This is a genomic window from Spongiactinospora rosea (assembly GCF_003315795.1).
Taxonomy (GTDB): Bacteria; Actinomycetota; Actinomycetes; order Streptosporangiales; family Streptosporangiaceae; genus Spongiactinospora; species Spongiactinospora rosea.
On record NZ_QMEY01000017.1, the window covers coordinates 1 to 112,346 of the forward strand.

Here is a 112,346-nt window from a genome sequence, read left to right on the forward strand (position 1 = left end):
GGGCGGCGTCGGCGCCGTGGCGGTCGGCGTGGTCGGTGAGGTGGAGGGTGTCTTGGAGGTGGGCGGCGCCGGTGGCGGGGAGGAAGGGGACGGTGTCGTTGGTCTCTTGGGCGACGGTGGTGATGGCGGTGAGGCGTTCGTCGGTGGTCTGGGCGGAGGGTTCGCCGGTGGAGCCGCCGGTGGAGATGCCGTGGGAGCCTTGGCGGAGTTGCCAGCGGACCAGTTCGCGTAGTGAGTCGTGGTCGAGGGTGCCGTCGGTGGTGAACGGGGTGACCACCGGGGCGATGGACCCACGGATCGACGCGGGGTCGGAACGGAATCTCATGAGGCTTCTCCTCGGGTACGGGCATGCGTCATCACGACAGCCGGGGCGGACCGCCGTATGCTTGCCCGGCCACAGGTCAGCAGGGGTTCCCGGCCCCTGCTCTTCAAATCATATACGACATCCTTTAGGTTATGGCATATGCCAAAATATCGACAAACCCCTCCAGACGCCTACATGACACGCATCACGTCCAGAGCGGAGAGGAGACCCCGATGACCCAGATCTCGGACGGTCGGCACCGGCCAGGCAGGAAGGCCGTGTGATGGGAGAGATCGTCCTGGCGGCCAAGATCACTCATGTGCCGTCCATCTGGCTGTCCATCCAGCCCGGCAAGCACTTCGGCATCCGCCGTCCCGCCGAACTCGCCCTCACCGAGGTCGGCCGCCGGGCCCGCGAACGCGGCGCGGACACCTTCCTGGTGGCCGACACGCACTGGATGAACAGCATCGGCTTCCACCTGAACGGCAAGGAACGGCACCGCGCCACCTATGTCAGCCACGAGCTGCCGCACTTCATCCACGACCTGGCCTATGACTACCAGGGCGATCCCGAGCTGGCCGAGCTGATCAGGGAGGAGATCGTCGCCGGGGGCCAGAAGGCCCGCGTGCACACCTACCAAGACCTCGGCCTGGAGTACGCCACGCTGGTCCCGATGTACTTCATGAACCAGGAATCCGGCATCCGCGTGCTGCCCATCGGCTGCAACATCTACTCGACCGTGGAGGAGAACCGCCGGATCGGGGAGGCGCTGCTGCGGGCCGTACGCCGCAGCGACCGCAAGGTGGCGTTCCTGGCCAGCGGCTCCCTCTCGCACGCCTTCCCGCCCAACGAGATCGCCGAATCCCTCCTGGACGACGTCAGCAGTGAGATCAACAAGAACGTCGACCAGGCGGTCCTCGCCATGTGGAACGAGGGGCGGATCGCCGAGTTCCTGGACATGCTGCCCGACTACAACGCGCGCTGCACCGGAGAGGGCGCGATGGCCGACACCGCGATGCTGTTCGGCCTGCTCGGCTGGCGCGACTACACCGGCCGCGGCGAACAGCTCTGCCCGTACTTCGGCAGCAGTGGCACCGGCCAGGTGGTCGTGGACTTCCCGGTCCCCGCGATGCGCCCCTGAAAGGGCCCCTTCCATGGGGCCGGCGATCCCGCCCCGCCTCCGGACGGCATTTTGTCCTACACTGGTAGACGAACGTGCCGGATGGTGTGATCGCCGTGCCCCGATGGCCCGCAGGGAGGTGCCGAATGCCCAAGATCATCGACCATGACAAGCGTCGCAGCGACATCATCGACGTCACATGGGAGCTGATCGTCAAGGGCGGCATCGAGGCGGCGACCATGCGGGAGATCGCGAGCGCGGCCGGGTTCGCCAACGGCGCGCTGAAGCACTACTTCCGGAGCAAGGAAGACATCATCGAGGCGACCTACGAGCGCGCCCTGGCGATGATGAACGAATACGTCTCCATCGAGGGCCGCCGCGGCCTTTCCGCGCTGCGCGCGATGTGCGAGTCCGCCATGCCCATCGACGAGGACCGCATCCTGGCCGGCCGGATACTGCTCACCTTCTGGCACACCTCGCTGGGCAACCCCAAGCTGCACGACAAGTACCTGGAGCACCTGCGCGCCTGGCGCGGCACGCTGCACCGGCTGATCGGCGAGGGGCGGGCCGACGGCGACATCGTCACCGCGCTGCCCGACGAGCAGCTCGTGGACGAGATCGTGCTGCTCAACGCCGGGGCCAACGTGATGAGCCTGGTCGGCCCCGGCTTCTCCACCGTCGAGTTGCAGCGGCGCCACCTGGAGTCCTTCTTCGAGCGGCTGACCCGCCCCTGACGGCGGGTGTGCGCGCCGCCCACGGGGGACGGCGCGCACGCTCAGCCGAACACCGCGCGCAGGTGGCCCGCCACCTGCGCGTGCGAGCGGCCGGAGGCGGGCAGCCCGGTGTAGAGGCCGAAGAACCCGTGGATCTGCCCGTCGTACCTGGTCAGCTCGGTCGGCACGCCCGCCTCGGCGAGCCGCCGCGCGTACGCCTCGCCCTCGTCCCGCAGTACGTCGAACTCCGCCGTCATCACCAGCGCCGGGGGCAGCCCGGCCAGGTCGGCCGCGCGCAGCGGCAGCGCGTACGGCCGGTCCAGGTCGGCGGGGTCGGTCACGTACTGCTCGAAGAACCACCGCATGATCCCCGCCGTCATCCCGAACCCCTCGGCGAAGTCCGCGTAGGAGCCGAAACCGTCGTCGGGGTGGCCGAAGACCGGGCAGATCAGCACCTGCGTGGCCAGGCGGGGGCCGCCGCGGTCCCTGGACATCATCGAGACCACGGTCGACAGATTGCCGCCCGCGCTCTCGCCGCCGATCGCCAGCCGCCCGCCGTCCACGCCGATCGAGCCGCCGTGCGCGGCCAGCCACTCCACCACGGCGTAGCAGTCCTCGGGCGCGGCCGGGAAGGGGTGCTCGGGCGCGAGCCGGTACGCAACGGCCACCACCGCGACCCCGGCCCCATTGCACACCGCGCGCGAGGACACCTCGTTCTCCTCGATCGAGCCGATCGTCCAGCCGCCGCCGTGCAGCCACACGAACGCGGGCACCGGGCCATCGGCCTCGGGCAGGTACACCCGCACGCGGATGTCGCCGCCCGGCCCCGGCACCAGGTGGTCGGTGACCGAGCCGACGGGTTCCAGGTCGGTGGGGAGGGCGAGCCCGGCGGCGAAGGCCGCGCGCAGCTCCGGCGCGGACGGCGGCAGCGGCGGCGCGCCGCCGTCCCCGTCCGGGGCCATGGCCGTGAGCAGCTCGGTCACGGCCGGGTCCAGTGGCATGGCGCTACTCCTTTCCGGTCGCTTCGGCGACCAGGACGCGGGGGCTGCCGGGCAGGGCCAGCCGGTCCACGGGCCGCCAGCCGGCCTGCTCCAGCCAGCCGCGGACCTGCGCCTCCTCGTACACGACGGTCCCGTCGATCACCAGGTACTCCCCGGCGTGCAGGGCGTCGATGGGCCGCTGCCGCTCGTCGTCGTCCAGGAAGAAGTCCAGCAGCAGCAGCGTCGCGCCGGGCGCGGCGGCGGCACGGGCGTTGCGCAGGATCTGCTCGTTCTGCCCGGCGTCGAAGCGGTGGACGACGTGGTTGACCATGACGAGGTCGTAGGAGCCCTCCGGCCGCGCGGTGGCGGTGGCCTCGCCGGTCACCACCGCCCGGTCGGCGAACCCCGCCTGCTTCACCTGCTCGGCCACCGCGCCGGTGAAGGACGGGTCGTAGACGAAGGTGGCGCGCAGAGCGGGGTTGGCGCGCAGCGCCTCCAGGGCGAAGCCGCTGGAAAGACCGCCGAGGTCCAGCAGGTTCGTGTATCCGGAGAAGTCGAAGGCGGTGCCCAGCATCCTGGCGTGCAGGGCGTTGTAGGTCATCACGCCGGACATGAACGTGCCCCAGCGCTCCTCGTTCATCCCGAGGTCGCCGGGCGCGGTGGTGTCCACGGTCTGGTCGAACTGCAGCCAGTGGCCGTAGCTGATCTCGTTCAGGAAGGTGAGGAAGGGCCCGAGGTCCAGTTCGGACCCCTCGCCGGTCAGGTACGCCGCCGCCTCCGGGCCGAGCCGGTAACGGCCGTCGGCGCGGGTCAGCAGCCCGAGGGCGGACATCGCGTCGGCCAGGATGCGGGCCATGCGCGGGGTGACCCCGGTGGCCTCGGCGATCTCCGCCGCGCTGCGCTCGCCTTCGGCGAGGGCCTGGAACAGCCCGATGCGGCGGGCGGCGAAGAGCTGCTTCGCGCCCATGTAGCCGATCGCGATGTCGACGATCCGGTCCGGGGAGGGTGGTGTGGACGTGCTCACGGAGTGCTCTTTCTTTCGTGGATCGACGTGCGGGTCTTCCTTCGCGCGCCGCCCGCAGCTAATCTCTACGCGCGTAGACGTTAACCATAGGGATGATCGCTCCCCCGCGAAAGCCTCCGTCTACGAACGTGGAATAACCGTTGACAGTGGGGATGCGGTCTGTCAACCTTTGTAGAACTATCTGGCCGGACAAGGATTTCGGCAGCTCAATGCGGGTGCGGACAACCCTGCGGAGCCTTCCATTGACCGGTGCCAGGAAGGGAACTCTCGCGCATGTCGCTGCTCAATCTGACGGATGTGACGATCGGCGTCACCCAGGACACCGCAGGACACGAAGAACGGCTCGACCTCGTTCATGGGCTCACCCTCGACGTCGCCGCAGGGCAGACGCTCTGCGTCGTCGGCGAGTCCGGCAGTGGCAAGACCGTGACCGCCCTGTCGGTCGTCCGCCTGCTGGAGTTCGTCGCCCCCGTCTACACCGAGGGCGAGATCGCGGTGGGCGGCGTCGATGTCACCCGGCTGGGCGCCGAGCAGATGCGCGCGTACCGGGGCGCCAGAATCGGAATGATCTTCCAGGAGGCGCTCGACTCGCTCAACCCGGCCCAGCGCGTCGGCGCCCAGCTCCTGGAGGCGTACCGCCCCGGGGGCGGCCCGGCGCGCGGCGGAAGTAAGGCACGCAAGGCGGCCGAGGCCAAGGCCAGGACACTGCTGACCGAGGTCGGGCTGACCGACACCGCGAGGATCATGGCGCTCTACCCGCACCAGATGTCCGGCGGCATGCAGCAGCGGGTCATGATCGCGATGGCGTTGATGTCCGACCCCGACATCCTCATCGCCGACGAGCCGACCACCGCGCTCGACGTGACCACCCAGGCCGAGATCCTCTCGCTGTTCCAGCGGGTGCAGCGCGAGCACCAGACCGCCTGCGTGTTCATCACCCACGACATGGGCGTGGCCGCCGAGATCGCCGACCGGATCGCGGTGATGTACCGCGGCAGGCTGGTGGAGATCGGCGACAAGCTCGACATCCTGACCGCCCCGCGGCACCCCTACACCCGGGCGCTGCTGGAGTGCGTGCCGCGGCTCGGCGTGAGCCGCCGCGAGGGCTTTCCGACGATCTCGGAGGCCAGGCTCAGGGCGGTCACCGAGGGCAGGGCCGGCCGGGACGAGCCGGTCACCGAGACCCTGCGCCTGCCCGATGCCCCAACCCCCGCCGGGGACACCCCGCCGCTGGTCATCGACCGGGTCACCAAGGTCTACGGCCGGAGGTCGCGCTTCGCCCGCCGGCCGCCGGTGCGCGCGGTCAGCGAGGTGTCGCTGGAGATCGCGCCCGGTGAGTTCTTCGGGCTGGTGGGGGAGTCCGGTTCGGGCAAGACGACCCTCGGCCGGATGGTCGCCGCGCTGGAGACGCCCACCTCGGGCGGGATCGCCTTCGGCGAGCACACGATCACCTCGGCCGGGCTGAGCGGGGACGAGCGGGCCTTCCGCCGCCAGGCGCAACTCGTCTTCCAGGACCCGCAGAGCTCACTGGACCCACGGCACACCGTGGCGAGGATCATCGCCGAGCCGCTGCGCGAACTCACCCCGTTGCGCGGCGGCGAACTGGACCGCCGGGTGGCCGAACTGATCGACGAGGTCGGCCTGCCCGCCGGCTGCGCCGGCCGGCTCCCCGCCCAGCTGTCCGGCGGCCAGCGGCAGCGCGTCTCCATCGCGCGCGCCGTGGCCGCCCGGCCGCGGCTCATCGTGGCCGACGAGCCCACCTCCGCCCTGGACGTCTCGGTACAGGGGCAGGTCATGAACCTGCTGCTGCAACTACGGCGCTCCTACGGCATCAGTTTCCTGTTCATCACCCACAACCTCAGCCTGGTGCTGTCCGTCGCCGACCGGGTCGGTGTGATGTACGGCGGCGAGCTGATCGAGACCGGTACCCCCCACGAGATCGCCACATCCTCCACCCACGACTACACCCGCCGTCTGCTGGCGGCGAACCCGGACCTGTCGGCGTACGTCGGCAGGCACAGCGGCTCCAGCAGGTGACCCCCCTCGAACCAATAGCGAGAACCGAATGAACGTGCTCAACAGCCGACCGCGCCACCTGCGGGCCGGTCTGGCCGCCGCCGCCACGGCGGGCGTCCTGCTCCTGGCCGGATGCGGAGGCGGCGCCAGGCCGTCCGCCGACACCGCCGCCGCCGCCGGACCGCCGGTGCGCGGCGGGAACCTGACCGTCGCCGTCCCCACCGATCCGCAGTCCCTCGACATGGTCGCCAACCCCGGGCAGGTGACCGCGCACATCGGCAACCTGCTGTACGAGAAGCTGTTCGAGGTCGACAAGGAGTTCGCGGCCAGGCCCATGCTGGTCGAGACCTACGAGACCAGTTCCGACCGGCTCACCTACACCTTCAAGCTGCGCAAGGATGTCACGTTCCACGACGGCAGCCCGCTCACCGCGGCGGACGTCGTGGCCAGCCTGCAGCGCTGGCTGAAGAGCCACGTCACCGGCCAGCAGGTCGCCCCCGACGTGGTGGCCCTCAAGGCTGACGGCGACGACACGGTCAAGCTGAGGCTGAAGGAGCCCCGCTACCCGCTGATCGACGAGCTGGCCAGCCCCGGCACGGAGATCTACGCGGCCAAGAACCTCAAGGGAGTGCCGGCCACCGGCTTCACCGACAAGGGCGCGATCGGCACCGGGCCGTACAAGCTGGCCTCCTGGGACATCGGCCGCCAGGTCGTGCTGGAGCGCTACGGCGACTACAGGTCGCGCGCCGACGAGGACTGGGGCGGCCAGGCCGGGGCCAAGCACGCCTACCTCGACACGATCACCTACAAGGTCGTCGCCGACCAGGACGCCGTGATCAACGGCCTGCAGACCGGCCAGTGGCAGCACGCCATGCCGGGCGACGACCAGTACACCGCGCTGAAGGAGAACGCCTCCGTCGTCGTGGGCAACGTGGCCGGGGCCAACCAGAACGTGATCATCCCCAACCACGACAAGGGCTCCAAGTTCGCCGACGTGCGCGCCCGCCAGGCGCTCAACCTGCTCATGGACAAGCCCGCCATGAACGCGGCCACCGGCGGCGGCCCCGACCTCACCGCCGCGGTCGGCGCGATGGTCTCCGAGGACAACGCCGCCCTGTACTCCACCGTCGGCGACGAGGTCTACAAGCAGCACGACCCGGCCAAGGCCAAGGAGCTGTTCGCGCAGGCCGGGGTCAACGCCGGTGACACGGTGCGGATCGTGACCTCCAACAGCTACCCGCAGTTCGCCCAGTGGGCGGTGCTGCTGCAGGACCAGCTCGCCAAGATCGACATCAAGACGAAGATCGACACCTACGACTTCCCGACGATGCTGGGCACGATCAACAAGGACCCCGGCGGCTGGGACCTCACCACGCTGTTCTTCAACGCCGCGCTGACCTCCCCGTCGCAGATGCCCGCGGTCACGCTCGGCGCGTTCAACGGCTCGGCCTCGCCGCAGATCGCCGGGCTGGTCCGCGAGTACAACGCGGTCACCTCGCCCGTGCAGGCCAAGGAGGTGATGGACAAGCTCCAGAAGCTGGTCTGGGAGCAACTGCCCGTCATCACCCTGAGCCAGTCCAAGCTGTACGCGGCCTGGTCGCCCGAGCTGAAGGGCTACGACGGGTTCTACCGCGTCTTCTGGAACTCCTGGCTGAAAAAGTGAGAGGGGGCGGACATGGCGGCGCTTCTGCTGCGGCGGCTGCGTGACCTCGTTCTCATCCTGCTGATCGTCGGCACGATGATGTTCTTCGTCGTGCGCCTGATGCCCGGCGATCCCGCCATGGCCATCCTCGGCCCGATGGCGAGGCCGCAGGACGTCGAGGCGCTGCGGCAGAGCATGGGCCTGACCGGCTCGCTGTGGAGCCAGTACCTGAGCTGGATCGGCAACGTCGTGCAGGGCGACTTCGGCACCTCGATCACCTACCACGCGTCGGTGATCCCCGTGGTGGCCGAGCACTTCCTGCCGACGCTGACGCTGGCCCTGATCAGCACCGCCGTCAGCTTCGCGGTGGCGGTGGTGATCACGTTCTGGAACGCGGTCGCGCCGCGCAACCCGGTGGCCTCCCTGCTGACCAGGATGTCCGGGCTGGGCATGGCGATCCCGGACTTCTGGATCGCGCTGATCCTGGTGCTGGTGTTCGCGGTGACGCTGCGCTGGTTCCCCTCCAGCGGGTACGTCGGCCTCCTCAGCGACCCGGCCGCCGCCGCGGGGACGCTCGTGCTGCCGGTGATCTGCCTGGTCATCGGGCAGTCGGCGCTGTTCATCCTGACGCTGCGGGAGAGCGTGCTCGGGGAGCTGCCGCAGACCTACCTGCGCACCGCGCGGGTCAAGGGGCTGTCGGAGCGGCAGGTGATGCTCGGCCATGTGCTGCCGAACGCGCTCATGCCGCTGGTCACGCAGCTCGGCAGCAACTTCGCGATGATGATGGGCGGCATCGTGATCATCGAGTCCATCTTCGTGATCCCCGGCCTCGGTTCGCTGCTCCTCGGCGCGGTGTTCACCCGCGACTTCCCGCTGGTGCAGGGAGTGACGTTGTTCGTGGCGCTGATGTTCGTACTGGTCAACCTGCTGGTCGACCTGTCGTACGCGCTGCTCGACCCGAAGGTGCGTGTCTCGTGACCCCCACCGCCCACATGGCGGCCCCGGCGTCCGGGCGGGCGGCCTCGCCGCTGGCCCGGGCGCTGCGGCGCAACCGCCTGCTCGGCGTCGCCACCGCGCTGCTCGTGCTGATCGTGCTCGCCGTGGTGATCCTGCCGCCGTTCCTGCCGGACGCGAACGCCACCGACCCCGTCAACCGGCTGCTGCCGCCCTCCGCCGAGCACCTGCTCGGCACCGACTCCTACGGCAGGGACGTCTTCAGCCGGCTGGTGTCCGGCGGGCGGGCCTCGCTCGGCCTGTCGGCGCTCATCACCGTGTGCGCCGCGTTCACCGGCATGGTGATCGGCCTGGTCAGCGGCTTCTACCGGGCGGTGGACGCCGTGGTCATGCGGATCATGGACGCCTGGATGTCGTTCCCCGCGGTCATCTTGGCCATGGCCCTGGCGATCGGGATGGGGGCCAGCATCTGGACCGAGCTGATCGCGCTGACCGTGCTGTTCACGCCGTTCACCGCCCGGGTGATCCGCAGCCGTGTGCTCAGCGTGGCGGCCCGGCAGTACATCGGGGCGGCCCGGGTCTCCGGGATGCGGCCCGCCAAGATCCTGGTGGTCCACGTCCTGCCCAACGTGCTTCCGCTGGCGCTGGTGCAGGTGGTGATCCTGTCGGCCTCGGCGATGCTGGTGGACGGGGCGATGAGCTTCCTCGGCATGGGCATCGCGCCGCCCACCCCGACCTGGGGGAACATGGTCGCCGAAGGGCGTTCGTACCTGGTCCAGGCGCCCTGGCTGATCGTGGTGCCGGGCATCGCGATCATGACCTGCGTGCTGCTGCTGAACCTGATCGGCTCGTCCATGCGCGACGTGGTGGACCCGCGCGCCAGGGCGCTCAGCGACCTGCAGCGGCTGCGGGCGCGCGGCGCCGCACGGTGACGCCGCACCGCATTCCCCGCAATGTTTCACTCAACCCGTAGAAGGCGACGAAGGTGACAATGCCTACCAAGACCGCCGCCGCCGTGCTCACCGGGCACGGCCGGCCGCTGGACCTTTCGGACGTGCCGCTGCCCGGCGAGGTCGAGCCGGGCGCCGCGCTGGTCCGCATCACCTGCACGACCCTCTGCGGCACCGACGTCCACCTGTGGGCCGGGCAGATGACCTTCCCCGGGATGCTGCCGATGATCCTCGGCCACGAGATGGTCGGCGAGGTCGTCACCGCGGGGGAGGGCACCACCGACGCGCTCGGCCGCCCGCTCGCCCCCGGCGACCGGATCGGCTGGTCGGAGTCCACCTGCGGGCGCTGCCACGGGTGCGCGGTGCTGCGCGAGCCGGTCGCCTGCGTCAACCGCGGATACGGCTTCATGCAGCGCTCGGACCGCCCGCCGTACGCGACCGGGGGCCTGGTCGAGTACTGCTACGTGACGCCGGGGGCGGCCAAGCTGCTGCTGCCGGACGACGTCAAGGACACCTGGGCGGCGATGTCCGGCTGCGCGGCCAAGACGGTGCTGCGCGCGGTGGACCGGGCGGGCGGCATCCGCGCGGGCTCCACCGTGGTGGTCCAGGGCGCGGGCGCGCTCGGCATCTTCGCCACCGCCGTGGCCCGCCTGTCCGGCGCCGGGACGGTCGTGACCGTTGGCGGCCCGGACGACCGGCTCGCGGCGGCCCGGCGGTTCGGCGCGGACGCCACCGTCTCGGTGGACCTCGGCAAGGACGAGCGGATCGCCCGCCTGCGCGAACTGACCGGCGAACGCGGCGCGGACTACGTCTTCGACCTCGCGGGCGCGCCGACCGTCGCGGAGGAGGCCGTCGCGGTGGCCGCCCAGCGCGGCACCATCGCCGTGGTCGGCACGACCGGGCCGGGGCTCGCCGGCGTCCCGCTCGGGACCGTGATGGGCAAGGAGCTGACCGTGGTCGGCTCGCTCAACGGCGACATCGCCGACTACCACCGGGCGGTCGGCTTCTTCCAGACGTTCGCCGACCGCATGCCCTGGGACGACCTGTTCAGCGAGCCGGTGGGGCTGTCCGGGGCGAGCGCGAGCGTCGAGTCGATGTCCCGGCTCGGCCAGATCAAGGCCGTCATCGACCCCCGCCTGCCGTGAGCGCCATGACCGCGATGAGACATGAGGAAGGGCTGAAAGTGAGCGACACCGCCATCCCGCGCCGCCGGATCGGCCGCAGCGAACTGGAGACGGGAGTGCTGGCCCTCGGGTCCTGGCACACCTACGACCGGATGGACTTCCGCGACGCCGCCACGATGATCCGCGAGGCGGTGGACGCGGGCATCGACCTGTTCGACGTGGGCGTGTACGGCTTCCCGGGGATGCCGCCGGTGTTCACCGACATCATCTTCTCCGCGCTGGTGCGCGCGGCCGGGCTGCGCCGCGAGGACTACCTGCTCTCGTCCAAGCTGTGGCTGGAGGGCTACCCCGAGCACGGTCTGCGCGCGCAGATGGAGAACGCGCTGTTCCGCGTGGGCGCCGAGCACGCCGACCTGGTGGTGCTCGGCGACGTCCGGGACGAGGGGATGAACCTGCACCGCCTCGTCCTGGACATGGCCGAGTTGTGCGCCGCCGGGCTGGTCAGGGCGTGGGGCGTGAACAACTGGTCGGCGGCCAACGTGCAGACGCTGATCAACGCGGCGGCCGGGGAGGGCGTCGCGGGACCGGCCATCGCCCAGCTCAAGTACAGCGTCTCGCGGCGCTCGATCCCGGACGGCGGGCCGTTCGCGCGGATCTTCGAGCAGGGCGTCGGCCTGCAGTCCTCCGACGTGCTCGAAGGCGGGGTGCTGCTCGGCAAGGGCGTGGCCCGCCAGGTCGGCCGCGACCCCGGCGGGATCAGGCAGAAGATCGCCGCCTCCGCGCCCGAGCTGGCCCGGGTCGCCGCCGATCTGGGGGCGACTCCCGCGCAGGTGTGCGTGGCCTTCACGCTCACTCACCCGGCCAACGTCACGACCCTGTTCGGGGCCACGAGTCTGGACCAGCTCCGCGACAACCTGGCCGCCGTGGACCTGGTGGAACGCGTCGGGGCCGCCGAACTACGGGCGCTGGTGGAGCCCCTGTGGGCGGACAGGGACGTCGTCGATCCCGAGGGTCCGTAAACCCACCTGCGGGGCCCCGCGAGGGGGCCCCGCCGTTTCACAGGTGGTAGGAGTACTCCCCGAACTCCCAGTCGGTCACGTGCCGCCGGAAGCGCGCGATCTCATCGCGCTTGTAGGCCAGGAACGACGCGGCGAACTCCTTGCCCAGCAGCTCGGTCAGCTCGGTGTCGGCGGCGAAGGCGTCCAGCGCCGCGCCGAGCGTCATGGGCAGCAGCGCCGCCTTGGACCGGTCGTATCCGTGGCCGACCACGGGCGCGGGCGGTTCCTCGGCCGCCCGCAGACCGAGCAGCGCCGCCGCCAGCGTGCCGGCGATCACCAGGTAGGGGTTGGCGCTCGCGTCGCCCAGCCGTACCTCAAGGCGCGACCCCGCCCCGCGCTCCGGCGGGATGCGGACCATGGCGCTGCGGTTGTCCAGGCCCCAGTCGATCAGCCAGGGGGCCGCGGTGTCCGGGCCGAACCGCTTGTAGGAGTTGATCGTCGGGTTGGCCAGGGCGGCCAGCGCGGGCGCGTGGGCCAGCACGCCGGCCATCGCGTGCCTGGCCCCCGCCGAGAGCCCGTACGGCGCGGCGGGGTCGTCGAAGACGTTGCGCCCGTCCTCGTCCACGCACGAGAGGTGCAGGTGGAAGCCGGACCCGCCCTGGTCGTTGAACGGCTTGGCCATGAAGGTGGCCAGCCGCCCCTCGGCGCGGGCCAGCTCCTTGATCGCCGTCTTGAACCAGAACGTGCGGTCGGCGGCGTCCAGCGCGGCCGAGTGGGTGAGATTGATCTCGAACTGGCCGCCGCTGAACTCGTGGTTGCCCGCCGACACCCCGATCCCGAGGTCGCGCAGATGGCGCAGGGTCCGGGTGAGGTGCCCGGCGGGGTCGCCGCGGCGGCCCGCGGTGTAGACGTCGCCGGTGTGGTCGGCGTAGGGCCGCCAGCCGCCGTCCACCGGGTCGCACAGGAAGTATTCGAGCTCGGGGCCGACGACGGGGCGCAGCCCGAGTTCGGCGCACCGGGCCAGGACCCGGCGCAGCACGTCGCGCGGCGACTCGGGGGCGGGCGCGCCGGTGGCGGGGTCGATGACGTCGCCGTGGCACCAGGCCACCCCCGGCTCCCACGGCAGCGGGGTCAGGGTGGACAGGTCAGGGACGACGTTGATGTCGGGCAGCCCGGCGTCGAGCCCGCCGCTGACGTCCACGGTGTCGCCGCGCGGGCTGGTGTGGTAAACCGCCCGGCAGAAGGCGAGCCCGTGCGCGCAGACGGCGGGCAGCGATTCCAGGAGTACGTCGCGGGCTCGATCGGCCCCGGTGAGGTCCGGGTAGGTCACGCGAACCACATCGACGCCGAGTTCGGCCATGCGGTTGATGTGCTCCTGGACCTGGGCGGATGCTGGACCGCTCACAGGCAGATCTCCTCGGAGGGCACGTAATCGTTTGAGGTCAAACGTAATGGTCGCGCGTCGCGGGCCGCAAGGTGTTGACCGCGCCGGTCCGCGAAACCTATTTTGTTTGGAGCCAAACGATATGCAGGAGGACCACCGTGGCGAGTGTCCGCGGCTACTTTCACCCCAAGACGGCCACGGGCCGGTCGTCGCTCATCCCCGAGCCCCCGTGGCACTACTCGGGCGACCTGCTGACCGTCGAGTACCGCACCGACCCCGCCCGGGTGCGCGAACTGCTGCCCGAGCCGCTGGGGCTCGCCCCCGAAGATCCCGGCGCGGTGGCGCTGATCTGGGCCGACTGGCAGTCCTGCGGGGCCTCGCGGGAGGAACTGCTGGACCCGGTGCGCGCCCAGTACAAGGAGGCGTTCGCCGTCGTGCGCTGCTCCTACCGGGGACGCGTCTACTCCAGGTGCGTCCACATCTGGGTGGACAAGGACTTCGCCATCGCCCGCGGCCTGCACCAGGGCTACCCCAAGAAGCTCGGGTCGATCCACCTGACCCGCTCCCACCCGTACGGGCCCGCGCCTCGGATCGAGGCCGGGGCCAGGTTCGGCGCGACCCTGGCGGCGGCCGACCGCCGCCTGGCCCAGGCCGTCGTCACGCTGCGCGAACCGTCCGAGACCGCCGGGTTCGTCAACGGCCACCCGATGGCCCACCACCGCTGGCTGCCCGCCATCGGCAAGGGCGGCGGCCTGGCCCTGGACGAGCTGGTGGAGTCGGGGGCGGCCTCCTTCGAGGGCGGACAGCCGTGGGCGGCCGACGCCGAGCTGGAACTGTTCGACTCGCCCACCGAGGAGCTGTCCCGCCTCGCCGTCCACGAGCCCATCGGGGCGTACTACCGCCAGATCGGCGTCGTGTGGGACGGCGGCACCCTCCTGGAATCCGGTACCTCGGGCGCGGAGTAGCCCGGCTTCGACTTTGGAGACACCCGACATGTCCGAACAGATCTCGGTCGGCGGCACGACCGTCGACACCCGGCACTGGATCGGCGGCCGGCGCGTCGCCTCCGCCGCCACCTTCACCGACGTCTCGCCCATCGACGGAGCCGTCCTCGGCGAGATCTCCCGGGGCGGCGCCGAGGAGGCCGGCGCCGCGGTGGCCGCCGCCGCTGCCGCCTTCCCCGCCTGGGCCGCCACCCCCCGCGAACGGCGGGCCGCGGTGCTGCGCGCCATCGCCGACGGCGTGGACAAGCGCCTGGAGGAACTGGCCATCGTCGAGACCCTCGACAACGGCGCGCTGCTGCGCTCCCACCGGCGCGGCGTGATGCCCAGGGTCGCGCACAACTTCCGCTTCTTCGCCGAACGGCTGGAAGGGCTCGGCCACGACGACTTCGACACCCGTGGCCACACCAACCACGTGAGCTGGGACCCGGCCGGGCCCTGCGCCCTGATCACCCCCTGGAACGCTCCCCTCATGCTGGCCACCTGGAAGGTCGCCCCCGCCCTCGCGGCGGGGAACACCGTGGTGCTCAAACCGGCCGAGTGGTCGCCGCTGACCGCCTCGCTGCTGGCCGGCATCGCCGCGGACGCCGGGCTGCCCCCGGGGGTGCTCAACGTCGTCCAGGGGTACGGCGCGGAGGCCGGGGCGGCGCTCGCCGGGCACCCCGGCGTACGCCGGATCAGCTTCACCGGTTCGGTGCCGACCGCCCGGCACATCGCCGCCGCGGCCGCGCCCAACCTCACCCCGCTCAGCCTGGAACTCGGCGGCAAGTCGCCGCTGCTGGTCTTCGAGGACGCCGACCTCGACCTCGCCGTGGACCTGGCCGCCGAGCAGTACGACAACGCCGGGCAGGTCTGCCTGGCGGCCACCCGGCTGCTGGTCCACGCGCCGATCGCCGCGGAGTTCACCCGGCGGCTGACCGAGCGCGCCGAGGCACTGGTCCAGGGCGACCCCCGGGACGAGGCCACCGGCATCGGCCCCCAGATCCACCCCCGCCAGCTGGAGAAGATCGACGGCTTCGTGCGGCGGGCGGTCGCCGACGGCGCGCGCGTGCTGGCCGGTGGCGGCCCCAACACCGCCCTGGGCGGCCTGTACTACCGCCCGACCCTGCTCACCGACGTCCGGCAGGATTCGGAGATCGTCCAGGAGGAGGTCTTCGGGCCGGTCCTGACCCTGCAGACCTTCGACACCGAGGAGCAGGCGGTGACGCTGGCCAACGACACCCGCTTCGGCCTGGCCGCGACCGTCGCCACCGGCGACCGGGCCCGCGCCGAGCGCGTCACCGCCCGCCTGGTTGCGGGCACGGTCTGGGTGAACTGCTTCTTCGTCCGCGACCTGCGGGCCCCGTTCGGCGGGTCGCGCGAGTCCGGCGTCGGGCGCGAGGGCGGCGACTGGAGCTTCGACTTCTACTGCGACCTCAAGAACACCGTCAGCGCGCCGGGGGGATGGCGGGACCATGGGTGAGATCGTCGGCGCGGGGCTGCTCGCGCACGTCCCGACCATCGTGCTGCCCGAGGCCACCCGCCGCGAGCTGAACGACGGCAAGGAGATCAGCCTGGTCACCGGCCTGCGCGCGCTGCGCGAGGAGGTCTTCGACACCCTGGACTACGACACCGTGGTGGTCCTGGACTCGCACTGGGCCACGACCGTGGAGTTCGTGGTCACCGCGCACGCCCGCCGCGCCGGGCTGTTCACCTCCGAAGAGCTCCCGCGCGGAATGTGCAGGATGCCCTACGACTTCCCCGGCGATCCGGAGCTGGCGCACAGCGTGGCCTCCTTCGCGGGCGCGCGCGGCACCTGGATCACCCCCATCGACGACCCGTACCTGCCGATCTACTACGCGACCACCAACCTGTGGAAGTACCTCGGCGAGGGGCTGCCGGACAAGCGGTGGGTCAGCATCGGGGTGTGCCAGACCGGTGACATGGAGGACCACCTGCGGCTGGGCCGGGCGCTGGCCGACGGCATCGCCGCCACCGGGCGCAAGGTCGTGCTGATCGCCTCCGGCGCGCTGTCGCACACCTTCTGGCCGCTGCGCGAACTGCGCGCGCACGAGGCCAGCGACCCCTCGCACATCTTCACCCCCGGGGCCAGGGCGGCCGACCTGGAGCGCATCGGCTGGTTCAAGGAGGGCCGGCACGACCTCGTGCTGAAGACCATGCCGGAGTTCCGCAAGTTCAAGCCCGAGGCCGGGTTCGGGCACTACCTGATGATGGCGGGGGCGCTCGGCGAGGAGCGCTGCACGGCCCCGGCGCGGCAGTACGGCGAGTACGAGAACTCCGTCGGCACCGGGCAGGCCCTGCTCTGGTTCGACCGGCCGCGCGACGGCTGGGCCGCCGCCACCGCGTCCCTGGGAGGGGAGCATGCCTGAGTACCGCCGCATCCTGCTCGACGGCGCCGCCGTGCGGGTCGTGCGCGAGGGCGACCTGCTGGTGTCGCCGGACGGCCGCAGCGTCCCCGCGGACAAGGCCGTCCACCTGCCGCCGGTGGAGCCATCGAAGATCATCGCCGTGCACCTCAACCACCGCAGCCGGGTGGCGGAGTTCCAGATCACCCTGTCCGCCACCCCGACCTACTTCCACAAGCCGACCTCGGCGCTGAACGCGCACAACGGCGCGGTCGTGCGGCCGGAGGGCTGCAGGTGGCTCAACTACGAGGGCGAGGTGGCCATCGTCATCGGCCGGACCTGCCGCAACGTCTCGCCGGAGGAGGCGGGGGAGTACATCGCCGGGTACACCGTCGCCAACGACTTCGGGCTGCACGACTTCCGTGACACCGACGCGGGTTCGATGCTGCGGGTCAAGGGCTCGGACACGCTGTGCCCGCTCGGCCCCGGCCTGGTCACCGACTGGGACTTCCGCGGCAAGTACCTGCGCACGTACGTCAACGGCACGGTCGTCCAGAACGGCTCCACCGACGAGATGACCTGGGACATGAACTACCTCGTCGCCGACATCGCCCGCACCATCACCCTGCTGCCCGGCGACGTGCTGCTGTCGGGCACCCCGGCCAACTCCCGGCCGGTCGGCCCCGGCGACGTGGTGGAGGTCGAGGTGGAGGGCCTGGGCAGGCTCACCAACCACGTCGTGACCGGCCCAGTCCCGGTACGGGCGGACGTCGGCGCGCAGCCGACCGAGTCGGAGGAGGTGCTGTCCACCGCGCTGGGCGGCGACTGGGAGTTCCGCGGGATACGGCCGCCGCGGCGCGGCTGACTATAATTCGGGGCCGAACGAGCGGCGTGAGGAAGTGACAGGGGCCAGGTGACAGGTCAGCGTTCCATCACCGAGACGGAGAAACTGGTCCAGGGCAGGCTCGGCGGGATCGCCATCCGGCACGAGCAGATGGCGGTCGTGGCCAACATCCACCGCGCCGCCGCCGCGGTCCGGCAGCACCTGGAGAATTCCGTGCTGCGCGACGTGGACCTGACCTGGACGGGCTTCGTGGTGCTCTGGGTCATCTGGATCTGGGGCGAGTCGGAGTCGCGGCAGGTGGCCGAGGAGGCGGGCATCTCCAAGGGCACGCTGACCGGCGTGTCGCGCACCCTGGTGTCGCGCGGGCTGATCGCGCGCTCCGAGCACGCCGGTGACCGGCGGCTGGTGCTGCTCGGGCTCACCCCGCGCGGGGAGGAGCTGATGCGCCGGGTGTTCCCCGACTTCAACGCCGAGGAGGCGTTCGTGGCCGAACGCCTCACCCCCGAGGAGTGCCTGACCACCGCCGACGCGCTGCGCCGCATCGTGCGCCAGGTGGAGGAGCACGGCGAGGAGCGGCGGCTGCGCCTGCTCGGCGGCGCGCGTCCCGCGCCGCGCCGCAGCGGACGCCGCCCGAAGGCGTAGCGGTCAGCCGCCCGCCGCGCGCACCAGGCCGTCGAACAGCGCCTGCTGCGCGGGGTCGCGGGCGGCGGTGTCCTCCGGGTGCCACTGGACGGCGGCGAACCACCCGGGCAGCGCCGTGCCCTCGGCGCCTTCCACCGTGCCGTCGGCGGCGTGCGCGGTGGCGGTCAGGCCCTCGCCGAGGCGGTCCACCCGCTGGTGGTGGTAGCAGGAGGCGTCCAGCTTGGGCACGCCGGTGACCCGTTCGAGCAGCGAGCCCGGCCGCAGCGCGACCGGGTGGACGACATGGCGGTGCTCCAGGCCGGGCCCGCCCATGTCCTGGTGCAGGGTGCCGCCGAGGGCCACGTTGACCACCTGCATGCCGCGGCAGACGGCCAGCACCGGCAGGCCCGCCGTGAGCGCGTATCGGGCCAGGGCCAGGTCGAAGCCGTCCTGCTCGTCGTCCACGTCGTAGACGTCCTCGTGCCGGTCGGCCGCGCCGTACCGGTGCGGGGCCACGTCGCCCCCGCCGGGCAGCAGCAGCCCGTCGAACCTGGCCATCCTTTCGGCCACCTCGCCGGGATCGGCCCGGCCGCCCGGCGCGTGCGGGTGCAGGCTCACCGGCTCGCCGCCCGCCCGCCACACCGCCTCGATCAGGGCCCTGGCGCCGACCTCCGCGGCGTACCGCAGGGCGGAGGCGGAGGCGGAGAACCGGGCCGGAACGGCGATCAGCGGTCTCACAGCTGGATCCAGGTGGTCTTCAGCTCGGTGTACTTCTCCAGCGCGTGCACGGACTTGTCCCGGCCGTTGCCGGACTGCTTCATCCCGCCGAACGGCACGGTCAGATCGCCCTCCTCGTAGCAGTTCACCCAGACCGTCCCGGCCCGCAGCGCCCGGGACACCCGGTGCGCGGTGCGCAGGTCGGCCGTCCAGAGGCCCGCGGCCAGGCCGTACTCGGTGGCGTTGGCCAGTGCCACCGCCTCCTCCACGTCGTCGAAGACGAGCACGGACAGCACCGGCCCGAAGATCTCCTCCCTGGCCAGCCGCATGCCCGGCTCCACCCGGTCGAAGACGGTCGGCCGCAGGAAGCTGCCGGTGGCGGGGATCCGCTCGCCCCCGGCCCGCAGCCGCGCCCCGGCGGCGACCCCGGCCTCGATGTGGCCGAGCACGCGTTCCAGGTGGCGTTCGCCGGCCAGCGGGCCCATCTCGGTCGCCGGGTCGAGCGGGTCGCCGACCACCAGCGCGCGGGCGCGTTCGGTCACCGCCGCGGTGACCTCCTCGGCGATCGAACGGTGGACCAGTAGCCGGGAGGGCGCGGTGCACATCTCGCCCTGGTTGAAGAAGACGCCCCAGGCGGCGGTGGCGGCGGCGGCCGCGAGGTCGGGGGCGTCCGGCAGGATGATGTTGGGGGACTTGCCGCCCAGCTCCAGCCAGACCCGCTTGAGGTTGGAGTCGGCCGAGTAGCGCAGGAACTCCCGCCCGACCGCCGCCGACCCGGTGAAGGCCAGTACGTCCACGCCGGGGTGCAGGCCGAGCGCCCGCCCGGCGGTGGGGCCGTCGCCGCAGACGACGTTCAGCACGCCGGGCGGCAGCCCGGCCTCGGTCGCCAGCCTGCCCAGCTCCAGCGCGGACAGCGGGGACAGTTCGGAGGGCTTCAGCACCACCGTGCAGCCCGCGGCCAGCGCGGGCGCGACCTTCCAGGAGGCCAGGGTGAGCGGGAAGTTCCACGGCACGACCGCGCCGACGACCCCCGCGGGCTCCCGGGTGACCAGGGCGAGGGCGTCGGGGGCGACCTGGGGGGCCTCGTCGGCCTGCTTGCCGGCCAGTTCGCCGTACCAGCGGAAGGTGCCGATCGCGGCGCGCAGCTCGATGGCGTACGCGTCGCTGATCGGCTTGCCCATCTCCAGCGAGACCAGCAGCGCCAGCCGCTCGCGGTGCCGCTCGATCAGCTCGGCCAGCCGCAGCAGGGCCCGGCCCCGCTCGGCCGGGGCCATGCGCGGCCAGGGGCCCTCGTCGAACGCGCGCCGGGCGGCGGCCACCGCGAGCCCGATCTCCGCCTCGCCGCCGTCGGCGACCTCGGCCAGCGTGCCGCCGTCGCGCGGTGAGACGACCGCGAAGCCGCCCGGCGCGCCGGGCAGGTCCTCGCCGTCGATGTGGTGGCGGGTGGCCGGGACGAGGGCCGCCGCCAGGCCCAGCCACTCGTCATGGGAGATGTCCGTGCCCGGCATGTCGGCCCCGTCCTTCCGTCTCACCGCGTCTGGTGGTGAACGAGAATGTATGGGCCCAAACGATTCTCGTCAATGCGCGGCGAGGGACGCGGCGGCTAGACGTCTTCGAGGATCTCCACGTACCCCTCGTCGCCGTTGACCCGGATGAGCTGGCCGTCCTTGATGCGCTTGGTCGCGTCCTCCACGCCCGCCACGGCGGGCAGGCCGTACTCGCGGGCGACCACCGCGCCGTGCGTCATCACGCCGCCGACCTCCATGACCAGGCCCTTGACCGACACGAACAGCGGCGACCAGCTCGGGTCGGTGAAGACCGTGACCAGGATGTCGCCCTCCTGGATGTCGGCCTCGTCCATCTTCAGGACCAGCCTGGCCCGGCCCTCGACGACGCCGGAGGAGACGGGGCTGCCGCTCAGCGCGCCCTCCGGCCTGCTGCCCGGCTCGTACTCACCGCTGATCACCTCGCCCTCCGAGGTGATCACCCGGGGCGGGGTCAGCTTCTGGAAGACCTCGTGCGCCTCGCGGCGGTTGATGATCAGCGAGTAGTCCAGCTCACCGGTGTTGACGACCTTCCTGAACTCCTCGATGGACAGGAAGTAGACGTCCTCCGGCTCCTTGATGATGCCGCGCTCCACCAGCTTGACCGCCTCGCCCATCAGCGCCTGCTTGTAGATCTCGTAGCGCAGCAGCAGCGAGTGCTTGGAGTATTCGCGGTAGCCGATGAAGTGGCGGATCAGGCTCATCTTCTTGGCGGCCTTCTTGGCCTTGCCCGAGCCGCCGGACAGCTTGCGCAGCCGGGCCAGGAGGTCGTTGATGGTCTGCTCGGCCAGCGCCCGGCCGCCCTCGGCCTTGCGGCGGGCCTCGCCCGGAGGGAAGTTCTCGATGTTGCCCAGGATCAGCGGGACGAGCAGCGTCGGGTCCTCGGTCCACCGCGTCCTGGTGATGTCGATGTCGCCGGTGCAGTGCATGCCGTACAGGCGCAGGTAGTTCTGCAGCGCGACGCGCACGGTCTCGCCGCCCTCGACTTCGACAAGGCCGCTGTAGAAGGTCTCCCTGCGGGCCGTCTTGAGGTAGCGCACCACCTCCGGGTACCGGCGCACGATGTCGGAGACCTCCAGCAGGTCCAGGCCCATCGCGGCGACGACGTTGTGGTCGGCGGACCTGCCGACCAGGTCGGCGGCGTTCTTCACCCCCAGCCAGTCGTCCATGTGCTTGTTCACCCAGTTCACCGACTGGATGCCGAGGAACGCCGCGGCCACGCTGCGCGGGTCGAAGGTGAGCTCCGACAGCACGTCGTGGTCGTCGATGATGACCTCGAACAGCTCGTCGCCGCTCTTGCCCGCGATGTTCTGGCGGAGCCGTTCGACCGTCGCCTCGGTGTGCGCGATCAGGTCGGGCACGACGCGGGGGTCGTCCTCACGGGCCAGCTTGAGGTAGTTGCGGGCGATCGGCATCAGGCCGCCCTCGCCGAAGTCCAGCATCGAGGTCTTGCCGCGCGCCAGCGAGCCGATGAAGTCCTTGTGCGTCATCACCGCGCGCAGGGCGTTGGCCATCAGCGCGTCGACCTGCTGCAGGCTCTTGATCATGGCGGGCCGCGCCCAGGGCGAGCCCAGCTCGGCGGAGACGTCCTTGTAGAAGCGGTTGCCCGCCACGATGCCGGCCGTACGGCCCAGCTTGTCGTGCAGCAGTGTGAAGAACGACAGGCCGAGCGGGGCGAACGCGTCGGTCATCATCTGCCGGTGCCCGTAGGAGACGAACACGTGGTTCTTGCCGTCGTGGGTGGGCGGCACGGGGTAGAGCGTGGTGATGGGCCTGCTCTGCAGTACGTGGAAGGTGCCCTCGAACAGGGCCCACTCGATGTCCTGCGGCACGCCGAAGTGCGCCTCGATCCGCCGTCCCAGACCCTCCAGCAGCAGGATCTGCTCGTCGCCGAGCGTCTGCGCGTTCTGCCGCGCGGGCTCGATCGGCCGCTCCTCAGTGCCGCCGTTGGGGGAGGCGTGCATCTCCATCGTCTTGGTGGCGACGCGCTTCTCGATGATCCGCCCGGCCCGCACGCGGTAGTTGTCGGCGTTGACGAGTCCGGAGACGAACGCCTCGCCCAGGCCGAATCCGGCGTCGATGGAGACGACCGTGCGGTTGGAGGAGATCGGGTCGGCGGTGAACATGATGCCGGCCGCCTCGGGGAAGACCATCCGCTGGACGACCACGGACAGCCGGACGGCGCGGTGGTCGAAGCCGTTCTGGATGCGGTAGGCCGTCGCGCGGTCGGTGAACAGCGAGGCCCAGCACCGCTGCACCGCGTCGATCACGGCCGCGGTGCCGCGCACGTTCAGGTAGGTGTCCTGCTGGCCGGCGAACGAGCTGGAGGGCAGGTCCTCGGCGGTGGCGCTGGAGCGCACCGCGAACGGCACGTCCTCCCCGCCGGCCTGGCCGAGGTGGGCGAGGATGTCGCGGCCGATGCCGGCGGGCACGTCCAGCGCCTCGATCGCGGCGCGCAGCCGCGTGCAAGCCGCGGCGATGGCCTCCCGGTCGTCGGCCCGCAGCCCCGCCAGTCCGTCGATCATCGCGCCGATGGCGGCGTCGCCCTCCACCACCTCCCGGTAGGCGTCGGTGGTGACGCAGAACCCGTACGGCACGTTGACACCATCGATCCCGGACAGCTCGCCCAGGTTGGCGCCCTTGCCGCCGACCAGCCCGATCGCGGACTTGTCGATGTCGTGGAAACCGAGCACGTAAGCGCTCATGGCTGATTCCCGTCTCTCTTCATGTGTGGCCGGCTCGCACGGAACCGGCGCCGGGGCCGCCGGGGGTGTTGACCACATCTCCGGCGTAATTACAATACAGTACAGCTCTGCATTTAAATAGCCGGGTCCACCGAACCGCCCGGCCCCCAAGCGAAGGAAGCCATCGATGGCAGCCAAGATCTGTCTCGTCACCGGAGCCTCGTCGGGCATCGGCCGCGCCACCGCCCTGGAACTGCGCAAGGCCGGTCACGTCGTGTACGGCGCGGCCCGCCGCGTACAGCGGATGGACGACCTGCGGCGGGCCGGCGGCCACCCCGTGGCGATGGACGTCACCGACGAGAACGACCTCGACCGCGTCGTCCGCACGATCCTCGACGAGCAGCGCCGGATCGACGTACTGATCAACAACGCCGGGATCGGGCTGCACGGCGCGATCGAGGACATCCCGGTCGACAAGGCCCGCGCGCTGTTCGAGGTCAACCTCTTCGGCCCGGCCCGGCTCACCCAGCTCGTCCTGCCGCACATGCGCGCGCAGCGCTCCGGGACGATCGTCAACGTCTCCTCGATCGCGGGCGAGATCTCCCTGCCGCTCGCCTCCTGGTACCACTCCTCCAAGCACGCCCTGGAGGCCTACTCCGACTCGCTGCGGCAGGAGTGCCTGCCGTTCGGGATCAAGGTGGTGGTCGTCCAGCCGGGCATCATCAAGACCGAGTTCGAGGACGAGACGCCGCGTGAGCTGCGCGAGGTCTCCGGGAGCGGGCCGTACGGGAGGCTGGCCGAGGCGATGGCGAGCCGGGCCGAGGGCACCCACAAGGCGTCCGACCCCGCCGTGGTCGCCCAGACGATCAGCAAGGTGCTCGCACTCCGCACCCCCAAGCCGCGCTACGCCGTGGGCTACATGGCCAAGACGATCCTGATGCTCAACCGGCTGCTGCCCGCCCGGAGGTTCGATGCCATGGTCACCAAGATCGGCTGACGGCGCTTCCGATGGAAAATACACTGGTGCGGCCAAGCCGGTACCGTCTCGTTCGCGCAGCAGGAGTGATGGGCCCCCCGACATGACCGAAGTCGCGCGAACCCCGCGTCTGCGCGGGCGGCCTCGCAGCCAGGAGGTCGACACGGCGGTGCTCGCCGCCGCGCTCGACCTGCTGATCGAGCGCGGCGCCAGCGAGACCAGCATCGAGCAGGTCGCCCAGCGTGCCGGGGTGACCAGGGCCACCGTCTACCGGAGGTTCACCGACAAGACGGCCCTGCTGATCCAGGCCATCGAGTCGGTGCACCAGAACCACGACCCGGACGCCCTGGAGTGGCCGGACCTCGAACACATGCTGGACAACTGGGCGACATACCTGAGCAACCCCCGTAACCGCCGGATGCTGCGCCGCCTGTACGGCGCGGTGGACGACTACCCCGAACTCCTCCAGGCATACCGCAACGCGCACGGCGGCCGCCGCGCCGAGGCCACCCGGGGCGCGCTGCGCCGCTCCTGCGACCAGGGACGGCTGCCCCGGGTGACCGACGTGGGCGTCCTGCAGGAGATGCTCAACGGCGCGGTCCTGCACCACCTCGGCGCCTACCCCGACACCCTCGGCGCCCCGGCGATAAAGGATTTCTTCGTGGCGATCCTCCAGCAGACCGGCTACATCGAGGCCGGCCGGGCATGAGGCTCACTGCGGCACCCGGCAGGGGTCCTCGTCGTACCGCCTGCCGTCCAGCGCCGCCCGCAACGCGTCCGCGAAGCGGCCGAAGTCCAGCTCCTCCGGGGCCAGCTCGTTGACGATCACCCGCCGCGTGCAGTCCCGGAACACCTCACTGAACGTCGCGTAGTGCGTGGCGGGCGGCCGCGCCACCGCCGCCTCCACCGCACTGCGGATCGCCGCGGCGAACCGGCTCAGCTGGCCCGCGGTGATGTCGGGCAGTTCGATGTCATCGCCCGCGGCGGGCGTGGGCGAGGGCTTTTCCAGCCAGGGCAGGTCCTCGCAGGTTCGGGGGGCCGTCCGGTAGACGTCATAGACGCTCTTCAGCACAGGGGCGTAGCCGCTGCACGCGAACAGCCGTTCCTGGATCTCGGCCCCGGCGAGGAACATGATGAACTCGCGCGCCTCTGCGTACTTCGCCGAGGTCGAGGAGATCGCCAGATCGGAACCTCCGAGGACGCCCGCCCCGGGCACAGGGGTCACCCTGAGCATCGGGTCACCGTCCTCGTCCAGCATGGACGGGCTGGCAGCGAGCCGGTGAAAGAAGGACGGCCAGCTCAGCATGTATCCGGCGGCTCTGTTCTCGAACGCCATGAGGCTCGCCTCCTCGTCCATGTCCTCCGCGGGCCCGGCCAGCGCGTTGTTCCGCAGCATCTGCCGCAACCGGTGCAGCGCCTCCAGGGCGAGCCTGGCGTTCCCGGGCTCGTCGAGCACGATCTCGTCCCCATCGTTGATCTTCGCCCCGTGGGCGCTCATCGCCTGCAGGATGTTCACCGTCCCGCCCTCGTAGTCGCCGAGCTGGGCGGCCAGCTTGTGGCGGCTCGCCAGGGACGTGAGCTCGGCGGGCGTGCGGGCGGGGGGCAGGTCGGACCTGCTGAACAGCAGTTGCGCGTCGGTGTAGAACGGCACGGCGTACTGCCGGCCGTCGACGAAACCCGTGCCGAGCGGCTTTCCCAGGAACAGCGCACGCTCTTCCGGCCGGAGCCTGATCTCGCGGACGTACCCATGCCGGGCGAACTCCGTCACCCAGGCCACATCGATGGCGAGGATGTCGAAGGCGCAGCTCCCGGCCTGCGCCTTGGACACCATCGCGGCGCGCACGTCATCGGTGTGCTCGGGCAGCTCCATGACCGTCACCTGCTTGCCCGGCGGGTTCCGGCCGTTCCAGATGGCGACCATGTCGCGGCGAAAGCTCCCCTTGCTCACGTCGTCGCCGGTGGCGAAGGTGAGCCCGGAGTCCTTCGGGCACTTCGGGCCGGGCGCGGCGGCACCGCGCGTGCCGACCGTGATCATCGCCGCCACCAGGCTGACGCTCATGAGCATCGCCCAGACGACACGCCTGGCCCTGCTCTGGCTCCGCCACCAGCGCGGGGCCTTCCGGCCACGGCCGCCCTTCCCGTGAACCGCGGTCATCGACCTACCACTTCCGCAGGTGTGTGATCATCGTGCGCAGTGCGTTCTCGACATCGGGGCCGGACTTCACACAGACCATCCGCCCGGCCTGCCCGGCACGGCGCTCCTGCCTGTCGGGCAGCCCGCGGGGACAGGCCCCCTCTCCGATCACCAGGATGTACAGGCCGTGTATCTTCGGGTTCTCGGCGATGGCCTCGGCGATGGCCTTCTCCGGGGTGCGGCCTTCCCGGCCCAGCGGCCCGCCGTCGGTGATGACGGCGACCGTGAACGAATCCTCGTGATCGTCCAGCAGTCCGATCATCTCGGATATGCGGCCGTCGGGCAGGCGCGGGGCGGGCGCGGCGATGCGCTGGGCCAACTGCGGCAACTGCGTCCGGGACTGATTGCCCGACGGGTTGGGGAGATCGGTGGTGTCGCCCTTCTTGTAGAACCGGCCCAGTGAGATCCGGTCGTCCTCGTTGAGGATCGGGCCGATCGCGGGGAACGCCTTACGCGTTCTGGCGAGCAGGTCGGCCGATTGCCGGGACATCGATCCGGAGACGTCGAGCACCATTTCCGTGACGATCCTGGGGACCTTGTTCTCGAAATCGGTGTACGCCGTTGTGAGCGCGTCCGCATCGGTGGCCCGGCCACCGCGCGAAGGTTCGGGGACGCTCTTGTCCGGCCGTCCGCATGTTCCCGGGGTGGCGTCGAACAGCGGATGGGCGACGAGCCAGCACTCGAACTCCCCGGCCGCCCGGCGCAGTTCCGGATTCTTCACGGTGTCGGTCCAGTTGATCGTGACGAACGGGTAATCCAGGGTCGAGAGGTCCGGGGAGGAGAGCGGGCGCAGATCGAGTTTTCCGGCGCGAGGCCGGGGGACCTTGCACCCTTCCTGGTCGAGACCCGATCGGTTGTAGTCGATGACGGCGTGCTTCGGGATCAGCAGGGCCGTCCTCCCCCACTCGTCGTCACGCGTGCGGGCGACCTCGCACATCAGGCCGATGACGCTCCCGCCGCCACGCGCCGTGTTCGCCGCGGCGTCCGCCTCCCCGGCGGCCATGAGGTCGGCGGCGGCGATGAGACCGGCCGTCGAGATCCCCGGCAGCGGGTGCAGGGGCGGGCCGAGCCTTGCGGTCACGTCCCGAAGCGCCAGACCGGAGAAGAGGCGCAGCTCGTCCGCCTCGTGGGCGCCCATCGCGACCACCAGGCGATCGGAGCCCACCGAGCGGCCCAGGACGGGCGGCAGCACCGATTCGGTCAGCTTCCCCCGCACGTACCCCACCTCGCCCGTGCTGTCCGCGATCCAGGCGTTCGGGTACAGACCCAGCGCGCTTTGGTGCGTGTCGGACACCAGTGCGCTGTCTTGGCGCCAGTCGTTGTCCAGCCCGCGGATCAACTCGGTTATCGGCGGCGTGGGACTCACCAGGATCTGGTACTTCGGGCAGCCGTCGACGGAGGCCGTCCGGGTGAACTCGGTGGCCTTCTTCCGTACCGCGGAGATGTTCTCCGGCGCGGTGATCACGGTGAGCTGCAGTGCCGCCCCGCAGGGGGGTGGCCACACCAGCCGATGCAGGGCGGCCACTCCTTGCGGGGCGTAGACGATCGCTCCGTACAGCATCACGGCCACCCAGAGGGCGGCGATCGGGAACGCGGCCTTCCGCGACATCTCGCGGACACGCCGCCCCCATGAGCCGCGCCGTTGACCGCGCCGTTGACCGCTCTGCTGACCGTGGCGCGGGACGAGGCGGCCGAGCGCCGCCCGTACTCGCGCGGGCGCCCTGGCGAGGATGGTCTCCCGCGTTCTTTTGCGCAGTACGAGACTTAGTGCCAGCCCGATAAGGGGGCAAACGGCTAAAAGTCCTAAAACGGGGGGCGAGGTTATCGGACTGATCGATGCCCAGAAACCATTGATGATCAACCCGACGACGGTGGCGACGGCGGAGTCCGCCGCCGTCTGCCCGATCGATCGGCCGTTGGGAGGTCGTGGCCCGTCATCTCGGCCGCCGGTGACGTCTTCTTCGGACGGAGGGGACGCGGTCATCGGGTGCCCGTCGACGAATGCGGTGGGTTTCCTGGGCGGCCGCGGCTCGCTTGATCTTTCGCGAAACAACGGCAACCGGCAGGAATCATAGCCGCCATGTCGTCTTATGACATTACAGTCGTTGTTCCCAATTTATAAATTACCGTCGGGGCGAATGAGAAACTTATTCGTGTTTCATCCCGCCCGGCGGGTCACGGCACGCGGCCGACGCCGCAGAGTACGCCCACGCCGCCCGGGCCGCTGAGCGACGGGTCCAGGGCGACCTCGCCGCGCCAGTCGTTCACCTGTACCAGGCCCGGCTCCAGTAGCTCCAGGCCCTCGAAGAGGGCGGCGATCTGGTCGCGTCCGCGAAGGGTGACGTTGCCGGCGGTGGTCTTGCTGTAGAGCCGGCGGCCCTCGGCCACCACCTCGCGGTCCAACTCGCCCGCCGTCACATGCGAGATCACCAGGTGGCTGCCCGAGGGCACGGAGTCGCGGACGGCGCGGACGAGGCCCTGGACCTGCTCGTCGTCGGGGATGAAGTGGAGCACCGCGACCATGAGCACCGCCAGCGGGCGCCGGAAGTCGAGATGCGCGGCGACCTCCGGGTGGCCCAGGATGGCCTTGGGCTCGCGCATGTCGCCCTTGACCACGATGGTGTCAGGGGTGTCGGCGAGCAGCGCACGGGCGTGGGTCAGCACGATGGGGTCGTTGTCCACGTAGACGACCTTGCTCGCGCCGCCGGAGCGCCGGGCCACCTGGTGGACGTTGTCCTGGGTCGGCAGGCCGGTGCCGATGTCGAGGTACTGGTCGATCCCCATCTCGGCGAGCGCCCGCACGGCCCGGCCCAGGAACGCCCGGTTGGCCCGGGCCGCGTCCTTGGCGTTGGGGGACAGCCGCACGATCTGCGCGGCGGCCTCGCGGTCGGCGGCGAAGTTGTCCTTGCCGCCGAGCAGATGGTCGTAAATCCGCGCCACACTCGGCACCGTCGGATCGACGCCCGCCGGGGCCTGCTCCCGCTCGATCATGTCCACTCCTGGAAACTCGCGCCTTTACGGATCTTAAAGGAACCTCTAAGAGACGGTGGGCGAGGGGTCCGGGTGTGTCGATCACCGGGCCCCCGATGTTCGGGTGCTCGCCATCGGCCCGTCATGCGTGGGCGGGACAGTGCTGCGGTCACCACCGCCGACCGGCGGCCGAGCAGGATGAGGACCAACACGCATGAACGGCAAGGACAACGTCGTCGAGGGCGTCGGGCGCAGGGGACTGCTACGCGCGGCGGTCACGACCCCCGTGGCCGCGGCGGGGGTCGCGTGGGCGGGCGCACCCGCCGAGGCCACCGGGGCCGACGCGGCCGGCGGGTTCGGGCGGGGGCGGTTCGACCCGCACAGTCCCCGGTTCACGATCGCCGTGCTGCCCGACACCCAGTACCTCTTCGACGAGGACAGCTCCGACCCCGAGCCGCTGCGCGAGACCTTCCGCTACCTCGCCGAGCGGCGCGAGGAGCGGAACATCGCCTTCCTGGCGCACCTCGGGGACGTCACCGAGCACGGCAGCGCGCACGAGATCGGGCTGGCCGACCGGGCGTTCCGCGCGGTGGACGGGCGCGTGCCGTACAGCGTGCTCGCGGGCAACCACGACGTGGACTCCCGGACCGATGACCAGCGCGGCGACACCCCCTACCTGCGCGCCTTCGGGCCCCGCCGGTACGCGCGGATGCCGACGTTCGGCGGCGCGTCGCCGGACGGCTACAACAGCTACCACGTCCTGACCGCCGCGAACCGCCGCTGGCTGGTGCTCGCGCTGGACTGGCGGATCTCCGACAAGGGCCTCGCCTGGGCACAGGACGTCATCGACCGGCACCCCCGGCTCCCCGCCATCCTCACCACGCACGAACTCGCCGTGGCCGACGAGCAGGGGCAGGCCCGGCTGTCCGACCACGGACGGCGGCTGTGGGAGCGGTTGATCCGGCGCAACGACCAGATCTTCCTCGCCCTGGGCGGCCACTACTGGCCGCCCGGACGTACCGTCCTGAACAACGACGCGGGCCACCCCGTCCACCTCCACCTGGCCAACTACCAGGACCGCTACTACGGCGGCGCGGCGATGATCCGCCTGTACTCCTTCGACCTCGTCCGCGACGTGATCGACGTGGAGACCGTCTCGCCCTGGCTGCTGTCCGAAAAGCCCGGCCGCCGGACCCTCCTCGCCGCCGAGAACCTGGAGCTGACCGGCCCGGTGGACCGGTTCAGCCTCGAACTCGACGCCGCCCGGCGCTTCGCGGGCTTCGCCCCGGCGCCGCAGCCCGGCCCCCGCCCGCCCCGGGCCGTACTGCCCAGGGGCACCGCGGCCTACTGGCGCTTCGACGCGGCGGGCCTGCCCGGCGCGGGCGCCGCCGGACGGCCCGTGCCGGACGGCGCCGTCGTCCGCGACCTCAGCGGCAACGGCAACGACCTCACCGTCACCCGGCTGCACGCCAGTGCCGCCGAGGTGCTGACCTGGTCCGACGAGCACCACGGCGACCAGCCGGGACACGCCAGCCTGCGCTTCGACGGCGGCAAGTCCCCCGACCGCGGCGCGGTGCTCAGGACGGCGGCGGGCGCGCCGCTGAACGCCGCGAAGTTCGAGTCCGGCTACACCATCGAGGTGTTCCTGAAACTCCCCGAGCCCTTCGAGGGCGATCACGCCTGGATGGGCATCCTGAGCTGGGAGGGACGCAGCGGGGACGCGGGCAAGTCCAGCGGCTGGTCTCCGGACGAGCCGACGTGCAGCCTCAACCTCTCACCGGAGCGGTTCCTGCAGTACGTCGTCTACCCGGTGGACCGGGACGCCGACCCGACCTCGTGGAGCCACGCGCTGCCGACCGGCCGCTGGACGCACGTGGCGGTCGTCAACGACGGCAGGCGCACGGTGGTGTACGTCGACGGGTCGAAGATCGCCCGCAACCCCGCCCAGCCCTCGAAGGGGATCTCCACCCTGGGCAAGCCGTTCGCGATCGGCGGCACGCAGTTCGCCGAGCGGTACGGGCAGGGCTACTACGGTTGGATCGGGGACGTGCGCATCGTGTCCCGCGCGCTGCGCCCCGCCGAGTTCATGACCCCCTCCACCCCGGGACCCCTCCCGGAGTCGGCTGGATAAAACCACGGTGAAATCCCACAAAGCCACCGAAAGGGAAGCCCATGCACCGGCTGCTCATCACCGTCCTGACCCTCGCGACGATCATGATGCTGGCGCCCGCCGTCACCGCCGCCCCGGCGCACGCCGCCGCCGCCAAGCCCAACCTGCGCGCCTGCTACGACGGCAAGTGCAAGTTCACCTTCACCAGGCCGGTGAGCTTCCGCGTCGCCAAGCGGTACCGCCTGGGCCGGGTGCGCGTCGCCCGGGTGTACAACGGCGCGTTCGGCGGCCACCTGGTGCAGGTCTCCGGGCCCGGCCTGGTCTCGACCCTCAGCGAGGGCGCCAGGGGCACCCTCAACGGGCTGTCCTTCCGCGTGCTGGCGATCACCTCCCGGGGCGCGACCATCCGCTTCACCGGGTGACCACAGGGTCGGACTCCAGCAGGTCGAGGTGCGGCGGGACCAGCGTGGTCGACTCCACCAGGCCCTTGAGCAGGTTGTGCAGCAGGTTGTTCTCGTAGGGGCGGCCGGAGGAGACGTCGTGCAGCAGCGGGTACGGGAAGCCACCGGCGTGCAGCCGGTGGCGCACCGCCTCGACCCGGCCCTCGATCGTGCGCACCCGCCAGTTGTCGTCCGGACGCAGGTAGGCCAGCCGGTCCGCGGCCTGCTTGTAGGTCAGCGGCCGGGGGGCCTCCTCGTACAGCAGGTAGTGCTCGCCGAGGACCACCAGCAGCAGCAGCTCGGTGTCGTTCAGCTCCCAGATCTTGGGCGGGATGGTATCGGCCTGGTGGCGGTTGACGCGGGTCTCGCCGTCCTGGCCGGTCACGTACAGCTCCACCAGATGCTGGCGGTAGCCCGAGCCGCGGATGAACAGCGGGGTGTAGCCGTCGTCCAGCGGGACGGGATCGGTGGAGTCGTGCATCATCCGGCCGCGGGGCAGGCGCATCAACTGGCGGCCCAGGTTGCGCAGCCACCAGCGGCCGGCCTGGTAGGTGAGTTCGGCGTGCCTGCGGCTGACCGACAGGTCGTCCACGCCCACGCTCAGATCGACGTCCGGGCGTTCGGCCCGGCCCAGCCGGATGGTACGGCCGGGCCGCGGCCCCACCCTGATGCCCGCCACGACCGTACGGGCGTGCAGTGTCCCCGGACGGGCCGGGTCGACGCCGTGCGCGAGGCTGTTGGGAACGCTCATCGGTACGCCTCCTTGGTGCTCGTTGAACGCGCGCACTTGCAAGGGTCTCCCAGTCCGTCCGGAGCGGTCCCGGACGGGCGCTCAACCGGCCCGCAGCCGGGCCGTCGCCGGACCGGCGAGGCCCTTGGCCATCTCGCACAGCCGGTCCATCGGCCGCGAACCGCCGACCGACAGGCGCAGCTTCTCCACCGCGATGCGGCCCCGGTCGTCGGTGTAGGAGCGGTACACCACCTGGACCAGGCACGTCTCCTCGCCGTCGCCCTCCGCCTCGACGAACAAGGAGTAGCCGTTGTAGCGCGCGGGCGTGCCGTCGTCCCCGGCGCTGGGCGGCTGGTCGCGGTCGAACCGCAGGTCCACCCAGGTGTCGCTGGTGGTGCTGCGCCAGCCGCACGTCCAGCCGCCGAACCCGACATCGGGGCTTCGCGCGTCGATGCCGGGGACGATCTCCAGGGACTCGGGGCGGAGCAGCGCGCAGGCGTCCCGGTACACCAGGGAGGTGGCGGGCAGCGGCTCGGTACGGCGGCCGATGGGGCCCTGGCCGAGCGTGTCGGCGGTGTGGGTGGCGGTGGCGTCGGCGATGGCGCACAGATCGGCCTTGCCGGGCTCGTCCCAGCTCTCCCAGTCGGCGGACAGGCGGACCAGGGTGTCGGTCACGCCGGGCATGAGGATCGTGCGCGCGCACTCGTCGTCGTCGGTGTCGACATTGATGATCGCGATGCCGCGGACGGTCCGGGACGGCGGGGCCAGGTCGGGGGAGGGGTCGTGGTCCAGCCACACCTGGACGTCGATCGCGCCTCCGGTGGGCGGGGAGAGGATGACATCGCACCGGTTGAAGTTGCCGTAGTCGGGGTCGATCTGCGCCCGGCCGTACCGGCGGAGCTGCACGGGGTCCAGCAGCTTGCAGAGGTCGGCGGTGGGGGGAGCGCCGATCCAGGCGGCCCAGCGGGCGGGCGTGATGCCGGGGGAGGACGAGGACGCGGCGACGGGCACCCCGCCGCGGCCCTCATCGCCGCCGGCCAGGCGCTCGTACACGAACCGGCCGACGAGGACCAGGCCGGCGAGCGTGGCCAGCGTGACGACCAGCAGTACGGGCCGCCGCCACCTCCTCAGCGGCGCCGGCCGCCTTGCGCCCCTACCGGCACCGGGCGCGGAGGCGCCTTTGGGCGCGGCGGCGGACCCATGCGCGATGACGATCTCAGAGGCGGCCCCCACCCCCAACGCGGCAGCCCCGGCCACCCCACCGGGCCCACCGGACGCCCCGGCGGGCCCGGTGCCGGATGCCCCGGCGTCGCCGGGGGGCGCGGGTGCGTCGGATGTCCCCGCCGGGCCGGGTGTCCCGGACATCCCGGCTTCGCCGGGCTGTCCAGGAGGGCCGGACGTCGCGGCCGTCCCGGAGGCGGCGGACTCAGGGGCCACGCCGGGTGTCCCGGGTGTCTCGGGTGTCTCGGGTGTCTCGGGTGTCTCGGAACCGCTGAGTGCGGGGGCCTCGGGGTGTGCGGGTGTGCCGGGGCTTGCCGGTGTGTCGGTGGCCGGGCCGGGGGGCTCGGGGGTTGCGGGTGTGTCGGGGGTCGTCCCCGGAGCGTCGGGGGGTGTGGGGGTTCGTGGCGTTCCGGATGCGCCGGACGTGAGGGCCCAGGTGGGGACGACGGGCTCTTCGGGGACGGACCAGCCGGCGATCTCGGCGAGGCGTCGGCGGGCCTCGCGTACGTCCGGGCGTTCGCGTGGATCGTGCCGCAGCATCTCGCCCAGTGGCTCGGTGAGCGGTCCGACGTCGGCCGTCATGATGAGGGGCGCTCGCACCGCCTCCCACGCCGTGATGTACGAGTCCGAGGAGTCATCGCCGTGGTCGTCGCCGCCCCGGAGCGGTGGTCTCCCGGCGACCAGCGCGTACACGGTGGCCCCCAGCGAGAACACGTCCGATCTCGGCTCCGGGCGGCCCATGATGACCTCGGGCGCGGCATAGCCGACCGTGTAGCTGATGGCCCCGTTGGGACTGATCGTGCTCCGGCCGCCGATGCGGTAGGCGGCACCGAAGTCGGCCAGCTTGGCGGTGCCGCCCCCGGCGTCCACGATGTTGCCCGGCTTGACGTCGAGATGCACGATGCCCTTGGCGTGCAGGGCGGCCAGTGCGTGGGCCACCTGCGCGCCCGTGAGCGCCGCCTCCCTGGGCGACATCGGCGAGCGGCCGTCGAGATTGCCGCCCGGCACGTGTTCCATCACCAGCCAGGAGAAGTCGTCGCCGGGGTCGTGCAAGGTGTCGTACAGGGTGACCACGTGCGGGTGGTTGAACGCGGCCAGCGCGCGCGCCTCCGCCTGCAGGCGGTTGAGGCCGGTGGTGTCCCCCACGATGCGTTTGAGCACGACATCGCGGTTGAGGGTGTGGTCCTTGGCCAGCCACACTTCGGTGAGGCTCCCACTGAGCAGGCACTTGACCAGCCCATAGCGCCCGCCGACCGTCGAGCCCTCGCGCACCGCCGTCTCCCCTCACCGATCGTACGGGACAGCGCACGCTCCGAATCTACTGTCCTGACGGGCGATCCGACACCGTAATCCGGAACCCTGCTGAAAGTGCGTTCCGCCAGCCGGTGTTCCTTTTGTGGGCCGGACTTGGGGCAGGCCGGTGCGGCGGGGAGGCGTCATTTCTTGGAGAATCCCGCGAGGACGTAGTTGACGCCCTGCCCCCAGGCGCCCATGTGGTCGCGGACGATCTCATTGACGGGCTCGTAGGTCTCCGTCCGCGCCCAGTCGCGCTGCAACTCGGACAGGACGCTCACGGTGCTGACCGGAACGACGCCCTTCTGGGTCATGCGCAGGATCGCGGCGTTGTGCGTCTCGGCGGTCATCCCCGCGGACGCGTCGATGACGGCGAAGACCTCGTACCCCGCCTCGACCGCGGAGATCGCGGGGAAGGTCAGGCAGACCTCGGTCCACAGACCGGCGATGATCAGGCGGCGCCGGCCGGTGGCCTCGACCGCGGCCCGGAAGGCGCCGTCCTGCCATGCGTTGATGCAGGACCGGTTGATGATCTCAAGGTCGGGGAGGACGCGCGTGATCTCCGGGATCACCGGACCGCCGAAGGTGTCGGCCGCGATGGAGCTGAGCACCGTGGGCAGACGGAACAGCCTGCCCAGTTTGGCCAGGGCGGTCACGTTGTTCACCAGGGTCTGAGGGTCGGCGCTGCCCGCCCCGAAGATCATCTGGGGCTGGTGGTCGATGAGGAGCAGAGCGGCAGCTCTACTACCCTTTTGCAAGTGACTAACAATTGGTAAGCTGCAAGTGTGTCCACATACCGACCCGACTTCTGCTCCCGCTACCACCGGGCCGTCGAGATGATCGGCCGCCGCTGGGCCGGGGTGATCTTGCGGGAACTGCTCCGGGGGGCCACGCGCTTCGGGCAGCTCAGCGACGCCATACCCGACATGAGCGACAAGCTGCTCTCCGAACGGCTCAAGCGCTTCGAGAGCGAAGGCATCGTCGAGCGCGTCGTGCTCCCGACCACCCCGGTGACCATCGAGTACCGGCTCACGGACAAGGGCCGCGCCCTTGAGGCGGCCGTCCGGGAGCTCTCCGCCTGGGCCGAGACCTGGCTGCCCGCCGACGCGGAGCAGGAGGCGTCCGGCGAGGCTCCCGGCCTCGCGCCGAGTTGAGAACGGTCAGAAGACGATCGGTTCCTCGTCCAGGGAGATCGCGTGATGTCGGGCGGGATGTCGTACCGGGGCGGACAAGCGCGCCGGCCGAGCGGGTGCGAACGCGAACCGATGGACGCGCCGGTGCTGACAACGATGCTCATCGCAGTCCCTTTTCTCGTCTCGTCACCGGTGACGCTACGGGCGGAGGGACGCCGATCGCGTGCGTCGAACGACGTAACCGCGAGCTCCCGGCCAGATGGCCTTCCGAAGATCACAGCCGGGGTCACCGGCATCCGTCACAGGCGCTGGAGCGCCCGGACCGATTGGGGAAGATGATGTCGGTGGCGAAGTCCGTTGCATTCCCCGGGGAGCCCGGGTGAGGAGGAACGCCCTGGTGGGCCGGGACGGCGAGCTGGCCGGGCTGCGTGACGCGCTCGACCGGTCACCACACCGGGGCGGCACGCTGATCCTGCGCGGCGAGGCGGGGGTGGGCAAGTCGGCGCTGCTGGCCGCCGCCCGGACCGAGGCGGCCGGGCGGCGGCTGCGGGTGCTGCGCATCGCCGCGGTCCAGGCGGAGTTCCGCCTGCCCTTCGCCGGTGTGGACACGCTGTTACGCCAGCTCGCCGGCGGCGCCGCCGTCTCCGGGCAGGACAACCCCTACCAGGTCGCCCTCACCGTCCTGACCCTGCTCACCGAGGCCGCTGAGGACCGGCCGCTGGTCCTTTCCGTGGAGGACGCGCAGTGGCTGGACCAGCCGAGCTGGGAGGCGCTGGCGTTCGTGGGCAGGCGGCTGGAGGCGGACCCGGTCCTGTTGCTGATGGCGATGCGGGACGGCGAGGAGACCGAGGCCAGGCTGGCCGGAGCGGGCCTGGCCGAACTGCGCGTCCCCCCGCTGGACCAGGCGCACGCGGCCGCGCTGCTGGACCGCCACGCTCCCGGCCTGCGCCCCGACCTGCGCTCCAGGGTCCTGACGGAGGCGGCGGGCAACCCGCTCGGCCTGATGGAACTGGCCGTCGCGGCGACCCGGTTCGGCGAGGACACCCTGCCGCCCGCCTCGCTGCCGCTCACCACCCGGCTGGAGCGGACGTTCGCCGTCGTGGTCTCCCAGCTGCCCGCCCCGACACGGTCGCTGCTGCTGGTCGCCGCCCTCAACGACGGCGACCGGCTGGACGAGATCCTCACCGCGGGATCGCTGGAGGCGGGCGAACCGGTCACGCTCGCGGCCCTCGAACCGGCCGTCTCGGCCCGCCTGCTCGACATCGACAGCACCTACCGGGTCAGCTTCCGCCATCCCCTGGTGCGCTCGTCGATACGCCAGCAGGCGGGCCCGGTGAAGCGGCGTCAGGTGCACGCCGCGCTCGCGCAGGTGCTGCGGGACGCCGACCGCCGGGTGTGGCACCGGGCGGCCGTGACGATCGGGCCCGACGAGGAGATCGCCGCCGACCTGGCCGCCATGGCCGAGCGGGCACGCGAGCGCGGAGCGCTCAGCACGGCGGTGGCGGCGCTGCAGCGGGCCGCGCAGCTGTGCACCAGGCCCGCCGAACGGTCCTGCCTGCTCGTCGACGCCGCCGAGCTGGCGTACGACGTCGGCGACTCCCAGACCTTCGAGCAGTTGCTACGCGTCATCTCCGAGCCCGATCTGCCCGCGGCCGAGCGGGCGCGCCTGCACTGGATGCGCGAGATCGCCGCCGGCGAGTGGTCGGGTGCCAGCCGCTTCGTGAGCCATGCGGCGATCGCGGAGCGGATGCTCCTGGCCGGGGACACCGACCGGGCCGTGCGGACACTGCAGATGATCAGCCTGCGGTGCTGGTGGTCCAATCCGGACCCGGCCACCCGCGAGGCCATCCTCGCCGTGGCCGACCGGCTCGACCTCGACCCGCTGGACCCCCGCCTGCTCTATGTCCTGGCGCTGGCGGGCCCGATCGAGCGGGGGGCCGACACCCTCGACCGGCTGTCCCACCTGATGTCCCAGGACGAGCCCGGCCCCGTGCATCTGCATCTGCTCGCCGTGGCCTCCGGCGCGCTCGGAGCGCCCGGGCCGTCCATCGTGTTCATGGCCGCCGCCGTCGCGGGGCTGCGCGACCAGGGGCGGCTCGGCCTGCTGGCCCAGGCCCTCGTCCACCAGGCGTTCGCGGCGGCCCAGCTGGGGGACACGGTCCTGGCCCTGACCGCGGCCACGGAGGCCGGTGGCCTCGCGGCGGAGACCGGGCAGGGGCGGTGGGTGCTGACGGCCCAGCTGACGCGCGCCCAGGCCGAGGCCCTGCGGGGCAACGGCGAGGCCGCACGCGCCCTCGCGGACCAGGCCGAACGCATGCTGCTGTCCATCGGGGCCTATCCGATGCTGGCGATGGTGCAGCAGGTCAGGGGCATCGACGCGCTGAGCGACGGCCGGTACGCGGAGGCCTACGACCACCTGCGCCGCATCGTCGAGCCCACGGACACCGCCTACCACGCCTACATGCGCTTCTCCGTGCTCGCGTACCTGGCGGAGGCGGGCACGCGCTGCGGCAGGCACGACGACGTGCGCCGCGTGGCCGCCGAACTGGAGCCGTTCGCCGCCGCCACCGGGTCTCCGGCGCTGAAGGCCGGACTGGCCTGCGCCCGCGCCCTGGCCGCGCCCGACGACGCGGCGGAGCCGCTGTTCCTGACCGGCATCGCGGACGACCTGGCGGCGTGGCCCTTCGAGCGGGCGCGGCTCCAGCTCGCCTACGGCGCGTGGCTGCGCCGCCGGCGCCGTTCGGTGGAGTCGCGCCCGCCGCTGCGCGCGGCCATCGGCGCCCTGGAGGCCCTGGGCGCCGCCCCCTGGGCGGAACGGGCCCGCCAGGAGCTGCGCGCCTCCGGCGAGACGATCCGCCGGGCCCGGGACGGACGCGACGACCTCACCCCGCAGGAGCGGCAGATCGCGCGGCTCGCCGCCGAAGGGCTGCCGAACAGGGAGATCGCCGCCCGTCTGTTCCTGTCCTCGCGGACGGTGAGCACCCACCTGTACCGCATCTATCCCAAGCTCGGCGTCAGCTCGCGCACCGAGCTGGCCCGCGTCATGTCGGCGACACCGGGCACGCGTTCATGACGTGGCCGCGCGAGAAGGTCACCCGGCGAAGTCGGCCTTGTCGTTGAACCACCCGGGCACGGCCGCCCACGCCTCCCCGGCGACGACCTGGAACGTCAGGCCGTCCCTGTTGCTGTGGAGGAACACGGTCTCGCCGGGCTTCGAGGCCCAGCTCCTGAGCGAGGAGACCTTGTACCTGACGTAGGAGGGGAGGGCGGCGTTGTAATGGCCGTTCAGCCACTCGAAGCAGTCGCCGCCGTAGGTGGTGTCGGTGTAGACCTGCGCGTAGCCCGGCGATCCGAAGTGGGTGCAGTCGCCGCCGAAGGCGTTCGGGGTGCCGGGGAACGTGAGGAGACCGGCCACGAGCGCCGCGGCGACCAGGCCCGCCCTCTTCATGGTCGACCTCATTTTCATACCCCTTCCGGGTCGGTCTTTTGTTCCTTGACGCCTCTGACAATGCGCCTAAGGTGAGGTCTGAGGCATGCGTCATCTGACTGAACCGGCGGGCCGGGACCGGTCCCCCGGGCGGGTGCATAACCTGCCTCGGCGAGTGCGCGGCGCGAGGCCGCGCGCCGCCGGGCGAAGGGGGGCGGAGTGGCGCTGCTGAGCTCGGTCAGGGCGCAGATCAGGCAGTTGCGATACCCCCGGGAGTTCCGGATCCGGGCCGAGGCGTGGCCCGGGGACGTCCTGGCGGCGTTCGAGCGGACGCTCGCGGGAGAGTCGCCGGCAGGGGCTTCGCCCGAGCCGGCGGACGCACCCGAGGACACGTTCCCCGGCCCCTCCCTGGCCGACGTCGTGACCAGCATCTGGCGGCTGGAACGGCGGCTGCGTCGTCTCCCCGGAGACACGCGCACGGTCACCCGGCACCTGGAGGCGGCCTGGGACACCCTCACCCAGGCCGGGGTCAAGATCCAGGACCATCTCGACGATCCCTTCGACCCCGGACTGTCGATCAAGGTCCTGTCCTACCAGCCCGCGCCGGACCTGGACCGCGAACGGGTGGTCGAGACGATCCGGCCCAGTGTCTATCTGAACGATCAGGTGATTCAGCGAGGAGAGGTGATCGTGGGAACCCCGGACCCCGTCGCGAAGGAGGAGGCCGCCCCGTGATCAGGACCACGATCGACTACGGCATCGATCTCGGCACCACTACCAGCGCGATCGCCGTGCTGAACGACGGCGACGTCCAGGTGATCAAGAACAACCACCAGTCGGAGACCACCGCCTCGGCGGTCTGGATCGACCAGCGGGAACGGCTGCACGTGGGGGAGATCGCCAAGCGGCGCAGCGAGTTCGATCCATGGAACACCTGCGTGGAGTTCAAGCTCAGGATGGGCCTGAGCGATCAGGCCAAGACCTTCGCCAACGGCGACCGGACGATGACGCCCGAGGAGATGTCCGCGGAGGTGTTGAAGTCGCTCAAGGGCGATGTCGCCCAGCGCGGGGGCGAGCACCTGCGGGCGGCCGTGGTCACGGTTCCCGCGGCCTTCGAGCTGAGCGCCTGCGAGGCGACCAAGCAGGCGGCCAGGCTGGCCGGGCTGGAACACGCGCCGCTGCTGCAGGAACCGACCGCCGCCGCCCTGGCCTACGCGTACCACTCGCCGGGCGACAAGGCGTTCTGGCTGGTGTACGACCTGGGCGGCGGGACCTTCGACGCGGCCGTGGTCAACATCAGGGACGGCGAGTTCACCGTGGTCAACCACCGGGGCGACAACTTCCTGGGCGGCAAGCTGATCGACTGGCGGATCGTCGAGGAACTGTTCATCCCGGCCCTGATCGGCGAGCACCGGGGGTTCGCCGGCCTGGGCCGGGGCGAGCCGCGCTGGCTGGGGGCGATCGCCAAGCTCAAGCAGGCCGCCGAGCAGGGCAAGATCCAGTTGTCCCGGGCCGACTCGGTGCCCGTCACGCTCGACCTGGAGGACGACCGCGGCGACCGCATCGACTTCCTGTACGACCTGCGGCGGGCCGACGTGGAGCGGCTGACCGAGCCGTTCATCGTGCGATCGGTCAACCTGTGCAGGAAGGCCCTGGACGAACGCGGCCTCACCCCCGCCGACATCGAGAAGGTGCTCCTGGTGGGCGGCCCCACCCTGTCCCCCTACCTGCGCGAACGGCTCGCCGACCCGCGCCAGGGCCTCGGCATCCCGCTCGACCACAGCCGCGACCCGGTCACGGCCGTGGCCATGGGCGCGGCCATCTTCGCCGGGAACCAGCGCGTGGACCTCCCGGAGTCGCTGCCGGTCCCGGCCGCCGGGGAGTACGTCGCCGAGCTGGAGTACCAGCCCATGGGGGCCGACACCGAACCGCTGGTCGGCGGCCGGATCTTCGGCGCGGGCACCACCGGATTCACCGTCGAGTTCGTCAACGCCGCCGCCGAACCGGCCTGGCGCAGCGGCAAGATCGCGCTGGCGGACGACGGGACGTTCACCGCCACCCTGTGGGCGGGCAAGGAACGCGCGAGCACGTTCACGATCGAGCTGTGCGACGCCTCCGGCACGCCGCGCCCGGTCGCCCCCGACCGGCTGACCTACACCGTGGCCGCCGTCGAGCCTCAGCCGACGCTCACCAACGCGGTCGGCGTCGGCCTGGAGAGCAACGAGGTGGTCTGGCTGCTGGAGCGGGGGACGCCGCTGCCCGCCCGGCGCAGGTACCTGCTGCGCACCACGATCGCGCTCAGCAGGAGCCAGAACCAGGGCTACATCCGCATCCCCATCCTGGAGGGCGACCACGAGCGCGCCGACCGCAACCGGCGGGTCGGCCGGTTACAGATCGACCCGGGGCAGATCACCCGCGACGTGCCCGCCGGCAGCGAGGTGGAGTTCTCCGTCACGGTCGACGAGTCCCGGCTGGTCGTCGCCCGGGCGTACATCCCGCTGCTGGACGAGGAGTTCGAGCACGCCATCGAGCTGCGCACCGAGACCACGCCCGCGCACGAGGAGCTGGCCGCGAGGTTCCGCGCCGAGCGGCACCGGCTGAACGACGTGCGCATGCAGGTCAGTGACATCGGCGACGCCCGCGCCGAGGCGATGCTCGACCGGATCGAGGCCGAGCGAACGGTCCAGGACATCGAACGGCTGCTCGACGCGGCCCGCACCGACCAGGAGGCCGCCAGGAGCTGCGGCACCCGCCTGCTCGATCTCCAGATCGCCATCGACGAGGTCGAGGCGCTGGTGCGCTGGCCCACGCTGGTCGGCCAGGCCAAGGAGGTGCTGGCCGCCGCGCGCGAGGTGGTGGAGAGCAAGGGCGACCCGAACGACCGCCGCTCCTTCGCGACGCTGGAGTCCTCGCTGCGCGAGGCGATCACCGCGCACGACGCCGAACTTCTGGAAAAGCGCATCGAGGACCTGGCGCAACTGGCCGTGTACGTGCTGGACCGCACCGACGAACTGCCCATCATGCGCTTTGAGCACCTGCGCAACCTGGAACCGGAGATGCGCGACCGGCGCGAGGCCGCGCAGCTCATCGCGACCGGCAAGAAGGCGATCGAGCGGGGCGACATCAGGACCGTGCGCTACGTCAACCGGGAGCTGGAGGGCATGTTCCCCACGCCGCCGCCGATCGACCTGACCAGCACCGTCGCGCGGGGCTCGTAGGGGAGCGGCGCGCATGTCCCTCACGATCGGCAGGGAACTGGCGCTCGCCCAGGCCCGCGCCCTGGCCCGGGCCGGCCGCCTCGACGAGGCCGCCGAACTCCTGGCGGACCCCGGCCTGGAGAGCGACGTCGCCACGCTGGACCTGCTGGCCCGCGTCCACGCCCAGCGCGGCGACCTCGACCTGGCCGACCGGTACTGGGCCGACGCCGAACGCCTCGCCCCCGGCCGGGCCGACATCGCCGCCGGGCGGCGCCGGATCGCGGCCCTGCGCCCGGCCTCCGGCCGCCGCCCGCGCCGGCTGCCGGTGCGCACGACGGGCGCGGTGCTCGCCGCCGTCGCCGTCCTCGCCCTGCTCATCGACATCAGGTCGCAGACCGCCGCCCTGCGCGCGGCCCCTCCTCCCGTCGCCACCGTCACCGTGCCCGCCGCCCCGCCCATGCCCACGCCGTCGCCGTCGCCGTCGGAGATCGACGTGCTGGACCGGATGAACCTGCGGATACCGGGCGTGCGGGTGCGGCGCTCACCACAGGAGATCTCGGTCGCCTTCCAGGAGCCCCTGTTCAGCCGGGACACCACGCTGACCCGGCGGGGGCGGGCGGCGCTCGACCGGCTCGGCGCGCGGCTGGCCGCGCACGCCGGGGGGATCGAGGTCGCCGTCATCGGTCACACCGACCGTCAGGTCATGCCGCCGGGCGGGGAGTACACCGGCAACACCGAACTCGGTCTGGCGCGGGCCCTTCAGGTCCGTGAGATCCTCCGCGCCAAGGCGCTGATCCCGACGGCCAGGTTCGCGGTGTCGTCCATGGGCGCGGCCATGCCGCCGTTCCGCGACGACGCGCGCAACCGTACCGTCACCCTGCGCATCTCCGGAGCGCGAGGATGACACTGCGACCCCTGCGACCCGACCTGTACCGCGAGAACGCCTTCCGGGTCACCGGCCTCCCGGTCCGCGCCACGCCCCGCGACCTGCGGCGGCACGTCGAAAGGCAGCGCCTGATGGGGCGGCTGGGCAGGTCCGAGGCCGGTCAGGGAGTACTGCCACCGCCGACTCCTCCCGATGAGGACGCCGCGCAGCGGGCCGTCCAGCGGCTGAAGGACCCGCTGGAGCGGCTGATGGACGAGCTGTTCTGGCTCTGGCCCGCCGAAGACGGCGACGGCGACCCGGCGATGGCCGCGCTGCGCGAGGGCAGGCCGCAGGAGGCCCTGCGGCTGTGGGAGACCGGCCCCGCCGGGCCCGTCGCGACGCACAACATCGCGGTGCTGGCGCACGTCCAGGCCCTGGAGGCGGACGACCTCGGCCCCCAGACTCTGCGGTCCTGGAAACGCGCCTACGAGCACTGGGCGAAGGTGATCGGCGACGACGCCTTCTGGGAGCTGATGACCGCGCGGGCCGCCGAACTCGACGACCCCCGGCTGACCGCCGCCACGGTACGCGACCTGCGCGCGGACCTGCCCACCGCGCTGCTGTCGATCAGCGCGCAGCTCACCGCCACGGCGGTCCGCGACGGGCGGTCGGCGGACGCGCGCGAGCACACCGGCCTGATGTACGCGTCCGGGTTCCCCGGCGGTGCCGCCGACGACGCGCTGCGGTCCGCCGTGGACCCGGAGATCTCCCGGATCGAAACGCTGTGCGCCAACGCCGGGCAGACCCTCGTGGGCGATCCCGCGCACGGCGACGAGGTGGCCGAACGGCTCCTCGACGCCGCCGAACCACTGCTCGACGTGCTCTATGGCGTACTGCCGGGCGGGCACTGGACGGCGCGCAACGCCGGGGACGACGTGGCCAAGACGGCGCTCGGCTGCGTCGTCTCCTACGCCAACCGGGAAGGCGACCACGAAAGGGCCATCGACCTGCTCCTCCGCGTCCTCGCGACGGCGGGCACCGACTCGGTGCGGGAACGCGTCGAGGAGAACCTGGAGATCATCCGTGGCAACCTCGGCCAGACCCACTGCTTCTTCTGCAGCCGGCCCGCGGACCCGGACCGCCCGCTGGAGATGAAGATGCACGGCGAGGTCAGGCAGGTGGCGCAGGGACTGCGGGTCACCTGGAAGACGGTCACGATCAGCGTTCCGCGCTGCGCCGGATGCCGGGTGCGTATCTATCGCCACGTCCTCGCGATCGTCCTGTTCATCCCCTTGCTCATCGCGACGGTGATCGCGTTCATCATGGAGGCGGCGTTCACGACCGGGTTGGCCGTGCTCACCGTTCTCATCGGCGCCTTCGGGTTGCGCAGCGGGCCGCGGCGGCCGGTCATCGAGTACGAGCCGATCGCCGACCTGAGCAAGAACGGCTGGCGCTTCGGCGACCGGCCGCGGGGGGTGTGAACCCGCCCGGCGGCCGGCCCCGTCTCGTGCGGGTCAGAACCAGGCGGTCTTGAAGGTCGTCAGGACGGCGGCGTGGTCGGAGGTCCACTCGTTGCCCCGGTGGTCCGGTACGGCCTTGGGCGTGCCCTCCACCAGCGTCTTGGACCCGGTCACGCGCAGCGGGCCCTTGTAGTACACGAAGTCGATCCGGTCCTGCGGCTCCGGCTCGCCCTTGTGCGAGTCGTGGCCGTAGCCGCCGGTGAACACCGGGTAGATCGGCGACCAGGTGATGCCCGGGTCGGCCACCGGGTCGCGGTTGGCGACCCGGTAGGAGTCGCGCAGCCCGACCTGCTCCGGCAGCACCGAGGTGGGCCACGGCACGCCCTGGTAGCCGCAGCGGCGGGTGGCCGGAGTCCAGTCCAGGTGGGAGGCGGCGTTGAAGTCGCCGGTCAGCAGTACCGGCGTGCGCCACGCCGCGGCGAGGTCCGGGCGCATCTCCTGCAGGACGGCCTGGATCTGCGGCGTGCGGCCAGAGCGCTCCTCGTTGGCCAGCAGCTCCTCCTCGGTCATCTTGCCGAAGCACGCGTCGTACGGGCCGTAGGGGGTGTAGCCGAGGTGGACGTTCCACACCACGACCTCCTGGCGGGGCTCCAGCCGCACCCGCACCCTGGTCGCCACCGACAGCGGGCCGCCGTCCGCCGGGGGCCTGCGCTCGACGATCGGATACCTGCTGATCACGCCCAGGTCGGTGCCCACCTGGTGGTGGTCCCAGCCCAGCGACTCGGCCAGTTCGCGGGTGGAGGCGGGCGAGGTCTCCTGGAGGCCCACGATGTCCACGTCGGACTTGAGCAGGAACCGGAGCTGCTTCTCCCGGCCGTTGTCCACCTGGCCGCCGCCGTGCCAGAGGTTGAGGCTCATGGTCGAAAGTTCCGGCACCAGCTTGTGCCCGGGCGGCCGTACGTCGATGCCGACCGTCGCCGTGCCGGTCTCGCCGCGCGCGTTGCGGGCCTCGACGCGCAGCGGCCGGGGCCGCAGCGCGTCGCCGAGCCGGGGGGTGCCGCTGATCCGGCCGTCGGCCGACACCTGGACCCACCGGGGGCCGTCGATCTTGCGGAAGGCGAGCCCGTCGGTGTCGCCGCGTACCAGGCCGCCCACGGTCGCCTGGTACGGCGCGAGCACGCGGGCGTTGCGCAGGTCGAAGGAATCGGTCACGAAGTGCAGCGGCGCGCTGCTCGTGATCCGCACCTTCACCGGCGGGGCGAACCACTGGTAGCCGTCCTGGGCCAGGGCGAAGACGATGTAGTTCCCCGGGTCCAGGCCGTCGGTGGGCAGGGCGGCCTTCCCGCTCGCCTCGGTCACGTAGACCCAGCGGACCGACGGGCCGACGTACTTCTGGTCCACGGGCCCGTTGCCGGGGTCGGTGTAGAGGCCGAGCCAGTTGGTCGCGTGCGGCCGGGGCGTGCCGTACGCCGCCTCGATCGCCTCGCCGCCGCGCACGACCGGCGAGGCGAGAGTGAGCGTGCCCTCCGGCTCGGCCGAGGCCGGGGTCACGGTGGTGAGCAGGACGAGTACCGCCAGTGCGAGCGGCGTGAGCCAGCGCATCCGCGCCTCCTTGATCATCACCCAGCAGGGTGACAATACCCGGTGACGGGCGTGTGTACGGGTCACTGCGAGCGCTTGGCGGCCACCGGAATCTCCGCACCGCCCGCGGCGGTCTGGAACATGCCCGGCGTGATCCCGTAGACGCGCTGGAACCACCGGGTCAGGTGGCTTTGGTCGGCGAACCCGGCCCGCGCGGCGGCCTCGGAGATCGGGGTGCCCGCGGCGATCAGCCGGCGCGCGTTCCGGAGCCGGAGCTGGCGCTGGTAGTCGCTGGGGGCCATGCCGTAGGCCGCGCGGAACGCCCGGTAGACGGCGAACCGGTCGGCCCCCGCGGCGGCGGCCAGCGCGTCGGCGCCGACGTCGCGGGCGGGGTCGTCGCGCAGCAGTTCGCGTACCCGCCGGGCCAGCGCCACGGACCTTCTGCCCGGCCCGCCCGCCAGATACGGCGGGCGGGTGGCGGCCCGTCGCACCATCGCCAGGACCACCGAGTCCAGCAGCTCGTCACGGACCAGCGCGGGGGAGGGCGCCAGCAGCGCGCCGTGCAGCCGGCGCAGCCCGGCGGCCAGCGCCGGATCGCGCACCACCGGCTCGGCGAACAGCGGCGGGCCGCCCGGCCGCCCGCCCGCCTGCGACAACGCCCCGGTCACCAGTTCCGGGCCGATGTGCACGATCCGGTAGGTGAAGCCCAGCTCGTCGGCGGCGCGGCCGTCGTGCGGATCGTCCGGGTTGAACGCCATGACCATCCCACCGGCGCTGGTGTACCCGGAGCCCCGGCAGGTGAACGCCTGCCTGCCGGCGTCGGTGACGCCGAAGGAGTAGGCGTCGTGGCTGTGCCGGTGGTAGACGTGCCGCTCGAAGTGGGCGTGCATCGCCTCCAGCGGCCGCTCCGCCGACCGCCGGTAGCGTATCCACTCGCCCCCGCCCACCTGGCCATTGTGCCGCCGCGCACCAGCGTTCAAGACCGGGCGGCCCCTGGACGGGCACGGTGGCCGCATGCGTTTCGACACCAAGATCGGCATCGTGGTCCGCGAGGACCTCGCCATGTGGCAGAAGCTGAACGTCACGGCGTTCCTCGCCGGCGGGGTGGCGGGCGGTGTGCCGGTGACCGTGGGCGAGCCGTACGCCGACGCCTCAGGCAACGCCTATCTGCCGATGTTCCGCCAGCCGGTGCTGGTCTACGCCGCCGCCGACGACGGGCTCGCCAAGGCGCACACCCGGGCCCTGGAACGCGGCCTGGACCTGGCCCTCTACACCGAGGACATGTTCAAGACCGACAACGACGTGGACAACCGGGCCGCGGTGCGCGCCGTCGAGGCAGGGGACCTGCGGCTGGTGGGCATCGCCGTACACGGTCCGCGCAACTCGGTGGACCGGGCCCTCAAGGGGCTCGCCCTGCACGGGTAGCGGATCCTCAGGGGGCGGTCTCCTCCCTCGCCAGGAAGGGGGCGTGGCCGGTGGGGGCGGAGACGGTGGAGTGGAACAGGCCGCGGGCGGCGAGCTGGGGGAGTACGCCCTCGCCGAACCAGTACAGCTCCTCCAGGTGGGGGTAGCCGGACAGGATGAACTCGTCGATGCCGGCGCTCGCGTACTCGGCGATGCGGTCGGCGACCTCGGTATGGCCGCCGACCAGGGCCGTGCCCGCGCCGCCGCGGACGAGGCCGACGCCCGCCCACAGGTTGGGGGCGACTTCCAGGGCGCGAGGGTCGCGCCAGGTGCCGTCGGCGCGGCTGCGTTCGTGCAGTTCGCGCATGCGCCGCTGGCCGGTGGAGCCGCTGCGGGCCAGCGCGGCCTGGGCGGCGGTCACGGTGTCCTCGCCGAGCGCGTTGAGCAGCCGGCGGGCCTGGTCCCAGGACTCCTCCGCGGTGTCCCTGGTGATGACGTGCAGCCGGACGCCGAAGCGGAGCTTGCGGCCCCGGGCCGCGGCCAGCCCGCGGATCCACTCGATCTTGCGGGCCACCGCCTCGACCGGTTCGCCCCAGGTCAGGTACACGTCGGCGTGCTCGGCGGCGACCGGGCCCGCCGCCGGGGAGGAGCCGCCGAAGTAGAGCGGCGGCGGCGGGTCGGGGATCGTCGGCAGCCGCGCGTCGCGGACGTCCAGGTGCTCGCCCCGGGCGGTGACCGTCTCACCGGCCCACAGTCGCCGCACGATCGCCAGGAACTCCGCGCAGCGCGCGTAACGCTCGTCCTTGGACAGATGGTCGCCGTACGCGCGCTGCTCGTGGTCCTCCCCGCCCGTGACGACGTTGAGCAGCAGCCGTCCCGGGGCGTGCGCCGCGAACGTGGCCGCCATCTGCGCGGCGAGCGTGGGGCTGATCAGGCCGGGCCGGAAGGCGACCAGGAAGGCCAGCCGTTGCGACTCGCGGGCCAGCATCGCCGTGGTGAGCCACGCGTCCTCGCACCAGGCCCCCGTGGGGGTGAGCGCGCCGGTGAAGCCCAGTTCCTCGGCCGAGCGCACGATGGAGGACAGGTAGCCGATCGACGCGGGACGGTCGCCCGCCGCCGCGCCTGCGGACCGCCCGTGGCCGCCGCCCACGATGAACCGCGAGTCGCCGTAGGTGGGCAGGAACCAGTGGAAGGTCAGGGTCATCGGTGGTCCTCTCTCACAGGAGTCCGTGACGCGGCGGAGGCGTACCGCTGAGCAGCCAGCGCCCGACGTGCTGCACCTTCCATCGGGCCGGGTCGTGCAGGGTGTGGGTGCGCGCGTCGCGCCAGTGCCGGGACAGGTTGAGCGAGGCGGCGGCCGAGCGGGTGCCGCCCAGCTCGAACAGCGCCGACGACGCCTCCAGCGCGGCGCGGTCCGCCGCCACCTTCGCCACGGCGGTGGCCACCGAGGCGCGCGCGGCGGTGTCGCCGGTCAGATCGCGTTCGGCGGCGTCGATGCCCGCCGCCGCCTCCCGCAGCAGAGCCTCCGCGCCCCGCACGGCGATCTCCAGCTCGCCCGCCCGCTGGATCAGCAGCGGGTCGTCCGCCGCGGTGTCCGCGCCGCTCTCGAACCACGGCCGGGCCCTGGCCACCACGGCGACCGCGGCCTCCAGCGCGCCCCTGGCGATGCCCGCGTCGATGGCCGCGTGCAGGATCTGGGCGCGCGCCCCGTACGTCCCCGGGCCGTCGAAGATCGCGGTGTAGGGGACGATCTGGTCGTCCTCGACGCGAACTCCGCGCAACCGGACCGTGCCGCTGGCGCTGGTGCGCTGGCCGATGCCGTCCCAGTCGTCCTCGACGGTGACGCCCGGGGCGTCGCGGGAGATGTAGGCCAGCGCCTTGCGCGGCGGGCCGCCGGGCGGGGGCGGCCCGCCGCCGAGTACGGCCCGCACCACCAGCCGGTGCGCGAACAGCGCGCCGGTGCTGTAGAACTTCTCGCCGTCGAGCAGCCACCCCCCGCCCGGGCGGGGGCGCAGCGTGGTCGCGTCGTCGGCGATCGTGCGCCCGCCCCGCTCGGACTGCGCGTTGGCGAACCGGGCGCCGCCGAGCGCCTCAGCGAAGTAGCGCGACCGCTGCTCCTCGGTGCCCTGCCTGCGCAGCGCGTCCAGGAACACGAAGTGGCTGTGCGGGATCTGTGCCAGGCTGGCGTCGGCGGTGGCCAGCGCGCGGAACACCTCGGTCAGCGTGGCCACACCGACCTCCGCCCCGCCGTACCGGGCCGGGACGGTGACGCCGAGCAGGCCGGACGCCGACAGCTCCGCGACCTCGGCGGCGGGCAGCCGCCGCTCGCCGTCGCGCGCGCCGGCCTGCGGGCCGAACGAGGCCGCGAGCTTGCGCGCGACCTCCACGGCCTCCTCCTCCGAGCGGATCACGTGCGCCTTCGCCATGATGGATCTCCAGGGTCAGCGGTACAGGGAGAACTCCGGCGCGCGGCGGTTGAGGGTCCAGTCGCCGACCTCGCGCGCCTTGTAGGCGACCGGGTCGTGCAGGGTGTGGGTGCGCAGGTTGCGCCAGTGCCGATCGAAGCCGTACGCGCTGGTGGTCGCCCGCGCGCCCTGGATCTCGAACAGCCGCGACACCGCCGCCAGGGAGATCTTCGTGGACAGGTACTTGGCCTCGTACACGGCCACGGCGGCCTCGGCGCGCTGCTCGGCGGTGATCGACGGGCCGGTGTCCAGCGCCGCCTGCAGCGCCTCCCCGGCGCGGTCGGCGATCAGCGCCGCGGCGCTGATCTCGCTGCGGACTTCGCCCACGGTCTGCAGGATGTAGGGGTCGTCGGAGGCGCGCTCCACGCCCGAGGTCTCCCAGGCCGCCGCGTGCAGCCGGGTCCAGTCCAGCGCCTCAGCGAACGCCCCCTCGGCGGTGCCGACGTAGAAGTTGACGAAGGCGAGCTGCCAGTGCGGGGTGACCAGCGTCTGGTACGGCGTGATCGTCCTGCCGGTGAGCGGGTCGGGGCCCAGGATCTCGGCGCGCTCGACCCGCACGTCACTGAACTCCACGCCGCCGGAGTCGGTGAGCCGCTGGCCGATGTTGTCCCAGTCGCCCACGGCCTTGAACCCCTCGCGCCCGCCGGGCAGCGAGACGAAGACCAGTTCGCCCTCGAAGGCGGCGGTCACGGAAAGCTGGTCGCCGAGGCTCGCGCCGGAGGCGAACGACCGGCGGCCGTTGAGCCGGAACCCGTCGCCGTCGCGGGTCAGCGTGATCGCCGAGCCGCCCCGCGGGTTCTGCACGCCGCCCCAGAAGATCTTCTGCTCGGCGTTGCGCCGGGACTGCTCGTCGGCCTGCTCGGGGGTGCCGAACAGGGTGGCGATCCGGGTCTGCGCGTAGTGGTAGCCGACCAGGTGCGCGATGGAGGTGTCGCCGCGGGCGATCCGCCGGGTGATCTGGACGGTCTGCGCGTACGACAGGCCCGCCCCTCCGTACTCGACGGGCTCCTGGACCTGCAGCAGGTCGTGGGCGCGCAGCAGTTCGACCTCCTCGCGCGGCGGCAGGTTGGCCCGGTCGCGCTCGGCCGCGGTGCCGCGCAGCTCGGCGGCGACCAGGTCGGCGCGTTCCAGGGCCGCGGCGAAGCGGGCGGCGTTGGTGGGGCGGTCGGTGTCCACGGACATTCTGTGATCTCCCTTGATCTGCGTGACCCCCGTCGTCGATCCCCGCCCCCTGGCGGGTGTTCCGCGCGCGTCAGGTCCCGGCCCGCGCGGGTTGTCCCTGTTCGGCGGCGTCGGCCTCCAGCTCGCGCACCAGCGGCAGGACCCTGCTGCCGAAGTACTCGACCTCCTCCAGGTAGTGCAGGAAGCCGAGCAGGAACAGGTCCACGCCGAGGCGCTTGTAGGCCACGATGCGCTCGGCGATCTGCTCGGGGGTGCCGATCAGGCCGGTCCGGAACCCGTCGTTGTACTGCACCAGGTCCTCGAACGTGGAGTCCTGCCACATGCCCCTGCGGTCGGCGGTGGCGGCCCCGGCCTGCCGTACGGCCGCGCCGAAGCCCTCGACCGCCGCCGGGTCGGCCTTGGCGACGATCTCGCGCAGCACCTCGCGGGCCTCGGCCTCGGTGTCGCGGGCGATCATGAAGCCGTTGAGGCCGAACCGGACCCGCCGACCGTGCCGCGCCGCCTCGGCCCGCACGTCGGCGAGCTGTTCGGTCACCCCGTCGAAGTCCTTGCCGTTGCTGAAGTACCAGTCCGACACCCGGCCCGCCATCAGCCGAGCGCTGGTGGAGTTGCCGCCCTGGAAGATCTCCGGATGCGGGCGGCCCGGCCCGGCGATCGGCTTGGGCCGCAGGTCGAAGTCGTGCAGGCGGTAGAAGTCGCCGCCGAACTCGGCGTGGTCGGAGGTCCACAGCTCGCGCAGCACCCGGATGAACTCCTCGCTGCGCCGGTACCGCTCGTCGTGCTCCAGCCAGGGCTCGCCGAGCTTGGTGAACTCGTCCTTGAACCAGCCGCTGACCACGTTCACCGCGGCCCGCCCGCCGGACAGGTGGTCGGCGGTGGCGACGAACTTGGCGAGCACGCCCGGGTGCCACAGCCCCGGGTGGATCGCGGCGATCACCTTCAGCCGCCGGGTGGCCAGCAGCAGCGCGAGGCTGAAGCCGGTGGATTCGTGCTGGTAGGCGGCACCGTAGGAGGCGATGTACCGGACCTGGGTGAGCGCGTACTCAAAGCCGTTGTCCTCGGCGAGCACGGCGAGGCGCGCGTTGTAGTCGTAGCTCCAGTCGGTGCGCTGCTCGATCGTGCTCACCACCAGCCCGCCGCTGACGTTGGGCACCCAGTAGGCGAATTTCACCGGCTCCGAATTACCGGTATTTCCTACAGACATAGTTAGAATAGTGCCGCGCCTTCAGTCCGAGGTCAATGCGGCTTTCGCGAAGGGGCGATAAGGCTTGCGGAGGTACCGGTGGATCGGATGCTCGCCGAGCCGTTCATCGCGATGCGCTCGGGCTACCTCATGCACCGCTTCATCCACCGGCTGACCAACGGCCGCCAACCGGCCTTCGCCTACTCGGTGGACGGGGCCGAGATGGGCAAGGTGATGGTCGCGGAAGGGCTCGGCGTCACGCTGCTGCCCGACTACAGCGTCATCGACGACCCGCTCGAACGCGGCGGGATCATCACCCACCGCCCCCTCGCCGCCGAGGCCGGCGACGTGCTGCTCGTCGCCCAGCACGCCCGTACCCGCCACCTGCCGCAGCCGGTCGAGCAGCTCGTGCGCATCCTGAGCGCGCACGCCGCCCGCTGGCGAGATACCACCTGAAACCAGGGTGAAAGCGGGCGAGTCCGGGTACCGCATCCAGGATCCGGTCCTTGGAGGTGGCGATGCGGCCGATCCCCCTTACGGAGATCGACTCCTCGATGATCGACCTGGTGGGCGGCAAGGCCGCCGGGCTCGGCGAGATGATCAGAGCGGGCGAGCGGGTCCCCGCGGGCTTCTGCCTGACCGCCGGGTCCGGGCCGCCGCCGGAGGAGGAACTGCTCGGCGCCTACCGGCGGCTCGGCGGCGGGCGGGTCGCGGTACGCTCCAGCGCCACCGCCGAGGACCTGCCCGAGGCCAGCTTCGCCGGGCAGCAGGACACCTACCTCGACGTGGAGGGCCCCGGCCCGCTCCTCGACGCGGTACGCCGCTGCCTGGACTCCCTGAACAACGAGCGCGCCGTCGCCTACCGCGCCAGGGCGGGCATCGCCGAGGCCGCCATGGCGGTCGTGGTCCAGCGCATGATCGACCCCGTGGCCGCCGGTGTCATGTTCACCGCCGACCCGATCACCGGCTGCCGCACCCAGATGGTCATCGACGCCGTCCCCGGCCTCGGCACCGGCGTCGTGGACGGCACCGCCGTACCCGACCACTACGTCCTCGGCCACCGGGCGCCGCCTCCGGCGGACCCCGGCGGATGCCTGTCCGGCGAACGGCTCGCGGAACTGCGCGACGCCGGGCTGCGGCTGCAACGGCACTTCGGCACGCCCCAGGACGTCGAGTGGGCCATCGACGCGGACGGCACGCTGTGGCTGCTGCAGTCCCGGCCGATCACCACCCTGTTCCCGGCCCCGCCCGACACCGGGGACACGCGGCTCTACCTGGAGGTGGGGCACCTGCAGGGGATGCTCAGGCCGATCACGCCGATGGGGCTGTCGCTGATCAAGATGGCGGCGAGGATGTGGTTCACGGCCGCTGGCGCGCGGGTCGATCCGCGCGACCCGCTGCCCCGGCTGGTGTCCATCGGCGGGCGGCTGTACTTCGACCTGACCGACTTCATGCGCAGCGCCTCCCTGCGCGGACGGTTGCGGACCTCCCTGGACGTGTACGGCCCGCGGGTGCGGGAGGCCGTCGGGCACATGCTCGGCGACCCGCGGTTCGCCCCGCGCCGCGGCCTGCCGTTCCGGCCCGGCAACGCCGTCAGGGTGGCCCTGCGGCTGGCCCCCGGCGCGGTCGCGGGCCTCACCGCGAGCCTGGCCCGGCCGGACGCCGCGCGGGCCCGGGCCCTTCGCGCGCTCACCGAGATCGAGCGCGGCGCGACGCCGCCGCCCGGACTGCTCACCTCCGCCGAACGGCTGCGCTGGGTCGTCCAGGACTCCCACCGGGCGGCCATGAGCCTGGACATGCAGGGGCTGCTCTGGCCGCTGACGGCCGGGATGCTCTTCGGCACGGCCCCGTCCGCGCTGCTCGGCGGCGTGGCCACCGACGAGGAACTGGACATCGTGCTCGGCGGGATGCCCCACAACGTGACCACTGAGATGGACCTCGCGCTGTGGCGGGTCGCCCGCGCGGCGCGCGAGCACGGCGACCTGTTCGCCACCACGCCACCGGACGAACTCGCCGCGAGGTACCGCGCCGGGGACCTGCCGGACATCGGAATGGCGGGCTTCCTCGCCCGGTACGGCATGCGCGCCGCCGCGGAGATCGACGTCGGCGTGCCCCGGTGGGAGGAGGACCCGGCCCCGCTGTTCGCCACGATCGCCAACTACCTCCGGCTGGAGGACCCCGAACTGGCCCCGGACCGGCGGTTCGAGCGGGCGGCGGCGAACGCGGAGCGGATGATCGGCACGCTGGCGCGGCGGGCGCGCCGGGCCAGGCCGGTGCGCGGGCGCGTCGCGGCGTTCTGCATGCGCCGCGCGCGCAAGCTCACCGGGCTGCGGGAGCTCGGGAAGTTCGCCTGGCTCCCGGCGCTGCGGGCGGCCCGCGGCGGGCTGCTGGCGATCGGCGCCGACCTGGCCGCCCGCGGCCTGCTGGAGCGCGGCGACGACGTCATGTTCCTCGAACTGTCCGAGGTGGCCGCCGCCGTGCATCGCGGGGCCGACCAGCGGGAACCGGCGACGGCCCGCCGGGCGGAGTACGAGCGCGAACTGCGGCGGGTCGTCGTACCGGCGGCGCTGCTGTCGGACGGCACCGACGTGGAGACGCTGGCACCGCCCGCGCCCGGCGAGGAGGGGGTGCTGCGCGGCATGGCGGGCGCGGCGGGCCGCGCCACCGGCCGCGCCCGGGTGATCCACGACCCGGCCGGCGCGCACATCGAACCCGGCGAGATCCTGGTCGCCCCGACCACCGACCCCGGCTGGACCCCGCTGTTCATGACCACGGCGGGACTGGTCACCGAGACCGGCTCCCCGGTGGCCCACGGCCCGACCGTCGCCCGCGAGTACGGCATCCCGGCCGTCATCTGCGTCCGCGACGCCACCCGCAAGATAGAGACGGGCCGGCTCATCACCATCGACGGCACCACGGGCACCGTCCACCTGACCCCCGACACCCCGCCCCTCTGACGCCCGCCGTCTTGCTCAGCCTGGTGCGGTGTCCCAGTCGTGGGCGAGGTCGGTGAGGAAGCGGCGGGCCAGGCGCATGGGGGCGGAGCTGAGGCGGAAGCGGACGCGGCGGCGTTCGCCCGGCTCGGGGCGGACGAGGCCGGTCTCGGTGAGCAGGGTGAGGTGTTTGGCGATCGCCTGCCGGGTGATCGGCAGGCGGAGGGCCAGGTCGGTGGCGGTGGCCGGGCCGCCGGTGGCGAGGGCGGCCAGGATGGCCCGGCGGCTGGGGTCGGCCAGGGCCACGAACACCTGCTCGGCGACCTGCTCGGCGTCCGGCTCGATGGCCGGCCCGGTGTAATCGGGAAGTCCCATGACGGCCTCCGGCGAGTGGCGACCACATGATCGCCAGTCTATGGCAACCATTTGGTTGCGCCAGTGACTCTATAGCTGGTAGTACTACCGCGTGTAGAGTCTAGCGGATCTCGATGCCGCCCGCCGGAGGAGTGTGGTGAACGCGGCTCAGCGGCCTTCCGTCTCGTAGCCGCCGCAGGCGAAGACCAGCGGCGGCACCCCCGTGCGTGCCGGAGTGACGCCGAGGACGTCGCCGACGAACAGCGTGTGGTCGGCGACCGGGATGCGCTGTCCGATGCGGCAGTCGATGGCGAGCAGGGCGTCCGGCAGCACCGGGTTCCCGGTGATCGGGGACGGCTGCCACGCCACCCCCTCGAACTGGCTCATGCCCATCGGCCGCTTCGCGGCGAAGCGCTCGGCCAGGTGCCGCTGGTCGCTCGCCAGGATGTTGACCGTGTAACAGTCGGCGCTGTGCAGGATCCCGTGCGTACGGCTCTGCGTGCCGAGCGACACCAGCAGGGTGGGCGGCCGGGTGGAGACCGACAGCACCGTGTTCAGGGTCATCGCGTGCGGCAGGCCGTCGTGGCAGGTGGTGAGCACCGCGACCCCGGTGGCCAGGTGCCGCATGGCCTGCCGGTGCTCGTCCGCGGTCACCGGAACCCGGGGGCGCGCTGTCACCACAGTGGAGCCTTGGGCGCGGGGCCGGTCAGGGCCGGGAAGTGCGGGAGCACCTGCTCGGCCAGCTGCGCGACGGCCTCGGCGGCGGGCCGGGCGCCGTGCTGCACGCCGAGCGCCATGTGGTTGATCCCGGCGTCCTGCCAGTTGCCCAGCGACTCGATCAGCGCCTTGGTGCCGATGCGCAGGACGAAACCACCGCGCAGCGGCTGGGGCGGGTGGTTCTCGTCCTCGACCAGCTCGATCCACTCGTTGGTGGCCACGGGCTTCCACTGCCCGCCGGGGATGAGGTCGCGCCAGGCCGCCGCGCGGCGGCCGAGCGCGGCGGCGCCCGCGGGCGAGGTGGTGTCTCCCGGGTACGTCAGCCAGCCGTCGGCGTTGCTCGCGATCCACTCCGGCTTCTGCCGCGAGGACCCGGTGACCAGCAGCGGGATGCGCCTGCTGACCGGCTTGGGCAGCAGGTCCACGTCCTGCATCCGCCCGAGGGGGGAGTTGATCGTCGGTGACTTCGACTCCAGGAGGGTGCGGAACATCTCCACGGCCTCGCGGTAGCGGTCGCCGCGGGTGTTGAAGTCCACGCCGTAAGCGGGGAACTCGACCGGCCGGTCTCCGCTCGCCGCGCCGAGGATCAGCCGCCCGCCGGACAGCTGGTCGATGGAGGCGGCCTGCTTGGCCAGGTCGATGGGGTGGCGCAGGGTGAAGATCGCGCTTCCGGCGGCCAGCGCGGCCTGCTCGGTGTGCGCGGCCAGCCAGGCGAGGTACGTCCACGGGTCGTAGACCTGGCCGACGTCACCGAAGGTCGGGTCGGCCAGCGGGACATCGCGGACCCAGATCGCCGAAAAGCCCGATCGGTCGGCCAGCTTCACCGACTCCGCCTGCCCGGCCATCGCCGCCATGTCGCCCGCGTACTGCCACAGCGGAAGGAAGAGCCCGACGGTCAGGCGCCCGGGGGCGAACATCCGGCGGTACCCGGGGTGATCGTCGAAAAGAGTGGCGTCGGACATGCCGTTCCTCCTAGTTAGAGCGTTCGTTTTAGTGACTATAACAGGACTAGAACGAGCGCTCTATCCAGAGCAAGGGTAGGATGGCCGGCATGGATGCTTCGCCGACCGCTCCCGCCCGCACCGACAGCCAGACCTCGGCCGCCGACGGGTCGGGGGAGCAGCAGCCCGGCACCCGGACGCGGATCGTGCGGGCCGCCGCCGTGCTCATGCAGCGGCAGGGCTACGAGGCGACCGGCATCAAGCGCATCGCCACCGACGCCGGCGCCACGCTGGGCTCGCTGTACCACTTCTTCCCCGGCGGCAAGCAGGAGCTGGCCGTGGAGGCGCTGCGGTTCGGGGCGCAGGAGTTCACCGACCTGCTGCGTACCGGCCTGGACAGCACCGACGACCCGGCCGAGGCGGTGGCCGAGTGCGCCCGGCTGATGGCCACGACCCTGCGCGACTCCGACTGGACCGACGGCTGCCCGGTCGCGGCGACGGCGCTTGAGTTCATCGGCCGCTCGCCCGCCATCCAGCACGCCTCAGAGGAGGCGCTCCGGCAGTGGCGCGAGCTGCTGGCGGCCAAGCTCGGCGCGGCGGGCATCGCTCCCGACGACGCCCACGACCTGGCCTGCACGGTGCTCAGCACGCTGGAAGGGGCCGAGCTGCTGTGCCGCGTCTCGGCCAGCGAGGAGCCCCTGCACATCGCCGCCCGCCACCTCGCCCGGCTGGTCAGGGCCTACTGAGCGCCCTCGCCCGTCAGGGGCGTACGGCCGGCACCCGGAAGCCGGCCGCGGGCGGCCCGGCCGGTGGCGAGACCCAGAAGCGCTCGTAGTTGCCGATGGTCGAAAGCGAGCGCGGATCGGCCCGATCGAGGTAGAGGGTGCCGTTCAGGTGGTCGGTCTCGTGCTGGGCGATGCGGGCGGGCCAGCCGGACAGCTCCGTCTCGTACGGGCGTCCGCCGCCGTCCAGGGCCGAGAGCCGGACCCGCGCGTGCCGGGGGACCAGGGCCGTCAGCCCTTCCACGCTCAGGCACCCCTCGTAGAACGCGTGGTGGCGCGACCCCAGCGGGGTGACCACGGGGTTGACGAGTTCGAGCCGCGGCTGGGGCGGGCGCTCCCGCTCGGCGGCGATCTCCGGCGGCACCTCCGCCGGGTCCTCGATGACGGCCAGCGCCAGCGGGATGCTGATCTGCGGTGCGGCGAGCCCGACGCCGACGCCCGGCAGGTGCCGGAACATCGCGTCGAGCAGGTCGCGCAGCAGCGCGTCGCCGAGCTGGCCGTCGTACGGCTCGGCCGTACGGCGCAGCACGGGATCGCCGATCTGGGTGATGGACCAGGGCCGGGGCGCCGACAGCAGGGCCTGCACCTGCTCGATCAGCTTCATGGGAGGGTCCTTCCGGTCGTCGGTCGGTTCAGCAGCCGGTGAGCAGACGGTAGAGCACGCGGGTGCCGAACCGCAGCGCCTCGACCGGAACGCGTTCGTCCACCCCGTGGAACAGGGCGGTGAAGTCCAGGTCGGGGGGCAGCTTCAAGGGCGCGAAGCCGAAGTTGCGGATGCCGAGCCGCTGGAAGGACTTGGCGTCGGTGGCGGCCGGGAGCATGTACGGCAGCACCCGCGCCCCCGGGTCCTCCGCGCCGATCGCCGCGGTCATCGCGTCCACCAGCGCGCCGTCGAAGGTGGTCGCCACCGGCGGGAGGGTGTCCCAGTCCAGCTCGACATCGGGACCGAGGACCTTGGCCAGCTCGGCCTCGAAGGCGGCGATGCGGCCGGGCAGCATCCGCCCGTCCACAGTGGCGTGGGCGGAGGAGGGCACGACGTTGGCCATCCGCCCGGCCTGGAACATGGTGACGTTGGCGGTGTCGCGCAGGGTGGCGCCGATCAGCCGTGACAGGTTGCCCAGCCGGGCGACCGCCGCCTCGGGGTCGTCCTCGTCGAACGGCACGCCGGTCAGCTCGCCCACGCCGTGCAGGAACTCGCGTACCGGGTCGGTGAGCACCAGCGGGAAGCGGTGCTCCTCCAGCCGGGCGACGGCGGTGGCGAGCTTGGCCACCGGGTTGTCGGTGTGCAGCATCGACCCGTGCCCGGCGGTGCCGGTCACCTTGAGCCGCAGCCACATGGCCCCCTTCTGGGCGGTCTCCACCAGGTAGGCCCGTACGTCGTCGCCGAACGTGACCGAGAACCCGCCGACCTCGCTGATCGCCTCGGAGGCGTCCGCGAACAGCTCGGGGCGGTGGTCGACCAGCCAGCGCGCGCCCCGGAAGCCGCCCGCCTCCTCGTCCGCGACGAACGCGAAGATCAGGTCGCGCGGCGGCACCACGCCGTCGCGCCGCAGGGCGCGCGCGACGGCGAGGGTCATCGCGACCATGTCCTTCATGTCCACCGCGCCCCGGCCCCACACGTACCCGTCTCGGACCTCGCCGGAGAACGGATGCACCGACCATTCGGCCGGGTCGGCGGGCACGACGTCGAGGTGGCCGTGCACGAGCAGGGCCCCGCGGGAGGGGTCGGCGCCGGGCAGCCGGGCGATCACGTTGCCCCGGCCGGGCGCGCCCGACTCCACGTAGGTGACCTCGTACCCGGCCTCGGTGAGCCTGCCCGCGACGTACTCGGCGGCGGGGCGCTCTGTGCCGGGGGCCGAGGCGTCGCCGGGGTTGGTGGTGTCGATGGCGATCAGTTCGCTGCACAGCGTCACGACCTCCGCGACCGCCGCCTCGACCCCGATCGGTGACTCAGCCGGTGACATCGCCGGGCACCCGCGCGGCCTGGAAGATCGTGGTGCGGCGCAGCCGGAAACCGAGTCGTTCGTAGAGGCGGATGGCGTTGGTGTTGCTCGCCGCGGCGTGCAGGAACGGTGTCTCGCCGTGGGCGCGGACACCCGCCGCGACCGCGCTCACCAGGCGTGCCGCGAGGCCCTGCCCGCGGTGGTCGGGGTGGGTGCACACGGCGCTGATCTCGGTCCAGCCCGGCGGGCGCAGGCGCCGGCCCGCCATCGCGACCAGCCGGCCGCCCCGGCGGATGCCGAGATAGCCGCCGAACTCGATGGTGCGCGGCAGGAACGGCCCCGGCTCGGTGAGCCGGACCAGGGCCAGCATCTCCGGCACGTCGGCCGCGGTGAGCCGGATCGCCTCCTCGTCGGGCAGCGCGGCCACGTCCTCACCGGTCATCTGCACGCCGGTGCCCCGCATGACCAGCTCCCACCCGGCGGGCGGCGGGACGTCCACGGCCGAGTAGGAGGCCAGGCCGCCGGGCCCGACCAGCGCCGCGATGTCGGCCCAGTCACGGGCGGCCGGAGCGTCCGGCACGCCGATGAAAGGCGACATGTCGGCGGGATAGCGCAGGATGTCGCCGCGCCGCTCGGCGAAATGCGCGTGCGGACCGGCCAGCGCTGCGCGGACCGGGTTGTCGAGCGGGTGCGGCCGGGGGTCCGCCGCCGCGTCCTCCTGGACCCCGGTCGTGGACGTGCTCATGCGTCCAGGTGCTCTCTCGCCGCGTGGTGCGCCGATGTCGCCATGGTCATCCGCCGGGCCTCTCTATGGGGTGATACGACCTTAATGCCGGGTGATTTCGGTAGCGCCGCCAGGGAATCGATCATGCGGGCGCCGGCAGTTCGAGGTGCTCGCGCAGGGTCGTCCCGGTGTACTCGGTGCGGTAGACGCCGCGCTCCTGAAGCTCGGGCACGAGCTTGTCCACGATGTCGGAGACCGACGAGGGCAGCAGGTGCGGGCTGATGTTGAAACCGTCCACCGCCCGCGTGCGCACGTAGTGCGCCCACTCGTCGGCGACCTGCGACGGCGTGCCCACGAAGGTGTGCTGGCGGGGCCCGACCTTCCGGACGAGCTGCAGGATCGACAGGTTCTCCCGCCCGGCCTGCTCCCGCCAGCGGGCGATCTGCGCGAGCTTGCCGGTGCGCAGCTCGATCGGGATCGTGCCGCGCGAGGGGTCCAGCTCGCCCTGGTCGGGTTCGATGCCGGGCAGCGGGCCGTGCGGGTCGTAGCCGGACAGGTCGGTGTTCCAGTACTGCTCCAGGTAGGCGATCGCCCGCGGCGGCGAGAACTGCTCCTCGTCCACCCACCGGGCGCGTTCCCCGGCGTCTTCGGGCGTGTCGCCGAGGATCACCGCGGCGCCGGGCAGGATGCGCACCGCGTCCGGCGGGCGGCCGTGCCGGGCCAGCCGGGCGCGCAGGTCGGCGGCGTAGGCGGCGGCCTTGCCGTACTCGGTGTTGGCCGAGAACACCGCGTCGGCGTGGCGCGCGGCCAGCTCCCGCCCGCCCTCGGAGTCGCCCGCCTGGAACAGCACCGGACGACCCTGTGGCCCCGCGGGCACGGTGGCCCGGGCGCGCAGCCGCACCAGGCCCGTGTCGCGGTCCACCTCGCGGATCGCCCCCGGCCGCGCCCAGGACTCCGCCGCGCCCGATCCGGCGATCGCGTCCGGCTCCCAGGAGGCCCACAGGTCCTTGGCGGCCTCCACGAACTGCGCGGCCCGCTCGTAGCGCCGCTCGTGCGGGAGCCAGCCGCCCTGGCGGAAGTTCGCGCCCGTCCAGGCGTTGTCGGTGGTCACGACGTTCCAGCCGGCCCGGCCGCCGGACAGCAGGTCCAGGCTGGCCAGGCGGCGGGCGAGGTCGGCGGGGAAGTTGTAGGTGGTGTTCTGGGTGGCGACCAGCCCGATCCGCTCGGTGACCGCGGCGAGCGCGGCGAGCTGGGTGATCGCGTCGGGACGCCCGGCGATGTCCAGCTCGTACACCCGGCCGCGGTTCTCCCGCACCCGCAGCCCCTCGCCCAGGAAGAAGGCGTCGAACAGGCCGCGTTCCAGCAGGCGCGCCGTATGGACGAAGGTCTCGATGGCGACGTGCGGCGCGGCGTCCGGGTCGGTCCAGACGAGCTGGGAGCCGACGCCGGGATAGAACACGCCGAGGTGCAGCCGGGCGCGCGGGTCGTAGGGCGCGCCGGTCGGTGTGGCGGAGGTCATCGCGTCCCCTCAGGCGGTCGTGCTCGCCGCGACGGCGAAGCGGCTTTCCGGACGGGGCAGGCCCAGCGTCGTGCGCAGCGTCGCGCCGGGCTCGGGGGTGGCGTGCAGGCCCTCCGCGGCGAGCGCGGGAAGCACCTCGGCGATGAGCACCGGCAGATCGGCGGTGAGCACGGCCGGGTGCAGGCGCACGCCGTCCACGGCGGGCGCGAGCGAGCGCAGCAGCGCCACCAGCCCGCCGGGCGGTCCGACGTAGCGCGGGCGGCGCGAGCCCGGCCACGCCGTGGCCGCGTCCAGGGCGGCGAGCCGGCGTTCGCCGGGATCGGCGGCGTCCAGGACCACCTCGATCTCGGCGAAGGCGAGCGGCGCGCCCGCGCCTCTCGCGCGTTCGGCCCGCCTGGCGATCGCCTCCGGGTCGAGCTCGTTCACCAGCACCACGTCGGCGAGGGCGTCGATTTCGAGGTCGGCGGGGGCGAGCACGACGACCTGTCCCTGCGGCGGCCGGGGCGTGATGAGCGGCCCGGACACGGTGAAGCTCGCGCCCGTGTAGCCGACGTGGTGGACGCGGCCGGAGTCCAGGTACCGGCCGGTGGCGACGTCCCTGATCACCGCGTCGTCCTGCCAGGAGTCCCACAGCAGGCGGGCCGCCTCGACGACGTCGGCCGCCTCCCGCCGGGCCGCCTCGGGGGCGGGCGGCTGCGCGCCGATCGTGGCGAGGTCGTCCGCCCCGCCCGCCGCGCCGACCACCCAGGCCGCCCTGCCCCGGCTCGCGTGGTCCAGGCTGGCGAGCTGGGTGGCGAGGTGGAACGGCTCGGTCGTGGTCGTGTGCAGCGTGGGCGCGAGCCCGATCCGGTCGGTCAGCGTCGCGGCGAAGGCGGCCCGGACCCCGGCCTCCAGACGTCCGGCGGCGTCGGTGGCACGGCTCGGCGGGAGCGGCCCGTCGGCGAAGGTCGCGAGCGCGAAGCCCGCCGCCTCCGCGTCCGCCACGGCACGCCGCAGCCCGGCGGCCGACAGCGCCTCCGCCGGGTGACGGCCGCTGTGCCGCCAGGCGGCCGGATGGGCGCCGTCCCCGTCCAGTTCAAGGGCGATCAACAGGTGGCGGTCGGTCGGATGATCGGTCGGGCGGTCGGTCATCGGCGGCTCTTCCCCTTCTGCTTCGTGCGGCCTCTCCTGCGGCTTCTGGGACGAGACCAAATTAGCCGCAATACAGGTAGGAATGCCATGAAATATGGATCTGTTCCCGTATCGGATGATCGATCCTGGGCGAGGCTCAGTGCGCGGCGGGCCGCCAGCCGAGTTCGGGGCCGAGCCGGGTGGCGAGGTCGGTGAGGATCTGCACGTAGTCCCGGTGGTCGAAGGTGAACGGCAGCGCGAACGCCACCTCGTCGATCTCCCGGAACGCGGCCTGCGCGTACAGCCGCTCGGCGATCTCGGCGGAGGTGCCCACGAGGTCGGGGGCGAACATCATCCGCGCGGGGCCCTGCGGCTCGGCGGTGCGGGGGGTGCGTTTGCCGGCGTACTCCTTGTACTTGGCCCGCTGCTCCGGCGTCGCGCCGTCCGTCGGGATGACCACCAGGCCCTGGGAGACCCGGGCCCGCTCGCCGTCCGGATGGTGGGCCCGGAACTCCCGCACCTGCGACACCTGGATCTCGGCGAAGTCCGTCGACTCCTCCGCCTTGACGACGTTGCTGGTCAGCAGGTTCATCGCGTTCTCCCCGGCCCAGCGGGCCGAGCGCAGGCTGCCCGCGCCGTACCACACCCGCCCGGCCAGCCCCGGCGAGTGCGGCTGCACCCGCTCGGAGTAGACCTCGATGCCCTCCGTGCCGCGAAAGCCGGAGGCCGGCTCACCGCGCAGCAGGTCCAGCAGCCGCCGCACCCGCTCGTGGCCGAAGTCCTCACGATCGGCCGTGTCGGGATAGAGCGCGTCCTTGACCTGGTCGAAGTGGGCGGGCGGGCCCACGCTGACCCCCGGGTTGAGCCGCCCGCCCGACAGGACGTCCACCGTGGCGAGGTCTTCGGCCAGCCGCAGCGGGTTCTCCCAGCCCAGCGGGATGACCGCGGTTCCCAGCGCGATCCGGGTGGTGCGCTGGGAGGCCGCGGCCAAGACCGCGACGGGGGAGGAGATGCCGTACTGCAGGTGCCGGTGCCGTACCCACGCGCTGTCGAAGCCCAGCCGCTCGCCCAGCTCGATGATCTGTAGCGTCGACTCGTGTCCCGGGCCCGGGTCGTCCCCCTCGAACAGCCCGATCGTCAGGAAACCCAGCTTGCGCAGTGGTCGTGTGGGCAGCGGCACGGTCGTTCCTTCCTTCGCGGTATTCCCTCCTTACCAACCAGGAAAGCCGGAGAATAATTGCCCGGGTTCAGCCTGCTTTGCGGAGCAGTTCGGCGATCTCGGGCAGTACGGCGTCCGCGACCGAGACCTTCCGCTCGATCAGCCCGTTGGCGTGGAACAGGTCGGCGGCGTGCTGCTGCTCGGCGACGAACTCCTCGCTGATCGGGTGCAGGCCCCAGGGGCGGGTGCGCAGGGCGTGCTCCCAGGCGTCGAGGTCGCCGTCGAACAGCGCCGCCGCCTCGCGCGGGCGCTCCTCGGTCCACTGGTCGGCCGCCTTGAGCGCGGCCACGATCCGGGCCAGCTCCTCGGGCCGCTCCCGGGCGAAGTCGCGGCGGGTGAACCAGAGCGAGCGGTGGCTGAACAGGCCGTCCGTCTCCACGAGCGTCCTGGTGCGCGACTCGACCGGCGTCAGGTACGGGTAGGAGCCGACCCAGGCGTCCACCTCGCCGTTCACCAGCAGTTCGGCGGCGTTGCCGTAGGAGTCCACCGGGGTGATGTCGGCCCAGCCCAGTCCGGACCGTTCCAGCGCCAGCAGCAACAGTGTGGTCTGCCACGAACCGTGCCCGAGCGCGACCCGCTTGCCCGCGAGGTCGGCCACCGAGCCGATCGGCGAGTCGTCGCGCACCACCAGGCGGCCGTTCTCCACACGCGGCCCCGAGATCGCCACGTACACGATGTCGTGGCCCTTGGCCTGGGCGGTGACCGGGGGAGTGGAGCCGGTGCCGATGAAGTCGTACCCGCCGTCGAACAGGTGGTCGCCGTGCGCGGAAGGGAGCGCCCTGCGCGGATCGACGGGTTCGCCGCGGCCCAGGGTGTTCAGGTCCACCCAGTCCACGCCGGGCAGCAGGTCGCGGTGGCGGGCCACCCACAGCGTGTTGTTCTGCGGGAAGTAGCCCACCTTGGTGGTGGTGGTGAAGGTGGTCATGAGGTGCGTCCTTTCAGCAGTGGCAGTACGTGGCGGCCCACCCGGCGGGCCTCTTCCAGATGGGGGATCCCGGCCAGGATGAAGGCGTCCACCCCGAGGTCGAGGAGCCGGTCAAGGCGTTCGGCCACCTGGTGGTAGTCGCCGACCAGCCCGAAGGCCGGGCCGTCGCGCAGTTCGGCGAAACCGCCCCACACGTTCGGCGCGACCTCCAGGGCGCGGTGGTCGTCCCCGGCGCCGGCCACGAAGGACCGGCTGCGCCGCACACCGACCGAATCGCCCTGGTCACCCTGGTCGCCGCCGGACGCCCCAGCCCGGCGGGCCCGCCAGCCGTGCGCGATCTCCTCCCACGCCTCCTCCTCGGTCTCCCGGGCGAGCACGTCCACACGCACCGCGAAGCGGGGCGGGGTGTCGCTCGCGGCGCGCACGGCGTCGAACTTCTCCGCCAGCGCCTCGAACGGCTCCAGCCACGACAGGTAGTAGTCGGCGTGCCGGCCGGCCGCGGCGATGGCGGCGGGGGAGGAGCCGGAGAAGAAGATCTCCGGGAAGGGCTGCCCGGCCAGCTCCTCCGGCAGCCCGGCGTCCTGCACCTGGTAGAACCGGCCGTGGTGGGTGAATCCGCCCGCCCACACGCCCTTGAGCACGTCCAGGAACTCCGAGGTGCGCGCGTAGCGGTCGTCGTGATCGACCTTGTCGCCCCACCAGAGCTGCGCGGGCCCGCCGCCGCCGGAGATGACGTTGTAGACGATCCGGCCGCCGGTCGCCCGCTGCAACGTGGCCGTCATCCTGGCCGCCTGCACCGGGTGCAGGAACCCCGGCTGGAAGGCCACCATGAAACGGTAGGAGGTGGTCTCGCGGGCCAGCGTGGCGGCCGCCGCCCACGGGTCGTCGGTGATCGGGAAGTTCGGCAGCAGCCCGCCGGTGAAGCCGGACTCCTCGGCCGCCAGCGCGACCTCGGCCATGTAGTCGGCGTGCGTGTAGCCGTCGTCGCGGCCGTCCCTGGTGCCGGGGGCGGTGCCGCCGGAGGTCAGGCCGCCGCGGCTGTGGACCCTGCGGCGCAGCGAGGACTGGTCGCCCTCCATGTGGATGCGCCAGTAGATGTCAACCGGCAAGAGCCCGCTCCTTCACGTGTTCGCCGAGGTGGTAGACGTCCTCGGTCTGGAGGAAGAACTCGGTGACGCCCCGCGCGGCGTACTCCTCGGCCTGCTCCAGGGAGGTCAGCAGGACGCCGTAGCGCAGGCCGGGCAGTTCGGGGACGATGGCGTCCAGGTCGTCGCCCTCGGCGAAGACGTGCACGTCCGCGTGCCGCCGCGACAACGCCACGGCCTCCGGCGAGGTGCCGGACAACTGCACCTCGGGGAAGGGCGGCGCGGACAGCGGCGGGCCGAAGCCGCCCGCGGCGACCTCGTAGAAGTCGCCGCGGAAGTCGAACGGGCCGCGCCAGACGCCCTTGGCCACGGTCAGGAACTCCGCGGCGCGGGCGTACCGGTCGGCGCCGGTCAGGAAGTCGCCCTGGGCGCGGGCCACGGCCGGGTCCAGGTCCACCGCCAGCCGCCAGCCCAGCCGCCCGGCGGCGAAGCGCTGCAGCGAGGCCGAGAGCTTGGCGGCGTAGACCGGGGTGGCCACGGCGGCGTGGAACTCGGCCGTCACCCGCAGGTGGCGGGTGCGGCGCAGGGCGCCGGCCGCGACGGTCAGCGACTCCTGCCCGCCGGGGTCGAAGGGCACCAGCGCGCCGCTCAGCCCGGCCAGGTCGGCGGCCACGGCGGCGCGCCCTGCCGGGTCGGTGCGGGCCGGCCGTACGTCGGTGACGAACGGCGGCAGCTCGGCCGGGGCCGGGCTCCTGGTGGGCAGGACGATGCTGAAGTGCCTTGTCTCGCGGTGCGTCACCGCGCCACCTCCTCGCGCGGCGTCCCCGCGTGGGTGTCCACTCCGAGGTCGGCGAGGAGACGCCGGCGCAGTTCGACGAATTCGGGGTCCGTGCGGTCGCGCGGACGGTCCAGGCCGACCTGCAGGTCCGTGACGAACCTGCCGTCGCGGAGCACCGCGATCCGGTCGGCGAGCAGGATGGCCTCCTCGACGTCGTGCGTCACCAGCACCACGGCGGGGCGGTGCCGGGCGCACAGCTCGGCGATGAGGTCTTGCATGTGCAGGCGGGTCAGGGCGTCCAGCGCGGCGAACGGCTCGTCCAGCAGGAGCAGTTCCGGCTCGCGGACCAGCGCCCGGGCGAGCGCGACGCGCTGGGCCTCGCCGCCGGACAGCGTCGCGGGCCAGGCGTCGGCGTGCCGGCTCAGGCCCACCTCCGCCAGGGCGGCCAGGCCCTTGGCGCGCATGGCGCGGCCCTGGCCGATGATCACGTTGGCCAGTGCCCGCTTGGAGGGGATCAGCCGCGGCTCCTGGAAGACGACCGTGCGCACCGGCGGCACCAGCACCGTTCCGGCGGTGGCCGCGTCCAGCCCGGCCAGGATGCGCAGCAGGGTCGTCTTGCCGGTGCCGCTCGCGCCGAGCAGCGCCAGGAACTCGCCGCGACGTACGTCGAGGTCCACCCCGTCGAGCACCGCGCGGTCACCGAAGACCTTGCGCAGCCCACGGGTCCGCACCGCCAGGCTCATCGGATCGTCACCGCCCTTCGCCAGGGCATCGTCAGGCGTTCGGCCAGCCGCAGCGTGAGGTCCGCGGCCAGGCCGATCACCGCGTACAGCAGCACGCACAGCGCCAGGATGTCGGTGCGCAGGTAGTCGGTGGCGCGGGCCATCAGGTACCCCAGCCCGGCCGTCACGTTGATCTCCTCGGCCGCGATCAGCGCGATCACGCTGAGCGTGGTGGACAGGCGCAGCCCGGCGAAGACCGAGGGCAGCGCGCCCGGCAGCACGACCTCGCGGGCGATGGCCACCCGGCCGAGGCCGAACGAGCGGGCCGCCTCGACGACCTTGCGGTCCACGTTGCGCACGCCGCTGGCGACGTTGATGTACATCGGGAAGGTGCAGGCCACCCCGATCAGCAGGATCTTGGACGCCTCCTCGATCCCGAACCAGACGATGAACAGCGAGGTCAGCGCCAGGAACGGGATGGCTCGCAGGGCCTGCATGGAGGAGTCCACCAGCTCCTCGCCGAGCCGGGTGAAGCCGGAGACCACGCCGAGCAGCAGGCCGGTGGAGGCCCCGAGCACCAGGCCGAGACCGGCCCGGGTGACCGACACGCGCAGCGCCTCGGGCAACTGGCCGTCCGCCCACAGCTCGCCGAAGGTCTTGATGACGTCCTGGGGACCGGCGAGCACGTCCTTGGTGAGCACGCCCGAGGCGGTGGCCGCGTACCAGGCCACCAGCAGCAGCACCGGGCCGATGGCGCGCAGCGCGAACGTCACCGCGGGGTGGCGGCCCGCCGCGCGCGGCAGGACCGGCGTGACCAGGCCCTGGGCGTCGAGCACCGCGGTGCCGCTCATCGCTCCCCGCCCCCGATGCCGGTCACGACGTGCCGGGAGACGTCCAGCGGCGCGGTGAGCACCTTCTGCTCCAGGAAGAACTTCGCCACTTCCTGATATTTCGCGATCTCGGCGGGGGTGACCGCCTGGACCGGCCTGCCCTTCTTCCGGATGCCGACCACGAGGTCCTGCTGCGCGCCCTGCACCGCCTGCGGGCCGGCCTTGGTGAACACGTTCTGGTAGGCGGCCGGGTCGGCGATCTCCTTGGCGCTGCCCGCGCGGATGAACTCGAACAGGGCCTTGACCACCTCGGGATGCTCGTCGAGCAGCTTGTTGGCGGCCACGTAGATCACGTAGTTGTCGGACTTGATCGCCGCGCCGTCCGCCAGGATCCGGGCGTTCAGGTCGGTGACGGCGGGGATCAGGAACGTGGAGAACGTCGACCACGAGTCCACCTCGCCCGACCCGAAGACCGGCGCGGTCTGCGGCGGCGGCAGGTAGACCCGCTTGACCTTCTCCACCGGCACGTCGAACGTCCGCAGCGCCTTGAGCAGCAGGTACTCGCTGGTGCCGCCGTGCCCGACGGCCACGCTGCGCCCGGCCAGGTCCGCCACCGATCTGATCGGCGAGTCCTTCTTGACCACGATCCCCTCGCCGGCGAGGTCGGGCGGCACGGTGGCGAAGATCTTGAAGCTGGGCTTGACGGCCAGCGCGGTGACGCCCGCCGTGATCGAGCCGGTGGCGATGTCGAGCGATCCGGCGTTGATGGCCTGGGCGGCCGGGGCGAAGACGGAGAAGTCGCCCGCCCACTTGACCTTGGCGTTGACCTTGGCCAGGGCGGCGTCCAGCGTGCCGTCCCGCTTGGCCACGGCCAGGAAGCCGCTGTTGCCGGGGTCGGACATCCTGATGACCACCTGCCCGGCGCCGCCCGAGGCATCGGCGCCGCCACAGGCCGCGGCCAGCAGGGCGAGGGCGGCGAGCGGCACGATGAGCGGTGGCCTACGCATGCGGGACTCCTTGCAGCGGTGTGTGATCGGCCCATGCGCCGACGTCCACGGGTGATTCGAGAAAGCCCTGGCCGCGCAGGAAGCGCTCCTGCCGGGCCAGCAGGTCCAGTCGTTCTGGCGAGAGGTCCAGGTGCAGCGAGGCGCCGGGGACGTAGGCGGCGGCCACGCCCGTCGCGCCCGCGCCCGTCTCGGCGCTCAGGATCCTGGCCACGTCCTCGGGGTGCCCGGCGGCCCAGTCGGCCGCGCGCAGCAGCACGCCGAGGAAGCGGGCGACCACCTCGGGCCGCTCGTCCAGCAGCCGCTGGTGCACGGTGATCGGCCGCGGCGTGCCGTTGTTGACCCGGGCCCGCCGGTCCGGCAGGGCGTCGAGGTCGATGCCGACCTCCGCGCCGTGCCGCGGCGCGGCCTCGGCGGCGAGCGCGCCCTTGACGTAGACCGCGTCCACCTCCCCGGCGGCCAGGGCGGCCAGCTCGGCCTCCCACTGGCCGCCGCCCGGCCGCGCCTCGACGTCCACCAGGCGGGCGTCACCGAGGTCCAGCCCGGCCTGCGCCAGCGCGCCGTGGAAGCCGGAAAGGGCCATGGCCCGCCAGAAGTCGATCGCGATGCGATGCCGGGGGACGGCCAGCCGCAGCCCCTTGAGCTGCTCGGGACGTGTGATCCCGGCGCCCGCGCGGACCAGTACGGCCTGGCGTTCCTCGATCCAGGTGAGCCCGATCAGCCGGGTGGCCTCGCCGCGCGAGCGCGCCCAGAGCGCCGGTACGTTGCCGCCCTCGCGGAACAGGCCGGTCAGGGCGTGGGTGTAGTGCGTCTCGCGGGGGACGCCGGGCTGGTCGTCCTGCAGGGACCGCACCTCGATCCCGTCGGTGGCGAACTCACCGGCCAGCCAGCCCTGGTCCGCCGCGATGCCCGTCGCGGTGGGCACCGGACAGCGGGTGAACCAGATGGTGTCGAGTGCTGTGGTCATGTAGGAGAGTTTGCTGCTAACTTGGTAGGAAATACAAAGTATTTCCCGCGATGCGGGAAGGAATCTCGGCCGGACCGGCTCCCACCTGGTCTCGGATCTCCCTACTCAGAAGCCGGAGTTTCCCGCATGGCAGCACAAGACGGTGTCAAGTCGGTGCTCAGGGTGATCGCCATCCTGGACTGCTTCGGCGGCGGGGACGCCACGCTCAGCCTGTCGGAGCTGTCGCGCAGGCTGGAGCTGCCGACCTCCACCGCCCACCGCCTGGCCAGGACGCTGAGCGGCGCGGGCTTCCTGGAGCAGGAGGCGGCGACCGGCCGCTACCGGCTCGGGCCGTCGATCACCGAGCTGGGCCAGCTCTCCTTCCACCGGCGCGGCCTGCACCGGATCGCGCCCGAGCTGGCCGAGCTGGCGCGGGTCACCTCCGCCACCGTGGACCTGGCCGTCCGCAACGGCAGGCACGCGGTCATCCTCAGCGGCGGCTCGCTCAACCCCGACAGCGGCGCGGGCCTGCGCCGCCCGCTGCACTCCACGGCGCTGGGCAAGGTGCTGCTGGCCTGGGACCCGGCGGGGCGGGCGGATCTTTCCGAACTCGGGCCGCTGCGGGCGATGACCGGCCGCACGATCGTGGACCACGGCGAGCTGCGCGCCGAGCTGGACCGGGTCCGGGAGGCGGGGCACGCGCTCAACGACGGGGAGTCGGGCGACGGCGTCCGCACGGTCGCGGTGCCGGTGCTCGACCGGCTCGACCACGTCCGGTACGCGCTGGCCGTGCGCTCCACGCCGCTGGTCATCAGCGACGCGCGGATCGGGTGGTTCATCGCGCACGCGCGGGCCTGCGCGCGGGCCCTGGAAGTGCTGCTGCTGCCCCCCACCGAACGCAGGCTGCGCGCCGCCCAGGAGTGAGTGCGGCTCACGGCGGGCCGAGCCGGGCGGCGCGGCTCAGCCGGGGCACGCTGTCGAGCAGTTTCCTGGTGTACGGGTGGGCGGGCGAGCCCAGTACGTCGGCCGTGCGGCCCTGTTCCACCACCCGCCCGCGCTCGATGACCGCGGTGTCGGCGCACAGCGCCGCGACCACCGCCAGGTCGTGCGAGACCACCACGACCGTCACCCCGTGGGTCTCGGCCAGCTCGCCGAGCAGTCCGACCACGCGGACCCGGGTGGTGACGTCCAGGGCGCTGACGGGCTCGTCGGCCAGCAGCACCCGGGGGCCGCCCACGATGGCCCTGGCGATCGCGACGCGCTGCCGCTGCCCGCCGGAGAACTCGTGCGGGTAGCGGCCGGCCGCGTCGGCGGGCAGCCCCACCGAGCGCAGCGCCTCGGCCACCCGCGCGGCGGCCTCCTCCCGCCGGGCCGCGCGGGACCCGGGGGCGAGCAGGCGAAGCGAGCGCAGCGGTTCGGAGACGATGCGGCCGACCCGGCGGCGCGGGTCGAGCGAGGAGTACGGGTCCTGGAACACCGGCTGGACCGCCCGGCGGAACGCCGGATCGCGCGGGTTCGGCTCCGCGCCGTCGAACAGCACCCGGCCCGAGGTCGGCCGGGCCAGTCCGAGCAGCAGCCGCAGCAGCGTCGTCTTGCCCGCGCCGGACTCGCCGACCAGCGCCAGGCCGCGCCCCGGCGTCACCGACAGCGAGACGTCCGAAAGCACGGGCCGCCCGCCCCGGTAGGCGTACCCGACCTCGTGCGCCGCCAGCACGGCGGCCGGGGCGGCGGTCACGGGGCCAGCCGATCGAGTTCGCCCTCCAGGGCCCACGCGCTGTCCACCAGCGAGCGCGTGTAGGCGTGCCGCGGCTCGCGCACGATGTCCCGCGTCCTTCCCGACTCCACCATCGAGCCGTCCTTGAGCACCACCACCCGGTCGGCCACCTCGGCGATGACCGCGAGATCGTGGCTGATGAACAGCAGCGCCATGCCCCGGCCCGCGACCAGGCCGTCCAGCAGGGCCAGGATCTCGGCCTGCACCGTGACGTCCAGCGCCGTGGTCGGCTCGTCGGCGATCAGCAGGTCCGGCTCGCAGGCCAGGGCCATGGCGATGGCCGCCCGCTGGCGCTGCCCGCCGGAAAGCTCGTGCGGGTAGGCCGCGGTGGCCCGTTCCGGCAGCCGTACCTCCGCCAGGGCCGAACGCACGGCGTCCCGCAGCCGCGCGCCGCGCAGCCCGTGGCGGCGGCGGATCGGTCCGGCGAGCTGCCGCCCGACGCGCATCAGCGGGTCCATCGCGGTCAGCGGCTCCTGGAAGACCGCCGCCGCGGCCCGGCCGCGCACCCGGTTCAGCCTGCGGTCCGGTGTCCCGATCACCTGGGTGCCGCCCAGCAGCACGCTGCCGCGCGCGGTCATCCCGGCGGGCAGCAGCCCCATGACGGCCAGCGCGGTGAGCGACTTGCCCGAGCCGGACTCGCCGATCAGGCCGAGCCGTTCGCCGGGGGCGAGCGTGAAGGACAGATCCCGGACCGGCTCCCGGCCGCTCGCGTGGTGGATCGAGAGGCCGGTCACGTCCAGTGCGCTCATCGGGTGCTCCTGCGGATGGGGTCGGCGAGGTCGCGCAGGCCGTCGGCGACCAGGTTCGTGCCCACGACCAGGACGACGAGCAGTACGCCCGGCGCGATGGCGCCGATCGGCGCGGTCAGCACGGTCGCCTGGGCCTCCTGCAGCAGCCGCCCCCAGGAGGCGTTCGGCGGGGGAGGGCCGAGACCGAGGTAGGACAGCGCGGCCTCCGCCAGCACCGCGAGCCCGAGCTGGAGTGCCAGGTTGACGACCAGCATCGGCCAGATGTTCGGCAGCACGTGCTCGGCCACGATCCGCGGCCAGGAGGTGCCGGAGGTCCGCGCCGCCGTGATGTAGTCCTGCGCCAGCACCCGTTTGACCAGCACCCGTGTCAGCCGGGCGACGATCGCGGACATCCCCAGCCCGACGGCCAGCACCACCGAGCCCAGCGACGCCTCCCGCGCCGCCGCGACCAGCATCGCCAGCAGCAGCGTCGGGAAGGCGATCGCGATGTCCAGCGCCGCCGACAGCGCGTCGTCCAGCCAGCGGGTCGCGAAGCCCGCGAGCAGCCCGGCCGTCACCCCGAGCAGCCCGCCGACGAGCACCGAGCCGATCCCGGCGATCAGCGCGGTCCGCGCGCCCGACATGAGCTGGGTGAGCAGGTCGCGGCCCAGCTTGTCGGTGCCGAGCAGGTGCCCGTCGCCCGGCGGCGCGAGCCGCCCGCCCGTGGTGTCGGCCGGGTCGTAGGGCAGCCACAGCAGCGACACGAGCGCCACCCCGAGCACGATGCCCACCAGCGCGCATCCCGCCGCGAACGTGAGCCGTCCCCTCATCGGCGTCCCCCGCCCACGTGCGCCCGCAGCCGCGGATCGACCAGCCGCTGCGCCAGGTCCGCGGCGAATCCGATCACCAGCACCCCGAACGTGCTGACCACCAGCACGCCCTGGATGACCGGATAGTCGTGCTCGGCGATCCCCTCGACCAGCATCGTCCCGAGCCCCGGCAGGGTGAACACGCTCTCCACCACCACCGCGCCGAGGAACGTCGTGGCCAGCTCGATGCCGAGGATCGAGATGATCGGCACGGAGGCGTTGCGCAGCCCGTGCCGCCACATGGCCCCGGCGAAGGTGGCCCCGAGCGCCCGCGCGGTGCGCAGGTAGTCCGCGCCCAGTACGTCGAGCGTGGCCGAACGGACGTACCGGATCAGGGAGGCCGACATGACCAGCGCGATCGTGACGACCGGCAGGGCCAGCGCGGTCAGCGCCCGGCCCGGCTCGGCCCAGTCATCGCGCGGGAACCCGCCCGTGGGCAGCAGCCGCAGCCGCAGCGCGAACACCGTCACCAGCAACATCCCGATCCAGAACACCGGCACCGCGATGCCGAGCTGGGAGAGCGCGTTCAGCGCCGCCCCGTACCAGCGACCTGCGCGCCACGCCGCCACGAACCCGACCGGCACCGCCACCGCCACCGCGAGCCCGAACGACAGCAGCGTCAGCGGCACGGTGACCACCAGCCGGGCCGAGATCTCCGGCCCGACCGGCAGCCTGCTGACGAACGACGTGCCGAAGTCCAGCCGGGCCAGCCCGGTCAGCCAGGTCCAGAACTGCTCGGCGAGCGGCCGGTCCGAGCCGATCTGGCGGCGGGCCGCGGCGATCTGCTCCGGCGTCGCCCCGACCGACAGCAGCGCGTTGGCCGGGTCGCCGGGCAGCATCCGCAGCAGCAGGAACAACAGGCCCGCCGCCGCCAGCAGCGAGCCCAGCAGGAAGGCGGTGCGGCGCAGCAGGTAGCGCGCCATCAGCCCTTCTTGATCCCGTACGCGTAGAACTGCGAGTTGAGCCCGTTGACCGGGTAGCCGGACAGCGCCGAGGAGGCCACCACGATCTGCGGGTAGAGGTAGAGCCAGTCGCTGGCCGCGTTCTCGGCGATCCGCCGGTTGGCCTTCTTCAGCAGCGCGGTCTGCTCCTCGGTGGTCTCGGCCCGCTCGGCCTCCGCCACCCAGGTGGTGACCTGCTCGTCGTCGTAGCCCCAGTAGAAGCCGGGGTCGCCGTACCAGACCACGTCCCGGTCGTTGACGTGCTCCTGCATGGTGGCGGCGAAGTCGCGGTTCTTGTAGACCTTGGTGTACCACTCGTCGGCGGTGATCACGTTGATGTCCACCGTGATGCCGACCTTGGCCAGCTCGCCCTTGATGAACGTCGCGGCGGTGGGGTGCGGGTCGTAGTTGGGGGTGTCCAGCGTGAAGCGGAACCCCTGGGGGTGGCCCGCCGCGGCGAGGTCTCGCTTGGCCTGCTCGACATCGTGGCGGTCGAGCGAGGTCAGGTCCTCGTACCATGGGTCGGTGGGCGGCACCATCGAGCCGATCAGGCTGCCGTGGCCCGCCCACACCGACTCCAGCAGCTTGGCGTCGTCGATGGCCGCGGCGACCGCCCGGCGCACCTGCGGCTTGTCGAACGGCGCCCTGCGGTCGTTGAAGGCGAGCAGCAGCTTGGTGGTGGAGTGGCCCTCACTGATCTTGTAATCCTGGTTCCCGGTGAACCGGCTCAGCGCGTCGGGGCTCTGCTGGCTGGTCACGATGTCCACCGCGCCGGTCAGCAGCGCGTTGTTGAGCGCGGTGGCCTCGGTGAAGTAGTGGAACACGACTCCGCCGTTGGCGGGCCGGGGGCCCCAGTAGCCGGGGAAGGGCGCAAGGCTGAGCGTGGAACCGCGCTTCCAGGCGTCCAGCTTGTACGGGCCGGTGCCGTCGGCGGCGGTGGTCAGGTCCTTGGCGGCGGTGTTGACGATCCACACGTGGCTCAGGTTGTACACCAGCGAGATGGACCGGCTGGACAGCTTGACGACGGCGGTGGCGTCGTCGGGGGCGGTCACCGACCTGATCACCTTGAGGTTGCTCCTGCGCGCCGACTGGGAGTCCTCGGCGAGCACCCGCTCGATGCTGTTCTTCACGTCGGCGGCGGTGAGCGCCTTGCCGGAGTGGAACCGCACGCCCTTGCGCAGCTTGAACGTGTAGGTGAGGCCGTCGTCGGCGACCTTGTGGCTCTCCGCCAGCAGGTTCTCGACCTTGCCCGCGTCGGTCAGCCGGAACAGGCCCTCGTAGACGTTGCCGTTGAGGGCCTCGGTCACGCCCTGCCCGCCGCCCGCGGTGTTGTCGAGGTTCTGCGGTTCGTACAGGGAGCCGATCTCGATCGTGGCGGAGCCGGGCGCCGCGGAGGACCCGCCCTGCCGCGCGTTCCCTGGGCCGGACCCGCACGCGGCGACGAGCAGGGTGAGGGCGGCCAGGACGCCGGCGAGCTTACTCGACACCGTTACTCCGTAAGAACTAGGTAGGTTTAGTGGACTATATCCGGTTTGTCATGGAAGGCCCGGTGCGGGGTCTCGTCCTCGCCGCGCAGGAGCGGCAGCAACTGCTCACCCTGCCGTTGGATCTCCGGGAGATACGGGGTGTCGGAGAGCACGAAGTGGGTGATGCCCAGGGCCTGGTACCTGCGCAGCGACCGCGCCACCTCCGCCGCCGACCCGACCAGCCAGGTCGTGCCCGCGCCGCCGCCGCCGACCCTGCCGGGCGCGGTGTAGAGGTTGTCGTCCAGGACCTCTCCCCGGGTGGTCAGGTCGAGCAGCCGCCGCTGGCCGACGGCGATGTGCCGGTTCGGGTCGCGGGCGATCCGGCCCCCGGCCATCTCGGCGACCTTGGCCTCGGCGTCGGCCCACGCCTGCTCGCCGGTGTCGCGCACCAGCGTGGTGACCCGCAGCCCGAATTCCAGCGGCGGGTGCTCGCGCCCCAGCTTCTCGGCCAGCCGCTTCAGCCGCTCGATCCGCTCGGCCACGTCGTCGAGCGGTTCCCCCCAGAAGAGCTGCACGTCGGCCTCGGTGGCGGCCACCCGCTCTGCGGCCTCGGAGGCCCCGCCGAAGTACAGCCGGGGATGCGCCCGCCCGTCCCGGACCACCGGCCGCTGCGCCAGGGTCGAGCCGGTGACGCCGAAGTGCTCGCCGAGGTAGGTGACGTTCTCCTCGGTCCACAGTTTGCGCGTGAGCTGGATGAACTCCTTGGTCCGCGCGTACCGCTGGGCCTGGTCGCCCTCGCTGTCGCCGTACGCGCTCAGGTCGTCCTTGCCCGAGACGATGTTGACCAGCACCCGCCCCCCGGTGAGCCGGTCCAGCGTCGCCGCCGCGGCGGCGAAGTTCGCCGGCCGCCAGTAGCCGGGCCGGATCGCGATCAGCGGCCGGAACGTCGTCGTCCGCGCGGCCAGCGCCGCCGCCACCGTGAACGTGTCCGGCCTTCCCCACCCGGTCCCGATCAGCGCCCCGCCCCACCCGTGCTCCTCCAGGGCCCTGGCCTGCCGGGTCAGCGTCTCCAGGCTGTTGTGGTCGGCGGCGACCTCGTCACCGCGGTGCCCGGGCTGCACCTGATTGGGGATGTACCAGAGGAATTCCAGGCTCATCAGCAGATCTCCCTGTTCTGTGCACCTTTCGCCAAATCCTACTATTCAAGTAGGCAAACCATGTTTCATGGTGGACTCGGCGGCCAGGGTGAGGGGGGCGATCAGCAGGGCGACGGCGCCGGCGAAGCCGATGGCGAAGGACAGGCCGGTGAGCTGGGCGAGGCCGCCGATCATGGGCGGGCCGATCAGGAAGCCCGAGTAGGCGATGGTCGTGACGAAACCGATCTCCCGCTCGCCGCCGGTGCCGTCGGCGCGCAGGCCGGCCGCGCCGGCGAGATCGAGCACGACCGGGAAGGCGAACGCGATGCCGCCGCCCGCGAGCACGTATCCGGCGTAGGTGAACCAGGCCACCGGCACGGTCGCGGCCGTCAGCAGGCCCGCCCCGGCCAGCAGGGAACCGGTGACCAGGATGCGGGCCGCGCCGAAGCGGCGCTGGATCCGCTCCCCGGCCAGCCGGACCAGCCCCATCGTGAGGCAGAACGCGGAGAACAGGATCGCCCCGGCGGCCTCCGGCAGGCCCCGCTCACGGACCGCGAACAGCGCCGACCAGTCGTAGCTCGAACCCTCGACGATGGCCGCGACGAACGCGATGCCGCCGAGCAGCCACAGCGCGGGGCGGCGCAGCAGGCCGCGGTCGAGCCCGGCGCGCCGGGCGGTGCCGGGGGCGGGCTCCTCGCGCGGCACGAACCGGATCACGGCGGCGGTGAGGGTCAGGGCGGCGACGGCGGCCACGCCGAAGTACGGGAGCAGCGCGACCTGCCGGCCGGCGGCGAACGCCGCGCCCAGCGAACCGGTCAGCGCGCCGAAGCTGAAACCCGCGTGGAAGACCGGCATCAGCGGCCGTCCCGTCCCGCGGATGACGCCGACGGCGGCGACGTTCATCGACACGTCGAAGGCGCCGAAGGACGCGCCGAGCAGTACCAGGACCAGGCCGAGCTGAAGCGGCGAGGTGACCAGGGCGAGGACGGGCAGCACGGCCGAGGCGGCGATGGCCGAGGCGAGCACCATGACGCGGGCGCCGAGGCGGGCGCACGCCCGGCCCGCGAACGACGCCGCGGCGATCAGGCCGACGTTCGCCCCGAGCAGCGCCAGGCCGAGCGCGCCGGGGCCCGCCTCGATCCGGTCCGCCAGCGCGGGCATGCGCGGCCCCCACGAACCGGCGATGAGGCCGTTGAGCACGAAGACGATGAACACCGAGACGATGGAGACCCGCGCCGAACGCATCTGCCCACCCCTGTCGGACGCCTGCCTGTGCGGGGGTCAGGGTTTGCGGGCGACTCCGCACACGGCGCTGACGACCGGGAAGGGCGGGTCCCAGCGGTCCGGGTCGGGGCGCCATTCGGGGGTCGGTACCACGCCCGGTTCGACCAGCTCCAGGCCGGTGAAGAACTCGGCGAGCCGCGCCGGGCTGCGCAACTGGTAGGTGTTGGCGGCGGTGCGGTTGTAGCCGCGCACGGCCTCCACCAGCGCCGGGTTGGTGTTCACGCCGTCGCTGAGCGCCAGGTAGCTGCCCGGGACCAGCGGGGCGAGCAGCGTGTCGATGATCTCCTGGGGGCCGTCCTTGTCGGTGACCTGCCCCGCGATGCTCAGCATCATCACCGCGACGGGCTCGCGGAAGTCGAGCGTCTTGGCGGCCCCGGCGAGGATCTCCTGCGGGTCGCGCACGTCGGCGTCGAGGTAGTCGGTGGCGCCGGGCGGGGTGCTGGTGAGCAGGGCGCGCGCGTGGACGAGCACGATCGGATCGTTGTCGACGTAGACCACGCGGGACTCGGGGGCCAGGCTCTGCGCGACCTCGTGGGTGTTCTCCGCCGTTGGCAGGCCGGTGCCGAGGTCCAGGAACTGCCGTACGCCCGCCTCGGTCACCAGGTACCTGACCGCCCGCCGGAGGAACTCCCGCTGTAACCGGGCGACCATCGCGAAGTCCGGGAACATCGTCAGCAGCCGCTCACCGACCTCACGGTCGGCGGCGAAGTGGTTCTTGCCGCCGAGCAGGAAGTTCCAGACCCGGGCCGAGTGGGGGACGGTGGTGTCGACGCGCTCCCAGGCCGACTCGGCGGCGTTCGCGGGGTCAGTCATGGTGGTCCTTATCAGTGGTGGGGGTTCGACCGTATAACGGATGGCCCCAGACCATGGTCAACGACTCTCCCATTTTGCGGTCCGGCCCCGCCCGGCAGTCAGGGGCGGCAGTCGCGGGGCCGCGATCCCGGGTCCGTACCGGCCGTCGCCGAACCCGGTGCGGCCCGCCCCCGGCGCCGAGTGCTGACCCGATATTTCAGCATTCATCCGGACAATACCACCAAAGGCATTGGGACAACGTAAAGGGCCCACCCAGGGAGCCCGGTAACACTTCTCAGCCCCCGGTCCAAAAGCGGACACCGGGGGCTCGATTTAATGTGAGGGTGACATAGGGGCGTCCGCCCCCCGGCCCTTTTCTGGGAAGGGCCGGAGGGCGGACGCGTACGGTATGTGACCGTCAGCTACACGGGTTCCCGTTCACCTTGCAGTTGGAGATGCCGGGGAAGTTGCCCGGAGATCCGCCCAGACCGAACGTGACCGTCTGACCCGGATTGACCGAGCCGTTGTACGGCTTGTTGGTGAAGGTGTAGCGGGTGTTGTTCTGGGTCCGGTTCGCGTCCCAGGTGCTGGTGACGCTGAAGCCCGCGGGCACGTCGAACTCGACCGTCCACGAGGTCAGCGCGGTGCTGCCCGCCTTGACGGACACGCTCGCCTCGAAGCCCGACCCCCAGTCGGCGGTCTTGGTGAAGGCCGCCGAGGCGTTGGTGCTGCTGTTCTGGCCGACCGTCCAGGACAGCGTCTGCGTCAGGTCCGGCTTATAGATCGGGTTGCGTACCATCGCGGTCTCGTCGGTGACCGTGCCCTTCAGCGCGAAGGTGGACTTGCCGGTCGAGGCGAAGTCGGCCGGGGTCAGCGTCTTCTTGCCGTTCCAGGCGGGCACCGCCACGCCGTCCACCTGCCACTTGATCGTCAGCGGCACGTCAACCGTGGTGACCGTGAGCGGCTGGGTGGCGTTGTGCGTGCCGCCCTCGGGGGAGGAGACCGAGTCCACGGGATTGATCTCGCCGTAGAAGGACTGCACCAGCTTCTCCCGGTTGACCAGGCCGAAGTCCTGGTTCAGGTTGCGCATCAGCGAGTTCTCGCTGGGCCGCCAGACGCCGAAGCGGCTGTAGTCGCCGCCCTCGAAGGCGCCGATGATGCCGCCGTCGGGGGTCGCCTCGCCCAGCCACACGCCCCACTTGGCGCCGGTGGAGTCGATGGTGACGTTCGCCGCGTAGGGCTCGCTGGTGCCGGGGTACTGCTCGGGGCCGCCGTAGTCGTACTCGTCGGCCAGGTCACCCTGCGAGTGGCCCAGCTCGTGCAGCACGACCTCCCTGGACAGCGGGTTGCGGGAGAAGGTGCCGACGTCGGAGCCGGAGTAGCCCGCGCCGCCGTACTTGGTGCTGTTGGCCTGCACCAGGACCTGGTCGGCGCCGGGCACGAGCGCCTGCGCGTACTCCCAGGCCTTGGTGGTGTCCACGCAGAGCAGGCGCTCGGTGCCGCCGCACCAGAACGCCGAGGCCAGCGGGCTGTCCACGTGCACGTCGGCGGTCGGGTCGCCGCTCACCCCCGACTGCGGCGAGTCGATCTCGATGCGCCAGACGTTGAAGAGCTTGCGGTAGGACTTGTACGGCTCTCGCTCCGTCATGGTCGCCCAGGCCGCGTCGATCTCCGTGCCGTAGGCGGTCTGCTCGGCCGCGGTATAGCCGTCACCGAGGAACACCAGGTCGATGCGGTTGTCACTCGGCCCGTTGATCTCCACCTCCTTGAGCCTGGAGGGTGCGGCGACCAGTGATTTCGGGACCTTCGGCAGGTCGGCCGGGTCCACTTCGACGTGCTTGATCGTCCCGTCGGGGGAGAAGACCTCGTGGGGGACGTCGGGCTTGGCGGGCGCGGCCACCGCCGGGGCCGCCACAAGGGCGGCGTACATCGAGGCCGCGGCTAATACCGCGGCTAACGCGCGCACGTTCAAACGATCCTCCCTGTTGAAGAACATGGAGGATGAGAAGGGGGCCCCCGGATTCCAGTCGTAATCCCGCCTGGAATATCTCCCATCCCTTATGGCGATCGTATGCGGCGGACGCGGCATTCGCGCAAGGGTTTTCCGCGGATTTCTGATGAAGCACGGATGGCCGCCGGGAAAGGCCCCGGGTGAACGGGGCCGTATTCGCTGAGTGATGGCCCGGTGCGATTTTCCGTAAGCCGATTCGGCCGCTCGCTCCGGGCTCCCGGCTCCCGGCGTCCGGCGCCCGGCACGGGGGCGGGCCTCCGTGCCGGGCGCCGTCGCTCATCTGTCCACGCGCAGTTCGACCTCGTCGAGCTGGATCCAGTCGCCGCCGGGGGTGCCCACCCCCCATAGCCCGGCGAACACCGTGGCCTGGGTGTGGTTTCGCGTCCGGAAACGCGAGGTGACCTCGGTGTAGACGCCCTTGTGCGGGCCGAAGTGGACCTCGCCCGGCGGGGGCCAGATGCCCGCGAGGCGTGCGCCGAAGAAGCCGGTGTTCACCTTGTCGGAGGTGCGAATCCACCCGGTCAGCACATAGGGGGTGTCCGGCCGCACCGGGACGGTCTGCAGGATCGCGTTCCAGTTGCGTCCGGTGGACCAGGTGAAGGCGTTGTTCCGGCCGGTGAGCATATGACCGATCCCGACGTCCACGCCCTTCCAGTCCGGGCCCTCGCCGAACCAGGGGGCGGTGATGACGGGCTGCGAACCGAACTCGAAGCCGCCGTTGAACAGGTCCTCCACCTGGACATCGAAGGTGGGCCGGTCGCCGTCGAACCGGTGCAGCGGGGCGCCCGTCCGGGTGGACTCCCGCACGCGCTGCCACTCGCCGAGGGTGAAGGAACGGACCGACGTGTTCAAGTGGTCCAGGTTCCAGTTGTCGAAGACGCCGAACGGGTCGTTGACCACCTCCAGCCGGAGGCCGCTGACCTCGGCCGCGGTGAACCCGTGCCTGTTCAGGCAGATGCGTACCGAGCTGGTCTCCCCGCCGCCCCAGTTCTTGCCCCGGTTGACGTTCTCCACCCGGAACGCCGGCCGCACCCGGGAGACCACCGTGATCGCGAGATTGGAGTCGCCCCACCAGTTGTCGCCGCGCAGATCGTCCGCGCCGGTCCGGAACTGGAGCAGGACGTCGTCCCGCGACCCGGAATCGCAGAGATGCTCCTCAAGATCCTCCGCCGCCGCGGGAGCCGCGCTGAGCAGCGCCCCCACCAGGGCCAGTGTTCCCGCCAGGGCGCCAAGTGTCCTTCCGCGCCGGCCGAGCCGTACCGGACCCGCCATGCGTCACCTCGTTTCGCTCGCTCGCAACCCGTTGTCCGTTGCCGGAAGACCATTGCGGCAGGGTCCGGGCAGGCGGCAAAGGTCTTCCTAGATGTCCGGACAAGTCCGTACAGCGAGCGGCCCGAACCCATGTCTCTTTTGGTGAATTTTCAGGTGTACACCCGGCATGCCGCAGCGTCACGGATCGCCCTGGTCCACTCGGCCAGCGCGGGATCGTGCGCGGTGGCCTCGCAGAGGTTCCGCCACAGGCCGGCCTCGGTCCAGCGGGCGAACCAGCGATGCGCCGTGGGCACGGTGACGCCGAACGCGGGCGGCAGGTTCTGCCAGGCGCACCCGCTGGTGATCACGTAAACGACCGCGGTCAGGACCGTACGCGCGTCGGCCGCGGCCCGGCCGCCCCCCTGACGCCGCGGCCGCCGCCCCGGCATGAGCGAGCCGGCCACCTCCCACATCTCGTCGGGGACCAGCCGGCGGGCGAGTGCCTCCATTCCGGCGATCCTGCTACATGCCCGCTGAACTGCCAAATGAGACGTGAGCCGATATGCGGAGGAGGGGCGCGCGGGGCTAATCTCGGCCCCCGATCGACCACCATCGACGAACGGAGGAACATCAATGACCATCCTGGTGACCGGAGCGACGGGCACGGTGGGACGCATCGTGGTGGACCGGCTGCTGCGCGCCGGGCAGCGGGTACGGGCCCTGACCAGGAACCCGGCCACCGCAGCCCTGCCCGAGGGCGTGGAACTGGCCGCGGGCGATCTCGGCGAGGCGGCCGGCGCGCTCGACGGCGTGGACCGGGTCTACTACCTGGCCGGCATGCTCGACCCCACGTCCGCGGCCGAGCAGGCCGCCGCCTTCGCCGGGCGCGCGGTCAAGGCGGGCGTCAGCCGCATCGTCACCCTCACCGGCGTGGCCGTCACGGTACGGCGGCCGGGCAGCTACGAGATGCTGCTCGACGTCGAGCAGGCGATCGAGGGCTCCGGCCTGGAGTGGACCCACGTCCGGCCGGGCGAGTTCGCCGTCAACAAGCTGGACGTGTGGGCGCATTCGATCCGCGCCGAGGGCGTGGTGCGCAGCGCCTACCCCGACGCGCTCGGCGTGCCGGTGCACGAGGCCGACATCGCGGAGGTCGCGGTGGCGGCGCTGCTGGAGGACGGGCACGCCGGGCGGGCGTACTCACTGAGCGGCCCGCAGGCGCTCAGCCACCGCGAGCAGGCCGCCGCCATCGGCGAAGGGCTCGGCAGGACCCTGCGCTTCGAGCCGCTGACGTACGGCCAGGCGCGCGCCGCCTACATCACCGCGGGGATGCCCGCGGACATCGCCGAATACGTGCTCGGCTACCAGGCCGAATACGCCGAGGAGCCGCCCGCCGTGCTCCCCGACGTCGAACAGGTCCTCGGCCGCCCGGGCCGCACCCTCGCCCAGTGGGCCGCCGACCACCGGGCCGACCTCTCCTGATGCCTCCAGCCGGCCCCCGTTCGCCAGACGGGTGACCGGACCAGGCAGGTATCACGAATCGCGGAACCATCGTCACGGCCATGGACGTGACGATCCCGAGCCCGCGATCAAGGAAAGTGCCGGCGAACTGAGGACGGCCCCCGCCGACGAGCGGGATCGCGGGCTGCCGCAGCCGGATCACACCCTCGCGAAGTACGTCCACGACACCATCACGCTCGGGATGGGACGACGATGTGCTTCTTCCGCGCGCGCACAAGGACATGGCGCGATATTCCACGCCCCCCTTCACCGGTGAGGTGAGCCGCGACGAGGGCACCAGCTCGCTGCGGGGCACGTCGGAGCACCGCAGAAGGTGACGGTCGCCGTGCACCCGCCCGGCGGCAGGTCTCGCCCGCCGCCTTTCTTCATTGTCTGGTGGAGTTTTGTCGGCGTGCCCCCTAGCATGTTCTTCATCGGGCGATGAAGAAAGGCGATGTGGCATGCGCGTGATCGTGATCGGAGCGGGGCTCGGCGGGTTGACGCTGGCGCAGGGGTTACACCGGGCGGGGATCGATGTCGTGGTGTACGAGCGGGACAGGGTGGAAGGGCGTCCGCAGGGGATCAGCCTGCACATGGACGACCGGGGAGCGGCGGCGTTGCGGGCGTGCCTGCCGCACGGTCATGCCGCGATGGCCGAGGCCACCATGGGCGGGGCGCGGCGTGAGGCGCTGGCGCTCGCCGAGACGGACGGGCGGCTCACCGTGCAGCACGCCCGGCCGCTCGACGGCGCGCCCGGGACGGCCCGGCCCGGACGCCAGGCGGATCGGCCGCTGTTGCGCGCGGTGCTGCTGACCGGTTTGGAGGACAGGGTGCGGTTCGGGGCCCGGTTCACCCGGTTCAAGCGACGGCCCGACGGCACCGTGCGGGCCTGGTTCGCCGACGGTGGCACCGACACCGCCGATGTGCTGGTCGGGGCGGACGGGATCGGTTCGGCGGTCCGCCGCCAGTACCTGCCGCACGTCCGCGTGCTCGACACCGGCAGGCACATGCTGATGGGCGCCACCCCGCTGCGCGCGGTGGCCGATGTCGGGCTGCCCGCCCTGATCGGCCACAATTCCGCCGCCATGCGGATGCACGGCAGGATGATGGCGCTGGGCGTGCTGCGGTTCTCCCAGCCGCCGGTGGCCGCCCGCGACCGATGGCTGCCCGCCCTGCGAGGCCCCGCCGTCACGGCCGCCGAGGACTATGTGATGTGGGCGCTGCCCGTCACGGGGGAGTGGCCCGACCTGGCAGGGCCGCCGGCCGAGCGGTGGCACCGGGCCCGGAAGGAGGCCGAGGCCCTGCACCCGGACCTGCGGTCGATCGTCGGCCGGGCATGGCCGGACGTCACCGTCGCGCTGCGCGGCGCGACGATCCCCGCCATGGCGGCGTGGTCCGCCGGTCCGGTGACGGTGCTCGGCGATGCGATCCACGCGGCCCCCGGTTTCGGCGGCAACCTCGCGATGCAGGACGCGCACCGCCTCCGCGACGCCCTGGTCCAGGCCGCCAGAGGGGAAGGGACGCTGCTCGCGGCGATCGGCGCGTACGAGGACGCGATGCGCCGGGACGGCTTCCCCGCCACCGATGTCCCCCGCGAGAAGGCCGGTACCGGCGTCGTCGCGGAGCGGCGCGCATGACCCCCAACCTGCTGGCCCAGAAGTCGATGTCCCTGTTCACCGCCATGGGCGGCTGGCGCACGATCGCCGAGGGCATCGCCTCCCGGGCGCTGTTCCTGATCGCCTACCTGCTGACCGAGCGGGTGGTGACCGCCGGTCTGATCGCGGTGGGAGGCGTGCTCGTGTGCGCGGTGATCCGGGTGTACGGCGACCGGAAGTACTGGCAGGCGGCCGGCCCGCTGGTCGTCGTGGGGCTGTCCGCGGCGCTGGCCGGGAGCACCGGGCAGGGGATCGACTTCTACCTGCCGTCCCTGCTGCTCGCCGTGGCCGGGGGAACGGTGTTCCTGATCTCCACGCTGGTCCGGCGGCCGGTGGTCGGCCTGATCGTGGAGGCGGCGAGCGGCGAGCGGTCCGCCTGGTGGCGGGACCGGCCGCGGCTGCGCCGCTACCAGAGGTGCATGGCGGTGTTCCTGGCGAAGTCCGGCATCACGCTGGCGGTGATGGTGCCGCTGTACCTGGCCGGGAACGTGGTCGCGCTCGGGATCGCGAGCACCTTGATGGGCGCGCCCGCGACGGGCGTCTGCGCCTACCTGAGCTGGCGAATCCTGCGCGCCGGGGAGGACTCCCCGGCCCCGGCGTAGACCCTATTCGGCAGGGCGAGGGGGCGCGGTGACCGGGGCCGCCCGCCTGATCGGCAGCAGGCGCGGCAACGCGGCGGCGAGCGCCGCGAGCACCGCCCAGCCGACCAGCCCGCTGATGCCCGCGAACACCAGGTCCGGCGGCTCCTTGGCGTCGCCGACCAGGAAGACCAGCGACACCGACCCCGCGTTGAGCACCGAGTGCGCCACCACCGACGGCCAGACGCTGCCCGAGTAGAGCCGCAGCCAGCCGATGACCACGCCGTAGATGACGGTGAAGCCCACGAAGTACAGCGCCGCCCATGGGCCGATGGTGGGGTAGTTGTAGCCGAGCAGGGTCAGCGGCGCGTGCCAGGGCCCCCAGATCATGCCGGAGATCAGCAGCCCGCGCGTCACCCCGAACCGCTCCGTCAGGTGCGGGAGCAGCCAGCCCCGCCATCCCCACTCCTCACCGAACGCGGGGATCGCGGTGATCAGCGTGCCGATGGTGAGGCCGCTGATCACCTGGACGATGAGGAAGACCTGCGGGTCGATGCCGCCGGGCAGGCCGCGCAGCATGCTGAGCCCCGCGAGGTCCACCGACAGCACGCCCGTGGCCACGCTGAGCGCGATGGCCAGCACCGCGACCAGCGGCGTGCCCAGCCAGACGGCCAGGATGAGCAGGAGCGTGCGCCGCCTGCTCGGCCCGAGGCCGAGCCCGGTGGCGGCGGCCACCTCCGCCCGCGTGGCGCCGCTGCGCCGCCAGACCGCCAGCACCCCGATCGCCGGAGTGAACATCATCACGATGCCCACCAGCGGCAGCCAGGAGGAGGAGAGCCCGTCCCCGAGCCACAGCGGCAGCGCGGCCGGCCAGGCCAGCCCGAACGCCACCAGGACGAACACCGTCAGATCGCCGCGCCGGGACCTCATGACGCGACCCGCAGGGCGTTGATCAGGGAGGCGCCGGTCTCGGCGTCGTCCACGCTGACCGCGATGGTGCCGCCCTTGGTGTCGCGGATGACCAGGCACTGCCCGCCGCGCAGCATGATGGTGGAGGAGCCCGGCATCCCGCGTACGCCCCAGCCGCCGACCTGGCTCGGGAACCGGTCCTCCGCCCACGCGCGATCGACCGACGACAGCGCGATCCGGCGCGCCGGCCAGCGCAGCCAGCCGTACCCGATCAGCACCCCGTCGTCGTTCACCTTGACCCGCACGGACGAGGTGAACAGGCCGAGCGCGAGGACCACCAGGATCGGGATCGCCGCCCAGGCGATGACCAGGGAGCCCGCCAGGCCCGCGAAGCCCAGGCAGATCGTGAGGACGACCAGCCACTGGTTGGTGGCCCTGCTCACCCAGGCGCTCTGCCCTGGCCGCAGCCGGAGCGTCGCGGGCGGGGCCGCCGGAGCGGGCGCTGGGTCGGGCTCGCCCCGCCCCAGCCAGGCGGCCGGTACGCCCGCCGCCGACGCGGCGACCATCACCAGCACCGCCCAAAGGCCCGGCGCGCCCGGGGCGCCGTCGAGGTTGGCCAGCACGGTGGTCAGCTGCATGCCGAACGAGAACACCGCGCCCCCGGACAGCAGGCCCCACCACAGCATCCGGCCCTGCCTGCGCGACAGCATCGTGCCGCGGGCGGCGACCGCCAGCAGGGCGAGCCAGGTGACGCCCCACACGGCGACCCCCAGCGAGACGGCCGGGCCGAACGGCAGTGTCCGGTCGGCCACCCCGTCGAGTGTCCAGTGCACGGCCATCGGGTCGGGCAGCCGGGAGCGGAGGGCGAGAGGGAGGGCGAGCAGTGCGGCGATGACGAGCAGGCCCCAGGGCAGGGCGACGAGCAGGGCACGACGGTGGATCACGGGATGCCTTTCCGGGCGGGGATGAGCGGGACTTTGTCGGCCGTGCCGTGCGGATCGGCGGGCAGGAACGGCTCGTGGCGGCGCGTCATGACAGCCCCTGCACCATCTCGATGAGGTCGTCGCGGCTGTAGCCGTGCCGCTCGGCGTAGTCGAGCAGGTCGCGTGCCCGTTGTACGACGAGCGCGCGGCTGCCCGCCCCGCCCACGACGCTGACCCCGCGGCCCCGCCGGAACTCCAGGACGCCCTCGTCGCGCAGGTCGCGCAGGGCGCGCAGCACGGTGTTGGCGTTGATGCCCAGCGCGTCGGCCATGTCGCGGGCGGGCGGCAGCCGGTCGCCCGGGCCATAGGAGCCTTCGCCGATGGCCCGGCGGATCGCCCCCGCGACCTGCTCGTGGAGCGGGCGGGGATCGTTGAGATCCAGCGTCAGTAGCATGATGCTAAAGACGCTAGCACCATGTTGCGCGATGGCGCTACTCCCATTAGCACCATCGCGCGATCCCCGTCAGATGAAGGCCGTGACGCCCTCGTACTCTCCCACCGGAGCGGTGCCCACGGTCTCGTACTGGAGCAGCAGCAGGCCGTTCGCCGTCGCCTTGTGCTGGACCAGCCGGAGGCCGGCGGGCGGGCTCGGGTGGGTGAGCAGCCGCCGCCCGGAGCCGATCACCGTCGGCGCGACGACCAGCCGGAGCGTGTCGACCAGGCCCGCCCCCAGCAGGGCGGCGCCGAGCCGGGCGCTGCCGTGGATCTGCAGCTCGCGTCCGGGCCGGGCCTTGAGTTCCGCCACGGTCTGCACCGGATCGCCGCGCAGCACCGTCGCCGGCTGCCAGGTCCCCTCGGTGAGCGTGCTGGTCACCACGTACTTCGGCAGCGAGTTCATCCGCCCGGCGAACGGGTCGGCCGGGTCGGTGATCCGCGGCCAGTCGCGGGCGAACGCCTCATAGGTACGCCGTCCGAGCAGCAGGCCGTCGGCGAGGTCCAGCCACTCCGAGGCCCGCCGGACGAAGAGCTCGTCCATGTAGGGCACGAGCCAGCCGCCGCGGGTGAAGCCGCCGGTGGTGTCCTCGGCGGGCGACCCGGGCCCCTGGCTGACCCCGTCGAGGGTGACGAACTCCGTCAGAGCGATCCTCATCGTCCGGCCTGGCCCTCCGCGAGCCCGGCGAGCTGCCCGGTGACCGTCCCCCAGCCCTCCGCGAACCCGAGTTCCTCGTGCCGGGCGCGGGCGGCGGGGTCGCCGTGCCGGACGATGACCCGGTAGTCGGTGCCGTCCGGGTGATCGCTCAGCGCGATCTCGGCCGTCATGGGGACCGGTGCGGGATCGGCGGGCCGCCACGCGCTGTCGATCGCGTTGGTGAACACGATCCGCTCCAGCTCCTCCACGACGAGGAAGCTCGCGTTCATGTGCGGCACGAACTCCTTTCCGTCGTCGCTCAGCCGGGTCACCAGCCCGCCGCCGGGCCGGGCGTCCAGCCGATCGACGGCGCACACGGCCGGAGCCGGTACCCACCACCTCGCGAAGTACGCCGGGTCGGTCCAGGCGCTCCACACGATGGAGCGGGGCGCGCGGATGACGCGTGCCAAGGCCAGGTCAAGGTCGGGATTCATCGTGCTTCTCTTTCAGTTCGGTGACGAGGTCTTCGAGCCGGTCGGTCCGTTCCTCCCAGATCCGCCGCTGCTCGGCGAGCCAGTCGTCGATGAGGGCGAGCCGGTCGCGGTTGAGCACGCAGGTGCGCACCCGGCCGACCTTGACCGTGCGGATCAGGCCGTTCGCCTCAAGCGTGCGCACGTGCTTCATGAAGGAGGGAAGGGTCATCGGGAACTCGCGGGCGAGGTCCCCCACGCTCGTCGGCCCGTGGCCGAGCCGCCGGATGACCCCACGCCGGGTCGGATCGGCGAGCGCGACGAACACGCCGTCGATCTCCGCCGAATACTGTGCCATGCGGCTAAGTATTTCCCGCGCCAGACACTTAGCGCAAGAGCTAAGTATTTGTGATGCCGCTCGCTGTCGGATCGGGGCGATGGCGTTCGTGGAGAGGGTGAGAGGCCGCCCACCAGGGGCGCCACAGCGAAGGAGTGATAGATCATGAAGCTGACGACCGTCACGCACGTCTCCGTCGATGGAGTGATGCAGGGGCTGGGCCGGGCGGAGGAGGACCCCAGGGGCGGATTCGAGCGCGGCGGCTGGGCCCTGCCGCTGTTCGACGAGGAGGCCGGGGCGTTCCTCGGGCAGATCTTCCAGCGCGCCGACGCGTTCCTGTTCGGCCGCCGGACCTACGACATCTTCGCCGGCTCCTGGGGAGTGATGCCGGACCCGGAGAGCAACCCCATCGGAGGTCCGCTGAACGCACGGCCCAAGTACGTGGCGTCCAAGACGCTCACCGACCCGCGCTGGGCGGGCACGACCGTCCTGTCCGGCGACCTCGCGGCGGCCGTCCGCGAGCTGAAGGCCGGACCGGCCGGTGAGCTGCAGGTGCACGGCAGCGGCGAACTGGTCCGCCGGCTGCTCGGCGACCACCTGGTGGACGAGATCACCCTGCTCACCTATCCCGTGGTCGTCGGCCAGGGCACGCGGCTGTTCCCCGCCACCGGCCCGGACATCGCGCTCGAACCGATCGACCACCGGGTCTTCCCCAACGGCGTGACGGCCCAGGTCTACCGGCCCGCCGGGCGGCCCCGGTACGCGAGCGGCGATGTCGGCCCGCAGCACGGATGAGCGAGGCGTCGCTGTCGGATCGGGGCAAAGGTGTTCGTAGCAGTGGTGAGAGGCCGCCCGCGGGGGCGCCCCGAACACAGGAGATGACCTGAGATGCAGTACCTGGTTTCCGTGATCGACGACCGGACCGGCTCGGCCACCCCGGACGAGATGGCCGCCATCGACACGTACAACGACCGGCTGGTGGCCGAGGGGCACTGGGTGTTCGCCGGTGGCCTCGCCGCGCCGGACACGGCCACCGTCATCGACAACCGGGGCGGTGAGGCGCTGTTCACCGACGGGCCCTTCCTGGAGTCCAAGGAGTACATCGCCGGATTCTGGGTGATCAGCGCCCCCGACCTCGACGTGGCCCTCAAGCTCGCCGCCGGGGGGTCGAAGGCGTGCAACCGGAAGGTCGAGGTACGGCCGTTCCTGGGGGAGTGAGCGTGACCGGCGTCCGGGAGGCGATCACGCGGGCCCATCACGCCGAGTGGGCGCGCGTGGTCGCCACCCTGACCAGGCGTTTCGGTGACCTCGACATCGCCGAGGAGGCGGCGGCCGAGGCGTTCGCCACCGCCGTCGAGCGCTGGCCCGCCGGCGGCGTGCCGCCCAGCCCCGGCGCGTGGCTGACCACCACGGCCGGCCGCAAGGCCATCGACCGGATCCGGCGCGAGAACAGGCGCGACGACAAGCAGCGGGAGGCTCAGCGGTTGTACGACGACGACCCGCACGAACCGCTCGGCGCGATCGACGACGACCGGCTCCGGCTGATCTTCACCTGCTGTCATCCGGCGCTCGCGATGGAGGCCCGCGTGGCACTGACGCTGCGCATGGTCGGCGGGCTGACCGTGCCCGAGATCGCCCGTGCCTTCCTGACGCGGGAGGCGGCCATGGGGCAGCGGATCACCCGCGCCAAGGCCAAGATCAAGGCGGCCCGGGTGCCCTACCGGGTGCCGTCCGCGGAGGACCTTCCGGCGCGCGTCTCCGGCGTGCTCGCCGTCCTGTTCCTCATCTTCAACGAGGGCTACCTGGCGACCGGCCCCGGCACCGATCCGGTACGCCCGGAACTGACCGGCGAGGCGATCCGGCTCGGCCGCCTGCTCCGCGCCCTCCTGCCCGAAGACGGCGAGGTGGCCGGGCTGCTGGCGTTGATGCTGCTCACCGAGGCCCGCCGCACCGCCCGCCTCTCGGCGAGTGGCGAACTGGTCGCCCTGGCCGACCAGGACCGCGCGGCCTGGGACGCGGCGCTGATCGCCGAGGGCCACCGGCTGGTACGCGAGCGCCTGGCCACCGGCCTGGTCCCGGGCCGCTACCAGATCCTCGCGGCGATCAACGCCGTGCACACCTCCGCCCGCGACGTACGCGACACCGACTGGTCACAGGTCGTCGCCCTCTACGATCAGCTCGCCCGCCTGGACCCCTCGCCGATCGTCGCCCTCAACCGGGCCATCGCGGTCGCCGAACTCGACGGCCCGGAGGTGGCGCTGGCGACCGTCGATCGCCTCGCGGGCGACCTGTCCGGCTATCACGCCTACCACGCGACCCGCGCCGAGCTGCTGCGCCGCCTGGGCCGCGGCCGGGAGTCGCGCGCGGCGTACGACAGGGCCATCGAACTGGCGGGCAACACCGCCGAGACCGCCTACCTGATCCGCCGCCGCGACCAGTCGGGGTAGCCGGCCGGGCTCAGGCGGGAACCCCGGGCAGAAACGGCCGCAGCGCCGACGCGGGCCGGTAGCCGCCACAGACGTCCGGCAGTTGAATCGGCTGGGCATGCCCAGCACCCTTACGTCTGGCCGGGAACTGAATTCCAGGTCGATGGATCATGATCCAAGGCGCTCGCGCCAGGGGTGTGCGGTGTGCTCCAGCTCCAGTGCCGCGCCCAGCCAGCGCCGCCGCTCCTCGCTCAGCAGCGGGAGGACCATCTCGAAATCGGTCGCGTCCTTCGGCCGCACGCCCTTGCTCTTGTAGAGCAGCTGCACCTCCGGGGCGAGCCGGTGGAAACCGTCCTCCTCGACGGTCAGCCCGGCCAGCGGGCGGCGGATCCGGGGGTCACGCCGGTAGATCCAGTCCCGTCCATCGGCCTCGTCCAGCATGAGCTGGAACCGCCAAGGCCCGTGCGGGTGCTCGCGTACCCAGATGTCGTGGGCCTGCTCGGGCAGTACCTCGTCCAGAGCCCATGGCCGCAGCGTGCCGGGCACGACCGCGGCATGGACGTCCCAGCCGCTCAGCAGCCGCCGCACCGCGCGCTGGTCGCGGCGCAGAAGCGCGATGTCCACGTCCGCGTGGTCGCGATACGCACGGCCCACGGCCAGCTCGATCGCGTACCCGCCGGCCACCCACCACGGCGCCGCCAGCCCGCGCATCAGCGCGACCACCTCGCCGAGCGGCGCGGCCTCCCAGGGCCCCCACGGCGTCTCGATCCTCATCATCCCGAAATCATGTATGGTCACCACACCCGCGGCCGGACTCTCCCACTGTGGAAGGCCTCTGCCCGGCGTACCCGAGCCGGGAGTGGTCGAGGCGGCGCGTGAGCGGGCACGCGCGCCCAGGTGGTCGCCTTCACCGAGGGCGCGCGGCCCGGGCCATCGCGGCGATGCCGTCGAGCAGGGCGCGCAGGCCGAGGTCGAACGCGTTCGCCGCCGCCTGGACCGCGCTGCGGTCGAAACCGCCGTTCTGCCAGGCCCGGTCGATCGCCGGGTATCGCGCCGGGTCGAAGATGCTCTCCCAGAACACCTGGCGGGCGGCCCACCAGTCCTCGCCGGACTGGCCGCTGACCCGCTCGGCGTGCGTGTGTTCGGCGAGGGTGGCGGCGGCGCCGTCGACGAAGGTGACGATGGAATCGCTCGCCGCGGACGTCTCGGCGGCGGGCAGCCCGGTCATGGACAGCGCGGCCAGCAGGAAGTCGTCCCTGGCGAGCAGTCCGGGGCCGAGGGGCGGTCGCACGGTCGAGACGACGCGCAGCCACGGGTGGCGTTCGTGCAGGGCCACGTTCTGTTTCGCGTAGTCCTCGATCCGGTCGCGCCACGGGCCCGATGGGGTGAGGTCGAGCTCCCGCCAGGCGGAGTCCACCATCAGGTCGACCAGTTCGGCCTTGCCGGGCACGTGGGTGTAGAGCGTCATCGTGCCGACGCCGAGGGACGCGGCGAGCCGGTCCATGGTCATCGCGGCGAGCCCGTCGCGGTCCGCCAGCGCCATGGCCGCGGCGACGATCTTCTCCAGGGAGACCTTGGGGGGCCGGCCGCGTCCCGATCGGGGCTGCGGGGGACGCCAGAGCAGGCGCAGGGTCTCCCGGGGATCTCCGCCGCCGCTGCGTTCCATCGCACCTCCCTATTTTCCGTAGATGATACGTTATTGTTTATCCGTAGGTCGTACGGGAATGGAGGGTGCACGTGCGAGTGCTGGTGACCGGGGCTACCGGGAACGTGGGGCGGCAGGTGACGGCGGGACTGGTCGGTGCCGGAGTTGCGGTACGGGCGCTGACCAGAGACCCGCGGCGGGCCGCACTGCCCGGTGCCGAAGTCGTTCAGGGGGATCTCACCAGGCCGGAGACCGTGCCGTTCGACGGCGTGGACCGGGTGTTCCTCTTTCCGGAGCCCTCGACGGCGAACGAGGTCGTCGAACGTGCCGTGCGAGCGGGCGTCCGGCGGATCGTCGTGCTGTCGTCGGGCGCGGTGACCGGAGGTTTCGACACGACGTTCCATCCGCCGGTGGAACAGGCGGTCCAGGCGTCCGGACTGGAGTGGACGCACGTCCGGCCGGGAGAGTTCGCGGCCAACAAGCTGTCGCTGTGGGGGCCGTCGATCCGGGCCGAGCGGCTGGTGCGGGACGCCGATCCGGACGCGGGCGGGTTTCCCGTCCACGAGCGGGATGTCGCCGATGTGGCACTGAAGGCGTTGCTGGAGGAGGGGCACCACGGCAAGGCGTACGACATCAACGGTCCGGAGCTGATCAGCCTGCGCGACCAGGTCAAGGCCATCGCCGACGCGCTCGGGGAGGAGGTCCGGTTCGAGCGGGTCACTCCGGCGGAGGCGCGCGAGATCTACCTGAAGATCGGGGGATTCGCCGCCGAGGCCGCGGACTTCCTGCTGGGATTCACCGACTACGACGGCAACCCGGCCGACCCGGCTGCCGTACAGGACTTCGACATGAGCGCTCTCGGCGAGCTGCCCACCGCGCAGGCCGTGACGGGCGACCCGCCCCGGACGTTCGCGCAGTGGGCACGGGATCGGGCCGAGGACTTCCGCTAACGGCGGGCATGCCGCTCTCCCGGCCTTCGGCGTCCGGTACGGGAGAGCGGCTCGGTGCCGGGCGGGTCAGGGGGCGGGGACCCAGTCGTCCACCAGGGCGCAGAGCTGGTCCAGGGCGGCCTCCACGCGCTCACGGGCACCACTGGTGAGGAAGTCGAGCTGCAGCCCGGTGTACGCCGAGTTGACCAGCGTCGAGATGCGCAGCGCGTCCGCCTGCCGGCCTGGCCGCCCGCGTGGCTGCTCGCCTTGCTGCTGACCACGTTCGCCTTCGCCACCGACGACTACGCGATCGCCGGAGTGCTGCCCGCCATCTCGGCCGGGCTCGGCGTCAGCGAGGCCGCGGGCGGGCAGCTCGTCACCGTCTTCTCCCTCGTGTTCGCGCTGGCCGCGCCCGTGGCCTCCGTGGTGACCGCCACCTGGCCCCGGCGCAGGCTGCTCACCTGGGCGCTGGCGCTGTTCGTCGCGGCGAACTGGGCCGCGGCGTTCACGACCTCGTACGCGCTGCTCATGGGCCTGCGGGTGCTGGCCGCGCTGGCGGCGGCCTCCGTCGTACCCGCCGTGTACGCCATCGCCGCCGCCCTCGCCCCCGAAGGCCGCCAGGGGCACTACCTGGCGCTGGTGATGGGCGGCCTGACCGGATCGCTCGCGCTCGGCGTACCGCTCGGCACGTGGGTGGGCGGCATGTTCGGCTGGCGGGCCACGTTCTGGCTCGGCGGCCTGCTGAGGCTGGCCGCACTGGCGGCGATCAGGGGCGTGCTGCCCGAGACGCCTCCCGCCCTCGCCATGCCCATCCGGGAGCGGCTGGCTCCGCTGGCCCGGCCCCAGGTGCTGCTCGGACTGCTGGCCATCGTGGCGACCGTGCTGGGCAGCATGATGATGATGACCTACCTCGCGCCGTTCCTGCGCGACCTCGCCGGAGCCGGTCCGGCCGAACTGGGGTGGGTCTTCCTCCTGGCGGGCCTCGCCGGATTCGCGGGCGGTCAGCTCGGCGGGCGCGCAGGCGGTCGCTGGGGACCCGATCGAGCGCTGCTCACCGGCGTCATGGGCGCGGCGGGTGGATTCTGGACCGGCGTCGCGGGTGAGGTCGGCGCGCGTCTCGGCGTCACCGTGCGGACCCACGCGATCGGCGGTGAGCTGTCCGACGCCGACGGCGAGTTCCCGGCCCGGTACGGGATCCGCGCGTCCGGCGCGACCCTGGTACGGCCGGACGGCGTGGTCGCATGGCGTACCGCCGGCGCGCCGGACGATCCGGCGAAGGCCCTCGCCGGAGCGCTCACCGCGGTGCTGGCCAGATGGCCGCCGCACTTCGTCAACGCCGTCGCGCCGCTTCCGGCGGGGCGGGCGTAGCCTGCAAGTATGTCCGTCCATCTGAACCACACCATCATGCCGGCCAGGGACAGGGACGCGACCGCCGCCTTCCTCGTCGAGATCCTCGGCCTGGAGCAGGCGCCGGAGTTCGGTCCGTTCCGCGTCGTCTCGCTCGGCAACGACGTGTCGATCGACGTCGTGCAGGCGGGCGATGACCTGCCGTCGCAGCACTACGCGTTCCTGGTCGGTGAGGAGGAGTTCGACCAGATCTGGGGCCGGATCAAGGAGCGCGGGCTGACGTACTGGGCCGATCCGTTCCACCAGCGGTCGGGGCAGATCAACACCAACGACGGCGGGCGCGGCCTCTACTGGTCCGACCCCAACGGGCACAACCTGGAGATCATCACGGTGCCGTACGGCGGCTGAGGCTCCGGGACCTCCCAGGCGTAAACCTGCAATCGACTCCAAAATTCCAGTAGACTCCACGTATGGTGGAAGGGCTGCGCGAGCGCAAGAAGCGGCAGACCCGGCAGCGCATCTCCGGGGTGGCCCTCGGCCTGTTCGTCGCGCGCGGCTTCGACAACGTCACGATCGCCGAGGTCGCCGCGGCCGCCGAAGTGTCGGTCAACACCGTCTACAACTACTTCGAGACGAAAGAAGACCTCGTCCTGCCGCCGGAGGAGGCGTCCCCGCAGCGGCTGGCCGACATCGTGCGCGGACGCCGTCCCGGCGAGTCGGCGGCCGACGCGGTCCTGGCGCGGCTGCGCCAGGAGGTACGCGGGCGTGAGCGCAGAGTCGGGCTGAGCGAGGGGTTCGGTCGCGTGCTGGTGATGATGCGGGCCGCGCCCACGCTGACCGCCCGGCTGGAACGGCTCGCCCACCAGATGATCACCGAGCTGGCCGGCCGGCTGACCGAGGAGACCGGCGCCGCGCCCGGCGACCCGGTGGCCTGGGCCGTCGCCTGGCAGCTCGGCGGCCTGCACAGCATGGTCCTTTCCGAGATCGGCAGGCGGACCACGGCCGGCGAGCGGCCGGACGCGATCGCCGCGAACGTGCTGGAGCTGATCGACGCCGCGGAGGACCTCATGGGGAAGCGCCTGCTCGGCTATGCCGTACGAGAGGAATGAGCAAGTGTTCAGAGTGACGATCAGGGGAAAGTTCGTCGGACTCGACGACGCCGGGCGGGCCGCCGTGCTGGCCGTGAGCGGCGCCGCCTACACCGAGGCCGGGACGTTCACCCACGATCCGAGCGTGACGGCCTTCACCTTCCGCTGCCAGGTGCCGGCGGGCCCGGACGACGGCGAGGACGAGGCGGCGCTCGGCGCGATGGCCGCGCTGGAGGCGCACGGGCACCCGCATGAGATCGTGAAGCTCGCGGTGACCGACATGCGCGACATCAAGGTCCGCGCCAAAGGACGCCGGACGTGACCGCGGGCGGCGCTTGAGGTCACGGCGATCCATGAGCACGACCGCCTTCTTCGGTCGCTGAGGATCATCCTTTCGGCCGATGATCACGTTCGGGCGGGCGGCGAGAATGCTGCTCCGTGACGCGATTCCCGATGATCCTCGCCGTGGCGTCCGCCTCGGTGATCGGCCTGGGCGGCGGCGCGTTCGCCGCTGCGAGCGCCCCCGCCTCCACCCCTGCTCCAGGCGGCCTGTCCTGGCACGACTGCGCTGACCGGCCGGGCGCCGAGTGCGGTGTGATCGATGTGCCGCTCGACTGGAGCGCGCCGTCCGGCACGAAGATCAAACTGACCGTCGTACGCCGGAAGGCCGCCGATCCCGCCGCCCGCGTGGGCACCCTCTTGTACAACCCGGGCGGCCCCGGGGGACCCGCCGCCCTCCTCGTACGCGACTACCCCACCGGCTCCTTCTCCGACGAACTGCGCCGCCGCTTCGACATCGTGGGCATCGACCCGCGCGGGGTCGGAGAGAGCACGCCCGCGGTGCGCTGCGGCCTGCCCGTCCACGACCCCGCGGTCAGCCAGTTCCCGAAGAACAGGGCCGGATACGATCGGCTCGTCGCGTCGAGCACGGCCGTCGGCCGCAGTTGCCTGACGGCCACGGGCCCCCTGCTGGGACGGCTCGACACGGCGAACGTCGCGCGCGACTTCGACGCGGTACGCGCCGCGCTCGGTGAGGAGAAGATCAGCTTCTTCGGCAAGTCGTACGGCAGCATGCTCGGCGCGCAGTACGCCCGCCTCTTCCCCGGCCGGCTGCGCACGATGGCGCTGGACGGCGCGGTCGACCAGGGCATCCCCACGTCCCGGCTGGTCACCGACGCGGCCCGGGCGGTGGAGGACTCCTTCGGCCGGTTCACCGCCTGGTGCGAGCGCACCACGACGTGCGCCCTGCACGGCCGCGACGTCGGCAAGGTGTGGGACGACCTGGTCGCCACGGCGGAACGCGACACGATCGGCGTGCAAGGCGGTCGGCCGATCACCGCCGAGGAACTTCGCTACTCCGCCTACGCCTACCTCACCCTCATCCCGGAACTCGCCCCGGAACTGGCGACCGCGATCACACAGGCCGAGCAGGGGGATGCCCGGCTCTTCGCGGCCATGCGGGCCCAGGCGCTGGACGACCCGGTGAGCAGGGCCGCCTACCGCTCGATCCTCTGCTCGGACGTCGATCCCCGCATCCGTGGCTACCATGACGTGCGCAACCGCCTGCGGAAGGTCCTCAAGGCGGCTCCCCACATGCGCGGTACGTCGGAGTTCTGGGACATGACCGTGGGCTGCCTGGGCTGGCCCATCGCCCCGGCACGCGCCCCGCACGCGAGTCCGATCAAGGGCGTGCCCCCCGTTCTGGTGGTCGGCAACACCCACGACCCCGCCACCCCGCTCCGCTGGGCGCGCAGCCTCTCGGCACGCATCCAGGGTTCCGGCCTCCTGACCAACGACGGCGATGGCCACACCGCCTACCGCGTGTCCGCCTGCGCGACCCGCCACATCGACACCTACCTCGTAACGGGCGATCTCCCCCCTGCCGGAACCGTGTGCCCGGCCGAGACCCCCTGACCCGGCGAGGCCGCCCACACTCGCATTCGAGCGAGACCGCTCCCGCACGGCCCCCCGAGAGGGCGGCCGTGCGGTCGGTCCCACGGGGTGCCGGCAGGATCCCTGTTGATGCCCTGCGCGTTTCGGGTGTCACACCCTCCGCGGCTCCACCGGCGACCCCTGGGGCAGCGGCTTGCCGTACCAGCACATCGGCTCGCTGTTCGGCGAGGAAGCGATCGACTGGCAGTTGATCGAGACCCACTTGAGTACTTGCTGCGCACCGCGATCACCGACCGCAACGAGAAGATCGTCAAGCTCGATGAGCCGCCGGCCGAGTGTGTGATCTACTTCACCGCCGGTGACATCACCGACGCCGCCTCACCCGTTCCCGGACGCTCGGTCAGCCGGCGGCCGCTGATGAGCAGCCAGAAGATCAGTACGACTTCGCCGACGAAGGTGAACAGCGCGATGTTGAACGAGTAGTTCCGGACCAGCAGCAGGCCGAGCCCGTCGCCGAGGTATCCAAGCCCGGCGAGCACCAGCAGGATGCCGATCACGCGCGGCATGAAACCGGACCTGTACCCCAGGTACCCGATCAGCAGCAGGTGACAGGCGAAGAAGAGGAGGCCCAGATGCCAGATGGTGGTGAACGATTCCACGGCGCGCAGGACTTGTCCGGGGTCGTCGAGCAGATCGAGCGCGATCACGAGCTGGGCGGCCGCCACCAGCAGCACGGCCGCGTAGGCGATCCTGAACCATGCGGCCAACTCTGAAAGGCGTCGATCCACGGGCTCGAACAGGGCGAGCAGCGCCCCGGCCACGATGACATCGAGCACGGCCACCAGGACGAAGGCGGCGACGCCCCAGCGGAACATCGTTTCGGAGCCGGCGATGTCTCGGGCCGTCTTGGCCGCGTCCCCCGGCGTGGTGAGACCCTCGATGGCGACGAAGTTGGCGAAGCCGGCCAGGAGGGTCATCAACAGCAGTGCGATGCCCGCGACCAGGCTGGCCCTTCCCATCGACCAGCCGGCGCGTCTCGCATTCGGCCCGGGGGTGTCATCAACGACGGTCATCACAGGTCTCTCCCTGGTCGTCAGGATTTGGAGCACAACCCCGGTCGCGATGGTCGCACGTCCCGGCGATCCGAGCCGCCGTCCCAGCGCCCGCCGGGAGCATCTTCCATGCGGCGGTTCGCAGGTCAGCGCGTGCCGGGTGCGACCGTTGCAGCGGTGAGGGGCGAGGTCTGGAAACGACACATTCGTCGGCACTGCCTCGATCATCGGCAAGCCTAGATCAACCGGTGATCAATATAAAGGGCCGCGTGTAGGACCAGGTGGTGTTCTCCACCCCCGAGGGTGTGGGGTGTTGCGCCGGTCCGGCTTCGCCCGCCGGGTCTGGCACCCGGCCGGTGCAAGTGGCACTGGTACGTCGGTTTCCGGCGTACCGGCGGAAGAGGCGGTGCCGCCGGTCGTCGCCGGCGCGGTGTTTCACGGACTGCGGCACCATCACAAGACGGTGCTGGACGAACTGGACGTCCCTGAAGTGCTGGTATGTGTGGATGGGGCACCGGATGGGCGGTGTCCAGGGCCGGTACAGCCATGTGACCGAGCAGGTGCGGCGGCGGTCGAACAGCGGGCTGCGACGCCGCTATGCCGGCCCGGCGAAGGCCATCCGGGCGGGAGGGAAACGATGAGCTGGGGGATGGTCCCGATGTTGCCGGTCGGCAGGTGAACTCCACCCGAGGCCGGGTGGTGAGGGAGCGGCGGTGACCCCTGCCCATGGGAGGGCCGAAAAATGATCTTCGGGGAGCGGTGTGCTCCCGCCCCCGTGATCGACCATCTCAGGGAATGTGATCCCCGGGCCGTGGCCAGGGGAAATGGTGGCGGGCGATACTGGCATCGAACCAGTGACCTCTACCGTGTCAAGGTGGTTCGGACTGTCCGCCGGCCTGAGACTTTTCCAGATTCGCAGGCCATCCGGCTGGGTCTACGCCGCCTTCGTCATCGACGTCTTGTCCCGCATGGTCGTCGGCCGGCAGGTCTCCACCTCCCTCTGCACCGACCTCCCCCTGGACGCCTCGGAGGTGCCATAGCCCCTCACCCTTCCAGGTATCGGAGCCTCCAACCAACCCGGGGCGATCCATACTGAGGAAACCCGGGCTGCGGTGGATGCGGTTGCATCCACACTCCTCACGCGTTTCGGCGACACGAATCTGCCGCCCCATCATGGTCCGCGATCATCGGAGCGAAGGGTGGCCGTACCCCGGCGGCACAACATGCCATCTTCGCGCCGATGTTGCCTCGCTGGTATCCGCAGGTCAGCCCCTCATCAAAGATCGCCAGTGTGGCTTTCCCCTTTACCTTGGCCACCTCCCTTGGAGGAGTGAGGCGGGGACAGGAGTGGTCCGGCGTTCAACTGCCGAGGGCGCGCTTTTGTGGGTGGATCGTCTCGCCGCGGGCGAGCATGTCAACGAACTGGGTGATACGGCGGGCTCGGGTCTCGGCGCGTTTGGCGTTCGTGATCCGATAGAGAACGGCGTAGCGGTTTTGGGAGGTGAGGATGTCGAACATCGCTTGTGCCTGGGGTTTCGCGGCCAATGCGGCGGCCAGGTCGGCGGGGACCTCGATGCCGGCTTGTCCCGCGTAGGCCGCCTCCCAGCGGCCGTCGGCCTTGGCGCGTTCGACCTCGGTCATTCCGGCCGGATGCATCCGGCCCTCGCTGATCAGACGGGTGACGATGGAGACGTTCCGTACTGACCAGGGACTGTGTCTTCCGCGAGGGGTGAAGCGCCGGCAGAAGGTGATCTCGTCCCGTCGTCGTAGCCGACCATCGATCCAGCCGTGGCACAGGGCTTCGTCGAGCGCCTGGTCATAGGTCAGGCTGGTGGGCCGGGTCGTGTTCTGCTTGGCGAGGACCAGCCACACCCCTGCCGAGCTGTCGTGATGCCCGCTGAGCCACTCCCGCCAGGCCCGGGCATCGGTAACGGTCAGTTCCAGTAGTTCGTCGCTCATCGTCATGTACCCCTAGTGATCATCAAAGTGGGCGCTCGTCGGCGGTCACCCGAAGGCGGAAGCACAGGACGGGGCCTGCCGGCGGTGGCACCGGATCGGCCGGCGGTGGAGCCGGCCGATCACGTCCTTCACCACGTCGTCACCGCGTTCCTCTGGATGGATGACGAACGCCCGCCTCCACCAGGTCTTGCCGGCCGGCTCCCGGATCGTGTGGTTGATCCGGTTGAAGAAGTTGGTGATCGCGATGTTCAGGATGATCGCGGACATTTGGTTCTCGTCGAGATGGGTGGCAGCAGCGTCCCCGATCTCGTCGGTCACGCCCGGCGCGCCGTCCTGGATCCGGGTGGCGGCCTCGGTCAGCGCGAGTGCTGCCCGCTCCTGCTCGGTGAAGAACGGGGTCTCGCGCCAGGTGACCACGTTGTGCAGCCGCTCCTCGCTCTCTCCATGCTTCTTCGCCGACTGGACGCCGGCGAACACACACGGGCTGCAGCCGTTGATCTGGCCGGCCCGCAGGTGGACCAGTTCGAGCACGAGCGGGGTCGACGCCACCGGCGTGAATCGCCTTCTGGAGATGCTGGATCGCTGTGATCACGTCGAGATTCGCCACGCTCTTCATGCGTGCTTCCATGGGGCCTGCTCCTCGTCGGTTACGTGCGCCCATCCGGGCCCGTCATCCACCGCACCTTGGCGGAGATCGTCGTCGTCGTCATGGACTTTTCGGCCGAGCAAGTCTCGGCCGTGCCGGCGACGTTACGGTATGACCCGGTCAGAAACGGTCCTGGTCATCGAGCAGACTGTCAGCCATGGTCAACACCTCGGCGCGGCTGCTGCGGCTGCTGTCTTTGCTGTCAACGCGGCAGTCCTGGACGTGCGCTGATCTGGCCGCCCAGCTGGAGATCACCGAACGGACGGTTCGCAGGGACATCGCCCGGCTACGTGAACTCGGCTACGGCATCGAATCGGAGATGGGCCCATGGGGCGGCTACCACCTCGGGCCCGGAACCAGCATCCCGCCACTGATCCTTGACGAGGAGGAGGCCCTCGCGGTCGCTGTCGGGCTGCGCACCGCCGCCTTCAGCGGAGTCTCCGGCAGCGACCAGGCAGCCCTGTCGGCGCTGCTGAAACTACGCCAGGTGCTGCCGGCCAGGATCGCCGACCGGCTCGGCGAGCTGGACGCCGCGTTCACCCACACCGCACGACCCGACGACAGCCAGACCTCCCCCGCGCTGCTGCTCGACCTGGCCACCGCGTGCCGGCGAGGCGAACGCACCCAGTTGACCTACCGCGACCGGGCCGAAACGACGTCCACCCGCCGAGTAGACCCCCACCGGCTCATCTACACCGGCCGCCGCTGGTATCTCCTCGCCTACGACCTGACGCGGCAGGACTGGCGCACCTTCCGTACCGATCGCATCATCGATGCCAAAGCCACCGGGCAGGCCACTGCTCTGCCCGACCCGCCAGATCCAGCACAGATGGTCAGCACGGGCATCGCGCTGAGGCCCTACCCGGTGCGGGTGACCATCCGCCTGGCAGTACCGGCCGATGAGGCCCGCAGGCTGGTGCCACCAACGGTCGGCGTCCACCACCCAGACGGCGATGACGCAACGATCATCGACATCGGCGGGCCAGACGCCGACGGCCTGGCCCGCTACCTGCTCAGCCTCGGCCGACCACTCCAGATACTGCACCCAGAAGAGGTCCGCCAGGCATTCCTCACCCGCACACGACAACTCCTCAACGACAACCAGTAACACAAACACCCGCCGATCGCCGACACGGCTACCTGCAGTGACAGATGTGCGCGCGCAGCTTCCAAGGCTCCTCGCCCCACGAGGGACACCGTTGGCGATGTAGATCAAAAAGCAGCGCCCCACTGATCACGGGCGCATTCCCGGGGCGATCCACCCGCCGCGGCGGCCAGGCGCGCCGATCCCGGCCCATCCCCACCGGAGAGCAGGTGCTGCAGGTGGGCGGCCGGATCCGTGATGCCGGGCCATGGGGTCAGTCCATGGCCACCTTGGTGCTCACCGCCGCCTTCACCGGGATGCGCTGGGGAGAACAGGCCGGGCTCGCCGAGGAACACTGCCACCTGGACGAGGGCTACCCGCAGGTCGACCCGGACGAAGGGGCGTTGCGTGAAGTCGGGGGACGGGTGTGGCGAGGGCCGCCGAAAAGCCCGGCTGCGGCCCGCAGGATCGACCTGCCGTCCTTCCTGGTCGATCTGCTCGCCCGCCGCTATCGATGACAACGGGAATGAGGAGCAGGTGGTGTTCTCCGCTCCGGAGGGTGGGGTGTTGCGCCGGTCCGACTTTGCCCGCCGGGTGTGGCGCCCGGTCTGTGGCGGACATCCGGGCGGTGCCACCGGCACCGGTATGCCGGTCTCCGGCGTACCGGCAGGAGAGGCGGTGCCGCCGGTCGTTGCCGGGGCGGTGTTTCACGGGCTGCGGCATCATCACAAGACGGTGCTGGACGTCCCTGAAGTGCTCGTGTGTGAGCGGATGGGGCACCGCCCGAGGCCGGGTGATGAGGGAGCGGTGACTTCTACCCACGGGAGGATCGGGCGATGATCTTCGGGGGGCGGCGTGCTCTCGTTTTGCTCCCGCTCATGATCAACGACCTTGTGCAGTAGGACCCCCGAGCCTGTGGCCAGGGGGAACGGTGGTGGGCGATACTGGGATTGAACCAGTGACCTCTACCGTGTCAAGGTAGCGCTCTCCCACTGAGCTAATCGCCCTACAGAGCGGACGACGGGATTCGAACCCGCGACCCTCACCTTGGCAAGGTGATGCTCTACCAGCTGAGCCACGTCCGCGTGATCGCCTGGGGCTGGTTTGCGCCCCGGCGTGCTCGACCACTCTAGCGGATTTCGCGGGTGGACGGTCCGGCGGTGAGAGGTGGAGACGGGATTTGAACCCGCGTGCACGGCTTTGCAGGCCGCTGCCTCGCCTCTCGGCCACTCCACCGGGAACCGCTACGACCAGGGGATTCTATCGCGGAGGGGGCGGGGGGAGGGGGTGTGACGCGCGGTCAGGAGGGAGACTCGACGTCTTTGGCCTTGACGAACATGACGCGGTGGCCGAACTGGATCTGGTGGTAGGTGAGCCGGCCGCGGATCAGCCGGTGGCGGGCGGGGTGGATGGACGAGGCGCGCAGGTAGGTGGCGGGGACGGTGAGGCCGACGGTGTAGCGCTGGCCTGCGGGGAGGCGGTACTGGAGGGGGACCAGTTTCTGCCGCTTCACGCCGCGGGGGTAGGCGGAGGCGCCGGGGTAGGCCCTGCCGTACACGGGGGCGGAGGCGCCGCGGGCGGTGATGGTGCGGGCCTTGACAGGGACGGCGGTGGGGGCGCTCTTCGGGTTGTGGAACCAGGCGCGCCGGCCGAGGTACCAGATCGCGGTCCAGTCGCCGCTTTGCCCCGCGACGGCGTAGCGCTGGCCGGTGGACACCCGGGCGGCGTGGTCGTAGACGCTGCGGGTGGAGCCGCCCGTGGGGTGTTTGCCGATGTCGGAGACGAGGGGCGCGCCGGGGCGCGGGTCGGTGTAGAGCCAGACGGAGGCCGCACCGCGCGAGGGGCACGGTACGCCGGGGCGCTTCTTGTCGCAGCCGGTGAAGTAGGGGCGGTGCCGGTCGTAGGAGGGCAGGATCATGACCGAGCCCGCGGACGCCCGCCGCTCGTCGCCGCGCAGCAGCGGATCGTCCGGGCCGTGATAGGCGTCTTCGGAAGGGCCGGGCTCGCCTTCGTCCCACTCGTCCTGCGGCGGCCACTCCGCATACCCCTCTTCGGCCGCCGCGTTGAAGCGCGGCGGGTCCCCGCCGTCGCCGTGCAGCGGCGCGCCCAGCAGCTCGAAGTAGTGGGCCCAGTCCCAGTAGGGTCCGGGGTCGTCGTGCATGCCCCTGACGTGGGCCGGGGTGATGCCCGGGACGTTGTCGTGGCCCAGAATGTGCTCCCGGTCGAGCGGGATGTCGTGCCTGGCCGCCAGGTAGCGGACCAGCTTGGCCGAGGCGCGGTACATCGCCTCGGTGTACCAGGCCCCGCCCTGCGCCAGATATCCCTCGTGCTCCAGCCCGATCGAGCGGGCGTTGACGTACCAGTTGCCGCTGTGCCAGGCGATGTCCTGGCCGCGTACGTGCTGGGCGACCTGGCCGTCGCTGGAGCGCAGGGTGTAGTGCCAGCTGACGTACTTGGGATCGGCGACGAGCCTGGTCATGGTGTCGTACGTCGCCTCGCCGTCGTGGACGATGATGTAGTCGATCTTGCGTGGCCCGTCCGACCGGTCGTGGTTGCCGTAGGAGCCCTTGCCCGTCCTGCGGTAGGCGGCGGGCGTCCAGGCGCAGCTCAGCGAGGACGGGCACTCGGCGGCCGAGGCCCCGCTGCGGCGGGCGGCCGGGGGCGCCGGCGGCACGGCCGTCGCGGCCAGTCGTACGGCGTGCCCGTCGTCGGTCGTACGGGCCATGCCGGCACGGATCACACCGAGGACCTCGTCGGCGAATCCGGTGGCCGGGCTGCCGGGCGTGGCGTAGGAGGCGACCGCCGTGTACCAGGCGGCCGGGTCGGGGGACGGCGGCAGGCGCAGCCGGCGCTGGCGCTCGGCCAGCAACGCCGCGCCGCCGCGGATGTTGGCCGTGGCCTGGGAGCGCAGGGCCGTGGCGGGAAGCCCGGTGAGCGCGGCGGCCTCGCGCAGCGTCGAAGAAGCGGCGGGATCAGGAGCGGGAACGGGCGGCACCCGCAGCGGGCCGCGGCCCTCGTCGCCCCGCCGGTCGCCCCCGCCGTGGCCCGCCCCCCGCACGGCCTCCGCGTCCACCAGGTGCATCGGCCCGTAGCCGCCGGAGGCGCTCGGCAGCCACTCGTGCGTGTCCCACCGCGAATTGAGGTAGGACACCGCGAGCAGCACGCTCTCCGGCACGCCGTACTCCCGCGCGGCCTGCCGGTAGGTCGCCTGCCGGTCTTCGGCGAGCCCGGTCGCGGGCAGGGCGAGGAAGGAGGCGACGGCCACGGCGGCGGCCAGCGGGACACGGCGCATGACAACTACTCCCTGCTGCTTATCGACTACTCAGAGTAGACGATAATGAGCCATGTCAGGCGCACGCCTCCTTGATCATGTCCTACCTGGAGGGAACGGAAAAGAAGATCTGACCTAGAGTTCAGCCCATATTCTGCCCGGAATCGGGCAGAACCCTTGGTGTACCGAGCGGCGACTGCGTAATGTCCTGCGCTGTGTCCAACGCCTGGCATCAGCACGAAGATCTGATCGCGCACCTCACCCGGACGAGCCCGCTCGGCCGTGGCGAGGCGGCCCGGGTGGTCGCCGACGTGCTGGCGTTCTTCTCCGAGCCGGTGGAGGAGTTCGTCAGACGCCGCCATACCGAGCTGAAGGCGCGCGGGCTCACGAACGAGGAAATCTTTCCGCGTATCGCCGGTGAGCTGCCGCAACGGCGGGTGGCCGCCCCCAAGCTGTCCGTGCGGCAGCTTCGCAGGATCGTCTACGGGTAAGGAGCACGCTCGATGTGCGGAATTGTGGCCTATGTCGGATCCAAGGATGCGGCGCCGATCCTGCTGGAGGGGTTGCAGCGGCTGGAGTACCGGGGATATGACTCGGCCGGTCTCGCCATCGTCAACAAGACCCTGCGCACCCGTAAGGTCAAAGGCCGGGTCGCCGACCTGGCCGCCGTCGTGCCCGCGCGCTTCCGGGGCGGTGTCGGCATCGGGCACACCCGCTGGGCCACCCACGGCGTGCCCAGCGACGTCAACGCCCACCCGCACGTGGACGGCGCCGAGCGGGTCGCGGTCGTGCACAACGGCATCATCGAGAACGCCGACGAACTGCGCGCCAAGCTCACCGTGGACGGGGCGACCTTCACCTCCGAGACCGACTCCGAGGTGCTGGCGCACCTGATCGCCCGTACCGTCAAGGACACCGACTCCCTGGAGGAGGCGGTCCGCACCGCGCTCAAGCGCGTCGTCGGCACGTACGGCATAGCCGTGCTGGACGCCGAGCGCCCCGGCGAGGTCGTCGTCGCCCGCAACGGCAGCCCGATCGTGCTCGGCATCGGCGAGAAGGAGATGTTCGCCGCCTCCGACGTGGCCGCGCTGGTCCGGTACACCCGCCAGGTCGTCCACCTGGAGGACGGCGAGCTGGCGACGATCAGGGCCGACGGCTTCCACACCTTCACCATGGACGCCACCGAGACCGCCAAGGAGCCGCTCACCGTCGACTGGGACGCCGGTCACTACGACACCGGCGGCTACGAGCACTACCTGCTCAAGGAGATCTCCGAGCAGCCCGAGACCGTCGCGCGCACCCTGCGCGGCCGGGTCGACGACCGGTTCCACATCGCCCACCTGGGCGGGCTCAACCTCACCCCGCACGAGACCCGCGCGTTCCGCCGGGTGAAGATCATCGGCTGCGGGTCGGCGTACTACTCCGGCCAGATCGGCGCCCAGCTCGTGGAGGAGCTGGCGCGCATCCCGGCCGACGCCGAACCGGCCAGCGAGTTCCGCTACCGCAACCCGGTCGTCGAGCACGACACCCTCTACGTCGCGATCAGCCAGTCCGGCGAGACGTACGACACCCTCGCCGCCGTGCAGGAGCTGAAGCGCAAGGGCGGCAGGGTGCTCGGCATCGTCAACACGGTGGGCAGCGCCATCGCCCGCGAGTGCGACGGCGGGATCTACCTGCACGCCGGGCCCGAGGTGTCGGTGGCCTCCACCAAGGCGTTCACCTCCACCGCGGTCGCCTTCGCGCTGCTCGCGCTGCACTTCGGCCGGGTGCATGACCTGTCGCCCGCCGACGGGCGGCGCATCTGCGAGGGCCTGCGCCGGCTGCCCGCCCAGATCGAGGAGATCCTGGCCAAGGACGACGAGATCGCCGGGCTGGCCCGCAAGTACGCCGACCACACGGGGATGATGTTCGTCGGCAGGGTGCGCGGCTACCCGGTGGCCCGCGAGGGGGCGCAGAAGCTCAAGGAGATCTCCTACGTGCACGCCGAGGCGTACCCGGCGAGCGAGCTGAAGCACGGCCCGCTCGCGCTGATCGGCCCCGACATGCCGACCGTCGCGATCGTCCCCGACGACGAACTGCTGGACAAGAACCTCACCACGCTCGGCGAGATCCGCGCGCGCGGCGGCCGGGTGCTGATGGTCGGGCACCGCGCAGCCGATCCCCGGCTGGCCGACGACTGCGTGGTGGTGCCGAAGAACGAGGTCGAGCTGGACCCGATCCTGCTCACCATCCCGCTCCAGCTCCTGGCCTACCACGCGGCGGTGGCGCTGGACCGCGACGTGGACAAGCCGCGCAACCTCGCCAAGAGCGTCACCGTGGAGTGACCGGATCGGTGGCGGATCCGGCATAGCAGGATGCGTCGCTCCTTGTGATGGTTTGGCGGCATTGGGTAATGAGAGATTAGGAGCCTTACTGGTCGGGGGCCTGCTGGGGGAGGGTGCGATGCGCCGGCGGCGGTTTCTCGCGCTCGGGGCCGCGGTCGCGGCGGCCGGGAGCGGCGCGGGGCTCGCGGGCTGCGCCGCCGGCCGTACGTCACGCGCCCCCCTCGCGCGGGTCTCCGTCGTCGCCTCGACCGCCGCCGGTCCGTCCTGGGAGCGGATCGCCCGGGCCATCGCCTGGACGCTGCGCGAGGACGGGCTGGTCCGCGACGTCCGTGTGGACTGCCGGCACGGCGCCGCCGCCGCGGTGGCCACGGCGGCACTCGGCGGCGACCGCACCGGGGCGACGCCGCTGGCCGCCCCCGGCGGAGGGACGGGGGCGCGCTGGCTGCTCGCCGGGGTGCCGATGCTGAGCGCGGCCGAGATGGACGACTCCGGCGAGATCCTCGCCCACGCCACGCCGCTGGCCCGGCTGCTCGGCGAGCGGGAGGTCCTGGTCGTCTCCCGGGCGTCCAGGTTGCGGGGGTTCGAGGAGTTCGCCGCCGTGCTGCGCGGTGACGCCGCCGCCCTGGTGGTGGCGGGCGGGCCGATGGGCGGGGCCGAGCACGTGCTGTTCGGCATGATCGCCCAGGGGCTCGGGGTGGACGCCAGGCGCGTCCAGTACGCCGCCTACGGCGACCCGGGACAGGCCGCCGCGGCCGTGCTCGGCGGGCGGGTCGCGGCGGGCATCGGCCCGGTGCGCCAGTGGGCGGCACGGCTGTCCTCCGGCGCGGCCAGGGCGCTCGCGGTCTCCTCGGCCGCGCCGGTCGAGGGGATCGACGCGCCGAGCCTGCTGGACTGCGGCGTACGGGTCGACTACGCCGACTGGTGCGGGCTGCTCGGCCCCGCGGGGATGAGCGCGTCCGAGCGGGCGGCGGCGGTCGCGGTCTGCGACCATCTGCAGTCCTCGGCCCGCTGGCGGCGGGCCTGCCGTACGCACGGATGGGTCCGGCACCACCTCGGCGGCGACGGGTTCGCGCAGTGGCTGGGCGGCGAGACCCGCAGGACCCGCGCCGCGCTGCGCGACCTGGGCCTGCTCAACAGGCCCGACACGATCCACGCGAACACGATCTCCTGGGGCTGCTGCGCACGCCGCCACTAAAACCCTTTGAGATCGCTTTCCCGCTATGCGGCACAGTGGTAGGAGTGTCGTAAAGGGGGCTTATAGCGTGTCCGCAGTACCGAACCTGCTCGGCCTGGTGGTGGCCGTCGCCGTGGCGGTGGCGGCAGTGGAGATCGTCCGCCGCGTGCTGAAGTCGCGGCTCATCGGACCGCGCTGGGGGCTCGCCGAACCACTGGTGCGGCGGTGCACCTGGCCGGGTTTCGCGACCGCGGCGGTGGTCGCCGCCAACCTGGTCTACGAACCGACCGTGGACCGGCGGGCGCCCACCCCGCCGCCCTGGGTCGAACTCCTGGACCGCGCCCTCGCGCTGCTCACCATCGGCTGCGTGACCTGGCTGGTCATCCAGGCCGCGTACGCCATCACCGATGTCGTGCTCGACCGGCTGATG

At 72.0% G+C, this 112,346-nt stretch carries 106 protein-coding genes and 3 tRNA genes (1 of these 109 running past the window's edge); 47 read left to right on the forward strand and 62 right to left on the reverse strand.

The window, feature by feature from the left end; translation table 11 throughout:
* Window positions 1-325 (reverse strand): dihydrodipicolinate synthase family protein (locus DP939_RS30210; RefSeq protein ID WP_199565515.1); only part of this gene is annotated, 325 nt, incomplete at its 3' end.
* Between the two features lie 262 nt (window positions 326-587).
* Here DP939_RS30210 and hpaD point away from each other — a divergent pair.
* A complete protein-coding gene (gene hpaD, locus DP939_RS30215) occupies window positions 588-1,445 on the forward strand; it encodes a 3,4-dihydroxyphenylacetate 2,3-dioxygenase (protein WP_113984240.1) in 858 nt (285 codons plus the stop codon).
* Between the two features lie 125 nt (window positions 1,446-1,570).
* Window positions 1,571-2,158: a TetR/AcrR family transcriptional regulator gene (locus tag DP939_RS30220; RefSeq protein WP_113984241.1), complete on the forward strand. Its 588-nt coding sequence runs from the start codon at window positions 1,571-1,573 to the stop codon at window positions 2,156-2,158.
* A 41-nt stretch (window positions 2,159-2,199) separates the two neighbouring features.
* Here DP939_RS30220 and DP939_RS30225 read toward each other — a convergent pair whose 3' ends face one another.
* Together DP939_RS30225 and DP939_RS30230 are read right to left on the reverse strand one after the other, a co-directional pair.
* Complete coding sequence (locus DP939_RS30225) at window positions 2,200-3,138, reverse strand: alpha/beta hydrolase (protein ID WP_113984242.1); 939 nt, start codon at window positions 3,136-3,138, stop codon at window positions 2,200-2,202.
* A 4-nt stretch (window positions 3,139-3,142) separates the two neighbouring features.
* Window positions 3,143-4,141 (reverse strand): methyltransferase, encoded by a 999-nt coding sequence (locus tag DP939_RS30230; protein WP_225878595.1) that lies wholly within the window; start codon window positions 4,139-4,141, stop codon window positions 3,143-3,145.
* Between the two features lie 273 nt (window positions 4,142-4,414).
* Between DP939_RS30230 and DP939_RS30235 the strand changes: the two genes are divergently transcribed.
* Genes DP939_RS30235 through DP939_RS30260 form a run of 6 tightly spaced genes read left to right on the forward strand, consistent with a single transcriptional unit; the run spans window position 4,415 to window position 11,846 of the window.
* Window positions 4,415-6,178: a dipeptide ABC transporter ATP-binding protein gene (locus DP939_RS30235; RefSeq protein WP_113984243.1), complete on the forward strand. Its 1,764-nt coding sequence runs from the start codon at window positions 4,415-4,417 to the stop codon at window positions 6,176-6,178.
* 28 nt (window positions 6,179-6,206) lie between these two features.
* Window positions 6,207-7,820: an ABC transporter substrate-binding protein gene (locus DP939_RS30240; RefSeq protein WP_199565516.1), complete on the forward strand. Its 1,614-nt coding sequence runs from the start codon at window positions 6,207-6,209 to the stop codon at window positions 7,818-7,820.
* A 12-nt stretch (window positions 7,821-7,832) separates the two neighbouring features.
* The gene (locus DP939_RS30245; protein ID WP_113984244.1) at window positions 7,833-8,777 is read left to right on the forward strand and encodes an ABC transporter permease; all 945 of its coding nucleotides are present in this window, start codon (window positions 7,833-7,835) and stop codon (window positions 8,775-8,777) included.
* Window positions 8,774-9,685: an ABC transporter permease gene (locus DP939_RS30250; RefSeq protein WP_199565517.1), complete on the forward strand. Its 912-nt coding sequence runs from the start codon at window positions 8,774-8,776 to the stop codon at window positions 9,683-9,685. The genes DP939_RS30245 and DP939_RS30250 overlap by 4 nt, the downstream gene beginning before the upstream one ends.
* 59 nt (window positions 9,686-9,744) lie before the next feature.
* On the forward strand, window positions 9,745-10,848 hold the full coding sequence (locus DP939_RS30255; protein WP_113984245.1) for a zinc-binding dehydrogenase: 1,104 nt from the start codon (window positions 9,745-9,747) through the stop codon (window positions 10,846-10,848).
* A gap of 38 nt (window positions 10,849-10,886) precedes the next feature.
* Window positions 10,887-11,846 carry an aldo/keto reductase gene (locus DP939_RS30260; RefSeq protein WP_225878596.1) on the forward strand — a complete coding sequence of 320 codons (960 nt, stop codon included), beginning with the start codon at window positions 10,887-10,889 and terminating at the stop codon, window positions 11,844-11,846.
* Window positions 11,847-11,883: 37 nt separating this feature from the next.
* Here the strand turns inward: DP939_RS30260 and DP939_RS30265 are convergent, their stop codons facing one another.
* Entirely contained in the window at window positions 11,884-13,230 is a 1,347-nt protein-coding gene (locus tag DP939_RS30265) for a glutamine synthetase family protein (RefSeq protein WP_113984246.1), read from the reverse strand.
* 137 nt (window positions 13,231-13,367) lie between these two features.
* Here DP939_RS30265 and DP939_RS30270 point away from each other — a divergent pair, with 137 nt between their 5' ends.
* From DP939_RS30270 to DP939_RS30290, 5 genes are read left to right on the forward strand one after another with little or no spacing between them, the layout of a single operon-like run.
* A complete protein-coding gene (locus tag DP939_RS30270) occupies window positions 13,368-14,174 on the forward strand; it encodes an acetoacetate decarboxylase family protein (protein WP_113984247.1) in 807 nt (268 codons plus the stop codon).
* 28 nt (window positions 14,175-14,202) lie between these two features.
* Window positions 14,203-15,672 (forward strand): aldehyde dehydrogenase, encoded by a 1,470-nt coding sequence (locus DP939_RS30275; RefSeq protein ID WP_113984248.1) that lies wholly within the window; start codon window positions 14,203-14,205, stop codon window positions 15,670-15,672.
* Window positions 15,665-16,579 (forward strand): 3,4-dihydroxyphenylacetate 2,3-dioxygenase, encoded by a 915-nt coding sequence (locus DP939_RS30280; protein WP_113984249.1) that lies wholly within the window; start codon window positions 15,665-15,667, stop codon window positions 16,577-16,579. The genes DP939_RS30275 and DP939_RS30280 overlap by 8 nt, the downstream gene beginning before the upstream one ends.
* Entirely contained in the window at window positions 16,572-17,420 is an 849-nt protein-coding gene (locus DP939_RS30285) for a fumarylacetoacetate hydrolase family protein (protein WP_113984250.1), read from the forward strand. The genes DP939_RS30280 and DP939_RS30285 overlap by 8 nt, the downstream gene beginning before the upstream one ends.
* A 48-nt stretch (window positions 17,421-17,468) precedes the next feature.
* Window positions 17,469-18,041 carry a MarR family winged helix-turn-helix transcriptional regulator gene (locus tag DP939_RS30290; RefSeq protein ID WP_113984251.1) on the forward strand — a complete coding sequence of 191 codons (573 nt, stop codon included), beginning with the start codon at window positions 17,469-17,471 and terminating at the stop codon, window positions 18,039-18,041.
* Window positions 18,042-18,044: 3 nt separating this feature from the next.
* Here the strand turns inward: DP939_RS30290 and DP939_RS30295 are convergent, their stop codons facing one another.
* From DP939_RS30295 to rph, 3 genes are all read right to left on the reverse strand, one after another.
* Window positions 18,045-18,758, reverse strand: a complete 714-nt coding sequence (locus tag DP939_RS30295; protein ID WP_225878597.1) for a gamma-glutamyl-gamma-aminobutyrate hydrolase family protein — start codon at window positions 18,756-18,758, stop codon at window positions 18,045-18,047.
* The gene (locus DP939_RS30300; protein WP_113984252.1) at window positions 18,755-20,245 is read right to left on the reverse strand and encodes an aldehyde dehydrogenase; all 1,491 of its coding nucleotides are present in this window, start codon (window positions 20,243-20,245) and stop codon (window positions 18,755-18,757) included. Before DP939_RS30300 ends, DP939_RS30295 begins: the two co-directional genes overlap by 4 nt.
* Window positions 20,246-20,340: 95 nt before the next feature.
* Window positions 20,341-22,986 carry a rifamycin-inactivating phosphotransferase gene (rph, locus tag DP939_RS30305; RefSeq protein ID WP_113984253.1) on the reverse strand — a complete coding sequence of 882 codons (2,646 nt, stop codon included), beginning with the start codon at window positions 22,984-22,986 and terminating at the stop codon, window positions 20,341-20,343.
* Window positions 22,987-23,152: 166 nt separating this feature from the next.
* Between rph and DP939_RS30310 the strand changes: the two genes are divergently transcribed.
* Together DP939_RS30310 and DP939_RS30315 are read left to right on the forward strand one after the other, a co-directional pair.
* Complete coding sequence (locus DP939_RS30310) at window positions 23,153-23,962, forward strand: oxidoreductase (RefSeq protein WP_113984254.1); 810 nt, start codon at window positions 23,153-23,155, stop codon at window positions 23,960-23,962.
* Between the two features lie 82 nt (window positions 23,963-24,044).
* Window positions 24,045-24,650 carry a TetR/AcrR family transcriptional regulator gene (locus DP939_RS30315; RefSeq protein WP_113984255.1) on the forward strand — a complete coding sequence of 202 codons (606 nt, stop codon included), beginning with the start codon at window positions 24,045-24,047 and terminating at the stop codon, window positions 24,648-24,650.
* Between the two features lie 3 nt (window positions 24,651-24,653).
* Here the strand turns inward: DP939_RS30315 and DP939_RS30320 are convergent, their stop codons facing one another.
* From DP939_RS30320 to DP939_RS30330, 3 genes are all read right to left on the reverse strand, one after another.
* On the reverse strand, window positions 24,654-26,096 hold the full coding sequence (locus DP939_RS30320; protein WP_113984256.1) for an extracellular solute-binding protein: 1,443 nt from the start codon (window positions 26,094-26,096) through the stop codon (window positions 24,654-24,656).
* 4 nt (window positions 26,097-26,100) lie between these two features.
* Window positions 26,101-27,744: a vWA domain-containing protein gene (locus DP939_RS30325; RefSeq protein ID WP_113984257.1), complete on the reverse strand. Its 1,644-nt coding sequence runs from the start codon at window positions 27,742-27,744 to the stop codon at window positions 26,101-26,103.
* A 566-nt stretch (window positions 27,745-28,310) separates the two neighbouring features.
* Window positions 28,311-29,126, reverse strand: a complete 816-nt coding sequence (locus tag DP939_RS30330) for an SAM-dependent methyltransferase (RefSeq protein WP_113984400.1) — start codon at window positions 29,124-29,126, stop codon at window positions 28,311-28,313.
* 193 nt (window positions 29,127-29,319) lie between these two features.
* On the opposite strand from DP939_RS30330, the gene DP939_RS30335 reads away from it, so the two are divergent.
* Window positions 29,320-31,236 (forward strand): LamG-like jellyroll fold domain-containing protein, encoded by a 1,917-nt coding sequence (locus tag DP939_RS30335; RefSeq protein ID WP_113984258.1) that lies wholly within the window; start codon window positions 29,320-29,322, stop codon window positions 31,234-31,236.
* A gap of 41 nt (window positions 31,237-31,277) precedes the next feature.
* Window positions 31,278-31,637, forward strand: a complete 360-nt coding sequence (locus DP939_RS30340; RefSeq protein ID WP_113984259.1) for a hypothetical protein — start codon at window positions 31,278-31,280, stop codon at window positions 31,635-31,637.
* On the opposite strand, the gene DP939_RS30345 is transcribed toward DP939_RS30340, so the two are convergent.
* The 3 genes from DP939_RS30345 to DP939_RS30355 form a co-directional block, all read right to left on the reverse strand.
* Window positions 31,627-32,406, reverse strand: a complete 780-nt coding sequence (locus DP939_RS30345; protein WP_113984260.1) for an FHA domain-containing protein — start codon at window positions 32,404-32,406, stop codon at window positions 31,627-31,629. The genes DP939_RS30340 and DP939_RS30345 overlap by 11 nt on opposite strands.
* Window positions 32,407-32,487: 81 nt before the next feature.
* Entirely contained in the window at window positions 32,488-34,878 is a 2,391-nt protein-coding gene (locus DP939_RS30350) for a serine/threonine-protein kinase (RefSeq protein WP_113984261.1), read from the reverse strand.
* Window positions 34,879-35,042: 164 nt separating this feature from the next.
* A complete protein-coding gene (locus DP939_RS30355) occupies window positions 35,043-35,723 on the reverse strand; it encodes a hydrolase (RefSeq protein WP_225878598.1) in 681 nt (226 codons plus the stop codon).
* On the opposite strand from DP939_RS30355, the gene DP939_RS30360 reads away from it, so the two are divergent.
* Entirely contained in the window at window positions 35,685-36,053 is a 369-nt protein-coding gene (locus DP939_RS30360) for a winged helix-turn-helix transcriptional regulator (protein WP_199565519.1), read from the forward strand. The genes DP939_RS30355 and DP939_RS30360 overlap by 39 nt on opposite strands.
* 358 nt (window positions 36,054-36,411) lie before the next feature.
* Complete coding sequence (locus DP939_RS30365) at window positions 36,412-39,105, forward strand: helix-turn-helix transcriptional regulator (RefSeq protein WP_158578760.1); 2,694 nt, start codon at window positions 36,412-36,414, stop codon at window positions 39,103-39,105.
* A gap of 18 nt (window positions 39,106-39,123) precedes the next feature.
* Here the strand turns inward: DP939_RS30365 and DP939_RS30370 are convergent, their stop codons facing one another.
* On the reverse strand, window positions 39,124-39,480 hold the full coding sequence (locus DP939_RS30370) for a hypothetical protein (RefSeq protein WP_113984264.1): 357 nt from the start codon (window positions 39,478-39,480) through the stop codon (window positions 39,124-39,126).
* 198 nt (window positions 39,481-39,678) lie between these two features.
* Between DP939_RS30370 and DP939_RS30375 the strand changes: the two genes are divergently transcribed.
* The 4 genes from DP939_RS30375 to DP939_RS30390 are packed head-to-tail and all read left to right on the forward strand — an operon-like array spanning window position 39,679 to window position 45,002.
* Window positions 39,679-40,194: a nucleotide exchange factor GrpE gene (locus DP939_RS30375; RefSeq protein WP_113984265.1), complete on the forward strand. Its 516-nt coding sequence runs from the start codon at window positions 39,679-39,681 to the stop codon at window positions 40,192-40,194.
* Entirely contained in the window at window positions 40,191-42,677 is a 2,487-nt protein-coding gene (locus tag DP939_RS30380) for an Hsp70 family protein (protein ID WP_113984266.1), read from the forward strand. The genes DP939_RS30375 and DP939_RS30380 overlap by 4 nt, the downstream gene beginning before the upstream one ends.
* 13 nt (window positions 42,678-42,690) lie before the next feature.
* The gene (locus tag DP939_RS30385) at window positions 42,691-43,560 is read left to right on the forward strand and encodes an OmpA family protein (RefSeq protein WP_113984267.1); all 870 of its coding nucleotides are present in this window, start codon (window positions 42,691-42,693) and stop codon (window positions 43,558-43,560) included.
* Complete coding sequence (locus DP939_RS30390; RefSeq protein WP_113984268.1) at window positions 43,557-45,002, forward strand: hypothetical protein; 1,446 nt, start codon at window positions 43,557-43,559, stop codon at window positions 45,000-45,002. The genes DP939_RS30385 and DP939_RS30390 overlap by 4 nt, the downstream gene beginning before the upstream one ends.
* Window positions 45,003-45,035: 33 nt before the next feature.
* Here the strand turns inward: DP939_RS30390 and DP939_RS30395 are convergent, their stop codons facing one another.
* Window positions 45,036-46,601 (reverse strand): endonuclease/exonuclease/phosphatase family protein, encoded by a 1,566-nt coding sequence (locus DP939_RS30395; RefSeq protein ID WP_113984269.1) that lies wholly within the window; start codon window positions 46,599-46,601, stop codon window positions 45,036-45,038.
* Window positions 46,602-46,645: 44 nt separating this feature from the next.
* Window positions 46,646-47,509: an AraC family transcriptional regulator gene (locus DP939_RS30400; protein ID WP_225878599.1), complete on the reverse strand. Its 864-nt coding sequence runs from the start codon at window positions 47,507-47,509 to the stop codon at window positions 46,646-46,648.
* 67 nt (window positions 47,510-47,576) lie between these two features.
* Between DP939_RS30400 and DP939_RS30405 the strand changes: the two genes are divergently transcribed.
* A complete protein-coding gene (locus DP939_RS30405) occupies window positions 47,577-47,987 on the forward strand; it encodes a DUF2000 domain-containing protein (protein ID WP_113984270.1) in 411 nt (136 codons plus the stop codon).
* 7 nt (window positions 47,988-47,994) lie between these two features.
* Here DP939_RS30405 and DP939_RS30410 read toward each other — a convergent pair whose 3' ends face one another.
* From DP939_RS30410 to sfnG, 4 genes are all read right to left on the reverse strand, one after another.
* Complete coding sequence (locus DP939_RS30410; RefSeq protein ID WP_113984271.1) at window positions 47,995-49,170, reverse strand: LLM class flavin-dependent oxidoreductase; 1,176 nt, start codon at window positions 49,168-49,170, stop codon at window positions 47,995-47,997.
* Window positions 49,171-49,183: 13 nt separating this feature from the next.
* The gene (locus tag DP939_RS30415) at window positions 49,184-50,392 is read right to left on the reverse strand and encodes an SfnB family sulfur acquisition oxidoreductase (protein ID WP_113984272.1); all 1,209 of its coding nucleotides are present in this window, start codon (window positions 50,390-50,392) and stop codon (window positions 49,184-49,186) included.
* A gap of 15 nt (window positions 50,393-50,407) precedes the next feature.
* Entirely contained in the window at window positions 50,408-51,613 is a 1,206-nt protein-coding gene (locus DP939_RS30420) for an acyl-CoA dehydrogenase family protein (RefSeq protein ID WP_113984273.1), read from the reverse strand.
* A gap of 70 nt (window positions 51,614-51,683) precedes the next feature.
* Window positions 51,684-52,784 carry a dimethylsulfone monooxygenase SfnG gene (gene sfnG / locus DP939_RS30425; RefSeq protein ID WP_225878600.1) on the reverse strand — a complete coding sequence of 367 codons (1,101 nt, stop codon included), beginning with the start codon at window positions 52,782-52,784 and terminating at the stop codon, window positions 51,684-51,686.
* A gap of 111 nt (window positions 52,785-52,895) precedes the next feature.
* Here sfnG and DP939_RS30430 point away from each other — a divergent pair, with 111 nt between their 5' ends.
* Both DP939_RS30430 and DP939_RS30435 read left to right on the forward strand, forming a co-directional pair.
* A complete protein-coding gene (locus DP939_RS30430; protein WP_199565520.1) occupies window positions 52,896-53,252 on the forward strand; it encodes a LysR substrate-binding domain-containing protein in 357 nt (118 codons plus the stop codon).
* A 62-nt stretch (window positions 53,253-53,314) separates the two neighbouring features.
* The gene (locus DP939_RS30435) at window positions 53,315-55,753 is read left to right on the forward strand and encodes a PEP/pyruvate-binding domain-containing protein (protein WP_113984276.1); all 2,439 of its coding nucleotides are present in this window, start codon (window positions 53,315-53,317) and stop codon (window positions 55,751-55,753) included.
* 15 nt (window positions 55,754-55,768) lie between these two features.
* Here DP939_RS30435 and DP939_RS30440 read toward each other — a convergent pair whose 3' ends face one another.
* From DP939_RS30440 to DP939_RS30450, 3 genes are all read right to left on the reverse strand, one after another.
* A complete protein-coding gene (locus tag DP939_RS30440) occupies window positions 55,769-56,104 on the reverse strand; it encodes an ArsR/SmtB family transcription factor (RefSeq protein ID WP_113984277.1) in 336 nt (111 codons plus the stop codon).
* A 147-nt stretch (window positions 56,105-56,251) separates the two neighbouring features.
* Window positions 56,252-56,761, reverse strand: a complete 510-nt coding sequence (locus DP939_RS30445) for a flavin reductase family protein (RefSeq protein ID WP_147268198.1) — start codon at window positions 56,759-56,761, stop codon at window positions 56,252-56,254.
* Entirely contained in the window at window positions 56,758-57,762 is a 1,005-nt protein-coding gene (locus DP939_RS30450) for an LLM class oxidoreductase (protein WP_113984279.1), read from the reverse strand. The genes DP939_RS30445 and DP939_RS30450 overlap by 4 nt, the downstream gene beginning before the upstream one ends.
* Window positions 57,763-57,851: 89 nt before the next feature.
* On the opposite strand from DP939_RS30450, the gene DP939_RS30455 reads away from it, so the two are divergent.
* The gene (locus DP939_RS30455) at window positions 57,852-58,487 is read left to right on the forward strand and encodes a TetR/AcrR family transcriptional regulator (RefSeq protein WP_113984403.1); all 636 of its coding nucleotides are present in this window, start codon (window positions 57,852-57,854) and stop codon (window positions 58,485-58,487) included.
* A gap of 13 nt (window positions 58,488-58,500) precedes the next feature.
* On the opposite strand, the gene DP939_RS30460 is transcribed toward DP939_RS30455, so the two are convergent.
* The 13 genes from DP939_RS30460 to DP939_RS30520 all read right to left on the reverse strand — a co-directional run bounded on the left by DP939_RS30460 (window position 58,501) and on the right by DP939_RS30520 (window position 71,349).
* Window positions 58,501-59,127: a peptide deformylase gene (locus DP939_RS30460; RefSeq protein ID WP_113984280.1), complete on the reverse strand. Its 627-nt coding sequence runs from the start codon at window positions 59,125-59,127 to the stop codon at window positions 58,501-58,503.
* A gap of 28 nt (window positions 59,128-59,155) precedes the next feature.
* On the reverse strand, window positions 59,156-60,487 hold the full coding sequence (locus DP939_RS30465; RefSeq protein WP_113984281.1) for a M20/M25/M40 family metallo-hydrolase: 1,332 nt from the start codon (window positions 60,485-60,487) through the stop codon (window positions 59,156-59,158).
* Window positions 60,474-61,211: a GNAT family N-acetyltransferase gene (locus tag DP939_RS30470; protein WP_113984282.1), complete on the reverse strand. Its 738-nt coding sequence runs from the start codon at window positions 61,209-61,211 to the stop codon at window positions 60,474-60,476. Before DP939_RS30470 ends, DP939_RS30465 begins: the two co-directional genes overlap by 14 nt.
* 121 nt (window positions 61,212-61,332) lie before the next feature.
* The gene (locus DP939_RS30475) at window positions 61,333-62,709 is read right to left on the reverse strand and encodes an NtaA/DmoA family FMN-dependent monooxygenase (protein WP_113984283.1); all 1,377 of its coding nucleotides are present in this window, start codon (window positions 62,707-62,709) and stop codon (window positions 61,333-61,335) included.
* Between the two features lie 9 nt (window positions 62,710-62,718).
* Window positions 62,719-63,840 (reverse strand): LLM class flavin-dependent oxidoreductase, encoded by a 1,122-nt coding sequence (locus tag DP939_RS30480; protein WP_113984284.1) that lies wholly within the window; start codon window positions 63,838-63,840, stop codon window positions 62,719-62,721.
* Between the two features lie 136 nt (window positions 63,841-63,976).
* Window positions 63,977-64,999: an LLM class flavin-dependent oxidoreductase gene (locus DP939_RS30485; RefSeq protein WP_113984285.1), complete on the reverse strand. Its 1,023-nt coding sequence runs from the start codon at window positions 64,997-64,999 to the stop codon at window positions 63,977-63,979.
* A gap of 67 nt (window positions 65,000-65,066) precedes the next feature.
* On the reverse strand, window positions 65,067-65,963 hold the full coding sequence (locus DP939_RS30490) for an ABC transporter substrate-binding protein (RefSeq protein ID WP_113984286.1): 897 nt from the start codon (window positions 65,961-65,963) through the stop codon (window positions 65,067-65,069).
* Complete coding sequence (locus tag DP939_RS30495) at window positions 65,960-67,072, reverse strand: LLM class flavin-dependent oxidoreductase (protein ID WP_113984287.1); 1,113 nt, start codon at window positions 67,070-67,072, stop codon at window positions 65,960-65,962. Before DP939_RS30495 ends, DP939_RS30490 begins: the two co-directional genes overlap by 4 nt.
* Window positions 67,062-67,847 carry an LLM class flavin-dependent oxidoreductase gene (locus tag DP939_RS30500; protein ID WP_113984288.1) on the reverse strand — a complete coding sequence of 262 codons (786 nt, stop codon included), beginning with the start codon at window positions 67,845-67,847 and terminating at the stop codon, window positions 67,062-67,064. The genes DP939_RS30495 and DP939_RS30500 overlap by 11 nt, the downstream gene beginning before the upstream one ends.
* Entirely contained in the window at window positions 67,844-68,569 is a 726-nt protein-coding gene (locus tag DP939_RS30505) for an ABC transporter ATP-binding protein (protein WP_113984289.1), read from the reverse strand. The genes DP939_RS30500 and DP939_RS30505 overlap by 4 nt, the downstream gene beginning before the upstream one ends.
* Window positions 68,566-69,399, reverse strand: a complete 834-nt coding sequence (locus DP939_RS30510) for an ABC transporter permease (RefSeq protein ID WP_113984290.1) — start codon at window positions 69,397-69,399, stop codon at window positions 68,566-68,568. Before DP939_RS30510 ends, DP939_RS30505 begins: the two co-directional genes overlap by 4 nt.
* Window positions 69,396-70,385 (reverse strand): ABC transporter substrate-binding protein, encoded by a 990-nt coding sequence (locus tag DP939_RS30515; RefSeq protein ID WP_113984291.1) that lies wholly within the window; start codon window positions 70,383-70,385, stop codon window positions 69,396-69,398. The genes DP939_RS30510 and DP939_RS30515 overlap by 4 nt, the downstream gene beginning before the upstream one ends.
* Window positions 70,378-71,349, reverse strand: a complete 972-nt coding sequence (locus tag DP939_RS30520) for an ABC transporter substrate-binding protein (RefSeq protein ID WP_113984292.1) — start codon at window positions 71,347-71,349, stop codon at window positions 70,378-70,380. Before DP939_RS30520 ends, DP939_RS30515 begins: the two co-directional genes overlap by 8 nt.
* Before the next feature lie 126 nt (window positions 71,350-71,475).
* Between DP939_RS30520 and DP939_RS30525 the strand changes: the two genes are divergently transcribed.
* Entirely contained in the window at window positions 71,476-72,252 is a 777-nt protein-coding gene (locus tag DP939_RS30525) for an IclR family transcriptional regulator (protein ID WP_113984293.1), read from the forward strand.
* A 7-nt stretch (window positions 72,253-72,259) separates the two neighbouring features.
* On the opposite strand, the gene DP939_RS30530 is transcribed toward DP939_RS30525, so the two are convergent.
* The 11 genes from DP939_RS30530 to DP939_RS30580 all read right to left on the reverse strand — a co-directional run bounded on the left by DP939_RS30530 (window position 72,260) and on the right by DP939_RS30580 (window position 84,089).
* The gene (locus DP939_RS30530; protein ID WP_225878601.1) at window positions 72,260-73,063 is read right to left on the reverse strand and encodes an ABC transporter ATP-binding protein; all 804 of its coding nucleotides are present in this window, start codon (window positions 73,061-73,063) and stop codon (window positions 72,260-72,262) included.
* Window positions 73,060-73,851, reverse strand: coding sequence for an ATP-binding cassette domain-containing protein (locus DP939_RS30535; RefSeq protein ID WP_113984294.1), 792 nt, complete (start codon window positions 73,849-73,851; stop codon window positions 73,060-73,062). The genes DP939_RS30530 and DP939_RS30535 overlap by 4 nt, the downstream gene beginning before the upstream one ends.
* Window positions 73,848-74,660, reverse strand: a complete 813-nt coding sequence (locus DP939_RS30540; protein WP_113984295.1) for an ABC transporter permease — start codon at window positions 74,658-74,660, stop codon at window positions 73,848-73,850. Before DP939_RS30540 ends, DP939_RS30535 begins: the two co-directional genes overlap by 4 nt.
* A complete protein-coding gene (locus DP939_RS30545; protein WP_113984296.1) occupies window positions 74,657-75,622 on the reverse strand; it encodes an ABC transporter permease in 966 nt (321 codons plus the stop codon). The genes DP939_RS30540 and DP939_RS30545 overlap by 4 nt, the downstream gene beginning before the upstream one ends.
* Window positions 75,622-77,127 (reverse strand): ABC transporter substrate-binding protein, encoded by a 1,506-nt coding sequence (locus DP939_RS30550; RefSeq protein ID WP_113984297.1) that lies wholly within the window; start codon window positions 77,125-77,127, stop codon window positions 75,622-75,624. The genes DP939_RS30545 and DP939_RS30550 overlap by 1 nt, the downstream gene beginning before the upstream one ends.
* A gap of 26 nt (window positions 77,128-77,153) precedes the next feature.
* On the reverse strand, window positions 77,154-78,263 hold the full coding sequence (locus tag DP939_RS30555) for an LLM class flavin-dependent oxidoreductase (protein WP_113984298.1): 1,110 nt from the start codon (window positions 78,261-78,263) through the stop codon (window positions 77,154-77,156).
* Window positions 78,264-78,308: 45 nt separating this feature from the next.
* Window positions 78,309-79,487 carry an MFS transporter gene (locus tag DP939_RS30560; RefSeq protein ID WP_113984299.1) on the reverse strand — a complete coding sequence of 393 codons (1,179 nt, stop codon included), beginning with the start codon at window positions 79,485-79,487 and terminating at the stop codon, window positions 78,309-78,311.
* Window positions 79,488-79,523: 36 nt separating this feature from the next.
* Window positions 79,524-80,339, reverse strand: coding sequence for an SAM-dependent methyltransferase (locus DP939_RS30565; RefSeq protein ID WP_113984300.1), 816 nt, complete (start codon window positions 80,337-80,339; stop codon window positions 79,524-79,526).
* A 397-nt stretch (window positions 80,340-80,736) separates the two neighbouring features.
* Window positions 80,737-82,284, reverse strand: a complete 1,548-nt coding sequence (locus DP939_RS30570) for a M64 family metallopeptidase (RefSeq protein WP_158578762.1) — start codon at window positions 82,282-82,284, stop codon at window positions 80,737-80,739.
* 321 nt (window positions 82,285-82,605) lie between these two features.
* Window positions 82,606-83,601 (reverse strand): hypothetical protein, encoded by a 996-nt coding sequence (locus DP939_RS30575; protein WP_147268199.1) that lies wholly within the window; start codon window positions 83,599-83,601, stop codon window positions 82,606-82,608.
* 149 nt (window positions 83,602-83,750) lie between these two features.
* Window positions 83,751-84,089 carry a transposase gene (locus DP939_RS30580; RefSeq protein WP_158578764.1) on the reverse strand — a complete coding sequence of 113 codons (339 nt, stop codon included), beginning with the start codon at window positions 84,087-84,089 and terminating at the stop codon, window positions 83,751-83,753.
* Between the two features lie 124 nt (window positions 84,090-84,213).
* Between DP939_RS30580 and DP939_RS30585 the strand changes: the two genes are divergently transcribed.
* From DP939_RS30585 to DP939_RS30595, 3 genes are all read left to right on the forward strand, one after another.
* Window positions 84,214-85,059: an NAD(P)H-binding protein gene (locus DP939_RS30585; protein ID WP_113984304.1), complete on the forward strand. Its 846-nt coding sequence runs from the start codon at window positions 84,214-84,216 to the stop codon at window positions 85,057-85,059.
* Between the two features lie 479 nt (window positions 85,060-85,538).
* Window positions 85,539-86,714 carry an FAD-dependent oxidoreductase gene (locus tag DP939_RS30590; RefSeq protein WP_113984305.1) on the forward strand — a complete coding sequence of 392 codons (1,176 nt, stop codon included), beginning with the start codon at window positions 85,539-85,541 and terminating at the stop codon, window positions 86,712-86,714.
* The gene (locus tag DP939_RS30595; protein WP_113984306.1) at window positions 86,711-87,334 is read left to right on the forward strand and encodes a DUF3159 domain-containing protein; all 624 of its coding nucleotides are present in this window, start codon (window positions 86,711-86,713) and stop codon (window positions 87,332-87,334) included. Before DP939_RS30590 ends, DP939_RS30595 begins: the two co-directional genes overlap by 4 nt.
* 3 nt (window positions 87,335-87,337) lie before the next feature.
* On the opposite strand, the gene DP939_RS30600 is transcribed toward DP939_RS30595, so the two are convergent.
* The 6 genes from DP939_RS30600 to DP939_RS30625 all read right to left on the reverse strand — a co-directional run bounded on the left by DP939_RS30600 (window position 87,338) and on the right by DP939_RS30625 (window position 91,099).
* Window positions 87,338-88,240, reverse strand: coding sequence for a CPBP family intramembrane glutamic endopeptidase (locus DP939_RS30600; protein ID WP_113984307.1), 903 nt, complete (start codon window positions 88,238-88,240; stop codon window positions 87,338-87,340).
* The gene (locus DP939_RS30605; RefSeq protein WP_113984308.1) at window positions 88,237-89,163 is read right to left on the reverse strand and encodes a hypothetical protein; all 927 of its coding nucleotides are present in this window, start codon (window positions 89,161-89,163) and stop codon (window positions 88,237-88,239) included. Before DP939_RS30605 ends, DP939_RS30600 begins: the two co-directional genes overlap by 4 nt.
* A gap of 85 nt (window positions 89,164-89,248) precedes the next feature.
* Complete coding sequence (locus DP939_RS30610; protein ID WP_113984309.1) at window positions 89,249-89,596, reverse strand: GntR family transcriptional regulator; 348 nt, start codon at window positions 89,594-89,596, stop codon at window positions 89,249-89,251.
* A gap of 69 nt (window positions 89,597-89,665) precedes the next feature.
* On the reverse strand, window positions 89,666-90,292 hold the full coding sequence (locus DP939_RS30615) for a dihydrofolate reductase family protein (protein WP_113984310.1): 627 nt from the start codon (window positions 90,290-90,292) through the stop codon (window positions 89,666-89,668).
* Window positions 90,289-90,765, reverse strand: a complete 477-nt coding sequence (locus DP939_RS30620; protein ID WP_113984311.1) for an SRPBCC domain-containing protein — start codon at window positions 90,763-90,765, stop codon at window positions 90,289-90,291. Before DP939_RS30620 ends, DP939_RS30615 begins: the two co-directional genes overlap by 4 nt.
* Window positions 90,749-91,099: an ArsR/SmtB family transcription factor gene (locus DP939_RS30625; protein ID WP_113984312.1), complete on the reverse strand. Its 351-nt coding sequence runs from the start codon at window positions 91,097-91,099 to the stop codon at window positions 90,749-90,751. Before DP939_RS30625 ends, DP939_RS30620 begins: the two co-directional genes overlap by 17 nt.
* Window positions 91,100-91,243: 144 nt before the next feature.
* On the opposite strand from DP939_RS30625, the gene DP939_RS30630 reads away from it, so the two are divergent.
* The 3 genes from DP939_RS30630 to DP939_RS30640 all read left to right on the forward strand — a co-directional run bounded on the left by DP939_RS30630 (window position 91,244) and on the right by DP939_RS30640 (window position 93,525).
* A complete protein-coding gene (locus tag DP939_RS30630; protein ID WP_113984313.1) occupies window positions 91,244-91,873 on the forward strand; it encodes a dihydrofolate reductase family protein in 630 nt (209 codons plus the stop codon).
* A 93-nt stretch (window positions 91,874-91,966) separates the two neighbouring features.
* Complete coding sequence (locus DP939_RS30635; protein ID WP_113984314.1) at window positions 91,967-92,296, forward strand: YciI family protein; 330 nt, start codon at window positions 91,967-91,969, stop codon at window positions 92,294-92,296.
* Window positions 92,297-92,298: 2 nt separating this feature from the next.
* Window positions 92,299-93,525 (forward strand): RNA polymerase sigma factor, encoded by a 1,227-nt coding sequence (locus tag DP939_RS30640; protein ID WP_113984315.1) that lies wholly within the window; start codon window positions 92,299-92,301, stop codon window positions 93,523-93,525.
* 147 nt (window positions 93,526-93,672) lie between these two features.
* Here DP939_RS30640 and DP939_RS30645 read toward each other — a convergent pair whose 3' ends face one another.
* Entirely contained in the window at window positions 93,673-94,281 is a 609-nt protein-coding gene (locus tag DP939_RS30645; RefSeq protein ID WP_113984316.1) for a nucleotidyltransferase domain-containing protein, read from the reverse strand.
* A gap of 130 nt (window positions 94,282-94,411) precedes the next feature.
* Window positions 94,412-95,170, reverse strand: coding sequence for a TetR/AcrR family transcriptional regulator (locus DP939_RS30650; RefSeq protein ID WP_113984317.1), 759 nt, complete (start codon window positions 95,168-95,170; stop codon window positions 94,412-94,414).
* Window positions 95,171-95,241: 71 nt separating this feature from the next.
* Here DP939_RS30650 and DP939_RS30655 point away from each other — a divergent pair, with 71 nt between their 5' ends.
* From DP939_RS30655 to DP939_RS30685, 6 genes are all read left to right on the forward strand, one after another.
* Complete coding sequence (locus DP939_RS30655) at window positions 95,242-96,099, forward strand: SDR family oxidoreductase (RefSeq protein WP_113984318.1); 858 nt, start codon at window positions 95,242-95,244, stop codon at window positions 96,097-96,099.
* Window positions 96,100-96,153: 54 nt separating this feature from the next.
* Complete coding sequence (locus DP939_RS30665; RefSeq protein WP_225878602.1) at window positions 96,154-97,446, forward strand: MFS transporter; 1,293 nt, start codon at window positions 96,154-96,156, stop codon at window positions 97,444-97,446.
* 9 nt (window positions 97,447-97,455) lie between these two features.
* Complete coding sequence (locus tag DP939_RS30670) at window positions 97,456-97,833, forward strand: VOC family protein (protein ID WP_113984319.1); 378 nt, start codon at window positions 97,456-97,458, stop codon at window positions 97,831-97,833.
* A 62-nt stretch (window positions 97,834-97,895) separates the two neighbouring features.
* Window positions 97,896-98,534 (forward strand): TetR/AcrR family transcriptional regulator, encoded by a 639-nt coding sequence (locus tag DP939_RS30675; protein WP_113984320.1) that lies wholly within the window; start codon window positions 97,896-97,898, stop codon window positions 98,532-98,534.
* 4 nt (window positions 98,535-98,538) lie between these two features.
* Window positions 98,539-98,835, forward strand: coding sequence for a DUF6204 family protein (locus tag DP939_RS30680; RefSeq protein WP_113984321.1), 297 nt, complete (start codon window positions 98,539-98,541; stop codon window positions 98,833-98,835).
* A 116-nt stretch (window positions 98,836-98,951) separates the two neighbouring features.
* On the forward strand, window positions 98,952-100,427 hold the full coding sequence (locus tag DP939_RS30685) for an alpha/beta hydrolase (protein ID WP_113984322.1): 1,476 nt from the start codon (window positions 98,952-98,954) through the stop codon (window positions 100,425-100,427).
* A 323-nt stretch (window positions 100,428-100,750) separates the two neighbouring features.
* Here DP939_RS30685 and DP939_RS30690 read toward each other — a convergent pair whose 3' ends face one another.
* Window positions 100,751-101,479: a DUF4386 domain-containing protein gene (locus tag DP939_RS30690; protein WP_225878604.1), complete on the reverse strand. Its 729-nt coding sequence runs from the start codon at window positions 101,477-101,479 to the stop codon at window positions 100,751-100,753.
* A gap of 833 nt (window positions 101,480-102,312) precedes the next feature.
* Here DP939_RS30690 and DP939_RS30695 point away from each other — a divergent pair.
* Entirely contained in the window at window positions 102,313-102,498 is a 186-nt protein-coding gene (locus tag DP939_RS30695; RefSeq protein ID WP_113984324.1) for a hypothetical protein, read from the forward strand.
* Between the two features lie 319 nt (window positions 102,499-102,817).
* On the opposite strand, the gene DP939_RS30700 is transcribed toward DP939_RS30695, so the two are convergent.
* Together DP939_RS30700 and DP939_RS30705 are read right to left on the reverse strand one after the other, a co-directional pair.
* A complete protein-coding gene (locus DP939_RS30700; RefSeq protein WP_113984405.1) occupies window positions 102,818-103,417 on the reverse strand; it encodes a YdeI/OmpD-associated family protein in 600 nt (199 codons plus the stop codon).
* A gap of 45 nt (window positions 103,418-103,462) precedes the next feature.
* Window positions 103,463-103,966: a carboxymuconolactone decarboxylase family protein gene (locus DP939_RS30705; protein ID WP_318656329.1), complete on the reverse strand. Its 504-nt coding sequence runs from the start codon at window positions 103,964-103,966 to the stop codon at window positions 103,463-103,465.
* Window positions 103,967-104,220: 254 nt separating this feature from the next.
* On the opposite strand from DP939_RS30705, the gene DP939_RS30710 reads away from it, so the two are divergent.
* Window positions 104,221-105,171: a helix-turn-helix transcriptional regulator gene (locus DP939_RS30710; protein ID WP_113984325.1), complete on the forward strand. Its 951-nt coding sequence runs from the start codon at window positions 104,221-104,223 to the stop codon at window positions 105,169-105,171.
* Window positions 105,172-105,428: 257 nt separating this feature from the next.
* Window positions 105,429-105,665: a site-specific integrase gene (locus DP939_RS30715; protein WP_147268200.1), complete on the forward strand. Its 237-nt coding sequence runs from the start codon at window positions 105,429-105,431 to the stop codon at window positions 105,663-105,665.
* 414 nt (window positions 105,666-106,079) lie between these two features.
* Here the strand turns inward: DP939_RS30715 and DP939_RS30720 are convergent.
* The 4 genes from DP939_RS30720 to DP939_RS48880 form a co-directional block, all read right to left on the reverse strand.
* Window positions 106,080-106,154 (reverse strand) — tRNA-Val (locus DP939_RS30720).
* Window positions 106,155-106,159: 5 nt separating this feature from the next.
* Window positions 106,160-106,232, reverse strand: a tRNA-Gly gene (locus DP939_RS30725).
* An 80-nt stretch (window positions 106,233-106,312) separates the two neighbouring features.
* Window positions 106,313-106,383 (reverse strand) — tRNA-Cys (locus tag DP939_RS30730).
* 64 nt (window positions 106,384-106,447) lie between these two features.
* Window positions 106,448-108,439, reverse strand: a complete 1,992-nt coding sequence (locus DP939_RS48880) for an N-acetylmuramoyl-L-alanine amidase (RefSeq protein ID WP_113984327.1) — start codon at window positions 108,437-108,439, stop codon at window positions 106,448-106,450.
* Between the two features lie 194 nt (window positions 108,440-108,633).
* Between DP939_RS48880 and DP939_RS30740 the strand changes: the two genes are divergently transcribed.
* The 4 genes from DP939_RS30740 to DP939_RS30755 form a co-directional block, all read left to right on the forward strand.
* Window positions 108,634-108,909, forward strand: a complete 276-nt coding sequence (locus tag DP939_RS30740) for a hypothetical protein (RefSeq protein ID WP_225878605.1) — start codon at window positions 108,634-108,636, stop codon at window positions 108,907-108,909.
* 12 nt (window positions 108,910-108,921) lie between these two features.
* Entirely contained in the window at window positions 108,922-110,742 is a 1,821-nt protein-coding gene (gene glmS, locus DP939_RS30745) for a glutamine--fructose-6-phosphate transaminase (isomerizing) (protein WP_113984329.1), read from the forward strand.
* A 118-nt stretch (window positions 110,743-110,860) separates the two neighbouring features.
* Complete coding sequence (locus DP939_RS30750; RefSeq protein ID WP_113984330.1) at window positions 110,861-111,937, forward strand: type 2 periplasmic-binding domain-containing protein; 1,077 nt, start codon at window positions 110,861-110,863, stop codon at window positions 111,935-111,937.
* Window positions 111,938-112,004: 67 nt separating this feature from the next.
* Window positions 112,005-112,346, forward strand: partial view of a mechanosensitive ion channel family protein gene (locus tag DP939_RS30755; RefSeq protein WP_225878606.1) — the 5' portion only. Its footprint extends 750 nt past the window's final position; only the first 342 of its 1,092 coding nucleotides appear in the window; its start codon is at window positions 112,005-112,007; the stop codon falls past the right edge of the window.

What these genes read in the sequence shown, in the direction of transcription:
- hpaD (WP_113984240.1), top strand. Translation starts at nt 588, where the DNA reads ATGGGAGAGATCGTCCTGGCGGCCAAGATCACTCATGTGCCGTCCATC.
- DP939_RS30220 (WP_113984241.1), top strand. Translation starts at nt 1,571, where the DNA reads ATGCCCAAGATCATCGACCATGACAAGCGTCGCAGCGACATCATCGAC.
- DP939_RS30225 (WP_113984242.1), bottom strand. Translation starts at nt 3,138, where the DNA reads ATGCCACTGGACCCGGCCGTGACCGAGCTGCTCACGGCCATGGCCCCG.
- DP939_RS30235 (WP_113984243.1), top strand. Translation starts at nt 4,415, where the DNA reads ATGTCGCTGCTCAATCTGACGGATGTGACGATCGGCGTCACCCAGGAC.
- DP939_RS30240 (WP_199565516.1), top strand. Translation starts at nt 6,207, where the DNA reads ATGAACGTGCTCAACAGCCGACCGCGCCACCTGCGGGCCGGTCTGGCC.
- DP939_RS30245 (WP_113984244.1), top strand. Translation starts at nt 7,833, where the DNA reads ATGGCGGCGCTTCTGCTGCGGCGGCTGCGTGACCTCGTTCTCATCCTG.
- DP939_RS30255 (WP_113984245.1), top strand. Translation starts at nt 9,745, where the DNA reads ATGCCTACCAAGACCGCCGCCGCCGTGCTCACCGGGCACGGCCGGCCG.
- DP939_RS30275 (WP_113984248.1), top strand. Translation starts at nt 14,203, where the DNA reads ATGTCCGAACAGATCTCGGTCGGCGGCACGACCGTCGACACCCGGCAC.
- DP939_RS30280 (WP_113984249.1), top strand. Translation starts at nt 15,665, where the DNA reads ATGGGTGAGATCGTCGGCGCGGGGCTGCTCGCGCACGTCCCGACCATC.
- DP939_RS30285 (WP_113984250.1), top strand. Translation starts at nt 16,572, where the DNA reads ATGCCTGAGTACCGCCGCATCCTGCTCGACGGCGCCGCCGTGCGGGTC.
- DP939_RS30300 (WP_113984252.1), bottom strand. Translation starts at nt 20,245, where the DNA reads ATGCCGGGCACGGACATCTCCCATGACGAGTGGCTGGGCCTGGCGGCG.
- rph (WP_113984253.1), bottom strand. Translation starts at nt 22,986, where the DNA reads ATGAGCGCTTACGTGCTCGGTTTCCACGACATCGACAAGTCCGCGATC.
- DP939_RS30310 (WP_113984254.1), top strand. Translation starts at nt 23,153, where the DNA reads ATGGCAGCCAAGATCTGTCTCGTCACCGGAGCCTCGTCGGGCATCGGC.
- DP939_RS30315 (WP_113984255.1), top strand. Translation starts at nt 24,045, where the DNA reads ATGACCGAAGTCGCGCGAACCCCGCGTCTGCGCGGGCGGCCTCGCAGC.
- DP939_RS30320 (WP_113984256.1), bottom strand. Translation starts at nt 26,096, where the DNA reads ATGACCGCGGTTCACGGGAAGGGCGGCCGTGGCCGGAAGGCCCCGCGC.
- DP939_RS30325 (WP_113984257.1), bottom strand. Translation starts at nt 27,744, where the DNA reads ATGTCGCGGAAGGCCGCGTTCCCGATCGCCGCCCTCTGGGTGGCCGTG.
- DP939_RS30330 (WP_113984400.1), bottom strand. Translation starts at nt 29,126, where the DNA reads ATGATCGAGCGGGAGCAGGCCCCGGCGGGCGTCGATCCGACGGTGCCG.
- DP939_RS30335 (WP_113984258.1), top strand. Translation starts at nt 29,320, where the DNA reads ATGAACGGCAAGGACAACGTCGTCGAGGGCGTCGGGCGCAGGGGACTG.
- DP939_RS30340 (WP_113984259.1), top strand. Translation starts at nt 31,278, where the DNA reads ATGCACCGGCTGCTCATCACCGTCCTGACCCTCGCGACGATCATGATG.
- DP939_RS30345 (WP_113984260.1), bottom strand. Translation starts at nt 32,406, where the DNA reads ATGAGCGTTCCCAACAGCCTCGCGCACGGCGTCGACCCGGCCCGTCCG.
- DP939_RS30370 (WP_113984264.1), bottom strand. Translation starts at nt 39,480, where the DNA reads ATGAAGAGGGCGGGCCTGGTCGCCGCGGCGCTCGTGGCCGGTCTCCTC.
- DP939_RS30385 (WP_113984267.1), top strand. Translation starts at nt 42,691, where the DNA reads ATGTCCCTCACGATCGGCAGGGAACTGGCGCTCGCCCAGGCCCGCGCC.
- DP939_RS30390 (WP_113984268.1), top strand. Translation starts at nt 43,557, where the DNA reads ATGACACTGCGACCCCTGCGACCCGACCTGTACCGCGAGAACGCCTTC.
- DP939_RS30395 (WP_113984269.1), bottom strand. Translation starts at nt 46,601, where the DNA reads ATGATCAAGGAGGCGCGGATGCGCTGGCTCACGCCGCTCGCACTGGCG.
- DP939_RS30405 (WP_113984270.1), top strand. Translation starts at nt 47,577, where the DNA reads ATGCGTTTCGACACCAAGATCGGCATCGTGGTCCGCGAGGACCTCGCC.
- DP939_RS30410 (WP_113984271.1), bottom strand. Translation starts at nt 49,170, where the DNA reads ATGACCCTGACCTTCCACTGGTTCCTGCCCACCTACGGCGACTCGCGG.
- DP939_RS30415 (WP_113984272.1), bottom strand. Translation starts at nt 50,392, where the DNA reads ATGGCGAAGGCGCACGTGATCCGCTCGGAGGAGGAGGCCGTGGAGGTC.
- DP939_RS30420 (WP_113984273.1), bottom strand. Translation starts at nt 51,613, where the DNA reads ATGTCCGTGGACACCGACCGCCCCACCAACGCCGCCCGCTTCGCCGCG.
- DP939_RS30435 (WP_113984276.1), top strand. Translation starts at nt 53,315, where the DNA reads ATGCGGCCGATCCCCCTTACGGAGATCGACTCCTCGATGATCGACCTG.
- DP939_RS30440 (WP_113984277.1), bottom strand. Translation starts at nt 56,104, where the DNA reads ATGGGACTTCCCGATTACACCGGGCCGGCCATCGAGCCGGACGCCGAG.
- DP939_RS30450 (WP_113984279.1), bottom strand. Translation starts at nt 57,762, where the DNA reads ATGTCCGACGCCACTCTTTTCGACGATCACCCCGGGTACCGCCGGATG.
- DP939_RS30455 (WP_113984403.1), top strand. Translation starts at nt 57,852, where the DNA reads ATGGATGCTTCGCCGACCGCTCCCGCCCGCACCGACAGCCAGACCTCG.
- DP939_RS30460 (WP_113984280.1), bottom strand. Translation starts at nt 59,127, where the DNA reads ATGAAGCTGATCGAGCAGGTGCAGGCCCTGCTGTCGGCGCCCCGGCCC.
- DP939_RS30465 (WP_113984281.1), bottom strand. Translation starts at nt 60,487, where the DNA reads ATGTCACCGGCTGAGTCACCGATCGGGGTCGAGGCGGCGGTCGCGGAG.
- DP939_RS30470 (WP_113984282.1), bottom strand. Translation starts at nt 61,211, where the DNA reads ATGAGCACGTCCACGACCGGGGTCCAGGAGGACGCGGCGGCGGACCCC.
- DP939_RS30475 (WP_113984283.1), bottom strand. Translation starts at nt 62,709, where the DNA reads ATGACCTCCGCCACACCGACCGGCGCGCCCTACGACCCGCGCGCCCGG.
- DP939_RS30480 (WP_113984284.1), bottom strand. Translation starts at nt 63,840, where the DNA reads ATGACCGACCGCCCGACCGATCATCCGACCGACCGCCACCTGTTGATC.
- DP939_RS30490 (WP_113984286.1), bottom strand. Translation starts at nt 65,963, where the DNA reads ATGACCACCTTCACCACCACCACCAAGGTGGGCTACTTCCCGCAGAAC.
- DP939_RS30505 (WP_113984289.1), bottom strand. Translation starts at nt 68,569, where the DNA reads ATGAGCCTGGCGGTGCGGACCCGTGGGCTGCGCAAGGTCTTCGGTGAC.
- DP939_RS30510 (WP_113984290.1), bottom strand. Translation starts at nt 69,399, where the DNA reads ATGAGCGGCACCGCGGTGCTCGACGCCCAGGGCCTGGTCACGCCGGTC.
- DP939_RS30515 (WP_113984291.1), bottom strand. Translation starts at nt 70,385, where the DNA reads ATGCGTAGGCCACCGCTCATCGTGCCGCTCGCCGCCCTCGCCCTGCTG.
- DP939_RS30520 (WP_113984292.1), bottom strand. Translation starts at nt 71,349, where the DNA reads ATGACCACAGCACTCGACACCATCTGGTTCACCCGCTGTCCGGTGCCC.
- DP939_RS30525 (WP_113984293.1), top strand. Translation starts at nt 71,476, where the DNA reads ATGGCAGCACAAGACGGTGTCAAGTCGGTGCTCAGGGTGATCGCCATC.
- DP939_RS30535 (WP_113984294.1), bottom strand. Translation starts at nt 73,851, where the DNA reads ATGAGCGCACTGGACGTGACCGGCCTCTCGATCCACCACGCGAGCGGC.
- DP939_RS30540 (WP_113984295.1), bottom strand. Translation starts at nt 74,660, where the DNA reads ATGAGGGGACGGCTCACGTTCGCGGCGGGATGCGCGCTGGTGGGCATC.
- DP939_RS30545 (WP_113984296.1), bottom strand. Translation starts at nt 75,622, where the DNA reads ATGGCGCGCTACCTGCTGCGCCGCACCGCCTTCCTGCTGGGCTCGCTG.
- DP939_RS30555 (WP_113984298.1), bottom strand. Translation starts at nt 78,263, where the DNA reads ATGAGCCTGGAATTCCTCTGGTACATCCCCAATCAGGTGCAGCCCGGG.
- DP939_RS30560 (WP_113984299.1), bottom strand. Translation starts at nt 79,487, where the DNA reads ATGCGTTCGGCGCGGGTCTCCATCGTCTCGGTGTTCATCGTCTTCGTG.
- DP939_RS30565 (WP_113984300.1), bottom strand. Translation starts at nt 80,339, where the DNA reads ATGACTGACCCCGCGAACGCCGCCGAGTCGGCCTGGGAGCGCGTCGAC.
- DP939_RS30575 (WP_147268199.1), bottom strand. Translation starts at nt 83,601, where the DNA reads ATGGCGGGTCCGGTACGGCTCGGCCGGCGCGGAAGGACACTTGGCGCC.
- DP939_RS30580 (WP_158578764.1), bottom strand. Translation starts at nt 84,089, where the DNA reads ATGGAGGCACTCGCCCGCCGGCTGGTCCCCGACGAGATGTGGGAGGTG.
- DP939_RS30585 (WP_113984304.1), top strand. Translation starts at nt 84,214, where the DNA reads ATGACCATCCTGGTGACCGGAGCGACGGGCACGGTGGGACGCATCGTG.
- DP939_RS30590 (WP_113984305.1), top strand. Translation starts at nt 85,539, where the DNA reads ATGCGCGTGATCGTGATCGGAGCGGGGCTCGGCGGGTTGACGCTGGCG.
- DP939_RS30595 (WP_113984306.1), top strand. Translation starts at nt 86,711, where the DNA reads ATGACCCCCAACCTGCTGGCCCAGAAGTCGATGTCCCTGTTCACCGCC.
- DP939_RS30600 (WP_113984307.1), bottom strand. Translation starts at nt 88,240, where the DNA reads ATGAGGTCCCGGCGCGGCGATCTGACGGTGTTCGTCCTGGTGGCGTTC.
- DP939_RS30610 (WP_113984309.1), bottom strand. Translation starts at nt 89,596, where the DNA reads ATGCTACTGACGCTGGATCTCAACGATCCCCGCCCGCTCCACGAGCAG.
- DP939_RS30615 (WP_113984310.1), bottom strand. Translation starts at nt 90,292, where the DNA reads ATGAGGATCGCTCTGACGGAGTTCGTCACCCTCGACGGGGTCAGCCAG.
- DP939_RS30620 (WP_113984311.1), bottom strand. Translation starts at nt 90,765, where the DNA reads ATGAATCCCGACCTTGACCTGGCCTTGGCACGCGTCATCCGCGCGCCC.
- DP939_RS30625 (WP_113984312.1), bottom strand. Translation starts at nt 91,099, where the DNA reads ATGGCACAGTATTCGGCGGAGATCGACGGCGTGTTCGTCGCGCTCGCC.
- DP939_RS30630 (WP_113984313.1), top strand. Translation starts at nt 91,244, where the DNA reads ATGAAGCTGACGACCGTCACGCACGTCTCCGTCGATGGAGTGATGCAG.
- DP939_RS30635 (WP_113984314.1), top strand. Translation starts at nt 91,967, where the DNA reads ATGCAGTACCTGGTTTCCGTGATCGACGACCGGACCGGCTCGGCCACC.
- DP939_RS30645 (WP_113984316.1), bottom strand. Translation starts at nt 94,281, where the DNA reads ATGATGAGGATCGAGACGCCGTGGGGGCCCTGGGAGGCCGCGCCGCTC.
- DP939_RS30650 (WP_113984317.1), bottom strand. Translation starts at nt 95,170, where the DNA reads ATGGAACGCAGCGGCGGCGGAGATCCCCGGGAGACCCTGCGCCTGCTC.
- DP939_RS30670 (WP_113984319.1), top strand. Translation starts at nt 97,456, where the DNA reads ATGTCCGTCCATCTGAACCACACCATCATGCCGGCCAGGGACAGGGAC.
- DP939_RS30675 (WP_113984320.1), top strand. Translation starts at nt 97,896, where the DNA reads ATGGTGGAAGGGCTGCGCGAGCGCAAGAAGCGGCAGACCCGGCAGCGC.
- DP939_RS30690 (WP_225878604.1), bottom strand. Translation starts at nt 101,479, where the DNA reads ATGACCGTCGTTGATGACACCCCCGGGCCGAATGCGAGACGCGCCGGC.
- DP939_RS30700 (WP_113984405.1), bottom strand. Translation starts at nt 103,417, where the DNA reads ATGAGCGACGAACTACTGGAACTGACCGTTACCGATGCCCGGGCCTGG.
- DP939_RS30710 (WP_113984325.1), top strand. Translation starts at nt 104,221, where the DNA reads ATGGTCAACACCTCGGCGCGGCTGCTGCGGCTGCTGTCTTTGCTGTCA.
- DP939_RS30715 (WP_147268200.1), top strand. Translation starts at nt 105,429, where the DNA reads ATGGCCACCTTGGTGCTCACCGCCGCCTTCACCGGGATGCGCTGGGGA.
- DP939_RS48880 (WP_113984327.1), bottom strand. Translation starts at nt 108,439, where the DNA reads ATGCGCCGTGTCCCGCTGGCCGCCGCCGTGGCCGTCGCCTCCTTCCTC.
- glmS (WP_113984329.1), top strand. Translation starts at nt 108,922, where the DNA reads ATGTGCGGAATTGTGGCCTATGTCGGATCCAAGGATGCGGCGCCGATC.
- DP939_RS30750 (WP_113984330.1), top strand. Translation starts at nt 110,861, where the DNA reads ATGCGCCGGCGGCGGTTTCTCGCGCTCGGGGCCGCGGTCGCGGCGGCC.